This is a genomic window from Nonomuraea sp. PA05 (assembly GCF_008086045.1).
In the GTDB taxonomy this organism is placed as follows: domain Bacteria; phylum Actinomycetota; class Actinomycetes; order Streptosporangiales; family Streptosporangiaceae; genus Nonomuraea; species Nonomuraea monospora.
This window is the reverse complement of the sequence record NZ_VSEY01000005.1, coordinates 230,687-345,702: the sequence shown is the minus strand read 5'-3', so window position 1 is coordinate 345,702 and position 115,016 is coordinate 230,687. Positions and strand designations below refer to the sequence as shown.

Sequence of the window (115,016 nt, the reverse complement as noted above, 5' to 3'; positions counted from 1 at the left end):
GGTTGGCCGGCACCCGGTAGGCCAGCCTCAGGTCGTAGTACGAGACGCCGTAGCGGTGGTCGCCGTGCCCGGAGAAGTACGGCGTCATCGCCACGCCGAGATGGGGTTGCCGAACCAGCGGGTGCGGCCGGGCACGTGCTCGCCCCGCATCACGAGGGAGGCCGGGCCGATCGTGGTGTCGGCGCCCACCCGCGCGGCGGGCAGCACCACGCCGTGCGGGCCCAGCGTCGCGCCGGCCTCTAGTGTCACCGTGTCCATGCTCATGACACGGTCGTGGAAGAGATGTGTCTGCAGGACGCAGCCCCGGTTGACGCACGCGCCGTCGCCCAGGGTCACCAGGTCCGCCTCGGGCAGCCAGTACGTGTCACACGTGACCCCATGTCCAATGCGTGCCCCGAGCGAGCGCAGCCACACGTTCAGCGGCGCGGTTCCCAGCCACGGTTGCGCGAACCAGGGGGCGGCCAGCACCTCGACGAAGTTGTCGGCCAGCTCGTTGCGCCACACGAACGAGCTCCACAGCGGCCGGTTGGAGGTCCTGATCCGGCCGACGAGCAGCCACTTGGCGGCCGTCGCGACCGCCGCCGCGGCCACCCCTGCGGCCATCATGACCAGGCCGCTCAGCGCGGTCGCCGCGGCGAACCCGTGGCGGGAGGCGAGGGCCTCGAACGCGGCGGCGGCCAGGACGGCGAGCGCGACCGCGCCCATGGCGGGCAGCACGCGGAACGCCTCGACGACGGCCCTGGCCGCCTTGTACCTGGCGGGCGGGTCGTAGGTGCGGTTCCTGTCGCCCTCCTCGGCGGTGCGGCGCAGCTTCATGGGCGGCATGCCGACGTACGACGAGCCGGACTTGGCCTTCTTCGGCGTCGCCGACAGCACCCCGACCAGCCCGTCCTTGGGCACCTTGCGGCCGGGGGCGGTCATCCCGGAGTTGCCGAGGAAGGCCCGCTTGCCGATCCGCGCCTCCGCGATGCGCATCCAGCCGCCGTCCAGCTCGTACGGGGCGACCATCGTGTCGTCGGCCAGGAAGGCCCCGTCGCCGACCGACGTCATCGTGGGCAGCGCCAGCACCGTGGACAGCTCGACGCCCCGGCCCACCTTCATGCCGAGCGCCCGCAGCCACGCGGGGGTCAGGACGCTGGCGTACAGGGGGAACAGCCAGACGCGGGCCGCGGCCATCAGCCGCCCGGTCGCCCAGGCCTGCCAGGCCTGGCGGCTGTGCACCGGATGTTGCCCGGCGTGCAGGCCCAGGCCGAGCAGCCGCACGCTGATCAGCGTGAGCAGCGCGAAGGCGGCCATGCCGGTGATCGTCGCGAGCGGCACGCCGGCCAGGGCGGCGGTGAGCGCGTCGCCGAGCGTGCGTGTCCCGCGGGCGAACCAGGCCAGCACCGCGAAGGCGGCCGCGGCGGCGGCGACGGGGAGCAGGCTGAGCGCGAAGGCGGTCACCCCGTACACGGCCGTCCAATAGGGGGAGCGGGTGGCCCGCTCACCCGGCTTGCGCGACTTGCCCTGGCGGAACGCCGGCACGCCGGCCCACAGCTCGCCGGACGGCACGCCGCCGACGACCGCCGACCCGGGCGCCACCTGCGAGTTCTTGCCGATCTTGGCGCCAGGCAGCAGCGTCGAGCGGGAGCCGACGGTCGCGCCGGCGCCGATCCGGATCTCGCCGACGTGCAGGACGTCGCCGTCGTACCAGTGGCCGCTGAGGTCCACCTCCTGCTCGACCGACGCGCCCCTGCCCACCTTGAGCAGGCCCGTGACGGGCGGCGGCGAGTGCAGGTCGGCGTCCGCGCCCACCTGGGCGCCGAGCAGCCGGGCGTACCAGGTCATCCAGGGCGCGCTGGCCAGGTCGGGCACGCCGAGCCTGGCCGCGAACTGCTCCGCGAACCACAGCCTGAGATGCACGGCGCCGCCGCGCGGATGGCTGCCCGGCCGCACGCCGCGCAGCACCAGCCGGGCCAGCGCCGCCGACAGGCCGATCCTGCCCATCGGGGTGAGGAACGCCAGCGCGCCCAGCGCCACCCACCACCACGACACCGCCGGGGCCCACGGGGCCGCCAGCACGTTGCCGAGCGCGGCCAGCGGGACGACCCAGCGCATCGCGCCGGCGGTGAGCAGCGGCACCATGAGCAGCGTCTGGAGCAGCGCGGCCCGCCGGGGCATGGGCGTCACGGGCGGCCTGGCGGGCTCGGCCTCGCCCCTGGCGTCCAGGAGCGAGGCCAGCCCGGCCAGCGTCGGCTGCGCGTACACGTCGCCCACGGCCACGTCGGGGTAGTCGGGGCGCAGCACGGAGACCAGCCTGGCCGCCGCGAGGCTGGTGCCGCCGTTGGCGAAGAAGTCCTCGCCGGGCCCTTCCGGCGCCACCCCCAGGATGGCGGTCCACTGTTCGGCCAGCATGGTCTCGGCCGGGCTCAGCCCGGCGGCGGACGCGCTCAGGCCGGTCAGCGGCCAGGGCAGCGCGTCGCGGTCGATCTTGCCCGAGGTCCTGGTGGGCAGCGCGCCGACCGGGGCCAGGCGCGGCACCAGGGCGGCGGGCAGCGAGTCGGCGAGCAGGTCGCGGGCCTCTCCGGCGTCGAAGCCGGGGCCTGTGACGACGTACCCGACGAGGATCTGGTGCCCGCCGCCCGCGGTGCGCACGGCGGCGGCCGCTCCGGTGACGCCGGGCAGCGCCTGCAACGCGGCGTCCACCTCGCCCAGCTCGATCCTGCGCCCGCCCAGCTTCACCTGGTCGTCGGCCCGGCCGACGAACACCAGGCCCTCGGGGTCGGCCCGCACCAGGTCGCCGCTGCGGTAGGCGCGCGTCCAGCCGAGCGACGGCAGCGGCGCGTACTTCTCGGCGTCCTTGACCGGGTCGAGGTAGCGGGCCAGCCCGACGCCGCCGATCACCAGCTCGCCGGTCTCCCCCATGACGACCGGCTCGCCGCCGTCGCCGACCACCGCGAGGTCCCACCCGTCGAGCGGCAGCCCGATGCGGACCGGCTGCTCGCCGGTGAGCGGCGCCGCCGACGCCACCACCGTCGCCTCGGTGGGCCCGTAGGTGTTCCACACCTCCCGCTGCGGTAAGGCCAGCCGCTCGGCCAGCTCGGGCGGGCACGCCTCCCCGCCGAAGATCAGCAGCCGGATGCCGGCGAGGTGCTCGACCGGCCAGAGCGCGGCCAGCGTCGGCACCGTCGAGACGACCGTGATGCCCTTGTCCGCCAGCCACGGGCCGAGGTCCATGCCCGTCCGCACCAGGGACCGGGGCGCGGGCACCAGGCAGGCGCCGTGCCGCCAGGCCAGCCACATCTCCTCGCACGAGGCGTCGAAGGCCACCGACAGCCCGGCCAGCACCCGGTCGCCGGGGCCCAGCGGGCGCTCCCGCAGGAACAGGCCCGCCTCCGCGTCCACGAAGGCCGCCGCCGACCGGTGCGTCACGGCGACGCCCTTCGGCTTGCCGGTGGAGCCGGAGGTGAAGATGATCCACGCGTCGTCGCCGGGGGCGGGCGGGCCGCCGTCGTCCCTGGTTTCGTTCACGGTGAGCTTGTCGGTGATGACCGCGTGCACGCCCGCCTCGGTGAAGACCAGCTCGGCGCGCTCGTCGGGGTCGTCGGCGTCCACCGGCACGTACGCGGCGCCGGCGGCCAGCACGGCCAGGATGGACAGGTACAACTCGGCCGTCCCGGACACGACGCGCACGCCGGCCCTGGCGCCGCGCCCGATGCCCGCCTCCCTCAGCTCCGCGGCCATCCGGTCCACCTGCGCGCGCAGCTCGCGGTAGGTCAGGCACACGGTGCCGTCGTCCAGCGCGGGCGCGTCGGGGTGCAGGCGGGCGGTCGCGTCGAGGACGTCCACCAGGGTGCGCGGGGGCGGCGCCAGCACGCCGGCGGGGAAGACCGCCGTGGCGGCCTTGGGACGTACATCGACCGAGTCGCTACGCAAACGCTGCTCCCTGAGTCAGGCGGTCGATGCCCGTGCAGACACCTGCCACGGTAACCGCATCATCCGCCACTGTCGTGGCGTTCGCGCCACCCAAGGCCCAACGGCTGCCGCGGTCGCGCCTATTCCGCCTGACCGTAAGCTCGCGGCGGTCCGGCAACGGGGAAGACGCGTGACCTCACGCGTCGCCGTCCCGGCGTCTCGGCGTCCCGTACGGGTCGTGCGGCGTGTCGGCGTAGGCCCACTGGTGGTCGCGGGCGTGCCGGCAGGCCGTCTCGACGTCCCCGGCGCGCATGACGTCCAGCAGCTCCCGGTGCTCCCCGGCGACCCGCCCGAGCTCCGGCCCGATGACCATCAGGGCGATGGCCGTGCGCGCCTCGATCTGCAGCGCCTCCCAGGCGCGGGTGAGCAGCCCGTTGCCGCCTGCCTGCACGACGTGCCGGTGGAAGCGGGCGCTGGCCAGGCCGATGCCGGGCACGTCGCCGTCGCGCGCGCAGCGGTGCATCTCCTCGACCGCCTCCCCGAGCCGGTCGAACGGCAGGGTCCCGGCGAGCATCGCGAGCCGCGTCGCCGTCTCCTCCAGCGCCGCCCGCATGATGTACGCCTCCCGGATCGTCTGCTCGGCGAACGGCAGCACCCGGCTGCCGTGGCGGGGCTGGCTCTCGATGAGGCCGAGCCCTTCGAGCTGCCGGAGCGCCTCCCTGACCGGGGCCTGGCTGGTGCCGAACTCCTGGGCGATCTTCGTCTCGATCAGGCGGTCGCCCTCGCCCAGCTCACCGGCGACGATGCGGTGCAGCAGGCCGTCGCGGATCTGCCGGCTGAGGGTCGGCCGGGCGACGCGCGGGTTCACCGTGGGTTCGGAGGGTCCGGACAACAAGCCTCCCGCGCCTCAGAAGGGCCTTGACTCTTGGATCATGCCATCTACTCTCCAATTATCGATATCGATAATGGGAGCGCAAATGCTGATATCGGTTGAGATGCCAGACAGTGCCGAGGCCGCGCACGCGGGCCTGCGCACCGGGGCACTCCCCCTGGGCGGCGGCACCCACCTGATGACCAGGCTGAACGACGCGGCCACCGGCGACCTGCGGCTCGTCAGCCTGCGCAAGGCCGGGCTGAGCGGCATCCTCGTCGAGGGCGGCGGCGCTTCCCCGGGGGCTGCCACCACGCTCGCCGGCGCCGGAGGCGCCACCGTGACGCTGGGGGCGGCCACCACGCTCGCCGACGTCGAGGACGACGCCCGGCTGCGCTACCTGTCCCCCTGCGTGCGCTCGATCGCCTCCCCGCCGGTGCGCAGCCTCGCCACCGTGGCGGGGAACCTGTTCGTGCCGCAGCCGTACGGCGACCTGGCGGCGGCCCTGCTCGCCCTGGACGCGGAGCTCGACGTGCTCGGCGCGGACGGCACCCGCCGCGAACCCCTGGAACGGGTCGTCGCGGACGGCCTGCCCGCGGGCGACCTGGTGACCTCCATCCGGTTCACCGCCCCGGCGGAGGGCACCTTCCGCTTCTACAAGGCGAGCCGCCGGCGGCTCAACTCGGGCTCCATCGTCACGGTGGCGGCCCGGATCACGATCGAGGACGGCCTGGTCCGCGACGTCAGGCTCGCCCTCGGCGGCCTCTCGCGCCGCCTGCTGCGGGCGTCCGGCGCCGAGCGGGTGCTGCGGGGCGCGCCGCTCACGCCCGAGGTCATCGCCCAGGCGGCCGAGGCGGACGTGATCGAGCCGTTCGACGACGCCTACGCCTCCGCCTGGTACCGCGCCCGCGTCTACCCCGTCCACCTGCGCCGCGCCCTGCTGGGATCATGAAAGGGGAACGCATGCCCTCGACCATCGTCACCCTCACACTGAACGGGACCGAACGCGAGCTGATCGCCCGCCCCTCGACCACCTTGCTGGGCACCCTGCGCGAGACGTTCGGGCTGATGGGCGCCAAACGCGGGTGCGGGCAGGGCGGCTGCGGCAGTTGCACGGTGCTGCTGGACGGCCGGCCCGTGGTCGCCTGCCTCGTCCCCGTAGTGACCGTCGACGGCTGCGCCGTGGAGACGATCGAGGGCCTGGCCGACGGCGACCGGCTCACCGACGTGCAGCAGGCGTTCGTGGACGGCTTCGCCACGCAGTGCGGCTTCTGCACCCCCGGGATGATCATGTCGGCCACGGCGCTGCTCGACCGCGAGCCGGATCCGACCCGCCAGGACGTCACGGAGGCGATCTGCGGGAACGTCTGCCGCTGCACCGGATACGAGCCGATCATCACCGCCGTGCTGTCCGCCGCGCAGCGCCGCCGCGCCGCCGCGAAGGCCGACGTCTGATGGGCGGCCGGATCACGCCGATCGACACGGCCTACTTCAAGGGCGAGCGGGCGGGCGGCTTCTCCGTCATCGGCACCCCGGTCCAGCGCTCGGACGCCCGCGGCCACGTCACCGGCCGCACGGTCTTCTTCGAGGACATGACGCCGCCCGGGCTGACGCACGTCAAGATCCACCGGTCCACCCGGCACCACGCCCGCATCGACCGGGTGGACGTCTCCGGCGCCCTGGAGGTGCCGGGCGTGCTGCGGGTCATCACCCACGAGGACGTGCCGAACAACTGGTACGTCGTGCTGCGCCTGATCGGGGTCGGCCCCGACGACGAGCCGGTGCTGGCCGAGGACCGGGTCCTGTACCGGGGCGAGCCGATCGTCGCCGTGGTCGCCGAGACCGAGGAGGCCGCCCGCGAGGGCGCGGCCCGGGTCGTGGTCGACTACACCGACCTGCCCGCCGTCCTCGACGTGGAGGAGGCGCTGGCCGACGGCGCGCCGATCATCAAGCAGGCGGGCGCCAACCACTTCGTCTACGAGGGGCACCCCTGCCGCCGCATCCGCTTCGGCGACGTCGAGCAGGGCTTCGCGCAGGCGGACCGGATCATCGAGGGCCGCTACGGCTCCTCCCCCATCGAGCACGCGCCGACCGAGCCGACCGGCTGCGTCGTCGTCCCGCAGGGCGACGGCCGGCTGCGGATCCACTCCAACACCCAGGCCGCCTTCTTCACCCTGGACAACACCGCGCTCATCCTCGGCGTCCCGCCCACCGGCCTGCGCGTCGTCGGCGGCACCGTCGGGGGCGGCTTCGGCGGCAAGGTGGACGTCATCGTCGAGCCCCTGGCCTGCCTCGCCGCCATGCTCACCGGCCGGCCCGCCAAGTACGTCTACAGCCGCTCCGAGGAGATGCAGGTGTCGTCCACGCGCGCCGCCGAGCGCATCCACATCAAGGACGGCGTCATGGACGACGGCCGGATCGTCGCCCGCCAGGTCACCCTCCACGTGGACGCGGGCGCCTACTCCCGGCACAGCCCGTACGGCACCACCAAGGCGGCGGCACACATGCCGGGCCCGTACACGATCCCGAACGTGCACGTGGACTGCTACTGCGTCTACACGAACCGCACCCCGTCCAGCGCGATGCGCGGGTTCGGCGTCACGATCGGCGACTTCGCGCTGGAGTCGCACATGGACCACGTCGCCAGGGAACTGGGCATGGACCCGCTGCGGCTGCGGCTCATCAACGCCTACCGGGACGGCGACATGAAGGCGCACCGCAAGATCGCGTCGGGCACGGCGCTGGTCGAGGTGATCCAGAGCGCCGCCGCCCTGGTGGGGCACGACCTGCCGCCGGAGTACCTGGCGATGTCCTCGACCGAACGACCGGAGGTCTGAGCGATGGCGTTGCGGCAGGGGCGCGGATACGCGGCCGTCAACTACCCGACCGGCATGAACCTCGGCGGCGACCCGTCGCAGGCGCTCGTGCACGCCACCACCATGGGCGGCTTCGTGGTCACCCTCTCCTCGGTGGATCTCGGCCAGGGCCTGCGGACGGTCGTCGCGCAGTGCGCGGCGGAGACCCTCGGCGTCCCGATGGAGAACATCATCGTGGACACCGCCGACACCGACACCGGCCCGCACTGCATGGGGACGTTCGCCAGCCGCGGCACCCACCGGATCGGCAACGCCGTGGTCATGGCGGCCCGCGAGGCCAGGGACGTGCTGCTCCAGGTCGCCGCCGACGAGCTGGAGGTGGACGCGGACGACCTGGAGACCGACGGGACGGGTTTCGTCCGGCTCAAGGGCTCGGCGGAGAAGAAGATCCACGTCAGCGACGTCGCGCTGGCCGCGCACTTCCGTCAGGGCAGGACCATCTCCGGCCGCGGCATCTACCTCAAGGAGCCGAGCACCCCGGTGCCGGAGACCGGCGAGATGGACCCCGACTCCTGCCAGGCGCACGCGTGCACGGTGGCCGAGGTCGAGGTGGACGACGAGACCGGCGTCATCGAGGTGCTGCGGCTCTACAACACCTACGAGGTCGGCCGGGCGCTCAACCCGGCCATGGCGACGCAGCAGGTCGAGGGCGGCGCCTGGATGGGCGTGTCGCACGCGCTGTTCGAGTCGACCGAGCCGTACTACCCGCACTCGCGCGAGCACGGCCCCGCCGACTTCGTCGAGTACCTGATGCCGGGCCCGGCCGACCTCCCGGAACAGACGAGCGCGTTCCTCGAACGACCGGCCGGCAATGGGCCGTTCGGGGCGAAGGGGATCGGCGAGATGACGGCTAACGCGCCGATCCCGGCGATCGCCAACGCGGTGTACGACGCGGTCGGCGTCCGGCTGACCAGCATGCCGTTCACGCCGGAGAAGGTGCTGCGCGGCCTCGACGAGCTGCGGGCCGGCCGTGCGGGCTGACCGGGAGACGCTCGGCAGGAAGCTGGGCGCGGAGGGTTACCTGGCCGACGAGGGCCTGCTCACCGCCGTCCACCTGGCGGGCGTGCTCGGGCTGCCGCTGCTGCTGGAGGGCGAGCCGGGGGTCGGCAAGACGGAGGTCGCGAACGTGCTGGCCCGGGTGCTCGGCCGCGAGCTGATCCGGCTGCAGTGCTACGAGGGGCTGGACGCCTCCCAGGCCCTGTACGAGTGGGACTACCCGAAGCAACTGCTGTCGCTGCGGGCCGCCGAGGTGGAGGGGCGCGGCGTCGGCGACCTGTACCGCGAGGAGTTCCTGCTGGAGCGCCCGCTGCTGAGGGCGTTGCGGGCGGCGTCCGGCGCGGTGCTGCTGATCGACGAGATCGACCGGGCGGACAGCGAATTCGAGGCGTTCCTGCTGGAGTTCCTCGGTGACTACCAGATCACCATCCCCGAGCTGGGCACGGTCAGGGCGGCGAGCGACCCGTTCGTCGTCCTCACCTCGAACCGGACCCGCGAGCTGCACGACGCGCTCAAGCGCCGCTGCCTGTACCACTGGATCCCCTTCCCCGACGCGGAGCGGGAGCAGGCGATCATCCAGGCGCAGGCGCCCGGCCTGGACGAGCGGAGCGCGGCCCAGCTCGTGGCCGCCGTGCACCGCATCCGCGGCCTGGCCCTGCTCAAGCGGCCGGGCATCGCGGAGTCCACCACGTGGGCGCGCGGCGTACAGGCGCTGACCCGCGAGGGCGCGAGCCGTCCTGAGGCGATGCGCAGGGCCGCGGGGCTGCTCGTCAAGCACGAGGAGGACCTGGCGCTGGTCAGCCGCCATGCCGGGGAGGTGTTCCGTGACTGAGCCGCCCCTCGCCGTACGCGTCCGCGACCACGTGCGGGGCTTCCTGCGGGACCTGAACGATCAGGGGCTGCGCGTCCCGGTGGCCAAGCATCGGCTCTTCCTCCGCGCGGTCGAGGCCGTCGGCCCGCGCGACGCCCAGCACCTGTACTGGATCGGCGCGAGCACCCTCACCTCCGCCCGCGAGGACCTGGAGATCTACGGCCCCGTCTTCGAGCGCTGGTTCGGCTTCGGAGAGGTCACGGCCCGGCCCGACCAGGAGCTTTCCGACGAGGAGAGCCCGGCGCCGGGCGGCAAGGGGGACGAGGCCCCCTTCGGGGCGGCGTCCGGCGGCGAGGCGGGCCTGGCGGCCGGCACCGCGGAGCGCGAGCGCCGCCCGGTGTTCGGCCCGGCCGGCGAGGACGACCGCGCCGTGCTCGCCCTGCTGCGCCGCGACCTGCGCGGCGCGATGCCGACGGTACGGTCCCGCCGCCGCCGTCCAGGCCGCCGGGGGCCGTGGATCGACGTCGCCAGGGTCTGCCGCGAGTCCTGGCGCACCCACGGCGAGATCGTGACGCTGCGGCGGCGGGAGCGGCCGCGGCGGCAGCGCAGGGTGCTGCTGCTCATCGACGTGTCGGGGTCGATGAAGCAGCACAGCGCCGCCTACCTGCGCTTCGCCCACGCCGCCGTCGGCTGCCTCGACCGCGTCGAGGTGTTCACCTTCGGCACCCGGCTGACCCGCGTCACCGGGCCGCTGCGGGCGCGCGAGGTGGACGCGGCCGTCGCGTCGCTCAGCGAGGTCGTCCTGGACGCCGAGGGCGGGACGCGCATCGGCGCCTCCCTCCAGGAGTTCCTGGGCAACGCCCGGTACGTCACCATGGCGCGCGGCGCCCTGGTGATCGTGCTCTCCGACGGCCTCGAACGCGGCGACTGCGAGCCCATGCGGGCGGCCGTCCGGCGGTTGTCGCTGCTCGGCCACCGGCTGTCGTGGTGGACGCCGCTCGCCTGCGACCCCGCCTACCGGCCGGTCACCCGCGGCATGGCGGCCGTGCTCGGCGACGTGGACGCCATCGCGGGCGTACGCGACCTGCGGACGGCGTACCAGCAGGTCCAGACCTTGGCCAAGGAGTGATCGTCATGTACACGGGCGACATCGTGGACGCGCACCACCACATCTGGCGGACCCGGGACCTGCCCTGGTTGTCCGGCCCGATGGTGCCGCGCATCTTCGGGCCGTACGAGCCGATCAAACGCGACTACCTGATCGGCGAGTACCTGGCCGAGGCCACGGCCTCGGGCATCACCGAGTCGGTCTACGTACAGACGAACTGGCCGCTCGACCGGGTTGAGGACGAGGTGCGCTGGCTGCGCGACGTCCACCAGGAGACGGGCCGCCCGACGGCCGTCGTCTGCGCGGCCGACCTGTTCGACGACGACGCCCCGCACGTCATGCGGCGGCAGGCCGCGCTCACCCCGCTCGTCCGGGGGGTGCGGCAGCAACTGCACTGGCACGAGCGCCCGGAGTTCCGCTACGCCGACGCGCCCGACCGCATGCGCGACCCGGTCTTCCGCAAGAACCTCGGCGCGCTCGCCGACCTCGGCTGGCTGTTCGAGCTGCAAGTCTTCCCCGAGCAGATGGCGGACGCGGCCGAGCTGGCGGCGGCCTTCCCCGACGTCACGTTCGTCCTGGTGCACGCGGGCATGCTCATCGGCCCCGAGTACACCGAGCCGTGGCGGGCCGGGATGGCCGCGCTGGCCGAACGCCCGAACGTCGTCGTCAAGCTCACGGGACAGGGCACCTTCGTCCACCGGGTGGACGCCGAGCTCATCTCCTTCGTCGCCGGTGAGGTGATCGGCTGGTTCGGCGCCGGCCGGGCCATGTTCGGCACCAACTTCCCCGTCGAGAAGCTATGGACCACCATGCCGCACCTGGTGGACACGTGGAAGGGCGCGCTGGCACACCTGACGCCGGCCGATCAGCGCGCCGTCTTCGCCGGCAACGCACGACGTATCTACGGGCTGGGAGGCTGACATGGCACTGTTCGTTCTGACCTACGGCTACCACGACACTCCGTTGCGGGCGGAGCGGCGGGAGGATCATCTCGCGCATCTCAACAAGCTCTGGGAGCAGGGCAGCGTCGTCGCCGCGGGGCCCTTCACGGACCTGACGGCGGGGATGATCGTCTTGCGGGCGGAGGACGAGGTGGCGGCGCAGGCGCTCGTCGATCAGGATCCGTACACGCAGCTCCAGGTCACCAAGGATCGCGAGCTGCGGGAGTGGCGGGTCACGGTCGGCTCGCTCTGACTCCGGCCGAGGCCGACCGGAGCGCGGCCACTCCTCCGCGCACATGAGAGAAGCCGCCTCGGTCACGTCCGAGACGGCCTCAGTCGCGGGCCGGCGGCGCGGACGCCGCCGGCTCGCCGGTCACTTCGGGTCGAGCACGAACACCGGGATCAGCCTGTCGGTCTTCGTCTGGTATTCGGCATAGGACGGGTAGGCCGCGACCGCCCGCTCCCACCACCGCGCCCGCTCGTCCCCTTCGGCCTCGCGGGCCACGTACTCCTTCGTGACGGTCCCGTCCTGCAGCGGGAACTCGGGGTGTGCCTTGATGTTGTAGTACCAGGTGGGGTGCTCGGGAGCGCCCCCCTTGGACGCCACGACCGCGTAGCTGCCCTCGTGCTCCACCCGCATCACGGGGGTGTAGCGCAGCTTGCCGGTCTTCGCGCCACGCAGGGTCAGCAGCACGATCGGTGACCCGAGGACCTTGATGCCCTCGGTGGTGCCGGTCTCAAGGATCTTCCTCGTCTGGTCCTGCACCCAGTCGGTGGGGCTGAACTCCACGCTCTCGTCAGACATGTTCGCCAGCAACAAATCTTGTTCCGGCGGCATTCCTGCCCGCCTGAAGGGACGAGCGGGAGCCCATCGCGTCCAGCAGACCAGTGCCCCGCTGCCGCAGCAGGCGCACGGTGAGCGGCGGGACAGCGTACAGAACAGCGCAGGCCGGCACCATGCCGGACAGAACCGTCACCCACCCCGGCCCGCCGAGGACGAAGGGCAGGGCCGCAGCCACCAGAACCACAGGGAAGACCGTCATCTGCCCACCGGTCGGATCCCCCGCCTGCTGCCCCGGATAGACGCGATCGCGAGCGTCCGTCCCCACAGCGGGCATCACGACCGCGAGCAGAGGCGCGACCGCGCAGGCGGTGGCGGACGCCACGATGGCGCCTGCGACGGCGACCCCGCCCAGGGGCGAGCCGGTCACGGCCCACAGCACGGCCGCCAGCCCAACGGACGGCACGCCGAACAGCAGCCCCCATGCCACCATGCGCCCCCGCACGTCGGCCCTGAGCGCGCCAGGCGTGGTGAGAAGCTGCCACAGAGCCGTGCCGTCCAGGGCATACGTGTTGATCGCGACCATCGCCCCGAAAACCGCCCCCGCCGGCCCCGCCAAGGGCAGCGCCCAGCTCCAGCCGGAGGGCGCGACGATGAGCGCCATCAGCAGCGGCGTCAGCCAGGCGCTGCGCAGCTCCACCCCGCGTGCCGGGTCACGCAGCCAGGTGGCCAGTTCCCGCGCGGCGACCGCCGACACCTGCGGCCCGGCGAACGGCAACGGACGCCGTCGCACGACGGCCCGCCGGGGAGTCGCCCTGCGGGGCGGCCGGCGCAGGGCGCGGGCCGTCAGCGCGATCCAGCCCAGGTGCAGCAGCCCACCCGCGACCAGCAGCGCTACGACCTGACCGAAGACCGTGCCATCGCGGGCGCCGAGCGCAGCGGCGTACCCCCAGCCGGTGGGCAGGGCGGCGAGCAGCTCGATCACCGGTACGGGGAACCGCCCGAGCTCGGTGTCCAGCTCGCCGAGGCGCGGCAGCAGCCACGCGGCGATCGGCACCCATCCGGCGAACGACACCGCGAGCATGATGGCGGTCTGCACGGCGGCCATGGTCGTCCCGGCCCGGGTCTGCAACAGCCACGCCGCCAGCGCCGCCACCGTCTTGCCCGTCCAGATCAGCAGGTAGAGCTGCGCCACCACCGCTCCGGCGGCGATCACCGCCGCCGCGGGGCCGCCCGGTGCGGCCAGCACCACCAGCGACGACAGGCTCGCCAGCGTGATCAGCGGGCCGACGCCGGCCAGCTCCGTCCATGCCAGCGCCCGCGCCACCCGCCACGGCCGCAGCGGATAGCCGCGCAGCCACTCACGCGAGATGACCGACGGATCGTGGCGCGGCTGCGCCAGCGGCCCGAACACCCACATGCCGCCCCACACGGTGAGCGCCACCAGGACCCACCCCTGGTGGATCACGCCACGGGCGGCGAGCGCGGCGCCCGCGATCACCAGGGCGGCCAGGACCAGTCCGGTGACCAGGCTGAAGGCGCGCTCGTTGTGCGGGCCGTTGCGGAACAGCCGCAGCTTGAGCGCGAACAGGGTGCCCGTCACCGCAGCCACTCCAGCGGACGCACCGGGTCGGCCCCCACCAGCTCGATGAACCGCTCGTTGAGCGTGGAGCCCGCGGCCACGTCCGCCACCGGCCCTTCGACCAGCACCCGTCCTCCGGCCACCACCGCCACCCGGCGGCAGTTGCGTTCGACGAAGTCCATGATGTGGCTCGACAGGAGCACCGTGCCGCCGGCGTCGACGTACTGCTTGAGCACCTGCTCGATGGAGTGCGCCGAGACGGGGTCGATGGCTTCGAACGGCTCGTCCAGCACCAGGACGCGGGGCCGGTGCAGCAGCGCCAGCGCGAGGTTGATCTTCTTGCGCATGCCGGTGGAGTACTCCACGATCAGCGTGCGCGGCACCGCGTCCAGGCCGAGGATCTCCAGCAGGTCGTTCGCGCGTGCCTGCCAGCCCCTGTCCAGGCCGCGCAGCCCGGCGCTGTAGCGCAGGACCTCGGTGGCGGTCAGCCGCTCGGGCAGGGACATCCCGTCCATCATGATGCCGAGCTGGGCGAGGGCGGCCTCGCGATCGGTGCGCAGGTCGTGACCGGCGATCCTGATCGTCCCGGATGTGGGCTCCCGCAGCCCGCACACGGCCGTCAAGGTGGTGGTCTTGCCTGCTCCGTTCGGGCCGACGACGCCGTAGAACATTCCAGGCGGAACGCTCAGGCTGAGGCCGTCCACGGCGAGCACGGATCCGAAGCGCTGGGTGAGGTGCGTTACTTCGATGGCGGGGGCGGAGGGATCGGGCACGGCCTTCTCTTCATTTCACCGTAACGGCACGTGCCGTGCCGAACAATGGGACGCGGCCATTCTCGGCAGCCGGCGCTCCCCCTGTCAACACGGCACGTTCCGTACCGATAGAAGGCTCACGACGGTGTGGCCATCCAGTTCCCGTGGAAGCCCGCCGGGATGCGCACCGGTACGTGTACCTCGGCCAGCGGAGGCGCGGCCAGGTCGGCGGCGTCCAGAATGGCCAGGTAGCTCGTCCCGGCACCGCGATCGTGGGCGAACGTCATCAGATACCCCGCGTTCTCCCCTCCCCCGGCCCGGGCCACGAAGACGGCCTCGCCGCAGGTGTGACCGGCCGGCAGCCGATGCACCGCCCGTTCGCCGCCCTCTCCGGTGAGGTCGTAGGCGTAGATCTCCGACCGCTCCGGCTCGGCGTCCAGCGAGAAACTCGTCGTGTACCCGTACCGATGCGGAAGCCCGAGCACCGCGTCCGCCACCCTCGGGTACTCGCTGAACGCGTCGTCCAGCGCCTCCTCGGCGACCGCCCCCGACCGCAGATCCAGCCGCCACCGGTACACCACCGGCAGCCCGCCCTCCAGATCATCCGCGCCGCCGCGCCACAGACTGGGGACGCGGGTGCCGGTGACGGTGATCGTGTCGCCCCCGACGTCCTCGAAGGCGTTCATGGTGTGCCACACGTAGCACGGGGCGACCTCGAACCAGCGCACCTCCGCGTCCTCGCCGGCGCTGCGCGCCAGCACCCCGAACCGGGCGCGATGCGTCTCGTCCCAGCGCCACGGCGGCTCGCCCGCCGCGGCCTGCGCGGCGTCGAAGACGACCGGCAGATCCATGAAGATCACGTGATTGCGGGTGATGGCGAAGTCGTGCATCATCGTCGCCCGCGGCACGTCCACGACCCGCGTCTGCACCAGCTCGCCGGCGGCCGAGGCGCGATGGAAGGTCAGGTACGGCGGGCGCAGCTGATAGCCGAAGAACAGCAGCTCACCCGTGATCGGGCAGGTCTTCGGATGCGCGGTCATCGGGGTCCGCAGCGCTCCGTCGAAAGTGTGCGGGCCGACGGTGGCGAGGTCCGGCGTCACCTCGTACGGAAAGCCGCCCTCCTCCAGGGCGAACAGCCGGCCGGCGTGCGCGATCAGGTGCGTGTTGGCCGTGGTGACCCGGTAGTCGATGCGGCCGCTGTCCTGGTCGAAGGCGAGGGCGAAGCGGGAATGGCCGGGGTTTTCGTACAGCGGGGTGCGTACGTACCGGTTGCGGTACCAGCGCGCCCTGCCGCCGTCGAGCGCGATGGTGTGGATCATTCCGTCGCCCGCGAAGGAGTGCGGCGACCAGCCGGTACGCGGGTTGGGCCCGTTGCGGAAGAACTGGCCGCTGAGCTCGGGCGGGATCTCACCGACGATCTTGGACGGCTCCAGGGTCACCTCGTCGGCGACCGGCGCGTTGTTGCCCGCCAGGTGCAGCGGCACCGTTTCGGACATGGGGGAACTCCTGTCGGGAGGGGGTGGGGACGCCGACAACCGTGCAGGAAAAACTCCGCGAACAACAGACTTGTTCTTTCCGCCCGCCTCAGCCGACCGGCCCGCTGCGGCCCGGCCCGATGCTGACGGGGACCAAGAGGCGCATGGGCTCACCCAGCTCACCCGCAGCCGACGCGCCGCACCAGGCACCGGCCCATATGGGTCACGAGCTCCATGGGCCTGAGCATGCAGGGGGCACCCACGAAAGAGTGCTTACGAGACGGCAATTATAGGGACAAATAAGAAACAAGGAGACATAGCTGCAGATATCTAGAACGTCTGCTTACCCCAGCTCTAACCTAACAAAATGCGACTCATCACACTTTTCTGGTGAAAATCACTGACCATCCGCACTCTAGGAGAATCTCCGATTCCTCCCAGGGAAGGCCCCCTTTCCTCGTAGAGTTACGTCCCACCTTGGTCTAGTACACAGGGAAGGGTTATGTCGGATTCCTGTTTTCGGCAGTGCGGAAACCTGCCACCCGAACTTCGCGACTTCATCGGCCGAGCCAGGCTGCTCACCAACCTGGAAAAACGCCTCGACGAGTCGCGGCTGGTGACTCTGACCGGCCTCGCTGGAGTGGGCAAGTCACGCGCCGCACTGCGGCTGGCGCATGTGGTGCGCTCCCGATACCGGGACGGGGTGTGGCATGTCGACCTGGGCCGACTGCGGGACGCGGACATGATCAGGCACGCCATCGCCTCGGCATTGGGCCTGGCCGACCAGTCCATGCGGTCAGACCTGGAGGCTCTGGCGAGGTGGATGAGCAAGCGTCATGTACTGCTCGTCCTCGACACGTGTGAGCACCTGGTACGCGGCTGCGCCGAGGTGGTGCACGAGTTGCTGGAGGCGGCACCCAACCTGAAAGTGCTGGCCACCTCACGGCAGCCGCTTCACCTGCCCAACGAACACGTAGTGCTTGTGCCTCCGCTCAAGGTCCCGGGCGACGACCCGGCAGAGAGCCCATCCGCCAACGAATCCGTGCAGCTCTTCAATGCCCTGGCCAGCGTCGGCGTGCCCGATTTCGCACAGGACAACATTGCGACCGTGGTGGAGTTGTGCCGGCGACTCGACGGCATCCCGCTGGCCATCGAACTGGCGGCGATCCGGCTGCGAGAACTGCCGATCGAGCAGATGCCGGCCCTGATGGCCGACCGCTTCGACTTACTGGTCAACACAGCCAAGGTCGAGCCGGCGCGCCACCAGACGCTGCGCGCGGCGATCAGTTGGAGCCACGAACTGTGCGAGCCCGCCGAGCGGCTGCTGTGGGCGCGGCTGTCGGTGTTCGCCCGCGATTTCGAACTCGATGCGGCCGAAATCGTCTGCTCCGACCAAGGACTGCCGATGGAAACCGTCTCCAGCCTTCTGAGCGGACTGGTGGAGAAGTCGATCCTGCTCTACAGGAATGATCAGGAGAACGGGCGCTACAAGCTGGTCGACGCCCTGGCTGAGTATGGCGGGGAATGGCTCCACGAGCTCGGCCAGTCCGAGCAGCTCCGCCAACGCCACCTGGAGTACTACACGAGCCTGGCCCAGCGCAGTGAGGATGCCTGGTCAGGGCCACGCCAGATCTATTGGTTCGTCCGCATGCGTCAGGAATACCAGAACGTGCGCACGGCGCTCGAATACGCGCTGCGGTCGGCGGGAAGGAAGGCGCTGGCGCTACGGCTGCTGTCGTCGCTGTGGTTCATGTGGGTGTGCTGCGGGTTCGCCCGCGACGGACGGAAGTATCTTGAACAGGCGCTGGAGCCCGGCACGGAGCCGAGCAAGGAACGATGTAAGGCCTTGTGGGTCCTGTCCTACGTCTGTAGCGCACAGGGTGACAGCGAAGGGGCGCAGAACAGGGCCGAGACCTGCCTCGAAGAGGCGGCCAAGGTCGGCGACTCACGGGCAGCGATGCTCGCCTCCAAGATGCAGGGCACCGCGGCACTGCTTCAGGGTGATCTCAACAAGGCCGGCGCGCTGCTGGGCATGGCGCTCGAGTTCAACACCGACTGCAAGGAGCTCAACCCCGGCCTGCTACCCGCCGTCGTCGAGTCAGCGCTGGTACTGACGGCACAGGGCGAAGTTCAGGAAGCCGAGGCTTTACTACAGGACTGCCTGCAAATGTGCAGGGAGCGCGGCGAGCAGTGGGTCAGCTCCCACGCCCACTGGGCACTTGCGGGCGGCATGCTCGCGACCGGCCGCGTCGAGGACGCTCTGCTGAATGTCAGGAAGAGTCTTCGCATCAAGCGACTCTTCCACGACACGCTCGGAACCCTGCTGGCGTTGGAGACCTCAGTGCGGATCTTCGTGGAACTTGGACAGCTGCCGTTGGCCGTCCAACTCGTGGGGGCGTTGGAGCACAACTGGCATGCGGCCGGGGAGCCGCAGATGGGCGCGCCATGGGTAGCCGAGCATCACAAGACGTGTCAGCGGGACTGCCGGCGGCGACTGGGCGACTCGGCCTACAAGAACGCCTTCGAGGAGGGTGCGCGGCTCGACCTGGACCAGGCCTCCGCCCTCGCGCTCGGGGAGTGGAATATCCCGGAATCCACCGCACTGGAGATCAGGGTCACGGACGGCAGCGACGACGCCTTCGCCAAGGTAGAGGACGCTGTCGTACAAGTCGCGGGCGCCTTCGGATTCGATGTGCCGACCGCCCATCGATCTCACAACGAGCGCTACGTCATGAAGTTCCGGGCGGCGACAACAGGCAGGACGGCCGACGAGCAACTTGAGGAGATGGATCGCGCACTGCGTGACGAGACCCCGCGACGCGAAACGGCCCAGTTCCACGCGGTGGACGCCCTGATCACCGTTCTGGAGAAGGTGAACCGCGCGGTAGTAATGGTCGAGCAGACGCTCCTCGTCAAGGTGAACGGCCACATCGTGCCCAGGCGATTGTCCGTGGCCGAGCAGGCCTACCTGGACAACCACCGTCACCTCTTCAACAAACCAGCCGATCTGTTGCATGAGCTCGACCAACTGAAGGTCGACAGCACACCGGGCTCTCCCCGCCAGGTCAAGCGGAACGATCGCGAGATCATCGTGGAACATCTAGGGGAATCGGCGGCACAGGCCCTGGATGCCTGGGCCGCTACCGGGAGCTATGAGATAACAGTTAACCGTCCAGTCTGGGCGAAGAGTGGGTATACAGAGAGCCGCCTGCTGGCTCTCATCGTGAGAACCCCTCCCGACAGCGACCAGCGCACCAGCAAAGTGATCGCGAAAAGCTGTCCTCCTGGCCCTCCATCACGCGAACCCATGCAGCACCAGCGGGCGTGGAATGCCAGCCCGGGAGCATTCCGCAGGGAGCACCTGGTCGCGCTCAAGCCTCATTCCCCCGCCATCGGCGGTGCAGGAGGCTACGTGCTCCTGCAAGAGGTCGCCGGAGGCAGTTTCGCCACATTGTGGCAAATGGCAGAACTGGAGTCCCCTGGGGAAATCGTCGCCGCGTTCAACGCGGTGACGCACGGGCTGATCCGCAAGTGGAACAAGAAGCAGCCGGATCCCTATTCGCACATCGACTCAGGCGAATACCTGCGAAGTGAGTTGCGCGAGAAATTCGGGCCGCAGGGCAAGCTGCGCGCCTGGGCGCAGCAGAACGGGCTCCTGCGCCCGGACCGTCGCTGGATCATGTTCGCAGACGACAGCAACGCCCGACTGCTGCCCAATCCCCTCGCCATGGCCGCGGGAGATATCGTCGCCCAAGACCATGTCCAGCACCTGCGCGGGCTGACACATGGCGACCTGCATACAGGCAACGTCCTCCTGCAGCGCACGCGACAGGGAGAACTCCTGCCGCAACGATTCAGGTTGGTCGACCTGACCACCTTCGACAGCAGCGCTCCCTTGACCAGAGATCCGGCCATGCTCCTGCTCTCCATCGTCGCCAAACGCATACCGCCGGACGCAAGCGCTCAAGAGGAGCTGTTCGACCAGATCATACGAGGTGAGGGACGCCACGACCTCTTCGCTCCACTGATGCGGGTGATCCGCGACGCCGACGCCCAACTGATCACTGACGACTTCCGTGAGGACTGGATCAATCAGCTGCCCTTGTCGCTGCTGGCCACCGCGCTCCTTCACTGCACCTTCGGCAATCTCGACGAGCGGACATGCTGGTGGTTCTTCCGCTTGGCTGCACGGTGCGGGGCGGAATACCTCCACTCCACCGATTCGTGGCCGTCTTCCAACCCGAGGCCGTCCGTGCTCGGGCTCGGGGACATGGGAGGGTTTCGCATGCCGCCTCACCCGCAGGCGGGTTCGCCCGCCTCCATGCCGTCGGCGTAGTGCCACCTGCCATGGCGCGGCTCCGAACCCCGTAGTCGCGCCACAGCGGGCACCGTCAGGCGATCGGCTGCTGACTCAGCCCCAGATCGACGCCCTTCGGCTCCTTGACCACCGTGACGGCAGCCAGCGAGATCACGCACAGCACCATGATGTAGACGCCGACGGAGAACGCGGACCCCGTGCCCTGCACCAGCGCCGCAGCGATCGTGGGAGCGAACGCGCCGCCCAGGATGGCGCCGAGCGCGTACCCGATGGCCACTCCGGAGTAACGCACCGAGACGGGGAATATCTCGGCGTACATGGCCGACATGGGCCCGTACGACAGGCCCAGTCCAATGGTCAGCACGATGATCGCGACGGTGAAGAGCCAGATGTCGCGCGTCTCCATCAGCAGGAAGAGCGGGATCATCCAGACGAAGATGAGCCCATAGCCGATCTGGAAGGTGCGGACCCGGCCGATCCGGTCCGACAGCGCTCCGCCGTACAGGGTGAAGACCAGCCAGCCGACCGACCCGGCGACGGTGGCCAGCAGGACGGACGGCCGCGACAGGCCCAGTGCGGTGGTGCCGTAGCTGATGAAGTAGGCGATGAGCAGGTAACCGGCCGCGTTGTTGGCCACGAAGATGAGCGCGGTGAGGATCACGTTCTTGCTGTTGCCGCGGAACAGGTCGCGCAGCGGCGCGGAGGAGGTCTTGGCGCGCTGCTGCAGCTCCTGGAACACCGGGCTCTCATCCACGGCCCGCCGCACCAGGTAGCCGATGACGATCAGGGCCAGGGACAGCAGGAACGGCACCCGCCAGCCCCACGCCTGGAACTGCTCGGGGGTGGTCACCGTGCTCATGATCCACAGGACGCCGGTGGCCAGGATGAGCCCGATGGGCACGCCGATCTGCGGGAAGGCGCCCCACCAGCCGCGCCGCTCGCGGGGCGCGTGCTCGACCGACAGCAGGGCGGCGCCGCCCCATTCGCCGCCGGCGGAGAAGCCCTGGAGGATGCGCAGCAGGATGAGGGCGATGGGGGCGGCCACGCCGATCGTCTCGTAGGTGGGCAGCAGGCCGATGAGGGTGGTGGCCGCGCCCATCAGGAGCAGGGTCAGCACGAGCATGCGCTTGCGGCCCAGGCGGTCGCCGTACCGGCCGGCGATGATCGCGCCGAGCGGCCGGAACAGGAAGCTGATGCCGATCGTGGCCAGCGAGATGAGCGTGGCCAGGCCGGGGGCCTGCTCGTTCACGGGGGCCAGGAAGAGCGGGCCGAACACCAGGCCGGCGGCCTGGGCGTAGATGAAGAAGTCGTACCACTCGATGGTGGTGCCGGCCAGGGTGCCGGCCAGGACCTTGCGGTCGTCGCGCGTCATCGCGCGTGGTTCACTCGTCACGACGGGACTCCGTTCCTTACTTGGGGGGTCTGGTGGCTCGTTCGAGTGCCACCAGGGCGTGTTCGTACGGGTGGCCGCCGGCGTGCTGGAGGCCGATCTCGCAGGGGCGGTTGCCGCTCAGGTAGGCGTCGGCCGTGATCCCGGCGAGTTCGGCGGTCTCGGCGCGGGTGGCGCTCTCGGTCAGCTCGCGGTGCAGGAAGCCGCGGTCTCCGGCGAAGCCGCAGCAGGTGGCGGTGAGCGGTTCGACCACGTCCTCGGCGAGCGCGTCCGCCACGGCGCGCAGGTCGGCGGCGGTGCCGAGGTGGGTCATCGCGCAGGTCGGGTGCAGGACGGCGCGGGACAGGCGGCGGGTGACGGTGAGTTTGGGCAGCAGGTCGGTACGCGCCCAGGTGAGCGCGTCGAGCACGGTGAGCGCGGCGTGCCGGGCCCGGTCGCCGTCGTCGAGGACGGGCGGCGCCTCCCGCAGGATGCCGAGCGTGCAGGAGGCGGCGTCCACCACGACGGGCAGCCGGCCGCCGTCGGACCAGTCCCACAGGCGCCGCACGAGGTCGCCGGCGGCGTGGGCGTGCGCGGCCCGGTGGCCCTTGCTGTGCCAGACGGTGCCGCAGCAGGCGCCTGCCAGGTCGGGCGGCGTCCACAGCGCGATGCCCGCGCGGCCGGCGAGGGCGGGCAGGGCGGCCGTGACCGTGGTGGGGTCGGGCGCGCCGGGCGGCGCGCCGAAGATCCGGTTGACGCAGGACGGGACGTAGACGGCCGTCGTCCCCGCCGGCCGGTGTCCGCGCGCGGCGATCGCGGGGGCGGGGCCGGGGGTCGCGGGCAGCCATTCCGGTACGCGGTTCGCGCCGAGCACCTTCCTGGCCAGCAGGCTCACCGCCCGCACCGGCCGGTCGCCGGCCAGGTGGGCGAGCGTCCTGGCCAGCCGTAGCAGGACCCGGGCGAGGCGTTCGGCCGTGGCCCAGTTCCGCGCGACGGTCAGTGTGACGCGTCCGGCCGCGCCGCCGTGCCTGGCCTGCCGCAGCTCCTTCATCACGTGGCCGGTGTCGATGCCGACCGGGCACGCCGTCGCGCAGGACCCGTCGGCGGCGCAGGTGTCCACAGCCGCGTAACCGTAGGCGCTCTCCAGGCCGGCGTGCGAGCCGCGGCGGGCGATCTCGCGTTGCAGGACGATGCGCTGGCGCGGGGTGGTGGTCAGGTCGCGGCTCGGGCACACCGGCTCGCAGAAGCCGCATTCGATGCAGCCGTCGAGCAGGGGGTTCACGGCCGGGAGCGCCTTGAGGTGGCGCAGGTGGGCGCGGGGGTCGTCGGTGAACAGCACGCCGGCGCCGAGGATGCCGTGCGGGTCGAAGGCGCGTTTGACCCGGCGCATCAGCTCGGTCAGCCGCGGCCCCCACTCGCGTTTGAGGAAGGGCGCCATGTTGCGGCCGGTGCCGTGCTCGCCCTTCAGCGAGCCGTCGAAGCGATCCACGATCAGCGCGACGACGTCCTCCACGCATCGGGCGTACCGTTCGACGTCAGCCGGGTCGGCCGGGTCGAACACCATGGTGAAGTGCAGGTTCCCGGCTGAGGCGTGCCCGGCGACGGAGGCGTCGAACCGGTGGCAGGCGAGGATGTCGCGCAGCGCGACCGCCGCCTCGGCGACGCGTGCCGGTGGCACGCAGACGTCCTCGCCTAGCAGGATCGTGCCCGGTGGCCGGTTCGCGCCCAGGGCGGTGAGCAGTCCCTTGCGCACGGCCCAGAAGCCGCCCGCGGTCTTGGCGTCGCGGGTGAAGCCGCCGTTCAGTACGACGCCGTCGAGGATCTTCCGGGCCTCGTCCTCGAAGCGGTCCAGCTCGGCCTGGTCGCCGGCGCGGAACTCGACGAGCAGCCCCGCGTCGTCGCCGCCGAGCTCGCGCGTCCAGTCGGGGGCTCCGTCCATGGGACGGATGGCGCGCAGCGAGAGGTTGTCCAGCAGCTCCGCGGCCCGCGCGCCGAGGTCCATCAGCGCGGGGACGACCGACGCGGCGGCGGCCAGGTCGGCGAAGTGCAGGAAGGCGGTGCTCGCCCACCTCGGGCTGGGGACGGTGCGGAAGGTGATCTCCTCCAGGAAGCCCAGCGTGCCCTGGGAGCCGACGAGGAGGCCGCGCACGATCTGCGCCGGGGTGTCGCCGTCGAGGAAGGCGTCCAGCCGGTAACCGCTGGTGTTCTTGATCGCGAACTTGGTCCGGATCCGCGCGGTGAGCTCCGGGTCGGCGCGGATCTCGTCGCGGATCGCGAGCAGCCGGGCGACCAGCTCGGGCTCGGCTTCGGCGAGACGCCGGTCGGCGTCCGGGGCGGCGGTGTCGATCCGCGTTCCCGACGGCAGCACGACCCGCAGGGACTCGACCGTCCGGTAGGAGTTGGCGTGCACGCCGCAGGTCATGCCGCTGGCGTTGTTGGCCACCACGCCGCCGACGCACGCCGCCGCGGCGCTGGCCGGGTCGGGGCCGAGCATCCGCCCGTAGCGGGCCAGCCGGGCGTTCGCCCTGGCCAGCACCACCCCGGGCGCGCTGCGCAGGATCGCGCCCTCCTCCTCGACGGTCGCGTGGTCGAAGTGGCGGCGGACGTCGAGCAGGATGTCGTCGCCCTGTGCCTGGCCGTTGAGGCTGGTCCCGGCTGCGCGCAGGACGACCCGCCGCCCGTTGCGGGAGGCGTACCGGAAGACCGCGGCGACGTCGTCGCCGTCGCGGGCCAGCACCACGACCTTGGGCACCTGGTGGTAGGGGCTGGCGTCAGCGGAGTAGCGGATCAGGTCGGTGATCGAGGTCAGCACGTTCCCGGCGCCGACCGCCACGCGCAGCTCCTGCATCTGGCGATCCTTCCTTCCTGGTGGGGCGGCAAAACCGGAGTGGGACAACAGTGCGGGATGTCCGCATGTGAAACAATGTCTGATCCGACCCGGATATCCCGTTCGCGGTGTCGGATCGAACACCGACCTGGGGCATGACCATGGCCACACTGGGGACCCTGCTCGACGCGCTGCGTCCGGACGTCGTCCAGCTCGCGACCGGCGACGCGCAGCTCGCGGTGGCCGGCGTCGAACTCCTCGACGCCGGCGCACTCGAACCGGTCGCGCCGCAATGCCTGCTCCTCGCGCTCGGCCTGAACCTCTCCTCCCCCAGGGCCGTCCGCCAGGCGCTGCGGCTCGCGTCCGAGACGGGCGGGGCGCTGGCGGTCAAGTGCGCGAGCGGCCTGCCCGCCGACGTCGCCGAGCAGGCGCGGACGGCGGGCACCACGGTCGTGGCGGTCAATCCGGACATCCCGTGGAGCCGCCTCTACGGCCTGGTCTCCACGCTGCTGGCCACCCAACCGGCCACCGGCGAGCCCGCCTCCGGCCCCGCGGGCGGCGACCTGTTCTCCCTGGCCAACTCGGTCGCCGCGATCTGCGGCGGCGCGGTGGCGATCATGGACACCAACCAGACGATCGTCGCCTACTCCAACCTGCCGGGCCAGCCGATCGACGAGACGCGGCGGGTGGGCATCCTCTCCCGGCAGGTCCCCGACCACGCGCTGCCCCACCACCTGACCGACGAGCTGTGGCGCAGCGACTCCGTCAAGCTGATCCGCCGCGACGGCTACGACCCGCGGCTCGCCGTCGTGATCCGCGCCGGGGACACGGCTCTCGGCTCGCTGTGGGCGACCTTCCCCGACGAGGACGCGATCACCGACAGCGAGGCCGTGCTCGCCACCGCGGCCAAGCTCGCCGCGCTGCACCTGCTCACCATCCGCCGGCACCTGGACGCCGACCAGGAGAGCCGCAACGCCGCCCTTCAGACGGCGCTGCGACATCCGGGCCACGCCGACCGCGCGCTCCCCCTGCCGGCGAGCCTCCTCTGCCTCGCCGAGACCGCGAACCCCGACCACCGCCCCGACCACCGTACGGACCACCGCCCCGACCACCGGGCCGGCCTGCTGCGCGCCCTCGGACTGCTCGAACTCGACGCCCGTTCCCTGGGCCACGAGCCGACCGTCAGCCTGGTCAAGGACCGAATGTACGTGCTGCTCGAAGCCGCGCCCCGCGGCTCGGTCACCGTCGCCACCCTGGCCACCCACTTCCACCAGCGGGCGACCAGGCTGCTGCACACGAACCTGCTGATCGTCCGCAGCGAGCCCGTCGAGGACCCCGACGGGCTCCGCCAGGCCCGCGACGACCTCGACCGCGCCATCAGCCACCTGCGGGACACGGGCGCCCGCCCGGGCAGCTACGCGGCGCGGGACCTGCACGCCGAGATCGTCCAGCAACGGCTGTTCGACGCCGTGCGCGGCGATCCGATGTTGCGGACGGGCTTCGGCGGCGTCATCGACGCCTACGACGTCAGGCACGGCACCGCCTACCGGGCGACGCTGCTGTCCTATCTGCGTAACTTCGGGGACGTCCGGGCCGCCGGCGCGGAGCTGACGCTGCACGAGAACACCGTCCGCAAGCGGATCAGGCGCGCGCAGGAGCTGTTCGGCGTCGCGCTGGACAACCCGACGCACCGCTTGCTGCTGGAGCTGGAGCTCGGGGCCGTGACGCCGGGCGCCACCTGCGGGGACGACGCGCCCGTCTGACCCGCCAGCCGTCACAGCCGGATCAGATCGGCGACCTCCTCGGGCAGGCCGGGTGACGTCATGACGTGACCCATCCCGGGCACGACGTGCAACTCCGCGCCCGGGATCGCGGCCGCCAGCGCCTCGCCGTGACCGAGCGGGTAGACCGGATCCTGGTCGCCGTGCACGATCGAGGCCGGCGCGGTGATCGACGACAGCGGGGCGAGCAGGCCGGGGTCCTCCAGCCACACGGCCCGGTGGTGGTTGGCCGCCGCCGCCGGGTCGGCGGCCCGCGACAGCGCCAGCTCCAGCATGGCCCGGGCGGCGGGCTCGTCGAACGGCCGGACCGGGCCGTTGAAGATCCGGAACAGGGCCACGTCGGACTCCACCCCCGGCGGCAGCCCGGCGGCCAGGTGGGCGAGGAACTCCGGCGACGGCGGCGGCAGATCGTCCGGGTCGGCCGGTTCCCCGGCCCGCGCCCGTTCCCACACGGGACGCGGATCGTGGCCCATCGGCGAGCTGGACATCACGGTCAGGGACCGGACCCGGTCCGGCGCGTGCACCGCCAGCCACTGCGCGAGCATGCCGCCCAGGGACGTCCCGGCCACGTGAGCGGATTCCAGCCCATGGCCGTCCAGCACAGCAAGGCAGTCGCGGGCCATGTCCCCGATCGTGTACGGATGCGCGTCGAAGTCGACGACGCTGGACCGGCCGGTGTCCCGATGGTCGAACCGGATCACCTGCACCCCGCGCTCGACGAGCCGGCCGACCAGCGCGTCAGGGCAACTGACGCCCTGAGCGGCCGACCCCATGATCATCAGCACCGCGGGAAGCCCGGGATCCCCGGCCCGCTCGGTCCAGATCCGCAGCGGCCCCGAGGCCACGAGTCGCACGTCCGACATGGCAGCACGCTAGCGCCTGCCCGCCCCCCTTTTATCGACGACGCCATAGCGACGTCACGCCTCTGGTTGTAATGACGCCATATTGATGTCATCATGACGTCATGGACCTTGCGCCGTATGTGGACCACCTCCGCCGCGAGCTGGCGATCGCGGCAGGAGCCGGCGGCGAGGAAGCTCGTGCGCTGGCCGAGCGTCTCGCCTCGACGCTCGAATCAGCCACCAGGCTCGCGCTGCTGGAAGCCCTGTCCGCCGCCGCCGACGAGATCACCCACGACCTCAGCCCCGGCTCCGTCGAGGTGCGCCTGCGCGGCCGCGACCCCGGCTTCGTCGTGACGCCACCGCCAGCCATCCGGCCACTGGAGGGCAGCGACGCCGACAGGCCGCCCGCCCCGCCGCCTCCCCTGCCCCCGGACGCCGAGGAGGGCGGCACGTCCCGGATCTCGCTCCGGGTTCCCGAGCACCTCAAGCCCCGCATCGAGGACGCGGCCGCCCGTGACGGGCTGTCGGTCAACGCCTGGCTGGTGCGGGCCGTCTCCGCCGCGCTCGACCCCGGCGCCGCCGGCAACCGTTCCGGCCGGCGCCCCGCTCAGCGGTCCGGCAACCGCTACAGCGGCTGGGTGCGCTGATGACCACGACAACCCACCACGAGGGGATCGGTATGCCGGCCTTCGACACCGCTGAGCCCATCGCCGCCGTCATCGACACGGCGGCCGCCAACATCCGCATCTCCGCGAGCGACCGCGCCGACACCGTCGTCGAGGTCCGCCCGAGTGACGCCCGCAACGACGCCGACGTGCAGGCGTCCGAGCAGACCCACGTCGACTACGCCAACGGCAGGCTCCTGGTGCGGAGCGACAAGGAGCCCACCGGCTGGGGCTCCGACTGGGGGCTGTCGCTCGGCAAGCTCGTCGAGTCGCCCGCCGACTGGGCGCGCTCGCTGGTGCTCGGCCCCGGCTCGATCGACGTGACGATCGAGCTGCCGGCCGGCTCCCGCCTCGACGTCAGGACGGCGGGGAGCGTCGTGTGCCGGGGGCCGGTCGGCGAGGTGTCGCTGTCCACCTCCCACGGCGATCTCCAGGTCGAGCGCGCCGGCCGGTCGCGCCTGCGGAGCACGTACGGCGACATCCACGTCACCCACGCCTGCGGGCACACGGAGGTCACCAACAGCCACGGCGGCATCGACATCGGCCGGATCGACGGCACCGCCGCCGTCAAGAACTCCCACGGCGACGTCCGCCTGGGCACGGTGACGGGCGACCTGCGGCTCAACAGCGCCCACGGCGACGTCACCGTCGACCTGGCGCTGGCCGGCGTCAGGGCCGTGACCTCGTACGCCGACGTGCGGATCGGCGAGGCGGCCTCCGGCTCGATCGTCATGGAGACCACCGGCGGCGGCCTCGACCTGGGCATCCGCAGGGGCACCGCCGCCTGGCTGGACGTCAGCTCCAGGTACGGCACCGTGGACGTCTCCCTCGACCCCAGCGACGCCCCCGCGGAGTCGGATCCGGTCGTCGAGGTGCGGGCCCACACCGACTACGGCGACATCGTCATCCACCATTCCTGAGGAGAGACCCGTGACCGACGCGATCGTGGCCGAGGGCCTGGTCAAGAAGTACGGCGAGCTGACCGCCCTCGACGGGATGGAGCTGGCCGTCCCCGAGGGCACCGTGTTCGGGCTGCTCGGCCCGAACGGCGCAGGCAAGACCACCACCGTGCGGATCCTGACGACGTTACTGAGCCCGGACGCCGGGCACGCCCGGGTGGCGGGGTTCGACGTCGTCCGCGACGCCGCCAGGCTGCGCGCCCGCATCGGCGCCTCCGGCCAGTACGCCGCCGTGGACGACCACCTCACCGGCGCCGAGAACCTGGAGATGGTCGGCCGCCTCTACCATCTGGGCGTCAAGCGCAGCCGGCAGCGCGCCCGCGAGCTGCTGGAACGCTTCGACCTCGGCGAGGCCGCCGACCGTCCGGTGCAGGGCTATTCGGGCGGCATGCGGCGGCGGCTCGACCTGGCCGGCGCGCTGGTCGCCGACCCGCCGGTGCTGTTCCTCGACGAGCCCACCACCGGCCTGGACCCGCGGGCCAGGGCGAGCCTGTGGGAGGTCATCGGTGAGCTGGTGGGCGGCGGCACCACAGTGCTGCTCACCACCCAGTACATGGAGGAGGCCGACCGGCTCGCGCACCGCATCGCGGTGGTGGACCACGGGCGGGTGATCGCCCTCGGCACCGCCGACCAGCTCAAGGACCAGGTCGGCGGCGACCGCATCGAGCTGTCGGTGACGAGCGCCGCCGACCTGCGCGCCGCCGCGCGGACGCTGATGCCGCTGGCCGTCGGCGACCCGCAGATCGACGCCACCGCCCTGCGGCTGACGATCCCGGTCGCGGGCGGCGCCGCCGCGCTGACCAGCGCCCTCGGGCACCTGGCCGCCGAGCGGGTCACCGTGCGCGACGCCGGCCTGCGCCGGCCCACCCTCGATGACGTCTTCCTCAGCCTCACGGGACACCAGGCCGAGCAGAAGGTGAAGGAGAACGCCTGATGGACGCCCTGCGGATCGCCGTCGCCGACGGCATGACGATCACCAAGCGCAACGCGTTGAAGATCCGGCGCGCCCCCGACCTGCTGGGCGGCGCGGTCATGCTCCCTGTCGTGTTCGTGCTGCTGTTCACCTACGTCTTCGGCAGCATGATCGAGCTGCCCGGCATGTCGTACGGCGAGTACCTGCTCCCGGGCATCTTCGTCATGACGATCGTCAGCAGCGGTCAGATCACCGGCTACACCCTGACGCAGGACCTGCAGAAGGGCGTCTTCGACCGCTTCCGCACCCTGCCGATGTCCCCGTCGGCCGTGCTGACCGGCCAGACCGCCGCCGATCTGATCATGAACGTGACCAGCATCGTCACCATGGCGCTCGTCGGGCTGCTGGTGGGCTGGCGCATCCACAGCTCGCCGCTGGAGGGCGCGCTCGGGTTCCTGATGCTGCTGCTGTTCGCGTACGCGTTCTCCTGGGTGACGGCGACCGTCGCGCTGTCCCTGCGCACCCCCGAGGTCTTCAACAACGTGGCGACCCTGGTGTCGTTCCCCCTGATCTTCCTGTCCAACGCCTTCGTCGACAGCACCCGCCTGCCCGCCCCGCTGCAGGTGGTCGCCGAGTGGAACCCGGTCTCCACGCTCGTCCAGGCCGCGCGCGAGCTCTTCGGCAACACCAGCCCGGCCATGCCGGCGCCTGCCGCCTGGCCGCTCCAGCACGCGGTGCCGGTCTCGCTGCTGTGGTCGGTCCTGCTGCTGCTCGTCTTCGCCCCGCTGGCCACGCGGCTCTACAAGAGAGCCGTCAGCCGGTGACCCGCGTCAGCGACCTCGACCGCGACAGGGCGGTGGAGCTCGTCCAGCAGGCGTACGCCGACGGCCGCCCTCATCGGGGGGAGTGACATAGGCCACACAATCCCGGGAGCCGCGCGTGCTCGAGGTACGCAACCTGGAAGTCGTCTACGACGACGTGATGCTCGTGCTGCGCGGCGTGAGCATCCGCGTGCCGCCCGGCTCGATCGTGGCGCTGCTCGGCGCGAACGGCGCGGGCAAGACCACCCTGCTGCGCGCCCTGTCGGGGCTGCTCGACGTGCACGACGGCGAGATCACCAAGGGCGAGGTCACGCTGGAGGGCGAGCCCATTCACCACCTGCGGCCCGCCCAGATCGTCCGGCGCGGCGTCAGCCAGGTGATGGAGGGCCGGCGCATCCTGTCGGAGCTGACCGTCGAGGAGAACCTGAGGGTCGGCGGCCACACGGCCGCCCGGTCCCACCTGGACCGCGTCTACGCTCTGTTCCCCCTGCTGAGGGAGCGGCGCAGGAGCGTGTCGGGGTACCTGTCGGGCGGCGAGCAGCAGATGCTGGCCGTCGGCCGGGCCCTCATGGCGGGCCCCAAGTACCTGCTGCTGGACGAGCCCAGCCTGGGCCTGGCGCCGTCGCTGGTCGGCCAGGTGCGCGACCTGATCGTGGAGATCAACCGCCAGGGCACCACGGTCCTGCTGGTCGAGCAGAACGCCACGATGGCGCTGTCCATCGCCTCGCACGGCTACGTCATGGAGACCGGGAAGATCGTGATGGACAAGCCGTCGGGAGAGCTGCTCGCCGACGAGGACATCCGGGAGTTCTACCTGGGGGCCGTCCGGTCGTTCCGCGAGATCAAGCACTACAAGCGGAGAAAAAGATGGCTCTCCTGACGTTCGAGGACGTGCACCTGAGCTTCGCCGGGGTCAAGGCCATCGACGGGGTCTCCTTCGAGGTGCGGCAGGCGGAGCTGCTCGCCGTCATCGGCCCGAACGGGGCGGGCAAGACGTCCGTCTTCAACGTGCTGTCGGGCGTCTACCGGCCGCAGAGCGGGCGGGTCACCTTCCTCGGCGAGGACCTGCTGGCCCGCCGCCCGCACGAGATCGCGGCCATGGGGCTGGCGCGGACGTTCCAGAACGTGGAGCTCTTTCACAACCTGACCGTCCTGGACAACCTCATGCTCGGCCGCCACCACCACTTCCGCTACGGCGCGCTGTCGGCGCTCGCCTGGTACGGCCGCGCCAGGCGGGCCGAGCTGGCCGCCCGCGCCCGCATCGAGGACATCATCGACTTCCTGGAGCTGGAGGCCTGGCGCCGCCACCCCGTGCGGCTGCTGCCGTACGGGATCCAGAAGCGGGTGGAGCTGGGCCGGGCGCTGGCCATGGAGCCCCGGCTGCTGCTGCTGGACGAGCCCGTGGCCGGCATGAACCTGGAGGAGACCGAGGACATGGCCAGGTTCGTCCTGGACATCCGGGATGAGCTGGGCATCCCGGTCGTGCTCGTGGACCACGACATGGCGCTGGTCATGGACCTGGCCGACCGGGTGCTGGTGCTGGACTTCGGCCGCCCGGTCGCGCTCGGCGAGCCGGCCGAGGTGCAGCGGGATCCCGCGGTCATCGAGGCGTACCTGGGAGGGACGGCATGAGCGTGGGTGTGGTGTCGAGGACCGTCACCATCGTCACCAGGGTGCGCGAGCGCGCCAGGAACGCCCCCGACGCCGTCGCCATGCGGCACAAGGACTTCGGCATCTGGCAGGAGGTCACCTGGGGCGCGTACTGGACGCAGGTCGAGCTGGTCGCGCACGCGCTGCTCGCGCTCGGCGTCGAGCCGGGCGACCGGGTGGCCGTGCACGCGGAGAACCGCCCCGAGTGGCTCTACGCCGACCTCGGCACGGTCGCCGCGCGCGGCATCACGGTCGGCCTGTACCCGACGAACCCGCCCGCCGAGGTCGCCTACCTGCTGGCCGACTCGGGCGCGAAGATCCTCGTGGCCGAGGACCAGGAGCAGGTGGACAAGGCGCTGTCCGTCCTCGACGAGTGCCCCGAGCTGCGGCGCATCGTCTACCTGGAGCCGCGCGGCATCCGCGGCCGCTACGACGACGACGTGCTGATGTCCTGGCCCGAGCTGCTCGCGCTCGGGGCCGAGCACCGCGCGGCGCATCCCGGAGCCGTGGAGCGCCGCCTGGCCGAGGCCGAGCCGGCCGACGTGATGACGCTCATCTACACCTCCGGCACCACCGGGCCGCCCAAGGGCGTGATGCTGACCGTCGCCAACGTCGAGTTCGCGGTGCGCACGCTGGTCGAGGGCGGCGGCTTCACCTCCCCGCCGCCGTCGGAACGCGACCTGGCGCTGTCGTACCTGCCGCTGTGCCACGTGGCGGAGCGGGCGTTCACCGTCTGGTTCAACTCGGCGGCCGGGGTGCAGGTGAACTTCGCCGAGTCCATCGACACCGTGCAGGCGAACCTGCGGGAGGTGCAGCCGACGATCCTGTTCGGGGTGCCGCGCATCTGGGAGAAGGTGCTCGCGCAGGTCAACATCAAGCTGGAGTCGGCCTCGCCGGTCAAGCGCGCCTTCACCAGGCTCTGGCTGCGGGTGGCCGACCGGGTCGGCGACACGCTGGTGCGCACCGGCGGCCGGCACACGCTCAGGACGCGGGCGGCGTACGCGGCGGGCTGGGTGTTCTGTTACCGCTCGCTGCGCGAGCGGCTCGGCATGCGGCGGGTCCGCTACGCCGCCTCCGGCGCCGCGCCGATCGCCCCGGACGTGCTCAAGTTCTACATGGGGATCGGCGTGCCCATGCACGAGGTGTACGGCATGAGCGAGAACACCGCCGTCGCCACCGCCAACCGCCCCGGACGGATCCGCCTGGGCACGGTCGGTGAGCCGCAGCCCGGCATCGAGCTGCGGATCGACGAGGCCACCGGCGAGATCTTGACCAGGCATCCGGGGAACTTCGCCGGCTACTGGCGCAACCCGCGCGCCACCGCCGACGTGCTGGACGAGGACGGCTGGCTGCACACCGGCGACGTGGGCGAGTGGGTCGAGGGCACGCACGTGCGGATCACCGACCGGATGAAGGACATCATCATCACGGCCGGCGGTAAGAACATCGCGCCCAGCGAGATCGAGAACGCGCTGAAGGCGTCCCCCTACCTGAAGGAGGCCGTGGTCATCGGGGACCAGCGGCCCTACCTGGTGGCGTTGATCGGGATCGAGCTGGACACGGTGGGGGAGTGGGCGCGGCGGCGCGGCCTGCCGTACACCACCTATCGGGATCTTTCCGACAAGCCGGAGGTGCGGGAGCTGGTCCAGGAGATCGTGAACGGCGTGAACGAGCGGTTCGCGTACGTGGAGCAGGTCAAGCGCTTCGCGTTCCTGCCCAAGGAGCTCGACCACGAGGACGGCGAGCTGACCGCCACCCAGAAGGTCAAGCGCTCGGCCATCGCCAAGCTCTTCGAGGACCTGGTCGAAGGGATGTACGCCCGGTGAAGGGGCTGCTGGAGTCGGTGATCAGGGGCCTGGGGACCGGCTCGGTGTACGCGCTGCTCGCACTCGGCTTCGTGATCATCTACAAGGCGACACGGGTGATCAGCTTCGCCCAGCCCGCCCTCATGCTGGCCGGCGGGGTCGCGGTCAGCTACCTGGCCGCCCTGACCGGCTTCTACGGGGCCGTGCTGCTGGCCGCGCTGCTCATCGCGGCGGTGGCGCTGGTGGTCGAGCGGGTGTCGATCAGGCCGATGGTGGGCCGCCCCGTCTTCGTCGTGGCGATCATCACGCTCGGCATCGACGTGGTGCTGCGGGTGATCGTGAACGGCTTCATCGGCCGGGACGTGCGGCAGGTGGGCGACCCGTGGGGGTTCACCCAGGTCTCGCTCGGGCCGCTGGTCGTGCAGTCGCGCTGGCTGGCCATGATGCTGGTCACCGCCGTGCTGGTGGCGCTGCTGTTCGCGTTCTTCCGCTACACGCGCTACGGGCTGGCCATGCGGGCGGCGGCCTTCGACCAGGAGATCGCGCTGGCCCAGGGGGTCTCCGTGGGGGCGGTGTTCGCGCTGTCGTGGGGGCTGGCCGGGTTCCTGGCGGCGATCGCCGGGATGTTCGTCGGCACCGGGCAGGGGATCGAGCAGATGACCTGGGTGGTCGCGTTGAAGGCGCTGCCGGCGATCATCGTGGGCGGGCTCGACTCGCTGGGCGGGGCCGTGGTGGGCGGGCTGATCGTGGGCGTGGTGGAGTCGCTGTTCCAGTCGTACCAGGGGGAGTTCGCGCCCTGGCTGGGGCAGAACTTCGCGGTCGTGTCGCCGTACGTCGTCATGCTGATCGTGCTGATGGTGCGGCCGTACGGGCTGTTCGGGACGCGGGAGGTCGAGCGGGTATGACCGGGACGCGAACCACGGCGGGGGCGCCCCCCGACATACCGACCGGACGGTCTCGGTCGCGGCGGGTGCGCGGCAGGCCGCTGCTCTACACCTCCTACGCCCAGGACATGGCGCTGCTCGACACGCCCGCCAAGAAGGTCTCGACAGGGCTGCTGGTGCTGCTCGCGTTCGCGCTGGCGGTGCTGCTGCAGGACCGGTCGCTGGAGGTGCTGGCGGGGGCGTACGTGCTGGCCATCGGGGCGATCGGGCTGAACATCGTCACCGGGTACGCCGGGCAGGTCTCGCTCGGGCACGCGTTCTTCGTCGCGATCGGCGCGTACACGGCCGCCGCCGTCTCCGGCCCCGTGGACGGCGAGAACATCGGCTACGGCGTCGCCGAGCTGTGGATCTGGCTGCCCGCCGCCGGCCTGGTCGCCGCCGCGGCCGGGGTGCTGATCGCGCCGCTCGCCTCCCGGCTGCGCGGCCTCTACCTGGCCGTCGTCACGCTCGGGCTGGTCTTCCTGGGCGAGCACATCTTCAAGGAGTGGCAGGAGCTGACCGGCGGCCCCGGCGTCGGCAGGGAGGCCGCGATCCCGCAGCTCTTCGGCGTGCGGCTGGACCAGGACGGGCCGCTCGGCACCAAGGAGCAGCTCCTCTACACGCTCATGCTGACGCTGCTCGTCGTCTTCGCGGTCGCCGCCCGCAACCTGGCCCGCTCCCGCGTCGGCCGCGCCTTCGCCGCCATCCGCGACAGGGACATCGCCGCCGCCGTCATCGGGGTGCCGCTGACCCGCTACAAGGTGCTCGCCTTCGGCATCTCCTCCTTCTACGCGGGGTGCGCGGGCGGGCTGCTGTTCACGATCTCCGGGTACGTCGAGCCGTCGTCGTTCAACCTGCTGCTGTCGGTGCAGTTCATCGCCATGGTGCTGATCGGCGGGGTGGCGACGGTGTCGGGGGCGATCGCCGGGGCGCTGTTCATCTCGCTGCTGCAGCCGGTGACCAGGTCGCTGCCCGCGCTGGTGCCGCTCATCAGCGGGGACACCACGCAGACGCCGAACGTGTTCCAGGTGGAGACCGTTCTGTACGGGCTGCTCATCGTGCTGTTCCTCATCTTCGAGCCACGGGGCCTGTTCGGCCTGTGGATCCGGGTCCGTAACTACTGGAAGTCCTGGCCTTTCTCCTACTAGGAGGGTTACTCATGAAGAGTCGCTATGCCCTTACCTTTGTCGCCATAGCGGCCCTTCTGTCCGCGTGCGGCGTCTTCCGGGGGGACGACCAAGGCAGTACAGGCGGTGTCGCCGCCCAGGCTCCGGGTGTCACCACCGAGCCCTGCCCGTCCGCGGTGGACAGCAACAAGGGCTGCATCTACCTCGGCACCATCTCCGACCTCACCTCCGGCCCCTTCGCCGCGCTCGCTGTCCCCATCACCGACGCCCAGAAGGCCTTCTGGGCCCGCGTCAACAAGGCCGGCGGCATCGGCGGCAAGTACGAGGTGGACGTCACCAAGTACGTCAAGGACAACAAGTACAACCCCGAGGTGCACCGGCAGGTCTACAACGAGATCAAGGACCAGGTGCTCGGCCTGGCCCAGACCCTCGGCTCGCCCACCACCGCCGCCATCATCGGCGACCTCAAGGCCAACAACATCGTCTCCGCCCCCGCGTCGTGGACCTCGGCCTGGGAGTTCGAGGACGTCATCATCGAGACCGGGTCCAACTACTGCGTCGAGGCGATGAACTCCGTCGACTACGCGGTGGACACGTACAAGGTGAAGTCCGTCATGGCCGTCCACCTGGCCGGCGACTACGGTGCGGACGCCGCCGCCGGCGCCAAGGCCGCCGCCGAGCGCAGCGGCCTGACCTTCGCCAACGTCGAGACCCCGACCGGCGCCACCGAGCAGGGCCGGGCCATCACCGAGATCACCAAGAACAAGCCCGACCTGGTGATCCTCACCACCGGCCCCGCGGACGCCGCCACGATCGTCGGCCAGTCGGCCGCGGCCGGCTACAAGGGCCGCTTCATCGGCACCGGCCCGACCTGGAACCCGGCCCTCCTCCAGTCGCCGGCCGCGCCCGCGCTGAAGGCGCTGTACGAGCAGTCGGCCCCCGGCAAGCCGTGGGATGCCGACACGCCCGGCCACAAGGCGATGCGCGACGCGCTGCCCGGCGTCACCCCGAACGACGGGTACACCTCGGGGTGGGCGTGGGCGTACCCGATGAAGGCGGCGCTGGACGCGATGGTGGCCGGCGGGAACGTGAGCAGGGCCGGGCTGCTGGCGGCGGTCAAGACGCTGAAGACCGTGGACTACGAGGGCATGCTGCCCGCGGAGGCCGGGAACTACGCGGAGCCGGGAGCGGTCTTCAGGCAGACGCTGATCAACAAGGTGGACGAGAAGGCCACGACGGGCGTCGCCATCGTCAAGGACTTCTTCACCGGGCCGACGGCGCAGGCCTACACCTTCGACGGGCCCTGCTTCTCCAAGCTGTAGACCCGCCGCACTGCCACAATCGGCTCATGCCCCGAGGTCTTCCGCCGCGAGCCACCTTCGACCGTGCCGCCGACACCTACCAGAGCGCCCGTCCCGACTACCCGCCCGAGCTGTACGCCGACCTCCGCGCGACCACGGCGATCACCCCGCCCGCGCACCTGCTGGAGGTCGGCTGCGGCCCGGGCAAGGCCACCCTGCCGCTGGCCCGGATGGGGTTCGGCATCACCGCGATCGAGCTGGGCGGCGCGCTGGCGGCCAAGGCGCGCGAGCACCTCGCCGCCTTCCCCGGCGTCTCGGTGATCACGTCCTCGTTCGAGGAGTGGGAGCCCCCGGCGGGCGTCCGCTTCGACCTCGTCTACGCCGCCACGGCGTGGAAGTGGGTGGACGCGGACGTCAAGTACGCGAAGGCGGCCGGCCTGCTCGCCGACGGCGGCCACCTGGCCGTCTGGAACGCCGACCACGCCTTCCCGGCGGACGTGGACCCGTTCTTCTTCGAGATCCAGCCGGTGTACGAGGAGCTGGGGGAGGGGCACGACGGCCCGTGGCCGCCACCCCCGCCGGAGGAGCAGCCCGATCCCATGGCCGCCGAGATCGAGGCGTCCGGCCACTTCACGGTGGTCTCGACGAACCTGTACGTGTGGGCGGCGCGCTACACGGCCGACGAGTACATCGCGCTGCTCGACACGTTCTCCGGCCACATCGCCATGGACCCGGCCAAGACCGGGCACCTCTACGGCGAGATCCGCCGCCTGCTCGCCGCCCGCCCCGACGGAAGGCTCACCCGCCACTGGTCGGCCGTGCTCACCGTCGCGGCGAGGCACTAGAGTGCCTGCGTGATTCGTGGGGAGGCGACGATGGATGACTCGAAGCCGGGCGGCGGCGGGAGCGGCGCGGGGGCGCCGCGCGTGCTGGTGCGGCGCGCACTGCCGACGGAGCCCGCCGTGCGGGGCTCGGCGTCCCTGTTCCTCGCGGAGGCGCGGCGCCAGGGGCTGAACGCGGGCCGCCGGATGTTGTACGTCGGGCTGGAACCGGCCGGTGACCAGGTGGCGGCCTGCCTGCGGGTGGAGCCGGGCGCGGACGTCGTGGCGCGGCGCAAGCTGATGACCGCGGACGACGTCCCCGTGCGCATCGCGACGAGCTACTTCCGCGCCGACCTGTTCGGCGGCACCAGGCTCGCCGAGCCGGAGTTCGTGCGGCCGTCGCTGCAGTCCGCGCTCACCGCCCTCGGCCACGCGTTCGGCCGTGCGGAGGAGAGCCTGATCGCCCGGCCGCCGACGCCGTTCGAACGGGAGACCCTGGAACTCGACGCCGGTGAGTGGGTCGTCGTGGTGGTGCGGGCGAGCTACTCCGCCGAGGACGTGCCCGTCCACGTCCTGGAGACGATCTGCGCCGCGAGCCGGCACGTCTTCACCATCGCCCAGGTCTCCGGGCACGACGAGTTCTGAGCCCGCCCGTAATCCGGTTTACGGGCGCGGGCCGGGCGTGCGAGCATCGGCCGATGTCCGAGTCCCGATGCGCGTTGCTGCGCTGGCAGTTCGACCTCACCTGGTCGTTGTTCGAGTACCACCTGGAGCGGCTGGAGGAGGACGACTTCCGCTGGGAGCCCGTCCCGCACTGCTGGACCGTGCGCCGCGGCGCCGGCGGGAGGTGGGAGCCGGACTGGGCGGAGAGCGAGCCCGACCCCGTTCCCGTGCCCACGATCGCCTGGGTGAGCTGGCACGTCGGCTGGTGGTGGAGCGTGACGACCGATCACGCCCAGGGGCGGACGCCGCGCGACAGGACCGACGTCACCTGGCCGGGTGACGGCGAGCGGACCGTCGCCTGGCTGCGCGGGCTGCGCGAGGAGTGGCTGACCGTCCTGGACCGGCTCACCGACGCCGATCTGGACGCCCCCGCCCCGTTCCCGTGGCCGCGGGACGGCGGCCACACCGTGGCGCGCATGGTGGCCTGGGTGAACGCCGAGCTGATGAAGAACGTCACCGAGATCGGCCAGCTACGCCTGCTGCGCGCAGCCCAGGCTCCGCAGATCCGCCACGAGGCCGAAGTGGTCGCTGGCCCAGACGCCGTCCACCGGCTCGTCGAAGATCAACCGGCAGTCCGCCAGCCGTAGCGTCGGCCCGTTGCCGTGGCAGCGCACGAACAGGTAGTCGATGCGCCGGCCCGTCTCCAGCGGCCAGTTCCCGCCCCTCACCAGCGGGTTGACCGGCGTGAACGTGTGGCCGGGCTCCTCCGGGCGAGCCCACCGCCACACGTCGCGGTAGGCCACGCTCATCCCGTCCAGGGACTGCAGCCCGGCCCAGAACCGCAGGCTCGCGGAGTCGGGCGTCGCGTCGAAGTCCCCGGCCAGCACCACGTGCACGCCCTCCCGGCCGCCGACCGCCTCCTCGATCAGCCTGGCCGACCGGACGGCCTGCGACTCCCGCTCGTACTCGTGGCCGAGGCGGAAGGAGGGCTTGTGGTTGACGAACAGCACAGGCTCCGGGGCCCGCACCTCGACCAGGCCCACCCATCCCGCGAACTCCGACGGATCCACCCGCGCCGTCACGTCCAGCCGCTGCTGCCGCGCCTGCGCCAGGGGCCAGCGGCTGGCGATCGAGGCGCGCGTGCCGTCGGCCTCGCCGCCCTCCTGGTGGAGGACGTGGTAGTCGGGGCCGAGCAGGTCGATGACCTGGTCGTAGTCGTCCGTGACGACGGACTCCTGGAGGGCGACCAGGTCGGGGGCGAGGCGGCGGAAGCCGTCGATCAGCAGTTGCCTGCGCCTGCTCCAGGAGCCGTGCCTGGCCCAGAGGTTGAGTGTGGCGACGCGCATGCGGGAGCGCTACCCGCTGGGACGCGGGTCAGCGGTCGAACCAGCGGCCCGCCCCGGGCATGACCAGCAGGGCGATGATCGCAAGGTACGGCACGATGGAGCCGAGCAGAGCGAGCCAGCCGATGCCGTCGTCGAGCACGCCCATGGCGGCCCTCGCGCCGCACATGGCCGCCGCGAGGGCGACGGATCCCCAGCGCACCGACTTCTTGCGCGACGGCCAGCGGGACAGCAGCCATCCGGTGAGCGCCGTGCTGGTGGCGGAAAGGACCAAGAGCAGCAGCATCCCGGCGGAGAAGCCGGCGACACGCGACGGCCGAGGCTCTACTCCAGGATGTCCTCGGGCGTGAGCGTCACCTCCGGCGTAGCCTCGTCATCCTCCGGCGTCTTCTCCGGCCGGCAACTGTCCGAGCACCCCTCGAACCGGGCCGTGTCGATCGCGGTGAACGGCGTGGCAGGCACGTCACGCAATGCCGCCGACATGGTGTCGCGCCAGATGGGGCCGGGGATGCTGGCCCCCTGCACCGCCCCGTAGTACCGCCCCCCGATGGTGACGCCCGTCAGCTTGTGCCGCTGGGAGCCGCGTGGGTCGCCGAGGCTGACGGCGGCGGCCAGGTCGGGGGTGAAGCCGGCGAACCAGGCCGAGGCGTAGTCGTCGGTGGTGCCCGTCTTGCCGGCCGCGTCGCGGCCGAGGCCGCCGACGCCGCTCATCGTGCCCTCGGTGAAGACGCCCGACAGGACCTCGGCGGTCGCGTCCGCGATGGCCGGGTCGAGGGCCTGGCGGCACTTGGGGCGGTAGCGGGTGGTGCGGCCGTCGCGGTCGGTGATCTGGGTGATCGCGAGCGGGGCGCAGTACTCGCCGCGGGCCGCGATCGCCGCGTACGCGGTGGCGACCGTTACCGGGTCGGACTCGTTGATGCCGAGCGTGAACGTCTCGTACTCCTGCAGCTTCTTGCCGTCCGCCCGCCGGATGCCGAGCGACTTGGCCGTCTTGACGGTCTCGCAGAGGCCGACCCGCTCCTCCAGCTCCATGAAGAACGTGTTCACCGAGTCCCAGGTGCCGGTCCTGAGGGTCTTCCAGCCGGGTGAGCCCTCGTCGTTGGTGACGGTGTGGGACGGGTCGCCGACGTTCTGGCCCTTGCAGGTCTTGAACGTGGAGTACGCCGGTGCCCGGTAGCCCGCGCCCGCGGCGACGCCGTCGTCCAGCTTCATGCCCTGCTGCAGAGCCGTGATCAGGGTGAACGTCTTGAACGTGGAGCCGGGCTGGAAGCCGATGCCGCCGCCGTGCGCGGTGTTCGCCACGACGTTGTAGGAGATCTCGTTCCTGGCGGCGTTCGTGCCGTAACGTCTGCTGGCCGCCATGGCCTTGATGGCGCCCGTGCCGGGTTTGATCAGGGCCTGGGCGGCGACGGGGGCGTCCGACGGGTGCACGTACTTCTTGATCGCCTTGTCGGCCGCCGCCTGCATGGCGGGGTCGAGGGTGGTGGTGATGGTCAGGCCGCCTCGGTTGAGCATCGTCAGCCTGGCCTTGGCGGTGCGGCCGAAGTCCGGGTTGCTGAGGATTTCCTGGCGGACGTAGAGGCAAAAGTACGGATATTTGCTGCTTTCGCAGCCGCCGGGGATGCGGGTGCCCTTGTAGCCGAGTTTGGCGGCCTTCGCCTTGGCCGCCTCGGCGGCGGTGATCTTCCCCAGCTCGGCCATCCGGTCCAGGACCACGTCGCGGCGGTTGAGCAGCCGCTCGCGGTGCTCCTTGCCCAGGTTGGGGTCGGTGGCGTTCGGGTCCTGGACGGCGCCGGCCAGCGTGGCGGCCTGTGGAAGCGTCAGGTCGGCCGCGGAGACGCCGAAGAAGCGCCTGGCCGCCGCCTCGACGCCGTACGCGCTCGCGCCGAAATACGCGATGTTCAGATATTTGGCGAGAATCTCGTCCTTGGTGTACTTCTTCTCGATGCCCATCGCGTACCGGAGCTCGTTCAGCTTGCGCGAGTAGCTCGCCTCGACGGCCGCGTTCCGCTCCGCCTCCGTGTCGGCCGAGTTGAGCAGCACCTGCTTGACGTACTGCTGGGTGATGCTGGAGCCGCCCTGGCTCACCTTGCCCGACTGCAGGTTGGTGGCCAGCGCGCGCAGCGTGCCCTCGACGTCGATCGCCCCGTGCTCGTAGAAGCGGAAGTCCTCGATCGCCACGATGGCCGTCTTCATCGTCTCGGCGATCTCGCCGAACCCGACGACCTCGCGGAACTCCTCGTAGAAGCGGGCGATCTCGCCGCCCCCGGCGTCCCGCACGATCGTCACCTCCGCCGGTGGCGGCTCGGCCAGGTCGAGCGGCTTGAGGTCGACCTCACCCGCCGCCGTCACGAAGCCGAGCCCGGCGCCCCCCACCGCCGGGACCGCGATCGCGGCCACCACCAGCCCGGCCGCCGCGCCCGCGGCGGCCAGGCGCAACATGTTCGTCCCCCGACGCGACATCAGAGCCTGCCGAGCCCGCGGGCCAGGATCGTGGCGGTCTTCGCGACGACGGCGTCGTCGGTGGAGGCGACCGGGCGGTTGGTGTAGACGGCCAGGATGATCGGGGCGCCGGACGACCCGGACGGCCAGACGACGGCGATGTCGTTGGCGCCGCCGATCTCGCCGTTCGTGCCCGTCTTGTCGCCGACCTTCCAGCTCTTCGGCAGGCCGGCGCGGATGCGGGCGTCGCCGGTCTTGTTCGCGATCAGCCAGGCGTTGAGCTGCTCGCGGTCCTTGGCCTTCAGCGCGCCGCCCGTCGTGAGCAGGCGCAGGTCACGGGCGATGGCCGCGGGCGTGGTGGTGTCGCGCCGCTCCTTGGGGGTCCAGTCGTTCAGCTCGGTCTCGTAGCGGTCGAGCCGCGAGATCGGGTCCTTGAGCGAACGGAAGTACCTCGTCAGCCCCGCCGGGCCGCCGATCTGCTTGAGCACCATGTTGGCCGCGGTGTTGTCGCTCTCGGTGATGGCGGCCTGGCACAGTTTGGCGACGCTCAGGCCGTCCTCGACGTGCTTCTCCGTGGTGGGGGAGTTGGGCTTGAGCTCGTCGGCCGTCCACTTGACGACCTTGTCCATCAGGCCCGGCTCGGAGGTGCGGGCCTTGTGCAGCGCCGCCGCGCAGAGCGGCGCCTTGAACGTGGACAGCAGCGGGAAACGCTCGCCCGACCGGTACCCGACCGTCTTGCCGGTCGCCGTGTCGATGGCGTACGCGCCGATGCGGCCCTTGAAGGACGCCTCCAGCGCGCGCAGCTCCTTCTTCACGTCCGGCCGCGCCGCCGCCTGCTGGGCGACGGGGACGGCGGCGGAGGCGGTGCCCGTGGTGAGCGCGCCGCCCGCCAGGAGGGAGGCGGTCAGGGCCGCGGCTGCCTGGAGTGCGGGCCGGGTGCGGGGGTGTCGCATGCGTGCATGTCCTCGCTGTCGTCGGGTGCCGGAGGTCAGGAGCAAAGCAGATGCGATCACGTGATGTCTAATAGCGATATCGCGAAATGCGCGATATCTGAAGGTGTATGAGTGCAGGTCAGTGACATCAGCGGGGGCAAGCCTTGCCGAAACGGCAACAGAATTCCCCGGGTACGCCCTCCACGGCGGATAGTGCACGAAGACGAAACGGAGGTCGTACATGTCGCAGACCCATCGCCTGGTCGAGGTGCCGGGTGGCCGGATCCACCTGGTCGAGCAGGGAGCCGGGCCGCTGGTCCTGCTGGTCCACGGTTTCCCCGAGTCCTGGTACTCCTGGCGCCACCAGCTCCCCGCCCTGGCCGCGGCCGGTTTCCGCGCGGTGGCCGTGGACGTGCGCGGCTACGGCCGCTCCTCGGCGCCCGCCAGGGTCGCGGACTACCGGATGCTGGCCCACGTGGCCGACAACGTGGCCGTGGTGCGGGCGCTCGGCGAGCGTTCGGCGGTGATCGTCGGCCACGACTGGGGCTCCTCGATCGCCGCCAACAGCGCCCTGCTGCGGCCCGACCTGTTCCGGGCCGTCGGCATGCTGAGCGTCCCGTACGCGCCGCGCGGCCCGCACCGCCCCAGCGACTCGTTCGCGGCGATGGGCGGCGACGAGGAGTTCTACGTCAGCTACTTCCAGGCGGAGGGCCGCGCCGAGGCGGAGATCGAGCCGGACGTGCGCGGCTGGCTGGCGGGCTTCTACGGCGCCCTGTCGGCGCAGGGGCAGGGCGCCTACTTCGTGCCCAGGGGCGGCCGGTTGCGCGACCGTTTCCCCGCGGGCGCGCTGCCGGGCTGGCTGACGGAGTCGGATCTGGACGTGTACGCGGGCGAGTTCGAGCGCACCGGCCTGACCGGCGCGCTGAACCGCTACCGCAACGTGGACCGCGACTGGGAGGACCTGGCGGCCTGGGACGGCGCGCCGATCGCGCAGCCCGCGCTGTTCGTCGGCGGGGCGCTGGACGCCACCACGACCTGGATGGCCGGCGCCGTCGAGGCGTTCCCCCGGACGCTTCCCGGCCTGGCCGGCGCCCACATCCTGGACGGCTGCGGTCACTGGGTGCAGCAGGAGCGGCCGGCGGAAGTGAACGAATTGGTGATCGACTGGCTGCGAAGAGTGACCGCAGGTGGCGCGACGCTTGGGTAGGGTCGGGGCATGCGACATCTCAAGAGCCGGTTCCTGCCGCTGGCCCTGTTCGCCGCAGGCGTCCTCGCCGCCGGGTGCAGCGAGGTCAACAGCACGATCGACAAGGCCCAGGCGTGCCTCGAAGCCCCCAAGATCATCACAGAGCTGGGTGCGGAGATCAGCAAGCTCACCAACGACCCCCAGGCCATGGACAAGGCGATCGACGACGCCGCCAACAAGCTGAACGAGGTGGCCGGCGAGGCCTCCAACACCACGCTCAAGGAAGCCACGGACGGCATGGCCAGCACGCTGACCAGCATCTCCGTCCAGGACGCCAACGATGCCGTGGACGCGGTGCAGAAGGTCACCACGGAGAGCGCCGCCTACGTGGAGAAGGTGGCCCAGGCCTGTAGCTGAGTCGCTGGGATAATCCCGGCTTCTCTAGGGGAAATGGGGACGAACTACCGTTTTTCTCATGGAGCCCGACCCGCGTTTCACCTTGGCCAATGAACGCACCTTCCTCACCTGGCTGAGCACGGCGCTGGCGCTCAGCGCGGGTGGGGTGGCCATGGCGGCGGTGCCGTCCGACGTGTTCGTGCCCTGGATCCGCACCGGACTGGCCATCGTGCTGGTCTCACTCTCCGCGCTGGCGGCGGGCATGGCCTACCCGCGCTGGCGCAACATCCAGCGCGCGCTGCGCCAGGAGGCGCCGCTCCCGCCGCCCGCACTGGCGGCCGTCTTCGGGTACGGCGTCGCCGCCGTGGCCGTCGTGGCCCTCGTCCTGATCATCCTGTCCGCGTGACCTCATGACGTCCGAAGAGGAGATCTGGGACAGGGGGCTGCAGAGCGAGCGCACCCGGATGGCCTGGGTGCGCACGGCGGTGGCGCTGTCCACCGGCGGGCTCGGCGCGGCCGGGCTCGCGGCCCGGCACGGCCTGCCCGTGCTCGCCGTCGCCGCCTTCGCCCTGGCCGCGCTGTGCGGCGGCGTGCTCCTGATCAGGACGGGGCTGCGCTACCGCCGTGTGCAGGCCGCCCTGCACGGCGGCAAACCCCTGGACGCGGGGCTCGACGCGCTGTTCGCCTGGCTCGGCACGCTGGGCGTGGTCGCGGGCGCGTTCACCTTTGTCCTCACCATCAGATGAGCCTGGTTGCGGGATGGCGAGCAGGGGGTGGACACTCGAAATCAGGGGGTGACCTCGATGGAAGAGGAACTCAGGAACGTGCCTTTCGAGTGCCGTGGCTGCTGGCATGTCTGGCAGGAGGACTACGTCGTCAGGCACAGCGAGGACGACCACGGGAACCAGGGCGAGGTCTGGCTGAGCGCCGGGCTCCGCGTGCCGCCGCCGTCGTCGGGCGCCATCTGCCCGCAGTGCGGCTGCCAGCAGGCGACCACCTTCCCGAACGGCTACCTGATCCGCCATCCGGAGCTGATCCCGCCGGTGGGGCCGATCGTGCCCGACGCGACCCCGCTGCTCAGCCCGGTGCCGAAGCCGCTGTACTGACTGCGCAATCTGACAGCCGGTAAGGCTTTTCTGGCCCACAGTGTCAGAAAGTCGTCTTGTAGGGCGATCGTAGTCGGACGGACGCTCGGAGTGACACGGCGGTCTACGAGCCGGAGGCGGTCCCTGTGCCCGACGAGTTCGACACCTGCGAGACGTGGCCCTTCGAATGCCTGCGCTGCCTGCACGTCTGGGAAGAGGAGTTCGTGGTCAGGCACCTCTGCGACGCCTACGGCAACGGGGGCGACATCTGGCTCAGCTCCGGGGTTCCGGTGCAGCCGCCCTGGTCGGACGCCTGCTGCCCGGCCTGCGGCGCGTACCGGGTGACCTGCTTCCCGCCCGGGTGCCCGGCGGCCCGCCGGCCCGAACCCGAGCCCGAGCCTGAAGCGGTCCTCATGCCCTGGCCGGACAGGGCGTCCGCTCCGGTTCCGGAGCGGACGCACCTGCCCGGCAAGCTTCTCGTCGCGCTGGGCGTGCCGATGGCCCTGTTCGTCGGGTACGAGCTGTACGCCGGCGCCATGGCCGCCGTGCACCCGCACCCCTAGGAGCTGAGGCTCTCCAGCCAGGCCTGGTGCAGACCGGCGAACCGGCCCGCGGCGGCGATGAGCTGGGCGGGCGGCCCGTCCTCGACGATCCGGCCGCCCTCCATCACCAGCACCCGGTCGGCGATCTCCACGGTCGACAGCCGGTGCGCGATGATCAGCGCCGTGCGCTCGGCCAGGATCGTGCGCAGCGCCCGCTGCACCAGCCGCTCGCTCGGCACGTCCAGGCTGGAGGTGGCCTCGTCGAGGATCAGCACGGCGGGGTCGGCGAGGAAGGCGCGGGCGAACGCGACGAGTTGCCGCTGCCCGGCCGACATCCGGCCGCCGTGCTTGCCCACCTCGGTGTCGTAGCCCTGGGGGAGCCCCGAGATGAACTCGTGCGCACCGATGGCCTTGGCCGCCTCGCGCACCTGACGATCGGTCGCGTCAGGCCTGCCGAACCTGATGTTGTCCGCGACCGTGCCGTTGAACAGGAAGTTCTCCTGCGTCACCATGACCACGGCCTGGCGCAGCGCCGGCTCGTCGAGCCTGCGCAGGTCCACGCCGTCGAGCAGCACCCGCCCGTCCGTCGGGTCGTAGAAGCGGGAGATGAGCTTGGCCAGCGTCGTCTTGCCCGCGCCCGTCGCGCCGACCAGCGCCACGGACTGCCCCGCCGGGATCGTCAGGTCGAGATGCGGCAGGATCGGCATCTCCTTGACATAGGCGAACTCGACGCCGTCGAAGCGCACCTTGCCGCGTGCCCTGCCCTGCGGCAGCGCCTGCGGCTCGCGCGGCTCCGGCACGCCGGGCTCCTCCTCCAGCACGCCCGACAGCTTCTCCAGCGCCGCGCTCGCCGACTGCAGCGTGTTGTAGAACTGGCTGATCTCCTGCATCGGCTCGTAGAACGAACGCAGGTACAGCATGAAGCCGGCCAGCACGCCGGGGGAGACCTCGCCGCGCAGGGCCAGGTAGCCGCCGTAGAGGAGCACCGCGCCGATCGTCATGTTGCCGATCAGCTTGACGCCGGTCATGAACGTCGCGCCGAGGATCATGCTGCGCGCGTTCGCGTCGCGGTAGTCGTCGTTGAGCCGCTCGAAGATCTCCTGGTTGCGCGGCTCCCTGCGGAACGCCTGCACCGCCCGGATGCCGATCATCGACTCCACGAAGTGAACGATCACCAAGGCGACCGTCTCGCGCGTCCGCCGGTACACCATGACCGACTGCCGCTGGAACCACTTGGTGAACAGCAGCAGCAGCGGGATCGGGATCAGCGCCACCAGGCCGAGGTGCACGTCCAGCACCAGCAGCAGCACCGCCGTGCCCACCAGCGTCAGCACGGCCTTGACCAGCGCGTCGAAACCCGACTGCACCAGCTCGGCGATGGCCTCGATGTCCGAGGTCAGCCGGGAGATGACCCGGCCCGAGGTGTACTGCTCGTGGAAGTTCAGCGACAGCCGCTGGAAGTGGTCGAACACCCTCCTGCGCAGCGTCAGCAGGATGCTCTGGCCGACGGCGCCCATCAGCCGCAGGAACGCCTGCCGGGTGAGCGCCTGCGTGACCGCCGCGACCAGGATCACCCCGACCACGGTCACCAGGACCTCGGACCCGGCGCCCCGCGTGATCGGCGGGATGCCCTGGTCGATGCCCACCGAGACCAGGAACGGGATCGACAGCCCGGCCGCGTTGGAGACCACGATGATCAGCACGAGCAGCGCGATCCGCTTCTTGTACGGCCGCAGCAGGTCGCCGAGCAGCCGCCGGGAGCGCTCCCGCAGCAGCCCGGACACCTTGTCCGACAGCTCGTCCTGGTCCTCGGAGGCGACTCCGCGCCAGGAGTCGCTCTTCTCCTGAACCGTCGTGGTCATCGAAGCGCCCCTTCCGCCGCGTCGTCGAAGTCGGCGTCCTGGGCCAGCAGCTCCCGGTACTCGGGAACCTGGGCCAGCAGCTCGCGGTGCTGCCCGACGTGCGTGATCGTGCCGTCGCGCAGTAACGCCACCTTGTCGGCCAGCAGCACGGTGGAGGCGCGGTGGGCGACCACGATGCCGGTCGCGTCACGCAGCACGTGCCGCAGCGCCTCCTCCACCAGCGCCTCGGTCTCGGCGTCGAGCGCCGACAGCGTGTCGTCGAGCACGAGGATGCGCGGCTTGCTCAGCACCGCCCTGGCCAGGGCGAGCCGCTGCCGCTGCCCCCCGGACAGGGACAGCCCCTGCTCGCCGATGCGGGTGTCGAGGCCCCACGGCAGGTCGTGGACGAACATCGCCTGCGCCGTCCGGATGGCCTGCGCCAGCTCCTCCTCGGTGGCGTCGGGCCGGCCGAGCATCAGGTTCTCGCGCACGCTCATCGAGAACAGGGTGGGCTCCTCGAACGCGGTCGCGACCACCGAGCGCAGGGTCTTCAGGTCGAGGTCGCGCACGTCGTGCCCGTCGATCGTGACCCGCCCGGAGGTGGGGTCGATCAGGCGGGGCACCAGCGCGGTCAGGGTGGTCTTGCCCGCTCCTGTCGGGCCGACCACGGCGACCGTCTCGCCCGGCCGGACCTCCAGCCAGACGTCGCGCAGCACCGGCTCCTCGGAGTCGGCGAAGCGGAAGCCGACCCCCTCGAAGCGCAGGTGGCCGCGCGGCTCCTCGATCGTGCCGGTGCCGCCCTCGATGGCCGGGACGGTGTCCATGACCTCCATGAGCCGGTCGGCGGAGGTCATCGCCTCCTGCGCCATGACCAGGAGGTAGCCGAGGCTCGCCACCGGCCAGACGAGCTGCAGCATCAGCGTGGTGAAGGCGATCAGCGCGCCCAGGGTCAGCGAGCCCGAGCCGACCGCCAGCGCCCCGATCAGCAGCACCAGGGCCAGCGTGATGTTGGGGACGATCTCCAGGAAGGAGAAGAACTTGGCCGACAGGCGCACCTTGTCCATCGAGGAGCCGTAGACCTTGAGCGCCGCGTCGTCGTACTGGTCGTAGACGTGGTGGCGGCGGCCGAACGCCTTGATGGTGCGGATGCCGATCGCCGACTCCTCGACGAGCGTGGCCAGGTCGCCCTGCTCGTCCTGGACCTGCCGGGAGATCTTGATGTAGCGCTTCTCGAAGCGCTGCGACGTCCACACGATCGGCACCACCGAGGCCAGCACCAGCAGGCCCAGCGGCCAGTACATGTTCAGCAGCAGGATGGTGACCGTGATGACCTGCAGCACGTTCATGACCAGGAACAGGGCGCCGAAGCCGAGGAAACGACGGATCGTCGACAGGTCCGTCGTGGCCCGTGATAAAAGCTGCCCGGACTGCCAGTCTCCGTGGAAGCCCATGGGCAGGCGTTGCAGGTGCTCGTACAGGTCGTCGCGGACGGCGGTCTCCAGGCCGAGCACCGGTTTGACCTGGATGTAGCGGCGGAACAGGATCAGCAGCGCCTCGAGTGCGCCGACGCCGATCGCGAGCAGCCCGAGGGGCAGCAGCGCTCCGGAGTCACCGTGTTCGACGGGCCCGTCGATGACCGTCTTGATGATCAGCGGGAAGACGATGACGAGGGCGACACCGGCGAGTGCGGTCAGCCAGATGATGATCAGTCTGGTGACGTACGGGCGGAGATACGGCTTCATCCGCCACAGGGAGTTGGAAGACAGCAGGGGACGGCGAGGTTTGTGCGTATCGGGAGGCATCCCTTCTAGGCTAATACGTGGGATCAACCGATTTTCTGTGGCCCCAGGGGCGGACTTTCGTACATGACGTGCGAAAACATGAATGTTCATGCTCTTTCGGCGGGCCGTTACCTACCTTGGAGTTGTTGTGATCGCACCAACCGAGCTGCCGTACCTGCGGCGCTGCGTCGAGCTGGCCACCCGGGCACTGGAGGTCGGCGACGAGCCGTTCGGCTCGGTGCTGGTCTCCGGAGACGGCGCGGTGCTGGCCGAGGACCACAACCGGGTAGCCTCCGGCGACCGCACCAGGCACCCGGAGTTCGCCCTGGCCCGCTGGTCCGCCGAGCACCTGACGCCCGAGCAGCGGGCCGCCGCCACCGTCTACACCTCCGGCGAGCACTGCCCCATGTGCGCCGCCGCGCACGCCTGGGTGGGGCTCGGGCGCATCGTGTACGCCGCCTCCTCGGCCCAGCTCGCCGGCTGGCTGAGCGAGCTGGGCGTCCCCGCGCCGCCGGTGCGCACCCTGCCGATCGGTGAGATCGCGCCGGACGTGATCGTCGAAGGGCCGGTGCCTGAGCTGGCCGAGGAGGTCCGCGAGCTGCACCGCCGCTTTCACACACCCATTTGACCTGCGGTTTGTACTCTTCGTGGCACAGTCGGACGTATGGTGCACGGTCGCTCCATCAGGGCCAGGGTGACGATCGCGACGGTGGTGGCGTTCGGGATCCTCATCATGGGCGGGCTGAGCGTGATCTCGATGATGTACCCGGTGCGGGCCCGCGCCGAGCTCGTCGAACAGGCCGACAAGGCCAGCCGCCGCATCACCACGATGATCGACCGCACCCGCTTCACCGGCTCGATCCCGCCGGTGGACAGCGTCGCTCTCCTCCAGGTCGTGGACGCCGACGGCCAGGTCGTGGCCGCCAGCGCCTCCCTCACCGGCCGCCCGCCGCTCACCTCGGCCCGGCCCTCCGGCGGCGACTCCCGCGTCAGCGACCGGGTGTGCCGGCCCTGGGGCTGCATGGTCGTGGTCGGCACCAGCAACCGCGCCACCGTCTACGGGCCCGCCGTGGCCTACGCCGCCGTACGGGAGCCGTTCCTGCTGCGCTCGTCCTTCCTGCCCGCCATCCTGTACGGCTCCGGCGCCGTCCTCGTGGCGATGCTGGGCTGGGCCGCCTGGTTCGGGGTCGGCCGGGTGCTGGCGCCCGTGGAACGGATCCGGCGCGGCCTCGAACGCATCAACGCGGAAGACCTCAGCATGCGGGTCGAGGTGCCGTCCAACAGGGACGAGGTGGCCGCGCTCGCCGGCACCGTCAACGACACGCTGGGGAGGCTGGAGGACGCCGTCGAGCGGCACCGGCGCTTCGTCTCCGACGCCTCCCACGAACTGCGCTCACCGATCGCCGGCCTGCTCGTACGGCTGGAGGCCGGCCTCGGCGAGCGGACCGAGGCCGACTGGCGGGCGGCCATGTCCGACGCCCAGCGGCTGTCCGACATCGTCGGCGACCTGCTGCTCATGGCCCGGCTGGACGCCGGCACGGAGATCGGCCGCGAGCGGGTGGACCTGGGCCGGCTGGTGGAGGAGGAGGTGGCGCGGCGGCCCGCGCGGCTGCCCGTGACGCTGTCCGTGGAACCGGGGCTGTACGTGGAGGGGAGCCGGTTGCGGCTGGCCAGGATCCTGACGAACCTGCTGTCCAACGCCGACCGGTACGGGGACACGGCGGTGTGGGTCTCGGTGCGCGGGGACGGGGGTGAGGTGGTGATGGAGGTGGCCGATGACGGGCCGGGGATTCCTGAGGAGATGCGGGAGCGGGTGTTCGAGCGGTTCACGCGGCTGGATCGGACGCGGTCACGGGACACCGGGGGGAGCGGGCTCGGGCTGCCCATCGCCAGAGACATCGCCAGGGCCCATGGCGGGGACCTGACGGTAGGCGGGGGGCCGCGGACCCGGCTGATTCTGACCTTGCCGCGCGAGTAGCGCCGCCACCTTGTCACGGTCGACGTCCGGGCGGTCCGCCAGGGCGCGAAGTATGCGGGTGCGGCGATCGCTGTCGGCAGCCGTCTCCAGCAGTGTCAGCACGTCGTCACCCGGCATGAGGGGGGCGTCCTGTTCGAGCTGTTTCAGCACGCGGTCCAGGTACTCCAGGGTCGGCACCCTCCGCAGGGCGCGGCCGAAGTCCGCGACTTTCGGAGAGTCGCTCAGCAGGAGCGCCAGCAGATTCGCGACGGGGCTCTCCGGATGGGCGGACAAGTTCGCGTCGATCTCTGTCAGATAGGGATAGAGGTTCGCGAAGAGATGCCCGAGCGTGGTGTCGTCACGAAAGGAGATCTCCCGCATCCAGCTCATGCCGGGCGCCCGGAATCTGGCCGGGTTCGTGGCAGGCGCGGGCCAGGTGAAGAAGACCAGGTCGTGGGACTTGAAGACCGGCTTGCGGTCGAAGGCGACCTGGAACACCCTGGTCTCGTCGTCGCGCAGGAAGTGCCGGACGTGCAGCGTGTGGATGAGCGCGTCCCACTCGGCCCTGCTGAGCTGGGAGTGCCAGAGGCGGGCGATCCTGCGCCACCGCTCGTTGGCGTGCTCCGGCTGCTCGGTGCGGAACAGCTCCGTGCCCGCCAGCGGTTCGTCCGCCGACAGCACGGCGAGCAGCAGCAGGTTGGCGCTGTGGACGGCGCACTGGGCGGTCAGCTCCGCCCGTACCGGCTGATAGGCGTCATAAGCGGAACCGGGCCTGGACAGGAGCGAGTCGGAGAACAGCTCGCACAGGTACCTCGTCAGCAGCGGGCGCTCGCCGGGCGGGACGGTGCGATGCAGGCCGTGCCTGAGGAAGTCCACGGTGGGGGCGCGGACGGTGAGCGCCGCGAACGACAGGAGCGCGCGCAGGTACGCGTCGTCCGGCCGGGTGGGGCGGCGGCGGGACTCGGCGGACGCCAGCTCCTCCGCCATGTCCGCCAGCTCCCTGACGACCAGGCGGGCGACCAGGTACTCGCCGAACGTGGCGTGCAGGAACTCGTAGGTCTTGAGCCGCTCGTCGTCGCGCAGCGCCCGCGAGGTGTGGACGAAGAAGAAGCCCCCGATCACGCCTTCCGCGCGGCTCACCGGGCGGCGCAGCCCCTGGTGCCGGCGGGTCTCCTGGCCCAGCAGCGTCCGCAGGTCGGCGTCGAGGTCGGGCTCGGCGATCCACTGCAGGCCCCGGTTGAACATCGCGAACGCGGTGATCGACAGGTGCAGCAACTCGTCCTCCACGGCCCGCTCCAGGTCGGCGTCCGCGAGGCCGGGGCGGGTCTTGCCTACCTCGCGGACGGCGAAGTCGTGCAGCAGCCGCTCGTACAGCTCCGCCTCGTGGGCGTTGTCGGGCAGTTTGCCCAGGGCGTTCGCGTCGGCGTCGTACAGGGCCAGCATGAGCAGGAGCAGGGGTTGCCCGGCGAGTTTCCGGACGGCCAGCACCTTGTCCATGGGCAGTGGCCGCAGGCCGCGTTCCCGGAAATATCCGTCGTTGTCGTGGTTCCAGGTGGTCACCCACTGGCGGATCTGGTCGTCGTCGAACGGCTCCAGCCGGATGACGAACGTGCCCGCGGGCAGCCGCGCCCGGTCCGCGACCGCCGTCCTGGAGGTGACGACGACGGCCAGCGCCCGCCCCTTGTCCGCCTGGTCGCGCTGGAACCGGGCGACCCGCTCCAGGTAGTCGGTCTGGTTGACGCCGGTCGCCTGGAGCAGCTCGTCGAAGCCGTCCAGCATGACGACAGGGAGCGCGCCGCCGCCCGCGTGCACGAACTCGGGCCAGGACATCGGCTCGTCCAGCGCCGCCCTGATGCCGTGCTCGATCTGCGCGAGCACGTCGCTGTCGGCGGGCACGTCGCGCAACTCCACCCTGAGCGGCAGGAACTCGGCGGCGGGCAGCCGGGCCGCCAGCACGCGCGTCAGCACCGACTTGCCCGCGCCCGGCTGCCCGAGCACCAGCAGCGGGGCGGCCGTGGCCTGCGGGAGCGTGAGATGGCCGGCCAGGAAGGCGTCCAGGTCGTCGCGGCGGGGAAGCTCGGCCCAGGCCTCCTCCGCCGGGTGCACGCGATACGCGGGGTTCACGTAGCCCTGCTCCAGCGTCGGGATGGTCATCCCCTTCGGCGTGTGCGCGGCGCTGACGATCGGGCGTCCGAGCGCGGCCCTGTTCGACCGGATCAGCGCCGCCAGCCGGTCGGACGGGCTCCGCGTCGGCGGGATCCTGGCGAGTTGCTCCTGGATCCCGGCCAGGCCGTGCCTGAGCTGCCTGATCTCGGTGCGGGTCGCCTGGTGGTCGATGCGGTCGGACCAGCACGCCACCTCGGGGAAGTCGGCGACCAGGCGGCGGAACAACTCCTCGTAGCGGCGGACCGCACGCGCGGGGAGGTCCGTGCGCAGGCGGTCGCGCGTGGTCTCGTCCCAGGTGTCCCAGCGATGCAGCCCCTTGAGGAAGGAGACCAGCTCGTACGTCTGCGCCCTGTAGACGACTTCGAGCTCTTTCAGCACCCGCTCGAACGGGAAGGCGGGGCTCGGCAGTGGGACCAGGTCTTTCGCCAAGTCGCTTGAGCCGGTGATCCTGCGCTGGTCGTCGGGGGTGAGGTCGCGCAGCACGTCCACCTCGCGCAGAACGTCCAGAAAGGCGGCCACCACGATGACGGAGTGAGCCGCCGCCAGCCGCTGCGTCGAGTCGTACCGGCTCAGGCCCTTGACCTTGTCGCGCAGCCCGCGCAGGAACGCGTCACCCAGCCGCACCGCCTCGGCCCGCGCGTCGAACAGGTCGATCGCGCTCGTCCCGAACAACGCCAGGCATGTCGCCTTGTCCAGGACGCCCGTGATCGCGGTGGGCCCGCCGAGCAGCGCCACGGCGTCCCGGTAGCTGATGATCTGCCGCACGCCCCAAGTCTGCCGAAAACCAGTGGAAGCGCGCCGCTCAAACCTGGGAGTCGGTGCCGAGCGCGATCGTCTCCGTCACCTCGGCGTGCCGCGACGCCTCCTCGGCCGCGAAGCGCTCCGCGTCGATCCGGTCGGCGATCTCCTCGTCCTGCCGCATCAGCGCGTCCAGCGACTGCCCCGCCATCTCCAGCACCCCCATGTCCGCGTACGCCTGCCGCAGCCGCGGGCTCCACAGCCCGATGTCCTTCACGCACGGCACGATCCGGCTGAACAGCAGCGAACGGAACACCCGCAGGTAGTCGGAGCGGTCGGTGGCTTCCATGGCCTCCTCCACCTCGGCCTTCGACAGCCCCAGGTACTCCCACGTCTCCCTGCCGCGCAGCCGGTCGCGCATCAGATAGCAGCCTTCGATGACGAAGTCCTCGCGCTCGCGCAGCTCGGTCTCCGACAGGCCGCGGTAGTGGTCGCGCAGCGCCATCCGGCCGAAGGCGACGTGCCTGGCCTCGTCCTGCATCACGTACGAGAGGATCTGCTTGGGCAGCGGCTTGGTGGTGATGTCGCGCATCACCCCGAACGCCGCCAGCGCCAGCCCCTCGATGAGCACCTGCATCCCGAGGTAGGGCATGTCCCAGCGGGAGTCGCTCAGCGTGCTGTCCAGCAGCGACTTGAGATGCTCGTTGATCGGGTAGGCCAGGCCCACCTTCTCCTGGAGGAACCGGGCGTAGGTCTCGGCGTGGCGGGCCTCGTCCATGGTCTGGGTGGCGGCGTAGAACTTGGAGTCCAGGTCGGGCACCGACTCCACGATCTTGGCCGAGCAGATCATCGCGCCCTGCTCGCCGTGCAGGAACTGGGAGAACTGCCAGGCCGCGCCGTGCAGCCGCACGTCCTTGCGCATCGCGGGGCTCATCCGCTCCCACAGCGGGGTGCCGTAGATGGCGATGGTCTGGTCGGGGACGCCGAGCACGTCGTACGGGTCCACCTCCAGGTCCCAGTCGATGCGCTTGACCGAGTCCCACTGCTTGTCCTTGCCCTTCTGGTAGAGGGCGAGCATGCGATCCCGGCCGTCGTCGTACTCCCAGGTGAAGCGGCTCGCGCCGGACATCTCGACGTTCCACGTGGAGAGCCCGGCGGGGATGGTGTAGAGCTCGTGGGTCGACATGGGACCTCCGATGGGGGGTCTGCGGGGGGTCCACGTACACCGTACGTGCGTGCTCCGAGCCTGCGCCCGCGCCGTGCGCCCGTCAATAGAATGAGCTATGAGCTCCGAGCCCCTCTCCCGGGCACGCATCGTCGCCGCGGCCATCGACCTCATCGAGCGGGAGGGCGCCGACGCGATCTCCATGCGCCGCATCGCGGCCGAGCTGGGGGTGGGCGTCATGTCGCTCTACAACCACGTGCCCGGCAAGGACGCCCTGCTCGACGGGGTGGCCGAGTCGGTGCTGAGCCAGATCGAGTTCACCGACGATCCCGACGCCCACTGGACCGACCGGGTGCGCATGCAGGCCAGGGCGTTCCGGCAGATCGCCCACCACTATCCGCGCTCCACCATGCTCGTGGTCAGCCGTCAGCTCCACTCCGCCGCCGGGCTGCTGCCCGTCGAGCGGGCGCTGGCCACGCTGCGCAGCGCCGGGTTCGACGGGGCCGACGCGGTGCGGATGTTGCGGATGTTCATCGCCTACATCGTCGGCTCGCTGCTGCGCGAGGTCGGGGTGACGCCGACGTTCGCGCCCGTGCAGACCAGGACGATCAGGGCCGACGGGGTGGATCCAGCGCTGTTCCCCGAGGTCAGCTCGCTGTCTGCGCTGCTCGACGAGTGCGATCACGAGGAGGAGTTCGAGTTCGGGCTCGAACTGCTCATCAAGGCGATCGAGGCGTACGCGGGGCGTAGGGAGGGCACCCGGTGAGCCGCCGGGGGTGCCCTCCCGAGCCGGCTAGTACCAGTTGTGCGATTTCCAGTGCCCCCAGGCGCCGCAAGGCCTGCCGTACCTCCCCTTGATGTAGGCCAGACCCCAGCGGATCTGGGTCTCCGGGTTGACCTTCCAGTCACGGCCCGCGCCGCTCATCTTGCCCGCGGGCAGGGCCTGCGGGATGCCGTAGGCGCCGGACGAGTGGTTGAGCGCCCGGTGGTTCCAGTTGCTCTCCCTGGTCCACAGGTTGTCCAGGCAGCGGAACTCGCGGAAGTTCCAGGCCCGCTGCACGACGTGGTCCAGGGCGATCTTCTTGTTCCTGCTGGCGGGCCTGACGGCCGCCATCTTCGGTTGCGCCGACGTGGTCCAGATCCCGGTCCTGATCGGCTGTCTCGAGTCGGGCGTGGCCGCCCATGCGCTGTCGGTGGTGCTGAGTGCGGCGGTCAGTGCGGTGAACGCGGTGACGGAAACGAGCGTGCCGCTGAAAACGCGTTTGCTGTCCAAGGCGATCCTTGCTGTCGGGTCGCGTGCGGACAGGCGCCCTCAACGGGCGCCCCGCCGTCCGCGTCCGTGGCTCGGACGCAGAGGGTCCGCGCGGCCCTCCGGGACGCATCTTGCTCCGCCCGGTCGTGCTGGGCGGCCCGGAGGGCACCGCGACGTGTCCTCTAGCACGATTCCTATTACGCGTAGTCACGCCGGGTCATACACCAAGACACGCGAAGGACAGGTGTTTGTGCGACCGTTGCGGATAAAGGGGCTGCTCGCTGGGCCGGTTTTGCCCGGTCCGCCGCCCGATTGGGCGGGCCTTGCCGGAAATAGCGAGCAAGCCTGGGGTTTGACTCAGTACCAACCGTGGGATTGGAAGTGCCCCCAGGCGCGACACGGCGAGCCGTACCGTTGCTTGATGTAGCCGAGGCCCCACTTGATCTGGGTGCGCGGGTTGGTCCGCCAGTCACGTCCTGAGGAGGCCATCTTGTGGCCGGGGAGCGCCTGCGGGATGCCGTAGGCGCCGGAGCCGTTGCCGGCGCGGTGGTTCCATCCGCTCTCTCGGTGCCAGAGTTTCACCAGGCACCTGAACTGGGAGCTGTCCCAGCCACGCGAGGCCACCATGACCTTGGCGATGGCCTTGTTCCTGCCGCTGGTCTGGGAGCTCTGCGCCTGTGCGGCCGAGGCGCCGCCCGCCGCCACCAAGGTGGCGGTCAGGACCAGGACGCCGGTACGGCGGAGCATGGGCATGCGGGTTCCCTTTCGAGGGGGTTCGTGGACCGCGCCACCCTGCCCGATCGGTCACCTTTACAGCCACTTGACCAAGGAAACGAAGATCGTCAGTAAAGATCTCGATATATACCTTTTCTTGCATGTTTGTCTGAAAAATGAGGACTGCGTCACATTTTCGCCCTGACTCGTTCTGTAGGGTCAGAATCATGAGCCTCAGCGACATCCCGCTTCGCACCCTGACGAACGACTCGACCACGCTCGCCGGCCTGACGGCGGGCAGGCCCGCCCTCATCGTGAACGTGGCCTCCAGATGCGGGCTCACCCCGCAGTACACCGGCCTGGTCAAGCTCCAGGAGGAGTACGGCCCGCGCGGCTTCACCGTCGTCGGCATGCCGTGCAACCAGTTCGCCGGCCAGGAGCCCGGCACCGCCGCGGAGATCCAGCACTTCTGCTCCACCACCTACGGCGTGGACTTCCCGCTGCTGGAGAAGGCCGAGGTCAACGGGCCCGGACGGCATCCGCTGTACGCCGAGCTGGTCCAGACGGCCGATGAGCAGGGAGAGGCGGGGGACGTGCAGTGGAACTTCGAGAAGTTCCTGGTCGACGGGGAGGGCCGGGTCGTCGCCCGCTTCCGGCCCCGCATCGCGCCTGAGGACCCGGCGATCACTTCGGCGATCGAGCAGCTCCTCTAGCGGCCCGGCATCAGCGGCCGTTCGCCGGTGACGTGTGGACGAGGACGGCTTCCGCCAGCTCCTCAAGCACCTCCGGCGGCAGCGTGTGCCCCATGCCCTCGATCATCAGCAGCCGCGCACCCGGAATCATCTCCGCGATGATCGCGCCGTGCCCGGGCTTGGCCGGCTCGTGCGTGCCCTCGACCACCAGCGTCGGCGCCTTGACCAGGTGCAGCACCCCCACCGGCTCGAAGTCGGGGCGCGCCGCCGCGGCCAGCCGGTGGTTGGCCACGGCGTCCAGGTCGCGGGCCCGGTCGTAGACGCGCTCCTGAAGGCGGCGGGCGGCGTCCTCGTCGAACGGCAGCGCCGTCCCGTGCAGCACCCGCTGCTCGGCGATCATCACCTCGATCCGCTCACGCCTCGTCGCCGCCGGCGGGGCCGCGATCAGCTCGCGGAAGAACGCCACGAACTCCGGCGCAGGCTCCGGCAGGCTGCCCTCCGGCTGCGGCTGCCCCATCAGCGCCCGCATGACCACCGCGCCCTCACCTCCGCCGAGCGGCGAGGAGCCGATCACGGTGAGCGTCCGCACCCGCTCCGGCTGCTCCACCGCGATGAGCTGGCCCAGCAGGCCGCCCGCCGAATGGCAGACCAGGTGAGCGCTCTCCAGCCCGTGCGCGTCCATCACCCGCAGCACGTCGTCCTTGATGTCCTCCCAGGTGTACGGCTCCTTCTCGAAGTCCACGGTGCGGGAGCGGCCCGTGTCGCGGTGGTCGTACCGGATCACCCGGCGGCCCCCGGCGGTCAGCCTGCCCACGAACTCGTCCGGCCACAGGACGCCCTGCGACATCGAACCCATGATCAGCAGAATCGGCTCGTCGGTGGTGGCGCCGAACTCTTCGCTCCAGATGTCGTCATGCATGAGTCACAGCATGTCCTGTCCGGGTACGGGTGCCTTCCGTAGAACTACTAGGCGCGCGAGTTCAGTACGGGTGCCGATGCCGAGCTTCGGGTAGATCTTGTAGAGGTGGTACTCGACGGTGCGGGGGCTGAGGAAGAGCTGGGCGGCGATCTCCTTGCTGGACAGGCCGTCGGCGACCAGGCCGGCGATGCGCAGCTCCTGCGGCGTCAGCACATCCAGCGCCGGCCCCTCCACGAACTCGACACCCGCCCCCGCGTCCGGGTCTGGGCCTGTGGTGGGCCCGGTGCTCGTGCCCGCCGCTCGCAGCTCGCCCTGCGCACGCCGCGCCCACGGCCGCGCTCCCGACCGCTGGAACGTCTCCAACGCCGGCCGCAGATGCGCACGCGCGTCACCCGGCCGGTGCGCCCTGCGCAGCCGCTCACCCAGCAACAGCGCGGTCCTGGCCGCCTCGTACGGGTTCGTGTGCAGCCCCAGCGCCTCCTCCAAGCCCGCGAGCTCACCCGTGACCTGAGCCCGGCACCGCGCCAGCAACGCGTGCGCCTCAGGCGTGGCCGCGTTCGCCGACCACCGCTCGTACGCCTCCAGCGCCGCCCCGGCCGCGTCCAGATCGCCCGCCCCGACGGCGGCCTCGATCCGGTCCGGCGTCGAACGCCACACGATCGTCGGATGCCCGGCGCCGGGCCCGGCCGCCGCGATCGCCCTGAACCGGTCGTGTGCCGCGGCGAACCGGCCCATCCCCAGGTCCAGCATGGCCAGCGCGTACGCGGCCACGCCCGCGCGCAGGCCCACCCGGTGGGGGAGCGCGATGGCCAGCGCCTCCTGGGCCAGGCGGCGGCACTCGTCCTCGTCGCCGCGCAGCGCCGCCAGGACCGCGAGGTTGGCCAGGTGGGCGGCCACCGTGTTGGTGTAGCCGGCCTCGCGGGCCAGCTCCAGGCCCTCCTCCGAGACGGCCTGGCTCTCCGCCAGGCGGCCGGCGATCCGGTCGGCGGTGGCCACGAACTCCAGCACCACGGGGAGCTGGCCCACCATGCCCGACATTCTCGCCACCCGGCCCGCCCGCGCCGCCAGCTCGGCCGACAGGTCAGCCTCACCCAGGTAAGTGGCCGCCGCCGTCGCCCACAGGAACCCGGCCGCGTCGGTCAGCTCCCCGGCTCTGGACAGGGCACGCCTGAGGAGGGTGTGGGCGGTTTCGTGGGGGTGTGCGGGCGGCTGAGGGCCGTGTGGACGGCCGGGGAGGTGTGCGGGCGGCTGAGGGGCGTGCGCGGTCCCGGGGGAATGTGCCGACGTGTGAGGGGAGTGCGCGATGCCGGGCGCGGTGAGCGTCAGGCCGATGCCGGTCAGCACGTCCCGCAGGAAGCCCTCCGGGTACCGAGCCGCCCGACGGCCGATCTCGACGATGGCGGCGGTGTCCCCCACGTACGACGCAGCCTCGGCGGCGTCCGCCAGCATGTCCAGGCTGTCACCCGCGCCCAGGATCCGCACGGCCTCCGCGGCGCTGCCGGAGTTCAGCTCGAACCGGCCGCGCAACTGGGCCAGATCCATCCCCAGCACCGCATCCCCGCCCGCGTGCTCCCGCGCCTCGGCCAGCAGGGACTCCGCCTGCCCGGGACGGCCGCCCAGCCACGCGGCCACGGCGGCGTCCTTGAGCCGGACGGCCCTGGCCGCCGGGCCGGGGGTCAGCTCGGCGGCCCTGACCAGGGCCGTGGCGGCGTCGCCGTAACCGCCTCGGTCGCGGGCGCGTGCGGCGGTGTCGGCGAGGGTGGCGGCGGCCGTCTCGTCCTGGCCCAGCGTCGCCGCCGCCAGGTGCCAGGCGCGGCGGTCCCCCTCCGCCTCCGCGGCCAGGATGCGGTGTGCCTCGCGGCGGTCCGCCGGGGTGGCGGCCTCGTGCACGGCTGAGCGGATGAGCGGGTGGCGGAAACGTACGGACGTGCCCTCGATGCGGGCCAGGCCGATCGTCTCCAGCTCGTGCAGCGCGTCCCGGCCCGCGCCCATGCGTTCGGCGGCGCGCAGCAGCACGTCGAGGTCGCTCTCCACGGACGCCAGCAGGGCCACCTGCCGGGTGCTGCCGGGCAGGGCCGCCACCTGCTCCCCGAACAGGCGGGTCCCGCCCGGCAGGGGGTCGGGCAGGGGCTCGCGGCCGGTGAGCTGACCGGGGCTCAGCCTGCGTACGGTCTCGCGCAGGGCCAGGGGGTTGCCGCCGGTCAGCGACACCAGCGCGCGCTTGACGGCAGGCGCGATCCCACCGTCCTGTACGGGGGAGGCGTCGGGCGCGAGTCGCGGGGCGGCGTCCAGGAGTTCGGCCGCCGCGGCCTCGGCCAGCCCTCCGACGGCGAGCGACGGCACCCCCTTGACCGCCGGCGCGTCCCCCCGCACCGCCAGCAGCATCGCGATCCGCTCCGTCCGCACTCTCCTGGCCGCGAACAGCAGCGCGTCCGCCGACGCCCGGTCCACCCACTGGAAGTCGTCCACCACGCACACGAGCCCGTCCACCGCCGCAGCCTCCGCCAGCAGGGACAACACCCCCGCCGCCAGCAGGAACCGATCCCCGCCGCCACCCGCGCCCAGCCCGAGCGCCCCGCTCACGGCCGCCCGCTGCGGCGAGGGCAGCGCGTCCAGCAGCGAAGTGGCGGGCCGCAGGAGCTGGTGCAGCGCGGCGAAGGCGAGGTCGGACTCGGGCTCGACGCCGGTGGTGCGCAGCACCCGCATGCGGCCACCCCGGGAGGCGGCCACGTCCAGGAGGGCCGTCTTGCCCACGCCGGCCTCGCCGCGCAGCACGAGCGCCGCGCCCGCGCCGTCGCGGGCGCGGCCGATCACGTCATCGATGGCGGCGAGCTCCGCCGATCTACCGAACAGCACAAACGCCCACTGTAGAGCCGGGACGAATGCCGCACGAACGGTACACGACCGAACACTCTGGGTATCGAAAGGCTCGTAGGAAGGAGCTCGGGAATGACGATCAATCCGTACGCGGCATCGCCCTTCAGCTATGTCGCAGAGCCGGCCGTGTCCCCGTACTCGATCGTCGAGCTGATGCCCGGCGTGCACAACCTGTGCGAGTACGTCCGGCTGGCGGCGGGCGACCGGGTGCTGCTGATGATGGAGCACACCGTGGACCCGGTGGTGGTGCAGGCGATCGCCGCGGCGGCGGCGCTGCGTGACGCCGACGTGCGGATCCTGTCGGTGCCGTCGTTCAGCGCGGGCGGGTGGGACAGGGAGGCGCCGCTGCCGATCGAGACGGCCGCCTTCCACGAGGCGGACGTGGTGATCAGCGGGACGTGGTGGGGCGAGGTGCACACGGCCCCGCTGTTCTTCGACCAGATCAGGGCCCGTTCGGCCCGCTTCCTGTCGCTGCACATGGCGGCCACGGCGGGCGCGCTGCTGACGGGCGCGCGGCTGCCCGCCGAGGTCTTCCACGCGCTGGTGGCCAGGGCGTTGCGGCAGCTCAACGCGGCCTCCTCGATCAGGGTGACGTCGGCGCGCGGCACGGATCTGACGTTCGCGGGGCTGACCTTCGAGGATCCCGGTCCTGGCGGGCTGCGGCCGGGCGACTGGCGGCCGTTCCCGTACGGGGGCGTGAACTTCTGGCCGACGGAGACGGAGGGCGTGCTGGTCGTGGAGGACAGCACGGTCACGGGCGTGCCGGAGGAGCCGCTGCGCGTCACGCTGGAGGGCAACCTGGTCCGCAAGATCGAGGGCGGGGCCGCCGCCGGGCAGTTGCGCCGTTACGCGCCCGGCGGCTTCTACATGCGGCACGCCCTGTTCGGCTTGAACCCGAAGGTGCGCGTCGCGGGCGGCACGCAGTTCGAGCGGGAGAAGCACGCGGGGGCGTTCTACTGCGGCCTGGACGGGCTGACCGACGGCGCGCCGGTCACCTCGGGGCCGGGCTTCGCGCACTGCGACTGCCAGGTGGACCGGCCGACCGTGGTCGTGGACGGGGAGACGTTCGTGGAGCGGGGGCGGCTGCTGCTGCTCGACGAGCCGGAGATCAGGGAGGTGGCGGCGCGGTTCGGGCCGCCGGAGGTGATCCTCGACGACAACCCGGTGATGATCCTGCCGCGCCGCTACACGGGGCTCAGCGGTGGGGGCCGCAGCTTCCCCTGATGATCAGCTCGGTGGGCAGGACGACGGAGCGGGCCCTGCGCCCGCCGGAGCGCAGCACCAGCTCGGCGGCGCGGTAACCCATGTCGCGGCCCGGCTGGGCGATCACCGTGAGGGGCGGGGAGCACAGCTCGGCCCAGGGCACGTCGTCGTACATCACCAGCGACACGTCGCGCGGCACCCGCAGGTCCAGCTCCCTGGCGGCCAGCACCGCGGCCTCGCCGAGCACGTTCCCGCCGGCGACCACGGCCGACAGGTCGGGGCGGCTCTGGAACAGGCCGGAGGCGGCGGCGTAGGCGGAGTCGCGGCTGCCGGTGCCGAACACGACCAGCTCCTCGTCCACCGGCGAGCCCACCGCCTCCCTGAACGCCGACGCCCGCCGGTCGTGGCCGGGGCCGCCGAGGAAGGCGATGCGCCGGTGGCCGAGGCCGCGCAGGTAGCGGACCGCGGTGCGGATGCCCGCCCGGTCGTCGGCCAGCACGGCGGGCGCCTCCGGCGGGCGGCTGAAGGCAGGCTGGGGGGTGGCGAGGCCGTCCAGGGCCATGAGGTCGCCGACGGCCGCGGCGGCCGGGTCCTCCATCTCGGGGGACGGCGGGGCGGGCAGGCGGTCGGCGAAGACCACCGTCATGCCCGCGCGGACGGCCGGGGCCCAGGTGTCCTCCTCGCCGGAGGGGACGGCGATGAGCCGGTCGACGCTCTGCTCCAGCAGCATGCCGATCAGCTCGGCCTCCTGCTCGGGGTCGCCGGCGGTGGAGCCGAGCACGACGGGCTCGCCGGCCGAGCGGGCGCAGGCGAGCACGCCCTCGGCGAGCTGCGCGTAGAAGGTGTCGGTCAGGTCGGGGACGAGCAGGCCCATGCCGCCGGTGCGGCGCTGGCGCAGGTTGCGGCCCAGCGCGCTGGGGCGGTAGTCGAGCTGCGCGGCGACGGCCAGGACGCGCTCCCTGGTCTGCGGGCTGGCCGAGCCGCCCGACAGCACCCGGGAGACGGTGGCGACGCCCACACCGGCCGCCTCGGCCACATCCTTGATCGTCGCCCGCTTCTCCATGGAAACGATTCCATCATGCTTCCGGGAAAACTGGAAGGCACCTGTGAGTACAAGGGCTGGTCACGCGGTAACCCTTGACACCGATGTCCGTTTCGGGTGAGATGCTTGAAAACGTATCCACGATGAGTGGGGAGATTCACTCCGTGCGAGTGGATCTGACGGGACCATCCGGGCAATCCGCCCTGGAGCGCGAAGGAATGTCATGGCATCCATCGTTCTGACGAACGTCGACAAGATCTACGCCGGTGGCGTGAAGGCCGTGAACGGGCTCAACCTTGAGATCAAGGATGGCGAGTTCATGGTGCTGGTCGGCCCGTCCGGTTGCGGTAAGTCGACCGCGCTCCGGATGATCGCGGGTCTGGAGGACATCAGCGGTGGCGAGATCGCCATCGGCGACAAGGTGGTCAACCACCTGCCGCCGAAGGACCGCGACATCGCGATGGTCTTCCAGAACTACGCGCTGTACCCGCACATGACGGTCGAGGAGAACCTCGCCTTCGGCCTCAAGCTCCGCAAGATGCCCAAGGCGGAGATCTCGAAGCGCGTCAACGAGGCCGCCAAGATGCTCGGCCTCGAGACCTACCTCAAGCGCAAGCCGGCCGCCCTGTCCGGTGGTCAGCGCCAGCGTGTCGCCATGGGCCGCGCCATCGTCCGTGAGCCGCAGGCCTTCCTCATGGACGAGCCGCTGTCCAACCTGGACGCCAAGCTCCGCGTCTCCATGCGCGCCTCGCTCAACCAGATGCACGAGCGCCTCGGCGTCACCACCGTCTACGTCACGCACGACCAGGTCGAGGCCATGACCCTCGGCGACCGCGTCTGCGTCCTGCGCGACGGCCTGCTCCAGCAGGTCGACACCCCGCAGAACCTGTTCGACAAGCCGGTCAACCTGTTCGTCGCCGGCTTCATGGGCTCGCCCTCGATGAACTTCGTCACCGCCGAGCTGGTCCGCGGCGACGGCGGCGCCGCCGTGACCTTCGCCGACATCAGGCTGTCGATCCCCGAGGCGACCTTCTCCGACAAGCCGGGCCTCGACCAGTACCTCGGCAAGAAGATCATCCTCGGCATCCGCCCGTCCGACTTCGAGGACTCCGCCTCCGCCGGCAGCCACGCCAACGGCTGGGCCACGCTGCCCGTCAAGGCGGAGGTCACCGAGGAGCTGGGCTCCGAGATCAACGTGCTGTTCCTGATCGACGCCCCGCCCGTCGAGCACAAGGACACCGTCGCCGCCGCCGACGCCGGTGACGACGAGGACGCCACGCTGCCGCTGTCGGGCGACAAGTCCCTGTGGACCGCCCGCGTCAACGCCCGCAGCCACGTGCGTCCCGGCCAGAACATCGAGCTGGTCGTCGACACGCACAACCTGCACTTCTTCGACCCGACCTCCGGCCTGTCGATCGGCCACGAGGCCAACCGCTGAGCCAACCGCTGAGCCAACCGCTGACATCCGGTTCCCGGCCGCGGGCGTGAAGCCCGCGACCGCCTGGGCCCCCACCGCGACCCCCTCCCGCGGCGGGGGCCCGCTCTTTTCCCGGTACGACCTCAGCGCCCGATACGCCGCGACACCATGGCCTGCACGCCGCGCGGCACCAGCCGCCCCGCCGCCACGATGAGCTTGTAACGCAGGTCGGGGACCGACACCCGCTTGCCCACCGCCAGATCGCGCATCCCCGCGCGCACCACGTCCTCGGCCTTCAGCCACAGGAACCACGGGATGCCGGAGCTGTCCATCGAGGCCCGCTGATGGAACTCGGTGCGCACAAAACCGGGGCACAGCGCCATGATCCGGATGCCCGAGTCGCTCACCGTGGCGGCGGCCGACTCGCTGAAGTTCACCACCCACGCCTTGGACGCGCTGTAGGTGCTGCGGCTGCCGAAGAACGCCGCCACGGACGCCACGTTCACGATCGCGCCCCGGTCGCGTTCCCGCATCCCGGGCAGCGCCGCCAGCGTCAGCCGCAGCACGGCCTCGCAGTGCACCTTGAGCATGCGCAGCTCGTTCTCGACCGGCACGTACGGGAAGTGCCCCGCGTTGCCGAATCCGGCGTTGTTGACCAGAAGGTCCACGCCGTCGCGCAGCCTCGACTCGACCTTGGCCAGGCCCTCCTCGGTGGCCAGGTCGGCGGGCAGCACCTCGACGCGCACGCCGTACCTGAGCTTGAGCTGGTCGGCGGCCTTGGCGAGGCGGAGCTCGTCGCGCGCCACGAGGACGAGCGAGTAGGCGTCGGCGGCCAGGTGGCGCGCGAAGGCGGCGCCGATGCCGGCGGTCGCGCCAGTGATCAGTGCGGTTGGCATGCCTGCACCATAACGGGCGCGGATCGGCGCGGTCGGCCCGCCTGGGTCGTGACTGCCATGGATCGGTGCGGTCAGCCCGCCTCGACCGTGACGGGCGTGGCAGGATGGGTGACGTGCGCATCGTCGTGGCCGGGCTCTTCCTGCTGGCCCTCACCGCCTGCACGCCCGAGCAGCCCGCCGGGTCGGCGACCCGCGCCCCGGGCACCGAAGCCCCCGGCACCGCGTCCTCGCCCCGCAGCAGCCCGCCAGAGCCTCAGACAGGCACATCCACGCCCGCGCCCGCGGAGCGCGGCGAGCTGCGCTTCACGCGGATCGCCGAGCTGGAGCAGCCGGTGGCGTTCGCGGTGCGCAAGGGCGACGACCGGCTCTACGTGGCCGAGCAGACGGGCCGGCTGCGCACCACCGGCGGCAAGGTCGTGATCGACCTGTCCGGCGAGGTGAGCACGGGCAACGAGCAGGGGCTGCTCGGCGTCGCGTTCCACCCCACCGGCCGCTGGGTCTACCTCGACTGGACCGACGCGCGGGGCCACACCCACATCACCGAGTGGGCCTACGACGGCGAGCGCGCGACCGGCAGGCGCGACGTGCTCAGGCAGGACCAGCCGTACGCCAACCACAACGGCGGCCAGCTCGCCTTCGGCCCCGACGGCTACCTCTACATCGCCTTCGGCGACGGCGGCAGCGCGGGCGACCCCCAGGGCAACGGCCAGAACCTGAACACGCTGCTCGGCAAGCTGGTGCGCATCGACCCGCGCGGCGACCCGTACAAGATCCCGGACGACAACCCGTTCGCCGCAAGGAGGGGCGCGCGGGGCGAGATCTGGGCCTACGGCCTGCGCAACCCCTGGCGGTTCAGCTTCGACCGCGGCACCGGCGACCTGTGGATCGGCGACGTCGGGCAGAACGCGTGGGAGGAGGTCGACCACCAGCCCGCGAGCAGCGAGGGCGGCGAGAACTACGGCTGGAACCTGCGCGAGGGCAGGGCGCGCTTCCGCGACGGCCAGGCCCGCGGCCTCGTCGAGCCGGTGATCGTCTACCCGCTGGGCGAGGGCGGCAACTGCTCGGTGATCGCCGGGTACGTCTACCGCGGCGAGAAGATCCCCTGGCTGAAGGGGCAGTTCCTGTACGGCGACTTCTGCGCTGGCTGGGTCAGGGCCGCGCCCGCCGACGACGCCGCGGACTCGGCCGAGGTCGGCAGGGTGGAGCAGCTCTCGTCGTTCGGGGAGGGCCCCGACGGCGAGCTGTACGCGCTCAGCCTTCAAGGTCCGATCTATCGGATCGAGGCCGCCTGACCCGCTCGATCAGCGACTCCACCTGATCGTTCAGCTTGGCGCCCCTGGCCCAGCCCGCGTAGTGCGTCAGGAAGACCGCGACCTCCCGCAGCTCGGCCTCGCTCAGCTCGCCGGCGCGCAGCGCGACGTCGAGCTGGGCGTCGGTCATCTCGTGCAGCCCCTGGCCGACGAGCAGCCCGAGCAGGAGCAGCCTGCGCTCCCTGACCGTCAGGACCGACCGGGACCAGAGGTCGGCGAACTGGCGCTCGGCTGTCATGCCGAAGGAGTCGACCGTCTCCATCGCGGGTTCTGTCATTGTCCGCTCCAGGGGTTGTCGATAGGGATCCTCATATCTTTCGCTACTTCCCGGGATGAACCAATGGGGGTTGCATGAACGTTGTAGCGGAGCGCCGCAACCCCTGCACGGAGGGCTTTTTGGTCTGTAACAAGTAAAGCCAAGGCTTGGCCAAGATTTGGTCAAGATTTCTCACCGTGCGGCGAGCTGATTTCCCTCCAAAGCGGGCACAACAACTCCGTTGGTCCGTCATGCGGAGGTAAGCCCTGGTGAAAAAAACACGGGCTTTGATCGCGCTCATGGTCGCGGTCCTGATGCTGTCCGCGTGCGGGCAGCCGGAGTTCACCTACGTCAGCGACAAGAGCGGCACCACGTACTTCAAGGTGCCGGCCTCGTTCACGCAGCTCGACGCCTATCCCATCGAGTTGTACCTGTCCGGCGACCATCCCAACTCGCAGGCCGCGCTGCTGCGGGCGCAGCGGGTCTGGTCGACGGCCTTCGACCAGTCAGCGGATCCGTCGGTCAACCATCTGCTCGGCTCGACGGAGCCGTTCGTCTACGCCACCGTGCACCAGCTCACCGAAGAGCAACGCGACTCGATCTCCCTCAACAGGCTGCGCGACTTCGTCCTCCCGGTGACCGAGGAGGTACGCACGGCCTACCTGCAGCAGGCCATGGCCATGAGCCAGCCGCCGATGTTCAGCCGCTTCGAGCCCATCAGTGACGAGGTGCTGAGCCTCGACAGCGGAGCCAGAGGAGTGCGCGTCCGCTTCAACTACCAGATCGGCAACGACGTCCAGACGTTCGACCACACCGCCATTCTCGACGAGAAGGGCGCCACGGTCTCCGTCATGCTCATCGGCTGCCAGTCCCTCTGCTACGCGAAGCGCGCCGCCGAGTTCGACAAGATCGCGAGTTCTTTCAAGCTGCTCCGGCTGCCCGGATGAGGGAGCTTCATTGACCACGACGATTCACCATGAAGGGCTGCGCGCCCCCGGCAGCGGGCCCAACGATCCCGAATCCGTGACCAGGAAGAAAATGCAGTTCTGGGACCGGAGCAAGTTCCTGATCGCACTCGTGCTCGCCTACCTCGTCCTGACGTGGAAGGTGATGGCGGACTTCGAGGGCATCATCTCCTTCCCGGAAGCCGCGCGGCGCATCGCGATGGAGTACCAGTGGATCTTCTGGTTGCTCGGCGCGGAGATCGTCAGGCAACTGCATTTCTTCATCAGCGAGCACTGGTCGGGTTACCACCGCTTCTGGAGCCAGAAGGTCTTCGGCGGGTTCGAACGCTGGACGCACCGCCGCTTCGACGACTGGACGCGTTTCCGCCTCGCCAGGGCGCTGAAGATCCTCTTCTTCATCACCCTGATCGCCCTGGTGCTGGGGGCGGTGCTGGACGTCAGCCCGTTCGCCGCGCTGCTCCAGGCGCCGGCGCTGATCTGGCAGGCGCTGCCCTTCTTCCTGCAGATCGTCTTCCTGTTCTTCTTCGTCATCATCCAGTTCGTCGGCCTGTTCTGGTTCCTGTCCAGGGGCGGCGTCGAGACGTACTTCCCCGACGACATCAAGACCCGCTTCGACGACGTGTGGGGGCAGGACCACGTGGTCGAGCGCGTCCAGGAGAACATCGTCTTCCTGGAGCGGCCCGACGAGATCGAGAAGCGCGGCGGTTACGTCCCCAGCGGCCTGCTGCTGTGGGGCCCGCCGGGCACCGGCAAGACCCTGATGGCCGAGGCCGTGGCCGGTGAGACCGGCAAGCCTTACGTGTTCGTGGATCCGGGCGCGTTCACGAACATGTTCATGGGCATCGGCATCCTCAAGGTCAAGTCGCTGTTCAGGAAGCTGCGCAAGCTGGCGCTGCGGTACGGCGGCGTGATCGTCTTCTTCGACGAGGCGGACTCGCTCGGCAAGCGCGGCCGGCTGGCCCAGCAGGGCCCGCCAGGACAGGGCGGCGGCTTCGCCGGGCACTCGTCCGGCTTCGACGGCTGCCACGGCATGAACTACATGTCCGAGGCCACCCGCCAGATGCTCACCTTCCGCCCCGGCAAGCAGGAGGAGCCCGGCGGGCGCAACCGCTTCATGATGGGCGGCGGCATGATGAACAGCGGCGACCCCGGAACCCTCCAGGCGCTGCTCACCGAGCTGTCCGGGCTCAAGAAGCCGCGCGGCTTCTTCAACCGGCTGGTACGCAGGCTGCTCGGCATGCGGCCCAAGCCACCGCCCAAGTACCGCATCCTCGTCATGATGGCCACCAACCGGCCCGACGCGCTGGACGAGGCGCTGCTGCGGCCGGGCCGCATCGACCGCATCTACAAGGTCGGCTACCCGTCCAAGGCCGGGCGGGTGCGCACCTACCAGGGATACTTCGACAAGGTCGAGCACGAGCTCACCCCCGAGCAGGTCGACAAGCTCGCCACCATCACCCCGTACGCCACCGGCGCCACCATCAAGGACCTGGTCAACGAGTCGCTCATCACCGCCATCAGGGACGGGCGCGAGGTCATCACCTGGTCGGACGTGCTGCGCGCCAAGCGGCTCAAGCAGCTCGGCCCGCCCGAGGACGTCGAGTACATCGAGCGCGAGCGGCACGCCGTGGCCGTGCACGAGGCCTGCCACGCCGTCGTCGCCTACGTCACCCGCTTCCACCTGGAAATCGACATCGCCACCATCGAGAAGGGCGCCGACTACCTGGGCATGGTCGCCTCGATCAAGCCCGAGGACCAGTTCACCCGGTGGAAGTCCGAGCACGAGGCCGACATCATGGTCTCCCTGGCCTCGCTGGCCGGAGAGCGCATGTTCTTCGGCGAGGACAACTCCTCCGGCGTCTCCGGGGACCTGTACTCCGCGACCTACCTCACCGCGATGATGGAGTCGTACTGGGGGATGGGCTCGGGCGTCACCTCGCTGCCCGCGCTCCAGGAGCTGGAGATCATGGGCGGCAAGGCCGTGCGCAAGCCGGGCGGGCCCGGCGGCTCCATCGGCATCACCGACAGGGAGCCGGCCAGGCGCCAGCAGGACCTGACGCCCGACGTGCTGGGCGAGCGCATCGAGTTCAACCTGGTGCGGCTGCTGGAGAAGACCGAGGAGCTGCTGGTGCAGCACCGCAGGGAGGTGCTCTGCCTGGCGCACGCGCTGGAGACGCACAAGACGCTCAACGGTGACGACGTGGTCGCCATCATCCGCGGGGAGCCGGGGCCGCTGCTGGACGGCAGCATCTACACCTCCGACGAGCTGTACCAGGAGCTGGAGGAGTACCACCGGGACGCGGTCAGGGCGCACAAGGAGCACAGCAGGATCGAGCGGGAGCTGCCGGGGCATCAGGAGCCGGTGGAGGCCGTGCCGGGTGCCTTCGGCGGGGTCGCCGGGATCGTGGGGGTGCATCCGGCGCCGCCCGGGACCGCCGCGATGATCCAGGCGCCCGGCTCGCCGCCCGTGATCCAAGCGCCTGGCTCACCGCCTGTGATCCAGGCGCCGCCCGTGATCCAGGTGGCGCCGCCGCCACCGCCGGGCACGCCGCTTCCCGCGGGCTCGTCCACGGCCCCGTCCCTGGCACCGCCGGTGGGGCCGCCGGTGGGGCCGCCTGTCCCTGGGGCGGCTGTCACCGGCCCGGCCGCCGAGCCGGCCGACAGGCCGGAGTTCGTGCCCTGGGCCGGCACCGCCCAGCCGCCCGCACCGGCGGGGACGCCGGTGCCCGTCGTGGTGAGCACCCCCGCCGCCCCGCCGAAGCGGTCGGTGAGCCGGGTCTGGCTGGTCATCGCCAGCCTGCTCGGCCTCGTGGTGCTGTCCATCATCGCGGCGCTCGCGGTGACGGGCACGCTGGGCGGCGGCGCGGGCACCAACTCCACGGTGGCCGGGGTGGCCTCGCCCGGGCTGCTGCTCCTGCTGTTCGTCGTGGTCGTGGCCGGGATCGTGGGCGCGGGGCTGGCGTTCGTCGCGATCAAGGGCATCCGTACGGCGCAGGCCAAGGCGGAGCAGGAGCGCGACCAGGCCCACGCCAGGGCCCAGCTCCTGGCCGCGGCGATGGATCCGGACACGGCCATGCGGCTGCTCGGTTACGACGGCAACGGCACCGACCGCCGTACCTGAGCGCGAGACCGCGTGCGGGCCGGGGCGTTCCAGCGAGCGCCTCGGCCCGCTCGTGACCCCGTCATGAGCGGTCGTGCTCCTCGTGGACGCGGCGCAGCAGCTCCATCAGCTCGTCCTCCTGCCGCACCAGCTTCCTGTGCTTGTCCGGCAGCTTACTGAGCTGCTTCTCCCCGGCCACCAGCTTGCCGTAGAGCTCGGCCCGCAGCCCGGGATCGTGCTCCACGTCCAGGTACTCCTGCGCGTGCCGGCGCATCATCGACACCGTGTTCTGCACCCGTCCCCTCGCGCTGAACAGCGACGCCAGCACCGTGATCGCCAGCACTCCGATGATCACCGCCAGGGACAGCCCGGTGCTGATCTCCACCACCGGCACCGGCTCGCCGTCGTTGATGAACGGCACGTTGTTCTCGTGCAGCGCGTGCAGGATCAGCTTCACCCCGATGAAGGCGAGGATCACGGCCAGCCCGTACGCGAGATAGATCAGCCGGTCCAGCAGCCCGTCGATGAGGAAGTAGAGCTGCCGCAGCCCCAGCAGGGAGAACGCGGTGGCGGTGAAGACCAGGTAGACGTTCTGGGTGAGGCCGAAGATGGCCGGGATCGAGTCCAGCGCGAACAGGATGTCGGTGCCGCCGATGGCGATCATGACGAGCAGCATCGGCGTCATGACGCGCCTGCCGTCCTGGACGGTGAAGAGCTTGTCGCCGTCGTAGGTGTCGCTGGTGTGCAGCAGCCGCCGCGCGACCCGCACCATGAGGTTGTCGGGGGAGTGGCTCTCCTCGCCCTCCGGCTTGAGCAGGTTGCCCGCAGTGAGCAGCAGGATGAGCCCGAACAGGTAGAACACCCAGGCGAACATGTTGATCAGGGCGGCCCCGACCAGGATGAACCCGGACCTGGCGAGCAGCGAGAAGACGATGCCGAACAGCAGCGCCTTCTGCTGGTCGGCGCGCGGCACCTTGAAGCTCGACATGATCACGAGGAAGACGAAGAGGTTGTCGACCGACAGCGCCTTCTCCGTAACGTAACCGGCGAAGTACTCCGCCCCCGGCTCCGAGCCGCCGAACAGCCACACGCCGACGCCGAACAGCAGGGCGATGCCGACGTACAGGGCCGACCAGACCGACGCCTCACGCAGCGTGGGCACGTGCGACTTGCGGACGTGGAAGAAGAAGTCGAACAGCAGCAGCCCGACGATCCCCAGGATCGTCAGCCACCACACCGCGGCGGATACGTGCACTCCAAGGCTCCATGTGTGCCGGCCGTCGTGGGGGAGGCGACTTGCGGAAGCGTGTCGTCGCAGGTGGTACCCGGTAGGCGCGAGCCCAAGCCCGTACGGTAGGAAGGGGATCATGCATGTGATCGTCATCGGCGGCGGGATCGCCGGCGCGAGCGCCGCGTTCGCGCTGGCCCGCAGGGGCGCGCGCGTCACCGTCGTGGACTCCGGGGAGGCGGGGCAGGCCACGGCGGCCAGCGCGGGCATCATCGCGCCGTGGGCCTCCGCCGTGGAGGGCCCCTTCTACGACCTGTACGCGGCCGGCGCCGCCTACTACCCCGAGGTCATCGGGCTGCTGGCCGAGGCGGGCGTGGAGCGTACCGACTATCGCCGCAACGGCGAGCTGCTCGTGCACGAGGACCCGGCGCGGCTGGCGGAGGCGCAGGCCCGCGTCGAGGCGCGCGCCCGCGACGCGGGCGCGGTCGTCGGCGAGGTGCGGCGCATCGGCAACGACGAGGTACGCGCCCTGTTCCCGGTGCTGTCGGAGACCCTGGAGGGCGTGTTCGTCTCCGGTGGCGGCCGGGTGGACGGGCGCACCATGCGCGACGCGCTGCTCCAGGGCGCCACCCACCACGGCGCCCGGCAGGTGCACGGCCGGGCCAGGCTGCGCCCGCAGGGCCCGCCCCGCGTCGAGGTGGGCTCCGAGCTGCTGGAGGGCGACGCCGTGCTGGTGGCCTCCGGAGCGTGGGCCAACGAGCTGCTGGAGCCGCGCGGCCTGCGGCTGGCGGTCGAGCCGCAGCGCGGCCAGATCTCCCACCTGCGCCTCGACGGGGTGGACACCAGCCGCTGGCCGGCGGTGTACCCGCTGTCGCACCACTACCTGGTGGCCTTCGACGACTCGCGGGTGGTGGTGGGGGCGACCAGGGAGACGGGCAGCGGGTTCGACGCGCGGGTGACGGCGCGCGGGCAGTGGCAGGTGCTGTCGGACGCGCTGCGCATCGCCCCCGGGCTGGCCGGCGCGACGCTCATCGAGACGCGGGTCGGGCTGCGGCCGCTGCCGTCCGATCAGGTGCCGATCGCCGGGCCGCTGCCTGGTGAGGACGGGCTGCACGTGGTGACGGGGTTCGGCGCGGCGGGGCTGACGATGGCGCCGTTCACGGGTGACGCGCTGGCCCGCTCGATCCTGGGCGGGGCGACGGTGCCGGAGCTGGCCCCGTTCGCACCGTGAGCCTGAGCCGGGCACGCGGCGTTCCGGGAGTGTGTTGAGAGGGAAGTAAAGCCTCCCGATTAACACGGCGTTCACATTCGGGCAAAAACCGGGAAACGGCCGTCCGTAAGACTCGGCGTGGCTGAGAGAAACCCCGAAAGGACCGCCGTGAGCTACAAGGCTGAGTACATCTGGATCGACGGCACCGAGCCCACGGCTCTGCTGCGCTCGAAGACGAAGATCCTTGCCGACGGAGCCGAGCCTCCGGTCTGGGGCTTCGACGGTTCCAGCACCAACCAGGCCGAGGGTCACTCGTCGGACCGCGTGCTCCGCCCCGTGTTCGTCTGCCCCGACCCGATCCGCGGCGGCGACAACAAGCTCGTCCTGTGCGAGGTCGAGGAGATCAACGGCGACGCGCACGTCAGCAACACCCGCGCGCTGCTCCGCCCGATCGCCGAGCAGTACGCCGCGCAGGAGTCCTGGTTCGGCATCGAGCAGGAGTACACCTTCTTCAAGGGCAGCCGCCCGCTCGGCTTCCCCGAGGGTGGTTTCCCCGCTCCGCAGGGCCACTACTACTGCGGTGTCGGCGCCGAGGCCGTGTTCGGCCGCGAGATCGTCGAGCTGCACCTCGACCGCTGCCTCGCCGCCGGTCTGGCGATCTCCGGCATCAACGCCGAGGTCATGCCCGGCCAGTGGGAGTTCCAGGTCGGCCCGGCGGGTCCCCTTGAGGTCGCCGACCACCTGTGGGTCGCTCGCTACCTGCTCTACCGGACCGCCGAGGAGTACGGCGTGGAGGCCACCCTCGACGCCAAGCCCGCCCGCGGCGACTGGAACGGCGCCGGCGCGCACACCAACTTCTCCACCAAGGCCATGCGCGAGGGCTACGAGGCCATCATCACCGCCTGCGAGGCGCTCGGTGAGGGCGACAAGCCGATGGAGCACGTCTCCCAGTACGGCGCCGACATCGAGAGCCGCCTGACCGGCGCCCACGAGACCGCCCCGTGGAACAAGTACAGCTACGGCGTGTCCGACCGCGGCGCGTCCGTGCGCATCCCGTGGCAGGTCGAGGTGGACAAGAAGGGCTACATCGAGGACCGTCGCCCGAACGCCAACGTCGACCCGTACGTGGTCGCCCGCCTGCTGGTGAACACCTGCTGCTCGGCCCTGGAGAAGGCCGGCCAGGTCTGATCTTCCTGAGAGAGCGGGGCCCCTTCACGCGAAGGGGCCCCGCTCTTGTCATGCCAGGCGGAAGTCCAGGTCGGGGACGATTTCCGCGACGTCCATCTGCGCCTTCTGCAGGCGGCCCGAGTGGTCCCAGTTCATCGCCTGCCAGCGGGTGAACTGGTCGAGCACCCACATGCCGGACTGGCGGCTGCCGTTGCCCGACTTGCCGTTGCCGCCGAACGGCAGGTGCGCCTCCGCGCCCGAGGTGGAGTTGTTGACGCTGACCATGCCGGCCGAGACGCCCTCCCGGAAGCGGAAGGCGTGCTGCGGGTCGGTGGTGTAGATGGAGCTCGACAGGCCGTAACCGGGCAGGTTGGCCAGGTCGAGCGCCTCCTGCATGGTGGCGAACGACGTCACGCCCACGATCGGGCCGAACGTCTCCTCCATGAACAGCCGGTCGCCCGGCCGCACGCCGTCCACCACGACCGGGTGGTAGTAGAGGCCGTCGCCGCCGTCGAAGCCGCCGCGCGGGTTGTCCGCGGTGATCCGGCCGGTCGCGCCGGTGACCACCTGGTGGTGCGGCTCGATCCAGGTCAGGTACTCCTCGTACCGGTCGGCGAACTTCGTGTCCAGCAGCGGGCCCGCCAGCACGTCGCCCGCCGGGTCGCCGATGGAGGCCGCGCCGACCGCCCGCGCGAACCGCTCCACGAACGCGTCGTGCACGCTCTCGTGCACGATCACCGTGCCCAGGCTGGTGCAGCGCTGCCCGGCGGTGCCGAAGCCGGAGAACAGCGCGCCCTCGACGGCGAGGTCGAGGTCCGCGTCCGGCATGATCACCATCGGGTTCTTGCCGCCCAGCTCCAGGCAGGCCGACTGCAGGTGGCGGCCGGTCAGCTCACCGATCTTGCTGCCGACCTCGCTGGAGCCGGTGAAGCCCACCTTCTGCACGGTGCCCTCGCCGAGAGCCAGCTCCAGGCCCGCGAAGGTGTCGGCGCCGCCGGCGAAGACGATGTTCAGCACGCCGTCGGGCAGGCCCGCCGCCGCGAACAGCTGGAACAGGGCGTGCGCGGAGGCGGCGGCGTACTCGGCGGGCTTCCACACCACGGCGTTGCCGCACAGCAGGGCCGGCACCAGGTACCACGACGGGACCGCCACCGGGAAGTTGCCCGCCGTCACGACCGCCGCCACGCCGACCGGGTTGCGGAAGGTGAACAGGTTCTTGTCCGGCATCTCCGACGGGACCGTCTGCCCGTACAGCCTGCGGCCCTCGCCCAGGAAGAAGTCGCAGGTGTCCACGATCTCCCTGACCTCGCCCAGCGCCTCGCCGTACGGCTTGCCGATCTCCTCCGTCACCAGCGCGGCCAGCCGCTCGGTGTTGGCCTCCACCAGCCGCCCGATCGAGGCGATCACCCGGCCGCGCACCGGCGCGGGCACCTTCGCCCACTCGCGCTGCGCCTCCTTGGCCGTGCGGCAGGCCGCCGCGAACGCCTCCGCGCCGGCCAGGCCGACCCGCGCGACCACCTCGCCCGTGCGGGCGGGATTGATCGACTCGTACGTGCTCGCCGCCTCCCCGTCCTTGCCGCCCACGATGGAAACGATTTGTCGGCTCACCGGTGCCCTCCTCGTAAGTTCTTGCGTAGACGCTAGCTCTCCCGGGCCAGTTTGCGCAGCTCCGGGCCGTGCACCGGATCGGCCAGCGCGGCGGCGAACTGCGCCCGCAGGTAGTTGAGCGGCGAGCCGGTGTCGTACCAGGTGCCGTCGATGACCTGGCCGAACACCGGGTTGGCCGTGGCGTGGCGGTGCAGGGCGTCGGTGAGGTAGATCTCGCCCTCGGGGTTCTCCTGCCAGCGGCGCGTGGCGGCCTCCAGCTCGGTGACCACGCCGGGGGTGACGACGTAACCGCCGATCGCTGCGTACTGGGAGGGCGCCTCCTCCGGGCGTGGCTTCTCCACCAGGCCCGAGATCCGCAGCCGGCCGCCGCCGAGGTCCTCCTCGACGATCGGCACGCCGTAGCGGGAGGCGTCCTCGACCGCCATCGGCATGAGGGCCAGCACCGGGGCGCCCGTCGCCTCGTACGCCGACTTGAGCTGCCTGGCGCGCGGCACCTCGGCCACGAACACGTCGTCGGCCCACAGCACCATGAACGGCTCGTCGCCGATGACCCGCGCGGCGTTCAGCACCGGCGTGCCGTTGCCGTACGGGCCGCGCTGGTAGAGGTAGGTGATGTGGGCCAGCGACGACAGCTCGGCCACCGCGTCGGCGAGGTCGTCCTTGCCGGCCACGCGCAGCTCGCGCTCCAGGTCCGCGTCAGGGGCGAAGTGCCGCTGGACGAGGTCCTTGCGGGCCGAGGTGACGATGGTGATGTCGTCGATGCCGGACTCGACCAGCTCGCGGATGGTGTGCTCGATGACCGGCTTGTCGCCGATCGGCAGCATCTCCTTCGGCAGCGCCTTCGTCAGGGGCAGCAGCCGGGTGCCCAGCCCGGCCACCGGGATCACGGCCTTGCGGATCATGGGGTCTCTCCTCGTGGGGATGGCGCGACGGACAGGACGCTACCCCAGGGATTGATCTTTTCTCCTGCCGAGGGTGTGCTCACCAGGAGCGCGTCGGTGCAGGCGATTCCGCGTCAGACTCCGAAATATCGTGATTCGTAATGACCGCCAGGCGCTGCGCCAGATCCGCCAGCGCCCGGGAGGCGGCCAGCTCGTCCCCGATCCGCGGCTGCGACGGGTCGGCAGGGTTGCGCCGGGCCCGGCCGGTGCCGGTGACGCTCTCGCCGTCCCCCGTGGTCAGCGTCGCCTGCGCCGAGGTGTCGTCGCCGTCCTCGGCGAGTGAGATGCGCACGGTCCATTCCTTGGTCTCCATGCCCCGCCCCTTCACCGCCCGGCTGCCCGTAAACCACCCTTCGCCGGGTCAGCTCCGGCTGTGCACGCCTTCCAGGATGAGCGTCAGCAGGCGCCGGGCGCGGCCGTCCCACTCGCCGTCCTCCAGGCGGGTCAGGTAGCCGAGCAGGAGGATGACGTCGCGGGCGTCCACGTCAGGACGGACCGTCCCGTCGGCCTTGCCCGCGTCGAGGAGCGCCGCCAGCGCGTCGCCGATGGGCCCCTGGCTGTGGGCGGACAGATCCCGCCAGACGCCCGCCTCCACGGCCGCCAGCACACCCCGCTTGACCTGCGCGTAGTCGGCCACCCTGTCGAGCCAGCGGGTCAAGGCGGTGAGCGGGTCGTGCTCGGCGAGCAGCTTCGGCGCAGCGGCCACGAGCTCGTCCACGTCCTGCCGGTAGACCTCGGCGAGCAGGTGCTCCCTGGTCGGGAAGTGGCGGTAGAGCGTGCCCTGGCCGACGCCCGCCCGCTTGGCGATCTCATTCAGGCGCAACTCGCTCGCGGTCGCCACGACCGCGCGGGCGGCGTCGAGGATGCGCTCGCGGTTGTCGGCGGCGTCGGCGCGGCGGGGTCGGTTCATCGGTCCTCACGACGGGCTGGCTATCCGGACACGTGTCCGCTACGGTGGTGAGCACTTAAGCGGACATGTGTCCGCTTTGGTGGAGGTACTCAAGCGGACATGTGTCCACTCTAGTGGGGAGCCATGAACATGCCTGTCATCAGTGACCAGATCGTCGCGATCACCGGCGCGAGCAGCGGGATCGGCGAGGCCACCGCGCGTCTGCTCGCCGAGCGGGGTGCCGCCGTCGTCCTCGGCGCACGCCGCGTCGACCGCCTCGACGAGGTCGCCGCCGACATCCGCGCGTCCGGCGGGCGCGCCGTCACGTGCGCCACCGACGTCACCCGGCGGGAGGATCTCGAACGGCTCGTCGGCCTGGCCGTGTCAGAGTTCGGGCGGCTCGACGTGCTGGTGGGCAACGCCGGCATCGCCAGGACCGGCCCCGTGGCCGACCTCGACGTGGCCGGCTGGTCGGCGATGATCAACGTCAACCTCGTCGGCGTGCTGAACGGCATCGCCGCCGCGCTGCCGGTCTTCCGCCGCCAGGGGCGCGGCCATCTCGTGACGACGGTGTCGACGTCCGGGCTGAAGATCGTGCCCACCCAGGCGGTCTACGCGGCCACCAAGAACGCCGTGCGCACGCTGCTGGAAGGGCTGCGGCAGGAGTCGACCGACGGCGTGCTCCGGACCACGGCCGTGTCGCCCGGCGTCGTGCGTACGGAGCTCGCGGACTGGATCGAGAACCCCGAGGTCCGCGAGCAGGTTCAGCGGAACATGGAGCGGATGGCGATCGCGCCGGAGGCGGTCGCGCGGGCCATCGCGTTCGCCGTCGAGCAGCCGGAGGACGTGGAGATCGGCGAGATCGTCATCCGCCCGAGCGTCCAGAACTGACCCTGCCGTGAAGGCGCGAAGCGCCGCGTCTGTCCGGCCCCGTGCGCGCCCGCGATGCCGGTGAGCGGGTTGTCGGCCACCATCCAGCCGCCCGCCCCGAGGTCTGCACCGCACCTGCGGGCCGCGATGGCGGGTTTGCGTACGTTCTCGGCCCCCGAGATCGCGTAACCGTCCACCAGCCGGTCCAGCGCATCGCTGGATGCCGGTCGCAGAACCCGGCCGCCCACTGCGCGAACGCCGTGTCCAGGTCGAGCAGGGTGCGGTCGAGGTCGAACAGCGCCGGCCGCGTCGTGGCAACGGGGTCTAGGCGCTGAAGTCGGCGAAGTCGAAGCCCGGCGAGACCAGGCAGCTCACCAGCACCTCCGCGTCCCCCGCCGGACGCGCCGATTGCCACACCCCACCCGGCACGACCGCCTGCGGCACCTGGCCGCGCTCGACGTCCGGACCGAGGACGACCGTCTCGTCCCCGATCGTCAGGTCGAGCGGCCCGCCCCGATGCCACAGCCAGATCTCCGCGGACCTGACCACGTGCGGCACGGACTCCTCACCCGGACGCAGCAGGAAGTAGATGGCGGTCACGCTGGCCCGGGGGCCCGGGTAGCCGTCCGGCTCGAAGGTGACGGGCGAGCGGTAGGTCTCCTTGAACCAGCCGCCCTCGGGGTGGGGGAGCAGGTCCAGGGCCTCGGCGATGGGCGGGCGTTCGACGAAGGCGACGGGGGCGCCGGTGACGTCCCTGCGCAGGAAACGGTGGCCGTCGAGGACGAGCTGCCCGTCGAGGGCGCTCTTCAGCGCCTCCTCCTCGTCGGGCACCTCGATGGACGGGCCGTCGGGGTAGATCCGCAACTCCACATGCCGATTTTATGACGACATTCCAGACAACCCCCGCCCCCGCCCCCGCTCACTGCCGTCACATTGCACCAGGCACCACCGTCCGCGACCGGCCCCACCTCCGCGCGATCCGCGACCACCCCCCCACCCGCGCCGCCTGCGACCGACCCCCACCTCCGCGCTGCTCGCCCGGAGGCAGGCAGCCACGTTCTCCGCGACTGTCCGGGATCGTCCGGACCCCGCGCGGAATGTCGGTCCTCCTGAGTAATCTGCGGCAGGTGACTGAACGGTGGAGCCGCGATCAGGTGCTCGCCCTCGCCCCCGACACGTCGTCCCAGAAGGCGGCGCAGGGGGTCGCGGCGGCCGGCAAGTGGTCGCTGCGCGGCACGACGGGCACCGTGCTGTACGGCGAGTGCAAGGGCAGCGGCGCCAAGCCGTACCTTGCCGCCGTCGACCTGAGCGAGCCTGCTTATCGGTGCAGTTGCCCGAGCAGGAAGTTCCCGTGCAAGCACGCCCTCGGGCTGCTGCTCCTGTGGTCCGCCGACGGGGTCCCGGTAGCGGGGGACGTCTTGCCGCAGTGGGTCGCGGAGTGGCTGGACGGCCGCGCCGAACGCGCCGCCAAGTCGGCAGCCCGCCTGGAGGCCGCCCGCGCCAAGGCCGCCGGAGGCGGTTCGCGCCCGGAGCCGGGGACCGAGGCCGGTGGCAGTGAGGCGGTCGGTGGCGCGGGCGTCGGCACGGAAGCGGGCGTCGGCGGCGGTGCGGGGACGGACGTTGCCGCAGCGGGCACGGACGACCCGCAGCGCGGCCCTGAGGCTGCCACGCTCGCGGGCGGTGGCGGGGCCGAAGCGCAGGTGTCGCCCGGCGGCGTTCCCCCGGGGGCCGTTCAACCGGTTGCCGCTGGTGGCGGGCCGGGCCGGGCCGAGTCCGTACGTCATCAGCGGGTCGCCGCCGGGCTGGCCGAGCTGGAGCGGTGGCTGGCCGACCAGGTGCGGCAGGGTCTCGCCGGAGCCCAGGAACACGACTGGGACGGCCTGGCCAAACGCCTCATAGACGCCCAGGCGCCCGGCGTGGCAGGCGTAGTGTCCCGCTTGGCCCGGGTTCGCGCCGAGGAGGGCTGGCCGGGGCGGCTCCTGGAGGAGTACGCCCTCATCAACCTGCTCGCCATCGCCTACCGCCGCCGCGCCGACCTGCCGGAGCCCTTGGCGCAGACCGTCCTGATCCGCACCGGCTTTCCCGTCACGAGGGAAGAGGTTCTGGCGGGGCCGCCGGTGCGCGATCACTGGGACGTGCTGGGGCGGCGTGACGAGGTCCAGGACCGGTTGACCGCCCGCCGCGTCTGGCTGCGGGGCCGCCACACCGGCCGGCCCGCCCTCATCCTGTCGTTCGCCCCGCAGGGCCAGCCCTTGGACGCCTCCCTGGTCACGGGCACGACCATCGACGCCGACCTCACGTACTACCCGGGTGCCGCCCCCCTCCGTGCCCTCGTAGCCACCCGCTACGGCACCGTCTCGCCGGCCGCGCGACCGGGTTCGCCGACAACGCCACCGAACTCGCCTGACCCGCCACCAGGCTCGCCGACAACGGCCGCTCCACCGCTGTCCGCGGGCGCGCTGCCGGAGGCCGTTCCCGTCGCACCGCCGCCGCCCATCGCCGAACGAACCGGCGCGCAGCCGCAGGCACCGCACGACGCGCCGCCGCACGCCACACCCCCGGCCGCCACCGCGCGGGCGGAAAGGGTTCCGCCCGGAATGTCGCCCGACGAGGCGCTGGACGAGGTGGCCCGCGCCTTGGCCGAGGACCCGTGGACCGAATCCTGGCCCCTGATCCTCGCCGGCGTGACCCCCGACCGCACCACCATCTCCGGCCTCCCCCTCCACTTCCGCGCCCACGACCCCTGGCGCCTGATCGCCGTCTCAGGCGGTCACCCACTGACGGTGGCGGCCGAGTGGACCCCGCAGGGTCTGCGCCCCCTGACGGCCTGGGACGACGACGGAACGGCGGTGATCCTGTGAGCGGCCGGCACAACGACACGGACAGAACGGCGGCGATCCGATGACCGGCTGGGACGACCTGGCCTCGACGGCGCTGGTGGGCACCGACCGCAGGCCGTACCCCGGCGACCTCCTGGAGGCGGCGGCCATCGAGGTGGCGCGCCGGCGTGCGGGGAGAAGCGTGGCGGGGGCGGCCACGCGGGAGCCGGCGCCGACGGAGGAGCGGGAGGCGGTAGGCAGGAGGGCGGCCGAGCGGCTGGGCAGGCTGCTCGGCGGTGAGAACGAGCGCCTGATCCCCGAATGGCTGGCCGCCGCCGCGGCGACCGGCCGCAGGGTGCCCGCGTACGTGCTGCCGGAGCTGCTGGAACGGGGCAGGCGCGACCGTTCGATCAGAGTGCATCTGGGTGTGCTGGCCGGGCAGCGCGGACGCTGGCTGGCCGGGCTCAACCCCGCCTGGGCGTACCTGCTGGAGGAGCCCACGGGCGAGACGTGGGAGCTGGGCGGCGCCGCCGACCGGCGCGCCCACCTGTGCGCGCTCAGGGCGGCCGACCCCGCGCAGGCCAGGCGGCTGCTGGAGAGCACGTGGGAGCGGGAGACGCCGGACGACCGGACCGGGTTCGTGGAGGTGCTGGCCGAGGGGCTGAGCATGGCCGACGAGCCGTTCCTGGAGCAGGCGCTGGACGACCGCCGCAGGGAGGTGCGCCAGGCCGCCGCGAACCTGCTGACCCGCCTGCCCGGCTCGCGGATGGCGCGGCGGATGGCCGAGCGGGTGCGCGCCTGCGTGACGATCACCGGTGACGTGATCGCCGTCGAGGCGCCCGCGGCCTGTGACAGGGCGATGGAACGCGACGGCGTGCGGCCGAAGCCGCCGCGCGGCATCGGCGAGCGCGCCTGGTGGCTGCAGCAGATCATCGCGCGCGCACCCCTGTCCTGCTGGGGCAGGCCGAACGAGCTGCTGGCCATGCGCATCCCCGACTGGGACGCCGAGGTCAAGGCGGCCTGGGTACGCGCGGCGGTGCTGCAGCGCGACCCCGAGTGGGCGCGGGCGATGTTCGCCTGGGACCCGATCGCCGACCTGCTCGAATCCCTGCCGCCGGAGGAGCAGCAGGAGCTTGCCGCCAGGTTCGTGCGCGCCCACGACCTGGACAGCCAGTTGATCATGGTGCTGGGCGGCGTGTCGTCCCACTGGCGCGAGGGCCTGGCCACGGCCGTCCTCAACAAGATCGTGAAGGTGAACACCACGCAGCCGTGGAACCTCGGCGAGCTGGTCAAGCTGGCGGGCGAGCACATCGACCCGGCCCTGTTCGAGCTGGCCGAGGACCACTCGCCCGCCGAACCCGTCCAGCAGGTCGCCGCCCTGCTGCGTTTCCGCGCTGACATGTACAAGGAGCTTTCCCGATGACCGTTCTGCGCCCGCACGCGGAAGACCAGTACGCCGACGAGCTGGCCGTCCTCGCCAAGGACGACGACCGGCGCAGGCCGCCGGGCTGGAAGCTGTCGCCGTGGGCCGTGACCACGTACATCCTGGGCGACGGCGAACGCATCACCCCCAAGTACGTCGGCGCGCGCCGCATCGTCGAGGTGGCCGTGGCGACGCTCGCCACCGACCGCGCGCTGCTGCTGCTCGGCGTGCCGGGCACCGCCAAGACGTGGCTGTCGGAGCACCTGGCCGCCGCCATCAGCGGCGACTCGACGCTGCTCGTGCAGGGCACCGCCGGCACCGCCGAAGAGGCCATCCGGTACGGCTGGAACTACGCCAGGCTCCTCGCCGAGGGCCCCTCGTTCGAGGCGCTGACCCCGTCGCCCGTCATGCGCGCCATGGCCGAGGGACGGGTGGCCAGGGTCGAGGAGCTGACCCGCATGCCGTCCGACGTGCAGGACGCCCTGATCACCGTCCTGTCGGAGAAGACACTGCCGATCCCCGAGCTGAACCGCGAGGTGCAGGCGCAGCGCGGCTTCAACGTGATCGCCACGGCCAACGACCGCGACCGGGGCGTCAACGAGCTGTCCAGCGCGCTGCGCCGCCGCTTCAACACCGTCGTGCTGCCCGTCCCCGCCACCGCCGAGGAGGAGGTGGACATCGTCGCGCGCCGCGTCGCCCAGCTCGGCCGCAGCCTGGAGCTGCCGGAGACGACGACGGGGCTGGCGGAGATCCGGCGGGTGGTGACGGTGTTCAGGGAGCTGCGCACCGGTGTCACCGAGGACGGCCGCACCAAGGTCAAGTCGCCCAGCGGCACCCTGTCCACGGCCGAGGCCATCTCCGTCCTGACCAGCGGGATCGCCCTGGCGGCGCACTTCGGCGACGGGGTGCTGCGGCCGTCCGACGTGGCCGCCGGGATCGTGGGGGCGGTGGTGCAGGAGCCGGTTTCGGATCGGGTGGTGTGGCGGGAGTACCTGGAGACCGTGGTTCGGGAGCGGTCGGAGTGGCGCGACTTCTACCGTGCCTGCCGCGAGGTTTCATGAGCGGCGTCCTGACGGCGGCTGGTGACGGCCGTGTGAGCAGCGTTCCGACGGCTCATGGTGGTCGTGCGAGCCGGGTTGTGACGTCATGGGGCGGTCGTGTGAGCCCGGTCGTGAGGACGTGCGGTGGTCGTGCGAGTGGCGTCGCGACCCGGGTGGAGGTGCGATGAGCGGGGTGTCGGTGCTGGGGGTGCGGCACCACGGTCCTGGTTCGGCGCGGGCCGTGCGGCGGGAGCTCGAACGGCTGCGCCCCGACGCGATCCTCATCGAGGGTCCGCCCGAGGCGGACGCGCTGGTGACGCTCGCGCCCGGCATGGAGCCGCCGGTGGCGCTGCTCGCCCACGTGCCGGGCGCGCCCGCGCGTGCCGCGTTCTGGCCGTTCGCGGTGTTCTCGCCGGAGTGGCAGGCGATCCTGTACGGCACGGCGGCGGGCATCCCGGTGCGCTTCTGCGACCTGCCCGCCGCCCACTCCCTCGCCGACGACCCGCCCGACGACCCGCCCGACGACCCTCCCGATGAGCCGGGGGTCCTCACCGACCCCATCGGCGCGCTGGCCGCCGCGGCCGGTTACGACGACCCGGAACGCTGGTGGGAGGACGTGGTCGAACACCGGTCGGGCGACACCCCGTTCGAGGTGATCGCCGAAGCCATGGCCGCCGTCCGCGAAGGCCACCAGCCGGACGAACGGGAGGCCAGGCGCGAGGCGTACATGCGCAAAACCCTCCGCGCGGCCATCAAGCAAGGCTACGGCCGGATCGCGGTGATCTGCGGCGCCTGGCACGTGCCCGCGCTGACCGCCCCCCTGCCGCCCGCCGCGGCGGACAACGCGCTCCTGCGCGGCCTGCCGAAGGTGAAGGCGGAGCTGACGTGGGTGCCGTGGACGTACGGGCGGCTGGCGTCGTGGAGCGGCTACGGCGCGGGCATCACCTCGCCGGGCTGGTACCACCACCTGTTCGAAGCGCCCGACCAGCCCGTGGAGCGGTGGCTGGCGCGGGCGGCGGGGGTGCTGCGCGAGGAGGGGCTGGCGGTCTCGTCGGCGCACGTCATCGAGTCCGTACGTCTCGCGCACGGCCTGGCCACCCTGCGCGGCAGGCCGCTGGCCGGGCTGGGCGAGGTCACCGAGGCGGCCAGGGCGGTGCTGTGCGAGGGCGACGACCTGGCCGTGGAGCTGATCCAGCGGCGCATGGTCGTCGGCGACCGGCTCGGCCACGTCAGCGACGGCACCCCGATGGTGCCGTTGCAGCGGGACCTGCGCGAGCAGCAGCGGCGGCTCAAGCTCAAGCCGGAGGCGCTCGACCGGGAGATCGACCTCGACCTGCGCAAACCCCTCGACCTGGACCGCAGCCACCTGCTGCACCGGCTGGGGCTGCTCGGGGTGGAGTGGGGCACGCCGGGGCAGGCGCGCGGCAAGGGCACGTTCAGGGAGACCTGGACGCTGCGGTGGCGGCCCGAGCACGACCTGGCGCTCATCGAGCACGCCGCCCTCGGCACCACCGTGGCCGCGGCGGCGGCGCAGCGGGCCAGGGACCTGGCGGGGGAGTCGTCGGCGGCGCTGGCCGACCTGACGTCGCTGGTGGAGCGGTGCCTGCTGGCGGACCTGCCGCAGGCGCTGCCCGACGTGCTCGCGGTGCTGTCGGCCAAGGCGGCCCTCGACACGGACGTCACCAGCCTCATGGCGGCGCTGCCCGCGATGGTGCGCGCCCACCGGTACGGCGACGTGCGCGGCACCTCGGCGGAGGGGCTGGCGGTGATCGTGCGCTCGATGCTGGAGCGGATCCGCGCCGGGCTGCCGGTGGCGGTGACGGGCCTGGACGACGACGCGGCGGCCGACCTGCTCAAGCACGTGGACGCGGTTCACTCGGCCGTCGCCCTGCTGTCCGATGAGGGCGCGGCGGGCGACGGGGCGGGGCCGAGGGAGCGGTGGCTGGGCACGTTGCGGAGCATCAGCGACCGGCAGGATCTGCACGGTCTCATCGAGGGGCGGCTGACCCGGATCCTGCTGGACTCCGGTGAGCTGGACGACGCCGGTGACCGGATGTCCAGGGCCATGTCCCGGGGGCAGGCTCCGGCGCGGGCGGCGGCCTGGGTGGAGGGGTTCCTGGCGGGGGGCGGGCTGCTGCTGGTGCATGATCCGCGCCTGCTGGGGCTGGTGGACGGGTGGCTGAGCGGGCTGTCCGGGGAGCAGTTCACGGACGTCCTGCCGTTGCTGCGCCGCACGTTCGGCGGGTTCGCGGCGCCGGAGCGCAGGGCCATCGGGGAGCGGCTCCGGTCGTCCGGGCGTGAGGAGGGGGCGGGGGAGCAGGACGTGGACGAACGCCGGGCCGCGGCGGCGGTCGCGACCGTGCTGACGATCATCGGGAGGGGCGACGGGTGAGCGCTGAGCTGGAGGGCCAGACGGCCGGTGTGCCGGATGAGAGGTTGCGGCGGTGGCGGCTGGTGCTCGGTGGCGGGCCCGCCGACGGCACCGGGTGCGGCCTCGACGGCATGGACGCCCGGATGGACGCCGCCCTGGCCGCCGTCTACGACCAGGGCGGCGGCGACGACGCGGACCGGGACCGCAGGCAGGGCGGCCTGGGCGCGTCGGCGCCGCGGGTGGCCAGATGGCTGGGCGACATCCGCACGTACTTCCCTTCCACGGTCGTCCAGGTCATGCAGCGGGACGCGATCGAGAAGCTGAACCTGACCAGGCTCCTCCTGGAGCCCGAGATGCTCGAGGCGGTGGAGCCGGACGTGCACCTGGTCGGCACCCTGCTCGCGCTCAACAAGGTGATGCCCGACCAGGCCCGCGAGTCGGCCAGGGCGCTGGTGCGGCGGGTGGTGGAGGAGCTGGAGCGCAGGCTGGCGCAGAAGACCAGGGCGGCCGTGTCAGGGGCGCTGGACCGCTCGGCCAGGACGCACCGGCCCAAGCGGGTGGCCGACATCGACTGGGACCGCACGATCAGGGCGAACCTGAAGAACTACCTGCCCGACAGGAACACGGTGGTCCCGTCCCGCCTGATCGGCTACGCGCGGCGGCAGCGGTCGGTGCAGCGGGAGGTGGTGCTGTGCATCGACCAGAGCGGGTCGATGGCGGCGTCCGTGGTGTATTCGAGCGTGTTCGGGGCGGTGCTGGCGTCGATGCGGTCGCTCAGGACGTCGCTCGTGGTGTTCGACACGGCGGTGGTGGATCTCACCGAGCAGCTGCACGATCCGGTGGAGGTGCTGTTCGGGACGCAGCTCGGCGGCGGCACGGACATCAACCGGGCGATCGCCTACTGCCAGGGGCTCGTCACCCGGCCCACCGATTCGATCTTCATCCTGATCAGTGACCTGTACGAGGGCGGGGTCAGGCAGGAGATGCTGCGCAGGGTGGCGGCGATGACGCAGGCCGGGGTGCAGGTGATCGTGCTGCTCGCGCTGTCCGACGAGGGGGCGCCGTTCTACGACCACGAGAACGCCGCCGCGCTCGCCGCGATGGGCGTGCCCGCGTTCGCGTGCACGCCCGACGCCTTCCCCGACCTGATGGCGGCCGCGATCGAACGCCGCGACATCGCCCAGTGGGCCGAACGCCACCTCCCGGGCTGAGGGGGGCGCTCACGCGCCGTGCGGCTGCTGTTCCGGGCGGGCGCGGCGCGGCAGCAGGTACGACAGCGCGAACGTCAGCACCAGCAGCCCGACCTCCACCCAGACCGTCACCTCCATGGAGGCCCCGAACTCCCACCCGCCGGCGAGCAGGTCGAAGAAGAGCGTGCCGAGCACGGCCGTCCCGAAGGCGCCGCCGAGCTGCTGCACCCCGGTCAGCGTGCCGGACGCCGAGCCGGTCTCGTGCGGCTCGACCCCGGCCAGCACGATGTCGAAGAACGGCGCCATGGTGAGCCCCATCCCGACGCCCACGAGGGCCAGGCCGGGGGAGAGCTGCCAGGCGCTGACGTCCACCCCCGACACGTGGATGGTGAGGGCGAGCACGGCGGCGCCCGCCGCCATCACGAGGGCGCCGATCTGCATGAGGCCGCGCCCGAGCCTCTCCTGGAGCCCGGCCATGGCCAGGCCGAAGCCGGCGACGCCGCCGAGGGCCTGCGGCAGGGCGGTCAGGCCGGCCTGGAGCGGGGTGAAGCCGAGCCCGGCCTGCGTGTAGAAGCTGAAGACGACGCCGAAGCCGGTCAGCCCGGAGAAGAAGGCGAGGCCGGCGACGAGGCCGCCGACGAAGGCCCGCTTGCGGAACAGGCTGGGGGTGACCAGGGGGTCACGGCCGGACCTGGCGCGGCGCGACTCGTACCGGCCGAAGAGGGCGAACGCCACGGCGGAGGCGGCCATCGAGACGAACGTCCAGGCGGGCCAGCCCTGCTCGCGGCCCTGGATGAGCGGGAAGATCAGCAGGAACGCGGCGACCGAGACGAGCGCGACGCCGGGCAGGTCGAGGCGGGTGGCGTTGGACAGGCGGTACTCGGGCAGGAAGCGCAGCGCGGCCAGGACGGCGGCCAGCCCGATCGGCAGGTTGATGAGGAAGATCATGCGCCAGCCGGTGCCGAAGAAGTCGGCGTCCACCAGCCAGCCGGCCAGGACGGGCCCGCCGACGGAGGAGATGGTCATGACCGGCCCGAACATGCCGAACGCCTTGCCCATCTCGCGCGGCGGGAACATCTCCCTGATCAGCCCCAGCCCCTGCGGCAGCATCACGGCTCCGAACAGGCCCTGTACGGCCCGGGCGGCGACCAGCATCTCCGGGCCGGTGGCGATGCCGCACAGCAGTGAGGCGACGGTGAAGCCGGCGGCGCCGATCACGAACATGCGCTTCTTGCCGAACAGGTCGCCGAGCCGCCCGCCGGTGATCAGGCCGACGGCCATGGCCAGGGTGTAGCTCGCGCCGAGCCACTGCACGAGGCTTTCCGAGCCGCCCAGCTCCTGCTGGATGGTGGGGGCGGCGATGGCGGTGACGAGCGCGTCGAGCAGGTCCATCACCTCGGCGGCCAGGATCACGAACAAGGCGACCCAGCGCCAGCGGTAGGGCGCTGTGCCGGTCGCCGCCGATGAAGCGGTAACTGTCATGACAACTCCTGAGTAAACGGTGTTCCAAGCGACGAACACCGTTTTAGTTACGAACAGCGTTCGTGTCAAGTACAGTGTTCGTATGGTCGAACGCAAGGACGTGCCGGCGCCCCCGTGGCGCAAGCCGCGCCGCCCCGCGCAGGCGAAGCGGGTGCTCAGCCAGGAGCTGATCGTGGAGACGGGGCTGCGCATCCTCGACGCCGAGGGGTTCGACGCGCTGAGCATGAGACGGGTGGCCCAGGAGCTCGACACCGGCCCCGCCTCCCTGTACGCGCACGTCTCCGGCAAGGAGGAGCTGCTCGAACTGATCTACGACCGGGTGCTCAGCGAGGTCCGGCTGCCGGAGCCCGACCCGTCCCGCTGGAAGGAGCAGCTGCGCGACTACGCCCAGGAGCTGCACCGCGTCTTCCGCGACCACGCCGACGTGGCCAGGGCGGCGCTGGCCAACATCCCGACGGGCGAGAACTCGCTGCGCATGGGCGAGTTCACGTACGGGCTGCTGATCGAGGCGGGCATGCCGCCGGGCGAGGCGTCCCTGGCGATGGACCGGCTCACGCTCTACCTGGTGGGCGACGCCTACGAGGGCTCGCTGCACTGGGCGCGGATGCGGGCGTCCGGGATGCGCAGCCCGCAGGAGTACTTCGAGGCGTTCGTCGGGCAGATCATCGGCTACTACCGGGCGCTGCCGAGGCAGCGCTTCCCGCATCTGCACGACCACGTGAACGAGCTGACCGCCGGCGACGGCGAGGACCGCTTCCACTACGGGCTGGAGCTGCTGCTCGACGGCATCGAGGCGCGCATGCCCAAGACCTAGCACGTACGCGCCTTAGGCCGAATTGCCTAGGACCGCCGCCCGATGTGGTGACCAGGGTCTTCGCCATAGTTTGCCGGTATGACAACGACTCTTGAAGGACCTGTGCAGACCCCGGCGAGCGTGGTCTCGCCGCAGTACCGCGCGCTCAGCGTCGGCTTGATCGCGCTGGTGACGTTGCAGGCGTTCGAGGCGATGGCGGTGGCCACCGCGATGCCCGTGGTGGCCCGCGAGCTCGACGGCATGCACCTGTACAACCTGGCCTTCAGCGCCACCCTGGCGGCCAGCGTGATCGCGACGGTGCTGGGCGGCAGGTGGAGCGACGTGCGGGGGCCGCTCCAGCCGATCATGGCCGGTGTGGTGACGTTCCTGGCGGGGCTGCTGCTGGCCGGGCTGGCGCCGACCATGGAGGTGTTCGTGGCGGGCCGGTTCGTGCAGGGGCTGGGCACCGGGGCCACCCAGGTGGCGTTGTACGTGCTGGTCGCCAGGGCGTACCCACCGGCGATGCATCCGCGCGTGTTCGCCGCCTTCTCGGCCGCCTGGGTGGTGCCGTCGATGATCGGCCCGGCCATCGCCGGCTTCATCGCGGAGAACTCCGACTGGCGATGGATCTTCCTGGGCGTCACGGTGATCGTCATCCCGTCGGCGCTGCTGCTCTGGCGCGGAACCGTCGGCAGGTCCGTCCACGAGGGCGCCGCCGAGCCCGCCCCCGGCCTCGGCCGCAAGCTCCTCTACGCCACGCTGACCGCCGTCGCCGCCGCCCTCATCCAGTACGGCAGCGCGCTGAAGCTGGCCGGACTGCCCCTGCTCGCCGCCGGCATCGTCCTGCTGGCCGTGTCGCTGCCCAAGCTGCTGCTGCCCGGCTCCATGAGGGCCGCCCGCGGCCTGCCGACCGGTCCGCTGCTGCGCGGCCTGGCCTTCGGCTCGTACACGGCGGCCGAGGTGCTCATCCCGCTCATGCTCAAGTACGAGCTCGGCTTGAGCGTCACCGCCGCCGGCATCGTCCTCACCGTCGGCGCCCTCGGCTGGTCCACCGGCTCCTGGATCAAGGGCCGCGGCATGATCGGCAACATGGCGGCCCTGCGCGGCGGCGCGGTGCTGATCGCGGCCGGCATCTCGCTGGTGACGCTCGTCCTGATCGACCCGGTGCCGCTCGTGCTCGCGCACCTCGGCATGGCGGCCGTGGGGCTCGGCATCGGCGTCCTGCACCCCACCGTGTCGGTGCTGGTGCTGGAGATGTCGAAGGAGGGCGAGGAGGGCAACAACACCGCGGCCGTGGGCGTGGGCGAGTCGGTGTTCACCGTGGTGGCCGTCGCGGTCAGCGGCGCCCTGTTCACCGCCGCCGCGCAGAACTACGCGGTCGGTCTGGCCTTCACCGTCGCGCTGGCGATTCTGGGCGCCGTGCTGGCCCCGCGTTTCGTGCACTCCCGGGCAGCGGGCACTATGGAAGGGACCGCGTCCTAAAGGGGGGTACATGCCGCGAGTGCGGGAGCTCGAGGTCTTCCGGCTGGTCCTGCCGTACGGCAGGAGGTCGGAGACCCTGCTCGTGAAGCTCACCGATCACGGGGGCATGACCGGGTGGGGCGAGGCGACCGCTCCGGAGGCCAAGACCTGGTCGAGGCTGGAGGAGTCGCTGGCGGCGCAGCTCGTCGGCGTCGACTGGGAGCACCCCGACACGGTGGCCCGCGGCGACTCCGCGGTGGACATGGCCTGCTGGGACCTGTGGACCAGGATGCGCGGGGTGCCGCTCGCCGAGGCGATCGGCGGCACCCGCACCTCGCTCATGGCCACCGTGCGGCTGGCGCCCGACCCGTCCGTGGAGAGCCTCGTGGCCCGGGTCAACCAGCAGGTCTGCGCCGGGTACGGGCACGTCACGCTGGACGTGCGGCCCGGCTGGGACGTCGAGCCCGTGCGCGCGGTGCGCCAGGCGTACCCCGCGCTGACCCTGGCCGTCGACTGCGGCAACGCCTACACCGACCTCGGCCAGCTCGTCGCCCTCGACTCCTACGGCCTGGAGGTCATCGAGCGGCCCTTCGCCACCTCCGACGTCTACGCCCACGCCTCGCTCCAGGACCAGGTGACCGCCTCGGTCGCGGTCGAGGCCGGCTCGTCCGCCGAGCTCGACGACTACCTGACGGTACGGGCGGCGCGGGTGCTGCTGCTGCGGCCGGCCGCGTTCCCGTCGCTGTCGGAGGTCAGGCGCGCGCACGACAAGGCCGCCGCGGCGGGCTGGGACATCCAGTGCACGGGCGGCCAGGGGGCGGGCCTGGCCAGGGCGGCCACGGTGGCGGTGGCCAGCCTGCCGGGCTGCACGCTGCCGTGCGACGTCACGCAGCCGCCCCGCCAGAACCAGATCGTCACCCCGATCGTGGACGCGAACGCCGGGGTCATCGCCGTTCCGCTGACCCAGTCGGGGCTCGGGCACGACATCGACGAGACGCGGGTGCGGCGCCTGTCCAAGGAGTCGTTCCGGGTCTGAGGTCAGAGTGTGAGCTGGTGGTGCCAGTTGATGCCGCCGAGGATGTCGGACAGGCGGTAGAAGTGCTGGCCCGCCCCCATGAGCGCGTGACGGACGCTCTGCGTGCCCCGGATCAGCCCGGGAGGCGTGGGGCGCTCGGTGACGATCACCGGGGCGAGAGCGGTGGCCAGGGCGGCGGTGGCCAGCAGTAGGTGGGCGCGGTGGCGCATGTCGGACCTTCCTGAGTGACGGGACTCCGCCCAGGAGACCACGAGCCGTCAGGGGCCCGCCGGGTACGCCACAGTGGCGAGGAGCGTTCTTTACGCTCCGGTGGGCCGGGGGCCGGGGCTCAGTGGGACTCCACGTCCAGGCGCGCCTCCAGCAGGCGGACGATCTCGGCGTGGCCGGTGCCCAGCGCGGTCTCCGAGCGCGGCCGTCCCGCGCCGTCACGCACCTCGGCCACGACCCGCACACCGCCTCCCTCCGCCTCCTCCCTCCGCACGCTGATCCGGGCGTCCTGGGGCGCGTGCCGTCCGGCCCGCGCGCGCACCTCGGCCTCGATGTCGAGCCCGGCGTGGCGCCGCGCGTGGTCGAGAGCCCGCGCGTCCGGGACGGCCCCGTGGTCGAGCAGCACTCTGACCATGGCCGCGGCGCCGCGCTCGGCGGCCCGGGAGAGCGCGGTGTTGCCGGCGCCGTCGCTCAGATCGGGGCCGGCGCCCCTGTCGAGCAGGGCGCGCGCGACGGCCAGGTGGTCGCCCGCCGCCGCCCAGTGCAAGGCCGTCATGGCGCTCCGGCCGGCGTCCTCCCGGGCGTCGGGGTCGGCGCCCGCGTCGAGCAGCGCGTTGACGGCGTCGAGGTGCCCCCAGCACGCGGCGGCGCACAGCGGCAGCCCCTCGTCGTCGCCGTCGCTCTCCAGGCAGGGGTCGGCGCCGGCGGCCAGCAGCATCCGGACGATGCCGGCGTTCCCCTGCACGGCGGCCTGGTAGAGCGCTCGCGGCGAGCCCGCCGCAGCGCCGGACGCCAGCAGCCGAGCGACCTCCGCGTTCTCGCCGAGCATCGCGGCCGTCACCAGGTCGTCATCACTCATGCGCCCAGTCTGCACCGGCTCTCCGCCCCAGCTCATATCGAGGTCCCACGAAATGTCGGGCTCTACTCGGCGCCGATGGCTCAGGACGACACTTCCGCGCAACCCCGTGCGACTCCAGGTCCTCCGGTGGCTGCGCGATCCGGAGGCGCACTTCCCGGTGGAGACCGGCATCGCCGACCTGCACGAGGTCGGCCGCGCTGGCGGCGGCTCGCCGGGGCGCTGTTGTGATCTACAACGTAAAGGACGGGGTCAGCCCTTGGCGGAGGACCCGCCACACCCTTCGGTGAGCCCCTTCGTGGGGTCGTCGCCCGTCTCCTTCGCGGGCTTCTTGCTCTTCTTCGGCGAAGGGGAGAGCGAGGACGACGGGATGGAGGAAGGGGAGGCGGAGGCGGCGACGGCCGCGCCCGTGCGGGAGGAGTCGCGCACGGCCTTGGCCGCGATCTCGCGGATCTTCTCCCAGTCGGGGTAGCCGGTGTTGATCAGCGGCGGCACGAACTGCACGCTCGTGACCTCGGCGTTCTTCACCTTCAGCGCCAGCGGCACCAGGTGCTGCAGCCACGTCTGGGGGATGTCGGTCCTGATCAGTTCCTTGGTGGCCAGCGCGATCCGGTTGAACCTGGTGAGCACCGTCGCCGGGTCGGCCTGGTTCAGGATGGCGCCGAGCACGCACCGCTGGCGGCGCATGCGGGTGTAGTCGTCGCTGTAGGTGCGCGAGCGGGCGTACCACATGGCGTCGGCGCCCTTGAGCTTGCGCGTGCCGGCCTTGACCAGGCCCTCGTTGTACTTGCCGAAGACGACGTCCTGCTCGACGGTGATGGTGACGCCGCCGATGGCGTCGATGAGGCGGGCGAAGCCCCACATGTTGACCAGGGCGTACCAGTCGACGTCGAGGCCGAGGGTGTAGCCGATCGTGTCCATGAGGACCTTGGGGCCCTGGTGCTGCTTGCCGCCGAAGATCTCGGGGTGGGCGTCGGCGTACTCCCAGACGCTGTTGAGGAGGTCGCTGGCGCCGCCGTTGGCGTCCTTGGGCAGGTCGAAGCCGTTGGGGAAGCGGCGGGCCATCGCGGTGCCCGGGCGGAAGCGCACGTCCTCGAGGTTGCGGGGGAGGCTGAACAGGACGGTGTTGCCGGTCTTCACGTCGATGCTGGCCAGGTTCATGCTGTCGGTGCGCACGCCGACGCGGTTGTCGTCGGCGTCGCCGCCGAGCAGCAGGATGTTGACGCGGTCGCGGCCGGACCAGGGGTCTTCCGGCTTGGGGTCGGGGGCGGGGCTCTCGCCTTCGTTCTCGGGGGCCTGGAAGATGGCGCCGAGCGCTTCGCGCGAGGTGTTGGCGAACTGGGCGGCGTAGCCGAACGGCACGATCACCACGACGGCGAGGAGTCCGGCGACGGTGCCGGTGAGTATCTGCCCTGACTGGGCGAGCCTGCCGGGCCGCAGCACCACGAACGAGTGCACGATGAGGGCGAACCAGGCCAGCCCGAGCACGATCGCGCCGACCATGATGGCGATGAGCGAGGAGTTCTGGGTGGCGGAGCCCGCCAGGGAGCCGATGTCGTTGGTGAGGGCCACCGCGAGCACGGCCAGCAGGAGCGCGGCGTAGACGGAGATGAGGGTGAGGCCGGTCCTGCGCCAACCGGCACGCAGATGGGCGGCCCCGGGTGCGAGTGCCGCGAGCACCAGCCACCCGAGGACCGCTCCGGCGCTCAGTGGTTCCTTAGCCTGCCGCACGCCTTCCCCGTTTCCCCGCGAACTCCACCATAGGCGCAAACTCGGAAACCTGCGGTGAACCGCCTGGGTGCGGTCGCCTCAGGCTTCCATAGAGGCGGCAGCCTATGCATCAGATACGAAATATGTCTTTATCGCTAGGTGAACATCAGTAACCGAATAAGATTCGGGGCATGGCCTTCACGGAGATCGAGTACGGGGTGATCGATCGCATCGCCACCGTCACATTGAAGCGTCCCGAGCGGCTCAACGCGTTCACCTTTACGATGCGCGGGGAGTTGATCGAGGCTTTCGATCTCGCCGACGCCGACGACGAGGTGCGCGCGGTGGTCGTCACAGGGGCGGGCCGGGCGTTCTGCGCCGGCGCCGACCTCGGTGGTGGGGGCGGCACGTTCGGGCATCGTGCCGGGGACGAGTGGGAGACGGTGGACGGCGCGCCGCGCGACGGCGGCGGCACGGTCGCGCTGCGCATCGCCCGATCGCTCAAGCCCGTCATCGGCGCGATCAACGGGCCGGCCGTCGGCGTCGGGGTCACCATGACGCTGCCCATGGACGTGCGGCTGGCGTCGGAGACGGCTCGCTTCGGGTTCGTGTTCGCCCGGCGGGGCATCGTCACCGAGGCGGCGTCGAGCTGGTTCCTGCCCAGGATCGTGGGCATCGCCCAGGCCATGGAGTGGGCGGCGACCGGCCGGGTCTTCCCCGCCTCCGAGGCGCTCGAAGGGCGGCTGGTCTCGCGGGTCCACCCGCCGGACGAGCTGCTGCCGGCGGCGTACGCGCTGGCCCGCGAGATCGCCGACAACACCTCGGGCGTCTCCGTGGCCGCCATCCGCAGGCTGATGTGGTCGGGCCTGTCGGCGTCCTCGCCCTGGGAGGCGCACGCGGCCGACTCGCGGCTCATGGCCGAGCTGGGCGGCGCGGCCGACTCGGTGGAGGGCGTGACGGCGTTCCTGGAGAAGCGGCAGGCCGGGTTCCCGATGAAAGTCAGCCAGGATCTGCCGCCCGGTGTGCCGTCGTGGCCCGACGATCCCTATCGTGTCTAGCATGTACGAGATCACCGTGCTGCCCATGCCCGACGACTTCGAGGGCCAGGTCGTGGCGACGCTGGTGAGCAGGAGGGCCGAGGCCGGGTCGCGCCGCGCCGTGCTCTACCTGCACGGGTTCACCGACTACTTCTTCCAGGACCACCTGGCCGACCACTACGTGCAGCGCGGCATCGACTTCTACGCGCTCGACCTGCGCAAGTACGGCCGCTCGCTGCTGCCGCACCAGACCAGGGGCCTGGTCAGGAGCGTCACCGACTACTTTCCCGAGATCGACGAGGCGGTGCGGCTCATCCGCCGCGACCACGACGAGGTGACGATCAACGCCCACTCCACGGGCGGCCTCATCGCGCCGCTGTGGGCCGACCGGGTCCGGGGCCGGGGCCTGGTGCAGGGGCTCGTGCTCAACAGCCCGTTCTTCGACCTCAACGTGCCCGCCCCGCTGCGGCTGGCGGCCGATCTGCTGAGGACGCCGCTGTCGTACACGCGGCGGGCGCTGCCGCTCGGCTCCAGCACCGTCTACGGGCAGACGCTGCACCGCAGCGAGGGCGGTGAGTGGGACTACGACCTGGAGCTCAAGCCGCTGGGCGGCTTCTCGGTGCACGCCATGTGGCTCGCCGCGATCCGGCGGGCGCAGCGGCGGCTGCACCAGGGCCTGGCGGTGGACGTGCCGGTGCTCGTGCTGGCCTCCTCCACCGGGCTGCGGGTACGCGACTTCGTGCCGGAGGCGCGTTCGGCCGACATCGTGCTCGACCCCGCGCACATCGCCCGCTGGTCCACCTCGCTCGGGCCGCACGTGACGTGCGTGCGGATCCCCGACGGCCTGCACGACCTGGTGCTGTCGGCCGAGCCCGCGCGCAAGCAGGTCTTCGCCGAGCTGGACCGCTGGATGAACGCCTTCGTCTACCAGGGGAACGAGAACAAGCCGTAGTAGGCCGCCGCCACCAGCAGCAGGCCGGTGCCGCCCAGGACGCCGCCGACCGTCACGTGCTGCCACCGGCTCGGCTGCAGGCCCTCGCGCAGCGCCGACACGTACGCCGCCACCGCTGTGACCTCCTGGATCAGCATCAGCACGGCCAGCAGCCGCACCACCAGCCAGCCCGCCAGCACGGCGGGCCAGGCGCCTGCCTGGTTGACCGAGAACATCACCAGCAGCGTGATGAACGCCACCACCGAGACGAGCAGGCCGAGCGCCGCCCACGCCATCCGGCTCAGCCGGCGCCTGATCGGCGGCCACAGCCTGGCGTTCGTCTCGGCGGGGGTGTGGTTGCGGTGACGCAGGCGGACCAGGACGGCGGCGACCGGGCCCGCCACGTAGCCGACGGCGGCCAGGCAGATCGTCAGGCCGAGCATCGTGCCGCCCGCGTACCAGGGGGCGGCGGGCACGTCGCTGGCCTCGAACCGCTGGACGGGGGTGGCGCCCGCCATGTGCACGGCGGGCCGGGCCGTGCCGGGCAGGCCCTTGATCCAGTTGGCGAGGGTCTCCAGGTATCCCTTGGTGAAGGGGCCGCCCTTGACACGCATGGCGTGGTCGCCGTTGCCCATGAAGCGGATCGTGTAGTCGTCGTTGCCCGCCTTGTGCATGGCGGTAATGAGGGCCTTGGTGGACTCCACGAAGGGGATCGACGGGTCCGTGGTGCCGTAGAACGCCAGAACCGGCTGCTTGACCTGGCTTAACGCGGGCATCGCGTCGTAGCGCAGGAAGTCGAAGCCGACCCCGCCCATCGCCCTGGTCAGCAGGTCGCGGGCGCCGATGGGGGCGCGCAGCCGCAGGAGCTGCTCGTTCAGCGCCCAGGCGACCTGGCGCAGCGGGGAGACGTTCGGCGAGGACACCAGCACCATGAACCCGACCGCCGAGCTCTTGGCCGCCGCGATCGGCGCCACCCAGCCGCCCTCCGAGACGGCCCAGATGCCGACGCGCGCCGGGTCCACCTCCGGACGCGTGCGCAGGTACTCCACCATGCGCAGCGCGTCGTCGGCGAGCAGCCCGAAGTCGCGGTCGCGGAAGTTGTAGCCGACCGTGCGCTTGTCGAACGCGATCGTCGCCACGCCCGCCTTCGCCAGGAACTCCGCCTGCGGCGTGAACTCGGTGCGCGAGCCGTTGCCCGAGCCCGACACGAACACCATCGCCGGATGCCGACCAGGGGTGACCGGCAGCCGGAGCGTGCCCTCCAGCCGCTGCGCCTCCGCCGGGATCGAGATCTCCTCGCTCCGGACGGGATCAGCCGCCACCACAGGCCTCAGCTCGCCGCCAGGCTGCGCCGGGATCGACTGGAAGGCTGGATCGGCCTTGAGCGGCGGTGGATCGAACGCGGGTGGCAGTACGTATCCGACCGAAGCGAGAGCCACCAGCACCAGACCGGCGGCGACGCTCAAGGTGCCACGGCCAGTGCGCATTGGCCTCCCCATGTGCGTTGGTTTGCCCGCTGATCTTCCAGCCTACTCCCGGCGTGTGGGACTGGAGGTACCTCATTTGTCGGTGAGACCTGTTAGCTTCCTGCGACATGCGGATCCTGCACACCTCCGACTGGCACCTCGGCCGCTCCTTCCATCGGGAGAGCCTGCTCGCGGCGCAGGCGGCGTTCGTCGACCACCTGGTGGAGACGGTGCGGGCCGAGCGGGTCGACGTGGTGGCGGTGGCCGGCGACGTCTACGACCGCGCCCTGCCGCCGGTCGACGCGGTCGCCCTGCTCGACGAGGCGCTCGGGCGGCTGCGCGGGGCCGGGGCGCGGGTGGTGCTGATCAGCGGCAACCACGACTCGGCGCTGCGGCTGCGGTTCGGCTCGGAGCTGTTCGAGGCGGCGGGGGTGCACGTGCGCACCTGGCCCGACCGGTCGTGGGAGCCGGTGCTGATCGACGGCGTCGCCTTCTACGGCATCCCCTACCTGGAGCCTGAGCTGGTGCGGGCCGCGTGGGAGCTGCCCGACCGCAGCCACACGGCCGCCATCTCGTGCGCCATGACCCGCATCAGGGCCGACGCCGTACGGCACCGGGCGTCGGTGGTGCTGTCCCACTGCTTCGTGACGGGCGGGCAGGCCAGCGACAGCGAACGCGACATCAGCGTCGGCGGGGTCGCGCACGTGCCGCTGCGAGCCTTCGACGGGGTCGACTACGTGGCGCTCGGCCACCTGCACGGGCGGCAGCGCATGTCGGAGACCGTGCGCTACTCGGGCTCGCCGCTGGCCTACTCCTTCTCCGAGGTGGGCCACCTCAAGGGGTCGTGGCTGGTCACGCTGGGGGAGGGGGCGGAGTTCGTCCCCGCCCCCGTGCCCCGCCCGGTCGGCCGGCTGCGCGGCGAGCTGGAAGACCTGCTGACCCTGCCCGCCTACACGGCCTACGAGGATCACTGGCTGCAGGTCGTCCTCACCGACGCCGTCCGCCCGAAATCCGCCATGGACCGGCTGCGCGCCCGCTTCCCCCACACCCTCGCCCTCTCCTTCGACCCGGCCGGCGGCGCCCCCGCCGCCCAGCCCGTACGCCTGAGCGGGCGGCCCGAGGCGGAGGTCGCGCTCGACTTCGTTCGGGAGGTACGCGGCGAGCCTGCCGCACCCGAGGAGGAAGACCTGCTAAGACAGGCCATCGAGGCGTCCAGGGTGAAGGAGACGATGGCGTAGATGCGGCCGCACAGGCTCACGCTCACGGCGTTCGGGTCCTTCCCCGGCACCGAGACGGTCGACTTCGACGCCCTCTCGGCGGCCGGGCTCTTCCTCGTCCACGGGCCCACGGGGGCGGGCAAGACCACCATCCTCGACGCCCTGTGCTTCGCCCTCTACGGGCAGGTGCCGGGGCAGCGCAACAGTGCCCGCAGCCTGCGCTGCGACCACGCCCCGCCGACCGTGGGGCCGTCGGTCACGCTGGAGGTGACCGTCCGGGGGCGTTTACTGCGCGTCCAGCGCTCCCCGGCCTGGCTGCGCCCCAAGCTGCGCGGGTCAGGGGTCACCGAGGAGAAGTCCAAGGTCGTGCTGTCGGAGTGGCAGGGGGGCGACTGGCAAGGGCTGACCACGCGGCTCGACGAGGCCGGTGATCTGGTGGGCGGGCTGCTCGGGATGAACGCCGACCAGTTCTGCCAGGTGGCCATGCTGCCCCAAGGGGATTTCGCGCGGTTTCTGCGGGCCGACGGGGATGAGCGGTCGAAGCTGCTTGAGCGGTTGTTCAGCGTGAAGGTGTTCACGGCTGCTGAGTCTTGGCTGGCGGAGAATCGGAAGCTTGCCTGGCGGGAGGCGCAGGAGCTGCGGCAGGAGGTGGATTTCGCGGTCAAGCGGGTTGAGGAAGTGGCCGGCGACGACCTCCCTGCCCTCCTGACCACCACCCCACCAACCGCACTGCCTGCCACCTCGGCCGCCGTGCCCCCCACCGCGCCATCCGCCTCGCCCGCCGGGTCCGCCGCCGCGCTACCCACCGGCTCGGCCGCTGCGCCGCCCGCTGCGCCGCCCGCCGTGCCGCCCGCCGCGTCGCCGGTTGCCGCGTCCCCTGCCGGCTCGCCTGGCGTCGTGGCCGCTGCTGGGGAACCGGAGGCCCTCTTCGACGTGCCTGCTGCGGCCCAGCCGAGCCCGTCCGGTGACTCCCAAGACGGGGGCGGCGTGGACGATGAGGTGCCGACGCCGGACACCGACCCCCTGCGTTGGGCGGGCGCCCTGCTCGACGCCGCACGTGCCGTCGTACAGCGAGCCGACGAAGAGCACGCGATGGCAGGCGAGAAGCTGCGGGCGGCGCGGACGCGCTTCGAGCGGGCCGCCGCGCTGGCCGACCGCCAGCGCCGCCACGCCGAGGCGCTCACCCTGCGCCGCACCCTTGACGAGCGCGCGGACGAACGGGCCGACCTGCAAGCGATCCTCGACGACGCCGCCAGAGCGGACCGCGTGGTACCGCTCGTCACGGCCGCCCGCCAGCGCTCCGAGGCGGCCACCAAGGCCCGCACCCTGGCCGCCGACGCCCTCGCCCGCGCCCGCCCCCTCCTCCCCGCCACCCGCCCCTCGCCCGACCAAGACCCCGCCGGGCCGTCCACGACCGGGCCGTCCACGACCGGGCCGTCCACGACCGGGCCGTCCGCGACCGGGCCGTCCGGGATCGGGCCGTCCGGGATCGGGCCGTCCGGGATCGGGCCGTCCGGGATCGGGCCGTCCGGGATCGGGCCGTCCGGGATCGGGCCGTCCGCGACCGGAAAGTCGCCGACCGGAAAGTCCGGGGCCGGGGCGTTCGCGGGGGAGCCGTCCGTGGCCGAGCTGGCCGCCCTGGAACGGCGCAGGCAGGACGAGATCGCCCGCCTGTCCGAACTCCTCACGGAGGAGGCCAGGCTGTCGGTCGTACGGCGCGACCTGCTGCGGGTGGAGCAGGAACTGGCCGATCTGGTACGCGCCGACGAGACCATGGCCGCCAGGTTGGCCGCGCTCCCCGGGCTCATCGAACAGGCAGAGGCGAGGCTCGCCGAGGCGCGGGTGGACGCCGCCAGGATCCCGGCCGCGCGAGCCGTCCGCGACGCCGCCACCCACCTGATCGAGATCGACGGCGAGCTGACCAGGCTGGCTGTGGAGCTGGACGCGCTGGCGCAGCGCGAGGCCGAGGTGGCCGCCGCCGACGCCGAGCTGCCCGCACGGCTCGCGGACGCCGGCGCGGCTCTGGCCGAGGTGCGCGCGCAGGCGGCGGCCATCCCCGCCGCGACCGCGAGCCTCGACGCCGCCAGGGCCGCCCTGGACGCCGCCCACCGGCGGGAGGCGCTGGCCGCCGAGCTGGAGGCGGCCGTCGCCGCGCACCAGGTGCTGGTGGACCAGGCGCAGGCGTTGCGCGAACGCTGGCTCGACCTGCGGCAGGCCCGCATCGACGGCATGGCGGCCGAGCTGGCGCGCGACCTGTCCGACGGGCGGCCGTGCGCGGTCTGCGGCTCCGAGCACCACCCGCATCCGGCCGCTCCCGCCGAGAGCGCTCCGTCCGCCGATGACGAGAGCGAGGCCGAGGGCGCGCATGAGGCGGCGCTGGCCGAGCGTGAGGCCGCCGAGCGGGCGCTGGCGTCGCTGGAGTCGCGGCACGCCGACGCGGTGGAGGCCACCGGCGGGCTTGACGTGGTGGCGGCGGGGGAGCGGGTGGAGGCGGCCGAGCAGGAGGTGTTCCGGCTGGAGGGGGTGGCGGATCGGGAGCCTGGGCTGGTGGCCGCGGTCGAGCGGGTTGAGGGCGAGCGTGAACGGGTTCGCGACCAGGTCAGGGAGATCGCCGAGGCTCTGGCCGCCCATCGTGCGCACCAGCGGCAGCTTGAGTCCGAACGTACGCGCGTCCGGCGGCAGCTCGCGGAGTCGGGCACGCTGGGAGCGGCGACCGGCTCCGAGCGGGACGGGACGCTGGGAGCGGCGACCGGCGCTGAGCGGGACGGTGCGCCTGGGGCGGCGACCGGCGCTGAGCGGGATGGCGCGCTGGGAGTAGCGACCGGCGCCGATCGGGACGGTGCGCTGGGAGTGGCGGCCGGTGCAGGGCAGGCGGGCACGCCCGAAGCGGTGACCGGTGGCGAAGGGGATGCCGATCGCCGGTCCTGCGAGGTGGACGGGCAGCGGGTGCTGGCCGTCGCCGAGCGCGAGCTGCGACGCCTGGAGTCGTCCGCGGGCAGGGAACGAGCACTGTCCGGCGAGGCGGCGGCCCTGCAACGGGAACGCCAGGAGCTGGAGGAACGAAGCCGGAGAGTGACCGCGCGGCTGGCCGCGGGACGTACCAGGCATGAGGAGCTGAGCGGCGACGCGGGCCGCCTGACGGCGCGGCTGGACGCGGCGCGCGGCGGCGACGCCACCCTGACCGCCCGCCTGTCGAGGCTGAACGACGAGGCGGAGCTGCTGCGGGAGGCGCTGGAGGCCACGCAGGCGGCGGTCGCGGCCCGCGAGGAGCTGGAGCGGGCGAAGCGGGCGGCCGAGGAGGCGGCGGACGAGGCCGGGTTCGGCGACGTGCGGGAGGCGGAGGCGGCGTTCAGGAGCGTGGCCGAGCGGGAGAGCAAGGCCGAGCTGCTGCGCAGACTGGACGACGAGCACGCCGCCGTGACGGGCGTGCTGGCCGACCCCGAGCTGATCGCGGCGGCGGCCGAGCCTGCGCCGGACCTGGCGGGGATCGGGGCCGAGCGGGATGGGCTGGAGCAGGCGTACACGAGGCTGGCCAGCGCGCGCGACCGGGCGCGGGCGCGGGCGCGGCGGCTGGAGGAGCTGTACGGCGAGCTGTCGGCGCGGATCGAGGGCTGGCTGCCCGCCGCGGAGCGGCACCGGCTGGCCGAGCGCATCGCGGCGCTGGCCAGCGGCACCTCGGGCGACAACCAGTGGAGCATGAGCCTGTCGTCGTTCGTGCTGGGGGAGCGGCTGCGGCAGGTGGTGGCGGCGGCCAACGAACGGCTCGACCACATGTCGGGCGGCCGGTACCTGCTGCGGCACGACCTGCGCAAGACGGCGGGTTCGCGGGCCAGGGCGGGCGGCGGGCTCGGGCTGCGGGTGGCCGACGGGTGGACGGGCGTGGACCGCGATCCGGCCACGCTGTCCGGCGGGGAGAGCTTCATCACCTCGCTGGCGCTGGCGCTGGGGCTGGCCGACGTCGTCACGGCGGAGGCGGGCGGCGCGGAGCTGGGCACGCTGTTCGTGGACGAGGGGTTCGGCACGCTCGACGAGGACACGCTCGACGGCGTGCTCGACATCCTCGACGGGCTGCGCGACGGCGGCCGGGCCGTGGGCATCGTGAGCCACGTGGCGGAGCTGCGGTCGAGGATCACGGCGCAGCTCAAGGTGACCAAGACCCGTACAGGCTCCACACTCAGAGCCGTGGGAGTCTGACAACAACAACCCCCGAGGAGCCATCGATGCGCGTCGTCGTCACCGGAGCCCACGGCAAGGTCGGCAGGGCGGCCGTCAGCGCCCTGGTCGCGGCGGGTCACGAGGTGACCGCCACCGACCTGACGCGACCGGTCTGGGAGCGGCACGAGCCGGACGAGCCGCGTTACGTGCAGGCCGACCTGACGGACGCGGGGCAGGCGTTCGCCGTCGTCCGTGAGGCGGAGGCCGTGGTGCACGCGGCGGCCATCCCCGATCCGACGGCGAACGCGCCACAGGTGGTGTTCCAGAACAACCTGATGGCGACGTTCAACATGATCGAGGCGGCGGTGCGGTTCGGCGTCGGGCGGTTCGTGAACATCTCCAGCGAGACGGTGCCCGGGTTCTTCTTCGCCGAGCGGCCGTTCCTGCCCGACTACGCGCCCGTGGACGAGGAGCACCCGATCCGGCCGCAGGACCCGTACGCGCTGGCCAAGCACTTCGGCGAGCAGCTCATGGACGCGGCGGTGCGCCGCTCGGACATCCGGTGCATCTCGCTGCGGCCGAGCTGGGTGCAGCACGAAGGCAACTACGAGCGCAATCTCGGCCCGCAGGTGCGCGACAGCTCCGTGATGGGCGCGGGGTTGTGGAGCTACATCGACGTGTACGACCTGGCGGACGCGATCGTGCTGGCCGTCGAGTCGGATCTGCCGGGGCACGAGGTGTTCTACATCGCCTCGCCGGACAACGCGGGCGGGCACGACTTCGCCGCCGAGCTGCGCCGGCACTTCGGCGACCGGATCGAGCTGCGGCCGCTGGCCCGTCCGGACGCCTCGGGGATCTCCTGTGCCAAGGCGCATCGGCTGCTGGGCTGGGCGCCTAAGCGGTCGTGGCGCGACTATCTGGACGAGGACGGCCGGAGCCGCGCCGCTCAGGGGTGACGGCGCGACGCGGCCGGTCAGGGGCGGTGGCGCGATGCGGCCGGTCAGGGGCGGTGGCGCGATGCGGCCGGTCAGGGGCGGTGGCGCAGCGCGGCCGGTCAGGGGTGGTAGCGCAGCCAGACGAGGCCGTCGGGCAGGCTCTGCGCGGTGATGAGGGTGAGGGGCGCGGCGGCGGGGCGGTCGCCGTACCAGAAGCGGGTGGCGTGCTCGCCGGCCAGGAACGGGTGGACGAGCAGGCTGACCTCGTCCACCAGCCCGGCGGCCAGCAGCGCGCCGATGAGCCTGCCGCCGCTGTCGACCCGGACGACGCCGACCCCGTCGTCACGGACGAGGAGATGCAGCGCGTCGGCGAGGTCCACCTGGTCGGCGCCCGTGACCAGCTCGCGCACCGGCCGGTCGGACGGGCGCGCGGGGGTGCCGCGGCAGTGCAGGGCGACGACGTCGCACCAGTGGCCGGACGCGCGCAGCGCCTCCCACTGGCTGACCCGGCCGCGTCCGTCCACGACGGCCAGCAGCGGGCCGTCCGGGGCCGGGCCCGGGTGGTCGGCGGCGGCCAGCGACTGCTCCTGGGCGAGGATGGTGTCGGCCCCGGCGAGGGTGAGGTCTTCCTTCCAGGTCTGGGCGAGCTGGTAGAACCTGGTGACGTCAGGCTGGAATCCCGTGGTAGCCCCGTCAACGGACACAGCGACGTGGGCCACCACGTAGGGACGTTGCGTACCTGAAGGCATGGCCTCACGGTACGTGGCGCGGCGGCCCGTGCCGAGCGGCTCGTGTCAGTGGGGGCGGCGCGTCCGCTCGGGGCGGGGCGGGGCGGGCAGCGCGAGCACGACGGGCAGCGCGAGCACGACGGGCAGCGCGGCGGGGCGGGCAGCGCGAGCACGACGGGCAGTGCGGCGGGGCGGGTGGCCGGGCGGCGCGGGGTGCGTCAGTCGAGGGAGGCGATCAGGCCGGGCAGCTTGGCGGGGTCGTGGAAGAGCGTCGCGCCCAGGCCGGACAGGCGGGAGGCCGGGGTGAGGCCGCCGGCGAAGGCAAGGCAGCGCATGCCCGCGCGCATCGCGGCCGTCACGCCGAACGGGCTGTCCTCCACGACCACGCAACGCCCGGGCTCGGCCCCCATGGTGGCGGCGGCGTGCAGGAACAGGTCGGGCTCCGGCTTGCCCTTGGCGACGTCCTCGGCGCTGAACACGCGCCCGTCGAACAGGTGCGACAGCCCGGTCAGCTCCAGGCTGCGGCGGATGGTGCGGTGGCGGCCGTTGGAGGCGACGCAGAAGGGGATGGACAACTGCTCCAGCGCCGTCTCGATGCCCTGCACGGTGCACAGCTCGGCGGCGACGGCGGCGGCGTAGTCGGCGTTGACCTGCTCGCGCCAGCCGGGCGGGGTCTGGCCGATCTGCTCGGCCCAGTACTCGTTCGTGCAGCCCACGAAGCGTTCGGCGTACTCGGTCTCGTCGATGTCCCAGCCGAGCCGCCGCAGCGCGGCGGTGCCGACGCGTACGGAGATGGGCTCGCTGTCGACCAGCACCCCGTCACAGTCGAAGATCACCAGATCGACGGCCACTTTTGCGCTCCTCCTGCAAGGTGATACGTGACATTGCGCAGGTGATAGCGTCTGTGTATCGCTTCACAAGACGCTCGTCCGCATAGTGAGACAAACATCATGACGACTTCCCCCCAGGCCGCGGCGCCCAGCCGGTCGCGGGTCGCGGCGGCCAGCCTCATCGGCACCGCGATCGAATTCTATGATTTCTACATTTACGGCACCGCCGCGGCCCTGGTCCTGAACACCGCGTTCTTCCCCAAGATGGACTCCGTGGCGGGCACGCTCGCGTCCTTCTCGACGTTCGCCGTGGCGTTCCTGTCGCGGCCGCTCGGCTCGGCCGTGTTCGGGCACTGGGGAGACCGGGTCGGCCGCAAGTCCATGCTGGTCGTCTCGCTGCTGGTGATGGGGCTGTCGACCGTCCTGATCGGCCTGCTGCCCGGCTATGCCTCGATCGGCGTGCTCGCGCCCGTCCTGCTGGTGCTGCTGCGCTTCACGCAGGGCATCGGCCTCGGCGGCGAGTGGGGCGGCGCGGCGCTGCTGGCCACCGAGCACGCCCCGCCGGGCAAGCGCGGCCTGTACGCGATGTTCCCGCAGCTCGGCCCGTCGGCGGGGTTCATCGTGGCCAACGGGCTGTTCCTGATCCTCGGCGCGACGCTGAGCGACGGGCAGTTCGAGAGCTGGGGCTGGCGGCTGCCGTTCGTGGCGAGCCTGCTGCTGGTGGTCGTCGGCCTGTACGTGCGGCTGAAGATCTCCGAGACCCCCGTCTTCCAGCAGGCCATGGACCAGCGCCGGATCGCCAAGGTGCCGTTCGCCGGCCTCATGCGGCACCAGTGGCGGCGCGTCCTGCTCGGCGCCGGCGCCATGACCATCGCCTACACGCTCTTCTACACCGCCACCACCTACTGCCTGGCCTACGGCACCGACACCCTGGAGATCCCGCGCACCACGATGCTCGCGCTGACCATGGTCGGCGTCGTGTTCATGGCGGCCGGGACCGTCGCCTCGGCCCTGGTGTCCGACCGGCTGGGCCGCCGCCGCACGCTCATCTGGGGCACGGTCGCGGCGATCGTGTGGGGGCTGGTGATGTTCCCGCTGATGGAGACGCGCTCGATCGTGCTGGTCGGGCTGGCGCTGGCCGGGGCGCTCGCGCTCATGGGCCTGATCTTCGGGCCGATGGGGGCGTACCTGCCGGAGCTGTTCAGGACCGAGTACCGCTACAGCGGCGCGTCCGTCGCCTACAGTCTCGGCGGCGTGCTCGGCGGCGCCGTGCCGCCGCTCGTGGCCACCGGCATGCAGGCCGGCGGGCTGGGTGTGATGGCGATCGGCGTGTACGTCTCCGCGATGGCGGTGCTGAGCCTGCTGTGCATCCTCGCCCTGCCGGAGACCGGCGACCGCGAGCTCTGAAATATTCGCCGGAAAGTGTCACGAACGGCGGCGCTGTCCCGTCCATGGGGTGAAGAACCCGAAAGGAGACGGGGCAATGAGGAAGCAGATCCTGATCGTCGGTGGCGGATATGTCGGCATGTACGTGGCCATGGGGCTACGTAAGCTCGTCCGTTCAGGCGAGGTGGCCGTCACCGTGGTGGACCCGCGCGGCTACATGACCTACATGCCGTTCCTCGCCGAGGCGGTCGGCGGCTCGATCGAGCCGCGCCACGTGGCCGCCCCGCTCGGGCAGGTGCTCAAGGGCATGCGAGTGCTGACCGGGCGCGTCACCCGGGTCGACCACGAGGCACGCAGCGCCGAGTTCCAGCCGGTCCAGGGCCCTGCCAGGACCATCGCCTACGACATCCTCGTCATGGCGGCCGGCTCGATCACCCGCGCGCTGCCCATCCCCGGCCTGGCCGAGCACGCGGTCGGCTTCAAGAGCATCGGCGAGGCCGTGCACCTGCGCAACCGGGTGCTCGCCCAGCTCGCCGCCGCCGCCTCGACCGACGACGAGCAGATCCGGCGCAGGGCGCTGACGTTCGTGGTCGTCGGTGGCGGGTTCTCGGGCGTGGAGGCGCTGGCCGAGATGCAGGGACTGGCCGACGAGGCCGTCCGCTACCACGACGGCATCGAGCCCGCCGACCTGAGCTGGACCCTCGTCGAGGCCAACGACCACATCCTGCCCGAACTGCACGCCGACCTCGGCCTCTGGACCGTGGACGCGCTGCGCAAGCGCGCCGTGGACGTGCGGCTCGGCACCCGCCTCACCTCGCTGGCCGGCGGGGTGGCGGTGCTCTCGGACGGGACCGAGATCGACGCCGGCACCCTCGTGTGGGCGGCGGGCGGCCGGCCCAGCCCCCTCGCCGCCGCCAGCGGCCTGCCCGTGGACCGCACCGGACGCGTCCTCGCCACCGAGTACCTGACGATCCAGGGCGTCGAGGACGCGTTCACCGCTGGCGACGGCGCCGCCGTGCCCGACCTGACCCGGCCAGGCGAGTACACCGCGCCCAACGCCCAGCACGCGGTGCGGCAGGGCAAACTGCTCGGGCGGAACCTGGTCGCGTACGTGCGGGGGCGGCGGCTCAAGCCGTACCGGCACGCCTACCTCGGCTCGGTCGCCGGGCTCGGCCACCACCAGGGGGTCGCGCAGGTGTACCGGATCAAGCTCACCGGGGTGCTGGGGTGGCTCGCGCACCGGGCCTACCACCTGGGGTGGGTGCCGACCGCCCGGCACAAGGCCGCGGTGCTGGCCGACTGGCTGCTGGCGGGGGTGTTCCGGCGGGAGACGGTGCGGCTGGAGGCCATCGAGCACGCGGACGAGGACTTCCGGCAGGCGGTGGCCGAAGGACAGGCGGCCGCGACCATCCACCGGGCCGACGCGACCATCCGTCCGGCTGAGGTCGACGCGACCGTCCGTCCGGCTGAGGCCGTTGAGCGGCCCGGAGCGGACGCTCGTCAGGCCCCGGCCGCGTGAGGATCACGCGCGACCGGCGACCATCGCTCACTCATAACCAGGGAACATCAGCGACAACTCCCGCGGGTAGGCCGCGATCAGACGCAACTCGTCGTCCGTGAGCGGCCTGCCCGTCATCGCGTTGCAGAGCTGCACCAGCCGGAACGAAGCCTCCTCATCGGCCACCTCCGCCCCCAGCCCCTCCATCACGTGCCGGAACCCGGCCTTGCCGCCGTACTCGCCGGTCAGCACCACCCGCCCCGGCCGCGCGTGCCAGTCCTCAGGGAACGGGCCCAGCGTCGCCTCGTCGTACAACTCGTAGTTGCCGTGGTCCTTCAACGCGCCGTCGGCGTGGATCCCCGACTCGTGCGCGAACGCGTTGCGCCCCACCCCGACCTGGTTGTACGGCAGCGGCTGCCCCAGCGCGTAACTCGCCCACAGCCCGAACCGGCGGGCCCACTCCAGGTTCAGCGCGTCCCCGATCTGCGCGGACTCCAGCCCGAACCCGTGCCGGAAGGCCAGGATCGTGGACAGCAGATCGGCGTTGCCCGAACGCTCGCCGACGCCGTTCACGCAGGTGTTGATCCACGCGTCCTGCCCGGCGTCGAGGTCGCCGAGCGCGCCCGACACCGAGTTGGCCACGGCCATGCCGAGGTCGTTGTGGCAGTGGGTCTCGACCGGCATGGCGGTGGCGGCGGCCAGCTTGGCGAAGCGCTCGCGGATCCGGTCGGGGGTGTCGCCGCCGATGGTGTCGCAGTACCGTACGCGGTCGGCGCCCGCCTGCTTGGCCGCCAGCGCGAACTCCAGCAGGAACCCGTCATCCGTACGTGAGCCGTCCTCGGCGTTCACCCCGACGGTCTGCGCCCCCGCGCCCTTGGCCACCCGGACCGCCGCCGTCATCTCCCTGATGATCGCGTCCCTGTCCAGCCGGCCGCGGAACTTGTTCTGGATCATGTAGTCGGACGTGGAGATGGACAGGTTGTAGTGCTTCAACCCCAGTGGCGCCGCCTTCTCCACGTCCTGCGGCACCCCACGGCACCACCCGGACAGCCTCAGCTCCCCGAACGCCCCGGCCTCCGCCAGCGCCACCTGCGCCCGGACGTACGGGACCTCGTGGAAGAGGAACGGGAAGCCGATCTCGGACTGCGCCACCCCGAGTCTGGCCAGATAGAAGTTGACCATGGTCTTGCCGAACTTCGACAGGCCCGTGCGCGCGGTCTGCACGCCGTCCCGGTTGGTGACGTCGAGGAAGTGAACTTTTGGCATGTCCTCACGTTGACACGCTCGTTCAACGTGGATCAATATTGATTTTCGTCAACTATGGAAGGGCTGTGCGGCGGTGGAGTGGATCGACGCGGCCACGGCTGCGGAACGGCTGGGCGTCAAGCCCGCCACGCTGTACGCGTACGTGAGCCGGGGGGTGTTGCGGCGGCGGCACGGTGAGGACGGGCGGCGCAGCCTCTTCTCGGCCGAGGAGATCGAACGCCTCGCCCGCCGAGGCCGGCCCCGTAGCCAGCCTCCGGAACTGGTCATCGAGTCGGCCGTCACGGCGCTCGGGGTGGATCGGCCCTATTACCGGGGGGTCGATGTGCTGGCGCTGGCGGAAACTGCCTCGTTCGAGACGGTCGCGGAGTGGCTGTGGACCGGGGATCCGGCCGTCTGGCACGCGAGCGGCGACCGGGGCGCGGCGACGTCCGCAGGGCGCGGTGGCGACCCGGACGCGCACTCGCGCGCGGATCGGGCCACGACGACACCCGCAGGCCACACCACTGAGCCGAGCACGGCCACACGCCGGGAACGGGGCGGCGAGCCGTGGCGCTGCGACCCCGACGAGGGCCTGCGCGCCGCCATCACCGCCCAGCGCGGCCTACCGGACGACCTCCTCCCCCTGGACCGCCTCCAGGTCATCACCACAGTCCTGGGCGCCTCCGACACCCTCCGCTTCCAACTCGACCCGGCCTCGGTCACCGCCACCGCCCGCCGCCTGATCGCCGGCCTGGTGGACGCGCTGCCCCCGCTGACCGACCCCCAGGGCGACTCGATCGCCGAACGCCTGTGGTCCCGCCTGTGCCCGCACCCGCCCACCCCGGCCCTGCTCAGCGCCCTGGAAGCCGCCCTGGTGCTGCTCGCCGACCACGAGTTGGCCGCCTCGACTCTGGCCGCCAGGGTGGCCGCCTCGGCCAAGGCCGATCCGTACGCGGTGGTCCTCACCGGCCTCGGCGTCCTGGGCGGCCCCCTGCACGGCGGAGCGTCGTACGGCGCGGAACGCCTGCTCGCCGAGATCGCCGAGCCTCGCCACGCCGCCCGCGCCGTCGCCGAACGGGTGCGGCGCGGCGAACGCATCCCCGGCTTCGGCCACAGCGTCTACAAGAACGGCGACGGGCGCGGCGCCGTCCTGCACGACCTGGTCAAGCGGGCCGCACCGGGGCACGGGGGGATCGCCGCCGGTGAGGCCGTGCTGGCGGAGATGCGGCGCCGCCGGCTGCCCGACCGCAACATCGACTTCGCCCTGGCCACCCTCTCCGCCGTCAGCGGCATGGTGCCGGGCGCCGGGGAGGCGATCTTCGCGGTGGCGCGGGTGGCGGGGTGGCTGGCGCACGCCATGGAGGAGTACGAACGCGGCGCCCTCCTCCGCCTCCGTGCCTCCTACACCGGCCCGCCGATCAAGTAAGACCGCCTCCGCCTCTCCTCGCAATGACACGCTCACGTCTCGGCGCGCTCGTAGGGATGCGGACGTGCCGAGACGCAGGCGCGCCCGCATCTCAGGCGCGTAGGCGCGAGCGTGCCCGAGACGCCAGCTCGCCCGAGACGCGAGCGTGCCCGAGATGCGAGCCCGCCCGAGACGCGAGCGTGCCCAGCATGCAGGCGTGCTCAGGATGCGGATGTGCTTGAGATGCGGGCGTGCCCAGGATGCGGGCGTGCCCGAGATGCGGGTGGGCCCGAGATGTGGGCGTGCCCGAGACGCGTCCTGCTCGCCCGCTCACACGACCGCAGGCGCCCCCCGATCCACGTACGCCGCCAACGCCCGCACCCTCTCAGCATGCTGATCATGCCCCACGATCACCGGCGGATCGTTGTACGGCATCGCGTCCGACGACCGCCGCAGCTTGATGTACTGCCCGCAGGCGTCGATCGCGTACGGCTCCATGTCGTCCTGCAACGCCCCGATCACCGTGATCCCGTACGTCTCCCCGATCCTCCTGAACAGCGCCACCGCCTCCCGCCGATGCTCCTTGCCCAGGTTGCGCCCCAGCTCGTCGAGCACGAGGCACAGGTGCCCGCCGCCGGACGACGCGATGGCCGCCGCGCACACCAGCTTGACGGCCTTCTCGTCCATGAGCGCCGTGTTCGCTCGCCGGTTGTACGGCACGAACCCCTGCCCCTCGCCGCGCCGCCACTTCGGCGTCACCCGCCACTGCCACCGCTGCTCCGGGTCGGCGGGA

Annotated in this window: 97 protein-coding genes and 1 pseudogene (2 of these 98 running past the window's edge); 58 read left to right on the top strand and 40 right to left on the bottom strand. The window is 71.7% G+C overall.

All coding sequences use genetic code 11. The annotated features are described in order from the left end of the window. From FXF51_RS10665 to FXF51_RS10655, 3 genes are all read right to left on the bottom strand, one after another. Positions 1 to 88: the 5' portion of a M1 family metallopeptidase gene (locus FXF51_RS10665; RefSeq protein WP_148434168.1), read on the bottom strand. 1,187 nt of this gene lie to the left of the window's left edge; the window shows 88 of its 1,275 coding nt (coding positions 1-88); its start codon is at positions 86 to 88; the stop codon falls past the left edge of the window. Continuing rightward, positions 85 to 3,915 (bottom strand): Pls/PosA family non-ribosomal peptide synthetase, encoded by a 3,831-nt coding sequence (locus FXF51_RS10660; RefSeq protein ID WP_148434098.1) that lies wholly within the window; start codon positions 3,913 to 3,915, stop codon positions 85 to 87. Before FXF51_RS10660 ends, FXF51_RS10665 begins: the two co-directional genes overlap by 4 nt. Positions 3,916 to 4,090: 175 nt before the next feature. Beyond that, on the bottom strand, positions 4,091 to 4,786 hold the full coding sequence (locus tag FXF51_RS10655; RefSeq protein ID WP_187414293.1) for a GntR family transcriptional regulator: 696 nt from the start codon (positions 4,784 to 4,786) through the stop codon (positions 4,091 to 4,093). Between the two features lie 103 nt (positions 4,787 to 4,889). On the opposite strand from FXF51_RS10655, the gene FXF51_RS10650 reads away from it, so the two are divergent. Genes FXF51_RS10650 through FXF51_RS10615 form a run of 8 tightly spaced genes read left to right on the top strand, consistent with a single transcriptional unit; the run spans position 4,890 to position 11,750 of the window. Beyond that, positions 4,890 to 5,717: an FAD binding domain-containing protein gene (locus FXF51_RS10650; RefSeq protein WP_187414292.1), complete on the top strand. Its 828-nt coding sequence runs from the start codon at positions 4,890 to 4,892 to the stop codon at positions 5,715 to 5,717. A gap of 11 nt (positions 5,718 to 5,728) precedes the next feature. Beyond that, positions 5,729 to 6,220, top strand: a complete 492-nt coding sequence (locus tag FXF51_RS10645) for a (2Fe-2S)-binding protein (protein WP_148434095.1) — start codon at positions 5,729 to 5,731, stop codon at positions 6,218 to 6,220. Further along, on the top strand, positions 6,220 to 7,602 hold the full coding sequence (locus FXF51_RS63435; protein WP_148434094.1) for a xanthine dehydrogenase family protein molybdopterin-binding subunit: 1,383 nt from the start codon (positions 6,220 to 6,222) through the stop codon (positions 7,600 to 7,602). The genes FXF51_RS10645 and FXF51_RS63435 overlap by 1 nt, the downstream gene beginning before the upstream one ends. A 3-nt stretch (positions 7,603 to 7,605) precedes the next feature. Further along, complete coding sequence (locus tag FXF51_RS63430) at positions 7,606 to 8,622, top strand: xanthine dehydrogenase family protein molybdopterin-binding subunit (RefSeq protein ID WP_148434093.1); 1,017 nt, start codon at positions 7,606 to 7,608, stop codon at positions 8,620 to 8,622. Continuing rightward, positions 8,612 to 9,469, top strand: a complete 858-nt coding sequence (locus FXF51_RS10630; RefSeq protein ID WP_148434092.1) for an AAA family ATPase — start codon at positions 8,612 to 8,614, stop codon at positions 9,467 to 9,469. The genes FXF51_RS63430 and FXF51_RS10630 overlap by 11 nt, the downstream gene beginning before the upstream one ends. After that, entirely contained in the window at positions 9,462 to 10,577 is a 1,116-nt protein-coding gene (locus FXF51_RS10625) for a vWA domain-containing protein (protein ID WP_148434091.1), read from the top strand. Before FXF51_RS10630 ends, FXF51_RS10625 begins: the two co-directional genes overlap by 8 nt. A 5-nt stretch (positions 10,578 to 10,582) precedes the next feature. Then, complete coding sequence (locus FXF51_RS10620) at positions 10,583 to 11,476, top strand: amidohydrolase family protein (protein ID WP_148434090.1); 894 nt, start codon at positions 10,583 to 10,585, stop codon at positions 11,474 to 11,476. Between the two features lies 1 nt (position 11,477). Beyond that, entirely contained in the window at positions 11,478 to 11,750 is a 273-nt protein-coding gene (locus FXF51_RS10615; protein WP_148434089.1) for a YciI family protein, read from the top strand. Between the two features lie 120 nt (positions 11,751 to 11,870). Here FXF51_RS10615 and FXF51_RS10610 read toward each other — a convergent pair whose 3' ends face one another. The 4 genes from FXF51_RS10610 to FXF51_RS10595 all read right to left on the bottom strand — a co-directional run bounded on the left by FXF51_RS10610 (position 11,871) and on the right by FXF51_RS10595 (position 16,108). Continuing rightward, complete coding sequence (locus FXF51_RS10610; protein WP_148434088.1) at positions 11,871 to 12,302, bottom strand: nitroreductase family deazaflavin-dependent oxidoreductase; 432 nt, start codon at positions 12,300 to 12,302, stop codon at positions 11,871 to 11,873. After that, positions 12,295 to 13,881, bottom strand: coding sequence for a hypothetical protein (locus tag FXF51_RS10605; protein WP_148434087.1), 1,587 nt, complete (start codon positions 13,879 to 13,881; stop codon positions 12,295 to 12,297). The genes FXF51_RS10610 and FXF51_RS10605 overlap by 8 nt, the downstream gene beginning before the upstream one ends. Then, a complete protein-coding gene (locus FXF51_RS10600) occupies positions 13,878 to 14,633 on the bottom strand; it encodes an ABC transporter ATP-binding protein (RefSeq protein WP_148434086.1) in 756 nt (251 codons plus the stop codon). The genes FXF51_RS10605 and FXF51_RS10600 overlap by 4 nt, the downstream gene beginning before the upstream one ends. 116 nt (positions 14,634 to 14,749) lie before the next feature. Then, positions 14,750 to 16,108, bottom strand: coding sequence for a carotenoid oxygenase family protein (locus FXF51_RS10595; RefSeq protein WP_148434085.1), 1,359 nt, complete (start codon positions 16,106 to 16,108; stop codon positions 14,750 to 14,752). Positions 16,109 to 16,589: 481 nt separating this feature from the next. On the opposite strand from FXF51_RS10595, the gene FXF51_RS10590 reads away from it, so the two are divergent. Then, positions 16,590 to 20,423: an ATP-binding protein gene (locus FXF51_RS10590; RefSeq protein WP_148434084.1), complete on the top strand. Its 3,834-nt coding sequence runs from the start codon at positions 16,590 to 16,592 to the stop codon at positions 20,421 to 20,423. 55 nt (positions 20,424 to 20,478) lie between these two features. Here FXF51_RS10590 and FXF51_RS10585 read toward each other — a convergent pair whose 3' ends face one another. Next, entirely contained in the window at positions 20,479 to 21,777 is a 1,299-nt protein-coding gene (locus FXF51_RS10585; protein WP_148434167.1) for an MFS transporter, read from the bottom strand. A gap of 37 nt (positions 21,778 to 21,814) precedes the next feature. After that, positions 21,815 to 24,622 carry an FAD-binding and (Fe-S)-binding domain-containing protein gene (locus FXF51_RS10580; RefSeq protein WP_222871230.1) on the bottom strand — a complete coding sequence of 936 codons (2,808 nt, stop codon included), beginning with the start codon at positions 24,620 to 24,622 and terminating at the stop codon, positions 21,815 to 21,817. A 140-nt stretch (positions 24,623 to 24,762) separates the two neighbouring features. Between FXF51_RS10580 and FXF51_RS10575 the strand changes: the two genes are divergently transcribed. Then, positions 24,763 to 26,364, top strand: a complete 1,602-nt coding sequence (locus FXF51_RS10575) for a helix-turn-helix domain-containing protein (protein WP_222871229.1) — start codon at positions 24,763 to 24,765, stop codon at positions 26,362 to 26,364. A gap of 11 nt (positions 26,365 to 26,375) precedes the next feature. On the opposite strand, the gene FXF51_RS10570 is transcribed toward FXF51_RS10575, so the two are convergent. Beyond that, a complete protein-coding gene (locus FXF51_RS10570) occupies positions 26,376 to 27,245 on the bottom strand; it encodes an alpha/beta fold hydrolase (protein ID WP_148434081.1) in 870 nt (289 codons plus the stop codon). 101 nt (positions 27,246 to 27,346) lie between these two features. Between FXF51_RS10570 and FXF51_RS10565 the strand changes: the two genes are divergently transcribed. The 14 genes from FXF51_RS10565 to FXF51_RS10500 all read left to right on the top strand — a co-directional run bounded on the left by FXF51_RS10565 (position 27,347) and on the right by FXF51_RS10500 (position 39,519). Beyond that, positions 27,347 to 27,871 carry a hypothetical protein gene (locus FXF51_RS10565; RefSeq protein WP_148434080.1) on the top strand — a complete coding sequence of 175 codons (525 nt, stop codon included), beginning with the start codon at positions 27,347 to 27,349 and terminating at the stop codon, positions 27,869 to 27,871. Then, positions 27,871 to 28,809 carry a DUF4097 family beta strand repeat-containing protein gene (locus FXF51_RS10560; RefSeq protein ID WP_222871228.1) on the top strand — a complete coding sequence of 313 codons (939 nt, stop codon included), beginning with the start codon at positions 27,871 to 27,873 and terminating at the stop codon, positions 28,807 to 28,809. Before FXF51_RS10565 ends, FXF51_RS10560 begins: the two co-directional genes overlap by 1 nt. Positions 28,810 to 28,819: 10 nt before the next feature. Beyond that, positions 28,820 to 29,782 carry an ATP-binding cassette domain-containing protein gene (locus FXF51_RS10555; RefSeq protein WP_148434079.1) on the top strand — a complete coding sequence of 321 codons (963 nt, stop codon included), beginning with the start codon at positions 28,820 to 28,822 and terminating at the stop codon, positions 29,780 to 29,782. Continuing rightward, positions 29,782 to 30,585, top strand: coding sequence for an ABC transporter permease (locus tag FXF51_RS10550; RefSeq protein WP_148434078.1), 804 nt, complete (start codon positions 29,782 to 29,784; stop codon positions 30,583 to 30,585). The genes FXF51_RS10555 and FXF51_RS10550 overlap by 1 nt, the downstream gene beginning before the upstream one ends. Beyond that, positions 30,582 to 30,671: a DUF1707 domain-containing protein gene (locus FXF51_RS10545; protein WP_148434077.1), complete on the top strand. Its 90-nt coding sequence runs from the start codon at positions 30,582 to 30,584 to the stop codon at positions 30,669 to 30,671. The genes FXF51_RS10550 and FXF51_RS10545 overlap by 4 nt, the downstream gene beginning before the upstream one ends. Before the next feature lie 29 nt (positions 30,672 to 30,700). Continuing rightward, positions 30,701 to 31,462, top strand: a complete 762-nt coding sequence (locus FXF51_RS10540) for an ABC transporter ATP-binding protein (protein ID WP_148434076.1) — start codon at positions 30,701 to 30,703, stop codon at positions 31,460 to 31,462. Continuing rightward, positions 31,450 to 32,214 carry an ABC transporter ATP-binding protein gene (locus FXF51_RS10535; protein WP_148434075.1) on the top strand — a complete coding sequence of 255 codons (765 nt, stop codon included), beginning with the start codon at positions 31,450 to 31,452 and terminating at the stop codon, positions 32,212 to 32,214. Before FXF51_RS10540 ends, FXF51_RS10535 begins: the two co-directional genes overlap by 13 nt. Beyond that, complete coding sequence (locus FXF51_RS10530; RefSeq protein WP_148434074.1) at positions 32,211 to 34,058, top strand: AMP-dependent synthetase/ligase; 1,848 nt, start codon at positions 32,211 to 32,213, stop codon at positions 34,056 to 34,058. Before FXF51_RS10535 ends, FXF51_RS10530 begins: the two co-directional genes overlap by 4 nt. Further along, entirely contained in the window at positions 34,055 to 34,942 is an 888-nt protein-coding gene (locus FXF51_RS10525; RefSeq protein ID WP_148434073.1) for a branched-chain amino acid ABC transporter permease, read from the top strand. The genes FXF51_RS10530 and FXF51_RS10525 overlap by 4 nt, the downstream gene beginning before the upstream one ends. Next, on the top strand, positions 34,939 to 36,108 hold the full coding sequence (locus FXF51_RS10520) for a branched-chain amino acid ABC transporter permease (protein ID WP_222871227.1): 1,170 nt from the start codon (positions 34,939 to 34,941) through the stop codon (positions 36,106 to 36,108). Before FXF51_RS10525 ends, FXF51_RS10520 begins: the two co-directional genes overlap by 4 nt. Before the next feature lie 155 nt (positions 36,109 to 36,263). Beyond that, positions 36,264 to 37,409: an ABC transporter substrate-binding protein gene (locus FXF51_RS10515; RefSeq protein WP_262379410.1), complete on the top strand. Its 1,146-nt coding sequence runs from the start codon at positions 36,264 to 36,266 to the stop codon at positions 37,407 to 37,409. Between the two features lie 26 nt (positions 37,410 to 37,435). Continuing rightward, positions 37,436 to 38,233, top strand: coding sequence for a class I SAM-dependent methyltransferase (locus FXF51_RS10510; protein ID WP_148434071.1), 798 nt, complete (start codon positions 37,436 to 37,438; stop codon positions 38,231 to 38,233). 30 nt (positions 38,234 to 38,263) lie between these two features. Further along, positions 38,264 to 38,854: a GntR family transcriptional regulator gene (locus FXF51_RS10505; RefSeq protein WP_262379409.1), complete on the top strand. Its 591-nt coding sequence runs from the start codon at positions 38,264 to 38,266 to the stop codon at positions 38,852 to 38,854. 53 nt (positions 38,855 to 38,907) lie between these two features. After that, positions 38,908 to 39,519: a DinB family protein gene (locus FXF51_RS10500; RefSeq protein WP_148434070.1), complete on the top strand. Its 612-nt coding sequence runs from the start codon at positions 38,908 to 38,910 to the stop codon at positions 39,517 to 39,519. Here FXF51_RS10500 and FXF51_RS10495 read toward each other — a convergent pair. The 4 genes from FXF51_RS10495 to bla are packed head-to-tail and all read right to left on the bottom strand — an operon-like array spanning position 39,403 to position 43,610. Beyond that, complete coding sequence (locus FXF51_RS10495) at positions 39,403 to 40,218, bottom strand: endonuclease/exonuclease/phosphatase family protein (protein WP_148434069.1); 816 nt, start codon at positions 40,216 to 40,218, stop codon at positions 39,403 to 39,405. The genes FXF51_RS10500 and FXF51_RS10495 overlap by 117 nt on opposite strands. A gap of 28 nt (positions 40,219 to 40,246) precedes the next feature. Beyond that, the gene (locus FXF51_RS10490; protein WP_148434068.1) at positions 40,247 to 40,489 is read right to left on the bottom strand and encodes a hypothetical protein; all 243 of its coding nucleotides are present in this window, start codon (positions 40,487 to 40,489) and stop codon (positions 40,247 to 40,249) included. 50 nt (positions 40,490 to 40,539) lie between these two features. Further along, a complete protein-coding gene (locus tag FXF51_RS10485) occupies positions 40,540 to 42,657 on the bottom strand; it encodes a transglycosylase domain-containing protein (RefSeq protein WP_262379408.1) in 2,118 nt (705 codons plus the stop codon). A gap of 20 nt (positions 42,658 to 42,677) precedes the next feature. Then, a complete protein-coding gene (bla, locus tag FXF51_RS10480) occupies positions 42,678 to 43,610 on the bottom strand; it encodes a class A beta-lactamase (RefSeq protein ID WP_148434066.1) in 933 nt (310 codons plus the stop codon). 220 nt (positions 43,611 to 43,830) lie between these two features. Here bla and FXF51_RS10475 point away from each other — a divergent pair, with 220 nt between their 5' ends. From FXF51_RS10475 to FXF51_RS10450, 6 genes are all read left to right on the top strand, one after another. Further along, positions 43,831 to 44,796: an alpha/beta fold hydrolase gene (locus FXF51_RS10475; RefSeq protein WP_148434065.1), complete on the top strand. Its 966-nt coding sequence runs from the start codon at positions 43,831 to 43,833 to the stop codon at positions 44,794 to 44,796. A gap of 9 nt (positions 44,797 to 44,805) precedes the next feature. Further along, positions 44,806 to 45,192, top strand: a complete 387-nt coding sequence (locus FXF51_RS10470; protein WP_148434064.1) for a hypothetical protein — start codon at positions 44,806 to 44,808, stop codon at positions 45,190 to 45,192. Positions 45,193 to 45,250: 58 nt separating this feature from the next. After that, a complete protein-coding gene (locus FXF51_RS10465) occupies positions 45,251 to 45,577 on the top strand; it encodes a YidH family protein (RefSeq protein WP_148434063.1) in 327 nt (108 codons plus the stop codon). Positions 45,578 to 45,581: 4 nt separating this feature from the next. Next, positions 45,582 to 45,917, top strand: coding sequence for a DUF202 domain-containing protein (locus FXF51_RS10460; RefSeq protein ID WP_148434062.1), 336 nt, complete (start codon positions 45,582 to 45,584; stop codon positions 45,915 to 45,917). Positions 45,918 to 45,974: 57 nt separating this feature from the next. Then, positions 45,975 to 46,277, top strand: coding sequence for a hypothetical protein (locus tag FXF51_RS10455; protein ID WP_148434061.1), 303 nt, complete (start codon positions 45,975 to 45,977; stop codon positions 46,275 to 46,277). A 125-nt stretch (positions 46,278 to 46,402) separates the two neighbouring features. Beyond that, positions 46,403 to 46,819: a hypothetical protein gene (locus FXF51_RS10450; protein WP_148434060.1), complete on the top strand. Its 417-nt coding sequence runs from the start codon at positions 46,403 to 46,405 to the stop codon at positions 46,817 to 46,819. Here the strand turns inward: FXF51_RS10450 and FXF51_RS10445 are convergent. Further along, positions 46,816 to 48,660 (bottom strand): ABC transporter ATP-binding protein, encoded by a 1,845-nt coding sequence (locus tag FXF51_RS10445; RefSeq protein ID WP_148434059.1) that lies wholly within the window; start codon positions 48,658 to 48,660, stop codon positions 46,816 to 46,818. The genes FXF51_RS10450 and FXF51_RS10445 overlap by 4 nt on opposite strands. Then, positions 48,657 to 50,381 (bottom strand): ABC transporter ATP-binding protein, encoded by a 1,725-nt coding sequence (locus tag FXF51_RS10440; protein WP_148434058.1) that lies wholly within the window; start codon positions 50,379 to 50,381, stop codon positions 48,657 to 48,659. The genes FXF51_RS10445 and FXF51_RS10440 overlap by 4 nt, the downstream gene beginning before the upstream one ends. A 187-nt stretch (positions 50,382 to 50,568) precedes the next feature. Between FXF51_RS10440 and FXF51_RS10435 the strand changes: the two genes are divergently transcribed. Both FXF51_RS10435 and FXF51_RS10430 read left to right on the top strand, forming a co-directional pair. Further along, on the top strand, positions 50,569 to 51,048 hold the full coding sequence (locus FXF51_RS10435) for a nucleoside deaminase (RefSeq protein ID WP_222871226.1): 480 nt from the start codon (positions 50,569 to 50,571) through the stop codon (positions 51,046 to 51,048). Between the two features lie 36 nt (positions 51,049 to 51,084). Then, a complete protein-coding gene (locus FXF51_RS10430) occupies positions 51,085 to 52,398 on the top strand; it encodes a sensor histidine kinase (protein WP_148434056.1) in 1,314 nt (437 codons plus the stop codon). A 2,325-nt stretch (positions 52,399 to 54,723) separates the two neighbouring features. Here FXF51_RS10430 and FXF51_RS63700 read toward each other — a convergent pair. After that, positions 54,724 to 55,308, bottom strand: a pseudogene (locus tag FXF51_RS63700) (hypothetical protein); the annotation flags it as partial. A 37-nt stretch (positions 55,309 to 55,345) separates the two neighbouring features. After that, the gene (locus tag FXF51_RS10425) at positions 55,346 to 56,467 is read right to left on the bottom strand and encodes a ferritin-like domain-containing protein (RefSeq protein ID WP_148434055.1); all 1,122 of its coding nucleotides are present in this window, start codon (positions 56,465 to 56,467) and stop codon (positions 55,346 to 55,348) included. Between the two features lie 97 nt (positions 56,468 to 56,564). Between FXF51_RS10425 and FXF51_RS10420 the strand changes: the two genes are divergently transcribed. Beyond that, positions 56,565 to 57,212: a TetR/AcrR family transcriptional regulator gene (locus tag FXF51_RS10420; protein ID WP_148434054.1), complete on the top strand. Its 648-nt coding sequence runs from the start codon at positions 56,565 to 56,567 to the stop codon at positions 57,210 to 57,212. A 27-nt stretch (positions 57,213 to 57,239) separates the two neighbouring features. Here the strand turns inward: FXF51_RS10420 and FXF51_RS62495 are convergent, their stop codons facing one another. After that, positions 57,240 to 57,719, bottom strand: a complete 480-nt coding sequence (locus tag FXF51_RS62495) for a lytic transglycosylase domain-containing protein (RefSeq protein WP_262379406.1) — start codon at positions 57,717 to 57,719, stop codon at positions 57,240 to 57,242. A gap of 336 nt (positions 57,720 to 58,055) precedes the next feature. Beyond that, positions 58,056 to 58,451, bottom strand: coding sequence for a transglycosylase SLT domain-containing protein (locus FXF51_RS10410; protein WP_316247614.1), 396 nt, complete (start codon positions 58,449 to 58,451; stop codon positions 58,056 to 58,058). 188 nt (positions 58,452 to 58,639) lie between these two features. Between FXF51_RS10410 and FXF51_RS10405 the strand changes: the two genes are divergently transcribed. Beyond that, positions 58,640 to 59,125: a glutathione peroxidase gene (locus FXF51_RS10405; protein WP_148434053.1), complete on the top strand. Its 486-nt coding sequence runs from the start codon at positions 58,640 to 58,642 to the stop codon at positions 59,123 to 59,125. A 10-nt stretch (positions 59,126 to 59,135) separates the two neighbouring features. Here the strand turns inward: FXF51_RS10405 and FXF51_RS10400 are convergent, their stop codons facing one another. Both FXF51_RS10400 and FXF51_RS10395 read right to left on the bottom strand, forming a co-directional pair. Continuing rightward, the gene (locus tag FXF51_RS10400) at positions 59,136 to 60,023 is read right to left on the bottom strand and encodes an alpha/beta fold hydrolase (protein WP_148434052.1); all 888 of its coding nucleotides are present in this window, start codon (positions 60,021 to 60,023) and stop codon (positions 59,136 to 59,138) included. Positions 60,024 to 60,026: 3 nt separating this feature from the next. Then, entirely contained in the window at positions 60,027 to 62,879 is a 2,853-nt protein-coding gene (locus FXF51_RS10395; protein ID WP_148434051.1) for a helix-turn-helix transcriptional regulator, read from the bottom strand. Between the two features lie 93 nt (positions 62,880 to 62,972). Here FXF51_RS10395 and FXF51_RS10390 point away from each other — a divergent pair, with 93 nt between their 5' ends. After that, on the top strand, positions 62,973 to 64,124 hold the full coding sequence (locus tag FXF51_RS10390) for a hypothetical protein (protein ID WP_148434050.1): 1,152 nt from the start codon (positions 62,973 to 62,975) through the stop codon (positions 64,122 to 64,124). On the opposite strand, the gene FXF51_RS10385 is transcribed toward FXF51_RS10390, so the two are convergent. Further along, positions 64,096 to 65,166, bottom strand: a complete 1,071-nt coding sequence (locus FXF51_RS10385; protein ID WP_148434049.1) for a LacI family DNA-binding transcriptional regulator — start codon at positions 65,164 to 65,166, stop codon at positions 64,096 to 64,098. The two genes, FXF51_RS10390 and FXF51_RS10385, sit on opposite strands and share 29 nt — an antisense overlap. 202 nt (positions 65,167 to 65,368) lie before the next feature. Here FXF51_RS10385 and FXF51_RS10380 point away from each other — a divergent pair, with 202 nt between their 5' ends. After that, the gene (locus FXF51_RS10380) at positions 65,369 to 66,583 is read left to right on the top strand and encodes an ABC transporter ATP-binding protein (RefSeq protein ID WP_148434048.1); all 1,215 of its coding nucleotides are present in this window, start codon (positions 65,369 to 65,371) and stop codon (positions 66,581 to 66,583) included. Between the two features lie 122 nt (positions 66,584 to 66,705). Here FXF51_RS10380 and FXF51_RS10375 read toward each other — a convergent pair whose 3' ends face one another. Next, positions 66,706 to 67,458: an SDR family NAD(P)-dependent oxidoreductase gene (locus FXF51_RS10375; protein ID WP_148434047.1), complete on the bottom strand. Its 753-nt coding sequence runs from the start codon at positions 67,456 to 67,458 to the stop codon at positions 66,706 to 66,708. Positions 67,459 to 67,571: 113 nt separating this feature from the next. On the opposite strand from FXF51_RS10375, the gene FXF51_RS10370 reads away from it, so the two are divergent. Next, positions 67,572 to 68,750: a PQQ-dependent sugar dehydrogenase gene (locus FXF51_RS10370; RefSeq protein ID WP_262379405.1), complete on the top strand. Its 1,179-nt coding sequence runs from the start codon at positions 67,572 to 67,574 to the stop codon at positions 68,748 to 68,750. Here the strand turns inward: FXF51_RS10370 and FXF51_RS10365 are convergent. Further along, on the bottom strand, positions 68,710 to 69,045 hold the full coding sequence (locus tag FXF51_RS10365) for a carboxymuconolactone decarboxylase family protein (protein WP_148434046.1): 336 nt from the start codon (positions 69,043 to 69,045) through the stop codon (positions 68,710 to 68,712). The two genes, FXF51_RS10370 and FXF51_RS10365, sit on opposite strands and share 41 nt — an antisense overlap. A 278-nt stretch (positions 69,046 to 69,323) precedes the next feature. On the opposite strand from FXF51_RS10365, the gene FXF51_RS10360 reads away from it, so the two are divergent. Together FXF51_RS10360 and FXF51_RS10355 are read left to right on the top strand one after the other, a co-directional pair. Beyond that, positions 69,324 to 69,971: a hypothetical protein gene (locus tag FXF51_RS10360; RefSeq protein WP_148434045.1), complete on the top strand. Its 648-nt coding sequence runs from the start codon at positions 69,324 to 69,326 to the stop codon at positions 69,969 to 69,971. Positions 69,972 to 69,981: 10 nt separating this feature from the next. Beyond that, positions 69,982 to 73,110, top strand: a complete 3,129-nt coding sequence (locus FXF51_RS10355; protein ID WP_148434044.1) for an AAA family ATPase — start codon at positions 69,982 to 69,984, stop codon at positions 73,108 to 73,110. Positions 73,111 to 73,171: 61 nt separating this feature from the next. On the opposite strand, the gene FXF51_RS10350 is transcribed toward FXF51_RS10355, so the two are convergent. Then, entirely contained in the window at positions 73,172 to 74,344 is a 1,173-nt protein-coding gene (locus FXF51_RS10350) for a TerC/Alx family metal homeostasis membrane protein (RefSeq protein ID WP_148434043.1), read from the bottom strand. Positions 74,345 to 74,456: 112 nt separating this feature from the next. Between FXF51_RS10350 and FXF51_RS10345 the strand changes: the two genes are divergently transcribed. After that, entirely contained in the window at positions 74,457 to 75,548 is a 1,092-nt protein-coding gene (locus FXF51_RS10345) for an NAD(P)/FAD-dependent oxidoreductase (RefSeq protein ID WP_148434042.1), read from the top strand. 147 nt (positions 75,549 to 75,695) lie between these two features. Beyond that, complete coding sequence (gene glnII, locus FXF51_RS10340; RefSeq protein ID WP_148434041.1) at positions 75,696 to 76,715, top strand: glutamine synthetase; 1,020 nt, start codon at positions 75,696 to 75,698, stop codon at positions 76,713 to 76,715. A 48-nt stretch (positions 76,716 to 76,763) separates the two neighbouring features. On the opposite strand, the gene FXF51_RS10335 is transcribed toward glnII, so the two are convergent. The 4 genes from FXF51_RS10335 to FXF51_RS10320 all read right to left on the bottom strand — a co-directional run bounded on the left by FXF51_RS10335 (position 76,764) and on the right by FXF51_RS10320 (position 80,153). Then, positions 76,764 to 78,302 carry an aldehyde dehydrogenase family protein gene (locus FXF51_RS10335; protein ID WP_148434040.1) on the bottom strand — a complete coding sequence of 513 codons (1,539 nt, stop codon included), beginning with the start codon at positions 78,300 to 78,302 and terminating at the stop codon, positions 76,764 to 76,766. Between the two features lie 32 nt (positions 78,303 to 78,334). Beyond that, a complete protein-coding gene (locus FXF51_RS10330; RefSeq protein WP_148434039.1) occupies positions 78,335 to 79,204 on the bottom strand; it encodes a UTP--glucose-1-phosphate uridylyltransferase in 870 nt (289 codons plus the stop codon). A 79-nt stretch (positions 79,205 to 79,283) separates the two neighbouring features. Continuing rightward, positions 79,284 to 79,556: a DUF1876 domain-containing protein gene (locus tag FXF51_RS10325; protein WP_148434038.1), complete on the bottom strand. Its 273-nt coding sequence runs from the start codon at positions 79,554 to 79,556 to the stop codon at positions 79,284 to 79,286. 48 nt (positions 79,557 to 79,604) lie between these two features. Continuing rightward, the gene (locus FXF51_RS10320; protein WP_148434037.1) at positions 79,605 to 80,153 is read right to left on the bottom strand and encodes a TetR/AcrR family transcriptional regulator; all 549 of its coding nucleotides are present in this window, start codon (positions 80,151 to 80,153) and stop codon (positions 79,605 to 79,607) included. Between the two features lie 129 nt (positions 80,154 to 80,282). Here FXF51_RS10320 and FXF51_RS10315 point away from each other — a divergent pair, with 129 nt between their 5' ends. Further along, positions 80,283 to 81,023: an SDR family oxidoreductase gene (locus FXF51_RS10315; RefSeq protein ID WP_148434036.1), complete on the top strand. Its 741-nt coding sequence runs from the start codon at positions 80,283 to 80,285 to the stop codon at positions 81,021 to 81,023. Between the two features lie 303 nt (positions 81,024 to 81,326). Here the strand turns inward: FXF51_RS10315 and FXF51_RS10310 are convergent, their stop codons facing one another. Then, a complete protein-coding gene (locus tag FXF51_RS10310; protein WP_222871224.1) occupies positions 81,327 to 81,872 on the bottom strand; it encodes a cupin domain-containing protein in 546 nt (181 codons plus the stop codon). 257 nt (positions 81,873 to 82,129) lie between these two features. Between FXF51_RS10310 and FXF51_RS62490 the strand changes: the two genes are divergently transcribed. The 5 genes from FXF51_RS62490 (at position 82,130) to FXF51_RS10275 (ending at position 89,866) form a co-directional block, all read left to right on the top strand. Then, positions 82,130 to 83,863, top strand: coding sequence for an SWIM zinc finger domain-containing protein (locus FXF51_RS62490; protein ID WP_262379402.1), 1,734 nt, complete (start codon positions 82,130 to 82,132; stop codon positions 83,861 to 83,863). Positions 83,864 to 83,903: 40 nt separating this feature from the next. After that, positions 83,904 to 85,244, top strand: coding sequence for a DUF5691 domain-containing protein (locus FXF51_RS10290; protein WP_262379401.1), 1,341 nt, complete (start codon positions 83,904 to 83,906; stop codon positions 85,242 to 85,244). Beyond that, positions 85,241 to 86,305 carry an ATP-binding protein gene (locus FXF51_RS10285; RefSeq protein WP_148434035.1) on the top strand — a complete coding sequence of 355 codons (1,065 nt, stop codon included), beginning with the start codon at positions 85,241 to 85,243 and terminating at the stop codon, positions 86,303 to 86,305. The genes FXF51_RS10290 and FXF51_RS10285 overlap by 4 nt, the downstream gene beginning before the upstream one ends. 163 nt (positions 86,306 to 86,468) lie before the next feature. After that, positions 86,469 to 88,676, top strand: coding sequence for a DUF5682 family protein (locus FXF51_RS10280; RefSeq protein ID WP_148434034.1), 2,208 nt, complete (start codon positions 86,469 to 86,471; stop codon positions 88,674 to 88,676). Further along, positions 88,673 to 89,866, top strand: coding sequence for a VWA domain-containing protein (locus FXF51_RS10275; RefSeq protein ID WP_262379400.1), 1,194 nt, complete (start codon positions 88,673 to 88,675; stop codon positions 89,864 to 89,866). Before FXF51_RS10280 ends, FXF51_RS10275 begins: the two co-directional genes overlap by 4 nt. 9 nt (positions 89,867 to 89,875) lie before the next feature. Here the strand turns inward: FXF51_RS10275 and FXF51_RS10270 are convergent, their stop codons facing one another. Beyond that, positions 89,876 to 91,519: a DHA2 family efflux MFS transporter permease subunit gene (locus FXF51_RS10270; protein WP_262379399.1), complete on the bottom strand. Its 1,644-nt coding sequence runs from the start codon at positions 91,517 to 91,519 to the stop codon at positions 89,876 to 89,878. Here FXF51_RS10270 and FXF51_RS10265 point away from each other — a divergent pair. From FXF51_RS10265 to FXF51_RS10255, 3 genes are all read left to right on the top strand, one after another. Continuing rightward, entirely contained in the window at positions 91,410 to 92,141 is a 732-nt protein-coding gene (locus FXF51_RS10265; protein ID WP_148434032.1) for a TetR/AcrR family transcriptional regulator, read from the top strand. The two genes, FXF51_RS10270 and FXF51_RS10265, sit on opposite strands and share 110 nt — an antisense overlap. Positions 92,142 to 92,219: 78 nt before the next feature. Beyond that, entirely contained in the window at positions 92,220 to 93,602 is a 1,383-nt protein-coding gene (locus tag FXF51_RS10260) for an MFS transporter (protein WP_262379397.1), read from the top strand. Positions 93,603 to 93,612: 10 nt separating this feature from the next. Further along, on the top strand, positions 93,613 to 94,617 hold the full coding sequence (locus tag FXF51_RS10255; RefSeq protein ID WP_187414291.1) for an enolase C-terminal domain-like protein: 1,005 nt from the start codon (positions 93,613 to 93,615) through the stop codon (positions 94,615 to 94,617). A gap of 2 nt (positions 94,618 to 94,619) precedes the next feature. Here FXF51_RS10255 and FXF51_RS10250 read toward each other — a convergent pair whose 3' ends face one another. The 3 genes from FXF51_RS10250 to FXF51_RS10240 all read right to left on the bottom strand — a co-directional run bounded on the left by FXF51_RS10250 (position 94,620) and on the right by FXF51_RS10240 (position 97,411). Continuing rightward, entirely contained in the window at positions 94,620 to 94,826 is a 207-nt protein-coding gene (locus tag FXF51_RS10250; protein ID WP_148434031.1) for a hypothetical protein, read from the bottom strand. Positions 94,827 to 94,945: 119 nt separating this feature from the next. Next, positions 94,946 to 95,683, bottom strand: a complete 738-nt coding sequence (locus FXF51_RS10245) for an ankyrin repeat domain-containing protein (RefSeq protein ID WP_187414290.1) — start codon at positions 95,681 to 95,683, stop codon at positions 94,946 to 94,948. 249 nt (positions 95,684 to 95,932) lie between these two features. Next, complete coding sequence (locus tag FXF51_RS10240) at positions 95,933 to 97,411, bottom strand: LCP family protein (RefSeq protein WP_262379396.1); 1,479 nt, start codon at positions 97,409 to 97,411, stop codon at positions 95,933 to 95,935. Between the two features lie 170 nt (positions 97,412 to 97,581). Between FXF51_RS10240 and FXF51_RS10235 the strand changes: the two genes are divergently transcribed. Further along, on the top strand, positions 97,582 to 98,448 hold the full coding sequence (locus FXF51_RS10235) for a crotonase/enoyl-CoA hydratase family protein (RefSeq protein WP_148434029.1): 867 nt from the start codon (positions 97,582 to 97,584) through the stop codon (positions 98,446 to 98,448). Position 98,449: 1 nt separating this feature from the next. Beyond that, a complete protein-coding gene (locus FXF51_RS10230; protein ID WP_148434028.1) occupies positions 98,450 to 99,379 on the top strand; it encodes an alpha/beta hydrolase in 930 nt (309 codons plus the stop codon). Here the strand turns inward: FXF51_RS10230 and FXF51_RS10225 are convergent. After that, on the bottom strand, positions 99,352 to 100,845 hold the full coding sequence (locus FXF51_RS10225; protein WP_148434027.1) for an alpha/beta hydrolase family protein: 1,494 nt from the start codon (positions 100,843 to 100,845) through the stop codon (positions 99,352 to 99,354). The genes FXF51_RS10230 and FXF51_RS10225 overlap by 28 nt on opposite strands. Before the next feature lie 107 nt (positions 100,846 to 100,952). Here FXF51_RS10225 and FXF51_RS10220 point away from each other — a divergent pair, with 107 nt between their 5' ends. Genes FXF51_RS10220 through FXF51_RS10210 form a run of 3 tightly spaced genes read left to right on the top strand, consistent with a single transcriptional unit; the run spans position 100,953 to position 107,152 of the window. Beyond that, positions 100,953 to 102,062, top strand: a complete 1,110-nt coding sequence (locus FXF51_RS10220) for an exonuclease SbcCD subunit D (protein WP_148434026.1) — start codon at positions 100,953 to 100,955, stop codon at positions 102,060 to 102,062. Continuing rightward, the gene (locus FXF51_RS10215) at positions 102,063 to 106,235 is read left to right on the top strand and encodes an AAA family ATPase (protein WP_148434025.1); all 4,173 of its coding nucleotides are present in this window, start codon (positions 102,063 to 102,065) and stop codon (positions 106,233 to 106,235) included. A gap of 26 nt (positions 106,236 to 106,261) precedes the next feature. Beyond that, entirely contained in the window at positions 106,262 to 107,152 is an 891-nt protein-coding gene (locus FXF51_RS10210; RefSeq protein ID WP_148434024.1) for an NAD-dependent epimerase/dehydratase family protein, read from the top strand. A gap of 98 nt (positions 107,153 to 107,250) precedes the next feature. On the opposite strand, the gene FXF51_RS10205 is transcribed toward FXF51_RS10210, so the two are convergent. Then, positions 107,251 to 107,880: a dihydrofolate reductase family protein gene (locus tag FXF51_RS10205; protein ID WP_148434023.1), complete on the bottom strand. Its 630-nt coding sequence runs from the start codon at positions 107,878 to 107,880 to the stop codon at positions 107,251 to 107,253. 197 nt (positions 107,881 to 108,077) lie between these two features. After that, a complete protein-coding gene (locus FXF51_RS10200; protein ID WP_187414289.1) occupies positions 108,078 to 108,710 on the bottom strand; it encodes an HAD family hydrolase in 633 nt (210 codons plus the stop codon). A gap of 99 nt (positions 108,711 to 108,809) precedes the next feature. Between FXF51_RS10200 and FXF51_RS10195 the strand changes: the two genes are divergently transcribed. Together FXF51_RS10195 and FXF51_RS10190 are read left to right on the top strand one after the other, a co-directional pair. Then, entirely contained in the window at positions 108,810 to 110,096 is a 1,287-nt protein-coding gene (locus FXF51_RS10195) for an MFS transporter (RefSeq protein ID WP_148434022.1), read from the top strand. A 76-nt stretch (positions 110,097 to 110,172) separates the two neighbouring features. Next, on the top strand, positions 110,173 to 111,594 hold the full coding sequence (locus FXF51_RS10190) for an NAD(P)/FAD-dependent oxidoreductase (protein WP_148434021.1): 1,422 nt from the start codon (positions 110,173 to 110,175) through the stop codon (positions 111,592 to 111,594). 27 nt (positions 111,595 to 111,621) lie between these two features. Here the strand turns inward: FXF51_RS10190 and FXF51_RS10185 are convergent, their stop codons facing one another. Next, entirely contained in the window at positions 111,622 to 112,839 is a 1,218-nt protein-coding gene (locus FXF51_RS10185; RefSeq protein WP_148434020.1) for a LeuA family protein, read from the bottom strand. Between the two features lie 73 nt (positions 112,840 to 112,912). Here FXF51_RS10185 and FXF51_RS10180 point away from each other — a divergent pair, with 73 nt between their 5' ends. Continuing rightward, entirely contained in the window at positions 112,913 to 114,244 is a 1,332-nt protein-coding gene (locus tag FXF51_RS10180) for a citrate synthase (RefSeq protein ID WP_148434019.1), read from the top strand. 309 nt (positions 114,245 to 114,553) lie between these two features. Here the strand turns inward: FXF51_RS10180 and FXF51_RS10175 are convergent, their stop codons facing one another. Then, positions 114,554 to 115,016, bottom strand: the 3' end of a protein-coding gene (locus FXF51_RS10175) for a chromosome partitioning protein ParA (RefSeq protein WP_411268352.1). The gene runs 2,924 nt beyond the window's last position; 463 of the gene's 3,387 nt are visible here — the last part of the coding sequence; its start codon lies beyond the right edge, outside the window; its stop codon occupies positions 114,554 to 114,556.

Bases quoted from the DNA above. Each gene is read 5' to 3' on its own strand.
- FXF51_RS10650 (WP_187414292.1), top strand. From the start codon at position 4,890: ATGCCAGACAGTGCCGAGGCCGCGCACGCGGGCCTGCGCACCGGGGCA.
- FXF51_RS10645 (WP_148434095.1), top strand. From the start codon at position 5,729: ATGCCCTCGACCATCGTCACCCTCACACTGAACGGGACCGAACGCGAG.
- FXF51_RS63435 (WP_148434094.1), top strand. From the start codon at position 6,220: ATGGGCGGCCGGATCACGCCGATCGACACGGCCTACTTCAAGGGCGAG.
- FXF51_RS63430 (WP_148434093.1), top strand. From the start codon at position 7,606: ATGGCGTTGCGGCAGGGGCGCGGATACGCGGCCGTCAACTACCCGACC.
- FXF51_RS10620 (WP_148434090.1), top strand. From the start codon at position 10,583: ATGTACACGGGCGACATCGTGGACGCGCACCACCACATCTGGCGGACC.
- FXF51_RS10615 (WP_148434089.1), top strand. From the start codon at position 11,478: ATGGCACTGTTCGTTCTGACCTACGGCTACCACGACACTCCGTTGCGG.
- FXF51_RS10610 (WP_148434088.1), bottom strand. From the start codon at position 12,302: ATGTCTGACGAGAGCGTGGAGTTCAGCCCCACCGACTGGGTGCAGGAC.
- FXF51_RS10595 (WP_148434085.1), bottom strand. From the start codon at position 16,108: ATGTCCGAAACGGTGCCGCTGCACCTGGCGGGCAACAACGCGCCGGTC.
- FXF51_RS10590 (WP_148434084.1), top strand. From the start codon at position 16,590: ATGTCGGATTCCTGTTTTCGGCAGTGCGGAAACCTGCCACCCGAACTT.
- FXF51_RS10585 (WP_148434167.1), bottom strand. From the start codon at position 21,777: ATGACGCGCGACGACCGCAAGGTCCTGGCCGGCACCCTGGCCGGCACC.
- FXF51_RS10580 (WP_222871230.1), bottom strand. From the start codon at position 24,622: ATGCAGGAGCTGCGCGTGGCGGTCGGCGCCGGGAACGTGCTGACCTCG.
- FXF51_RS10575 (WP_222871229.1), top strand. From the start codon at position 24,763: ATGGCCACACTGGGGACCCTGCTCGACGCGCTGCGTCCGGACGTCGTC.
- FXF51_RS10570 (WP_148434081.1), bottom strand. From the start codon at position 27,245: ATGTCGGACGTGCGACTCGTGGCCTCGGGGCCGCTGCGGATCTGGACC.
- FXF51_RS10565 (WP_148434080.1), top strand. From the start codon at position 27,347: ATGGACCTTGCGCCGTATGTGGACCACCTCCGCCGCGAGCTGGCGATC.
- FXF51_RS10560 (WP_222871228.1), top strand. From the start codon at position 27,871: ATGACCACGACAACCCACCACGAGGGGATCGGTATGCCGGCCTTCGAC.
- FXF51_RS10550 (WP_148434078.1), top strand. From the start codon at position 29,782: ATGGACGCCCTGCGGATCGCCGTCGCCGACGGCATGACGATCACCAAG.
- FXF51_RS10535 (WP_148434075.1), top strand. From the start codon at position 31,450: ATGGCTCTCCTGACGTTCGAGGACGTGCACCTGAGCTTCGCCGGGGTC.
- FXF51_RS10530 (WP_148434074.1), top strand. From the start codon at position 32,211: ATGAGCGTGGGTGTGGTGTCGAGGACCGTCACCATCGTCACCAGGGTG.
- FXF51_RS10520 (WP_222871227.1), top strand. From the start codon at position 34,939: ATGACCGGGACGCGAACCACGGCGGGGGCGCCCCCCGACATACCGACC.
- FXF51_RS10510 (WP_148434071.1), top strand. From the start codon at position 37,436: ATGCCCCGAGGTCTTCCGCCGCGAGCCACCTTCGACCGTGCCGCCGAC.
- FXF51_RS10505 (WP_262379409.1), top strand. From the start codon at position 38,264: ATGGATGACTCGAAGCCGGGCGGCGGCGGGAGCGGCGCGGGGGCGCCG.
- FXF51_RS10500 (WP_148434070.1), top strand. From the start codon at position 38,908: ATGTCCGAGTCCCGATGCGCGTTGCTGCGCTGGCAGTTCGACCTCACC.
- FXF51_RS10495 (WP_148434069.1), bottom strand. From the start codon at position 40,218: ATGCGCGTCGCCACACTCAACCTCTGGGCCAGGCACGGCTCCTGGAGC.
- FXF51_RS10485 (WP_262379408.1), bottom strand. From the start codon at position 42,657: ATGTTGCGCCTGGCCGCCGCGGGCGCGGCGGCCGGGCTGGTGGTGGCC.
- bla (WP_148434066.1), bottom strand. From the start codon at position 43,610: ATGCGACACCCCCGCACCCGGCCCGCACTCCAGGCAGCCGCGGCCCTG.
- FXF51_RS10475 (WP_148434065.1), top strand. From the start codon at position 43,831: ATGTCGCAGACCCATCGCCTGGTCGAGGTGCCGGGTGGCCGGATCCAC.
- FXF51_RS10470 (WP_148434064.1), top strand. From the start codon at position 44,806: ATGCGACATCTCAAGAGCCGGTTCCTGCCGCTGGCCCTGTTCGCCGCA.
- FXF51_RS10465 (WP_148434063.1), top strand. From the start codon at position 45,251: ATGGAGCCCGACCCGCGTTTCACCTTGGCCAATGAACGCACCTTCCTC.
- FXF51_RS10460 (WP_148434062.1), top strand. From the start codon at position 45,582: ATGACGTCCGAAGAGGAGATCTGGGACAGGGGGCTGCAGAGCGAGCGC.
- FXF51_RS10455 (WP_148434061.1), top strand. From the start codon at position 45,975: ATGGAAGAGGAACTCAGGAACGTGCCTTTCGAGTGCCGTGGCTGCTGG.
- FXF51_RS10445 (WP_148434059.1), bottom strand. From the start codon at position 48,660: ATGACCACGACGGTTCAGGAGAAGAGCGACTCCTGGCGCGGAGTCGCC.
- FXF51_RS10440 (WP_148434058.1), bottom strand. From the start codon at position 50,381: ATGAAGCCGTATCTCCGCCCGTACGTCACCAGACTGATCATCATCTGG.
- FXF51_RS10430 (WP_148434056.1), top strand. From the start codon at position 51,085: ATGGTGCACGGTCGCTCCATCAGGGCCAGGGTGACGATCGCGACGGTG.
- FXF51_RS10425 (WP_148434055.1), bottom strand. From the start codon at position 56,467: ATGTCGACCCACGAGCTCTACACCATCCCCGCCGGGCTCTCCACGTGG.
- FXF51_RS10420 (WP_148434054.1), top strand. From the start codon at position 56,565: ATGAGCTCCGAGCCCCTCTCCCGGGCACGCATCGTCGCCGCGGCCATC.
- FXF51_RS10410 (WP_316247614.1), bottom strand. From the start codon at position 58,451: ATGCCCATGCTCCGCCGTACCGGCGTCCTGGTCCTGACCGCCACCTTG.
- FXF51_RS10405 (WP_148434053.1), top strand. From the start codon at position 58,640: ATGAGCCTCAGCGACATCCCGCTTCGCACCCTGACGAACGACTCGACC.
- FXF51_RS10400 (WP_148434052.1), bottom strand. From the start codon at position 60,023: ATGCATGACGACATCTGGAGCGAAGAGTTCGGCGCCACCACCGACGAG.
- FXF51_RS10390 (WP_148434050.1), top strand. From the start codon at position 62,973: ATGACGATCAATCCGTACGCGGCATCGCCCTTCAGCTATGTCGCAGAG.
- FXF51_RS10385 (WP_148434049.1), bottom strand. From the start codon at position 65,166: ATGGAGAAGCGGGCGACGATCAAGGATGTGGCCGAGGCGGCCGGTGTG.
- FXF51_RS10380 (WP_148434048.1), top strand. From the start codon at position 65,369: ATGGCATCCATCGTTCTGACGAACGTCGACAAGATCTACGCCGGTGGC.
- FXF51_RS10375 (WP_148434047.1), bottom strand. From the start codon at position 67,458: ATGCCAACCGCACTGATCACTGGCGCGACCGCCGGCATCGGCGCCGCC.
- FXF51_RS10365 (WP_148434046.1), bottom strand. From the start codon at position 69,045: ATGACAGAACCCGCGATGGAGACGGTCGACTCCTTCGGCATGACAGCC.
- FXF51_RS10360 (WP_148434045.1), top strand. From the start codon at position 69,324: ATGGTCGCGGTCCTGATGCTGTCCGCGTGCGGGCAGCCGGAGTTCACC.
- FXF51_RS10345 (WP_148434042.1), top strand. From the start codon at position 74,457: ATGCATGTGATCGTCATCGGCGGCGGGATCGCCGGCGCGAGCGCCGCG.
- FXF51_RS10330 (WP_148434039.1), bottom strand. From the start codon at position 79,204: ATGATCCGCAAGGCCGTGATCCCGGTGGCCGGGCTGGGCACCCGGCTG.
- FXF51_RS10325 (WP_148434038.1), bottom strand. From the start codon at position 79,556: ATGGAGACCAAGGAATGGACCGTGCGCATCTCACTCGCCGAGGACGGC.
- FXF51_RS10320 (WP_148434037.1), bottom strand. From the start codon at position 80,153: ATGAACCGACCCCGCCGCGCCGACGCCGCCGACAACCGCGAGCGCATC.
- FXF51_RS10315 (WP_148434036.1), top strand. From the start codon at position 80,283: ATGCCTGTCATCAGTGACCAGATCGTCGCGATCACCGGCGCGAGCAGC.
- FXF51_RS10290 (WP_262379401.1), top strand. From the start codon at position 83,904: ATGACCGGCTGGGACGACCTGGCCTCGACGGCGCTGGTGGGCACCGAC.
- FXF51_RS10285 (WP_148434035.1), top strand. From the start codon at position 85,241: ATGACCGTTCTGCGCCCGCACGCGGAAGACCAGTACGCCGACGAGCTG.
- FXF51_RS10280 (WP_148434034.1), top strand. From the start codon at position 86,469: ATGAGCGGGGTGTCGGTGCTGGGGGTGCGGCACCACGGTCCTGGTTCG.
- FXF51_RS10265 (WP_148434032.1), top strand. From the start codon at position 91,410: ATGGTCGAACGCAAGGACGTGCCGGCGCCCCCGTGGCGCAAGCCGCGC.
- FXF51_RS10270 (WP_262379399.1), bottom strand. From the start codon at position 91,519: ATGCGCAGCCCCGTCTCCACGATCAGCTCCTGGCTGAGCACCCGCTTC.
- FXF51_RS10260 (WP_262379397.1), top strand. From the start codon at position 92,220: ATGACAACGACTCTTGAAGGACCTGTGCAGACCCCGGCGAGCGTGGTC.
- FXF51_RS10255 (WP_187414291.1), top strand. From the start codon at position 93,613: ATGCCGCGAGTGCGGGAGCTCGAGGTCTTCCGGCTGGTCCTGCCGTAC.
- FXF51_RS10250 (WP_148434031.1), bottom strand. From the start codon at position 94,826: ATGCGCCACCGCGCCCACCTACTGCTGGCCACCGCCGCCCTGGCCACC.
- FXF51_RS10245 (WP_187414290.1), bottom strand. From the start codon at position 95,683: ATGAGTGATGACGACCTGGTGACGGCCGCGATGCTCGGCGAGAACGCG.
- FXF51_RS10235 (WP_148434029.1), top strand. From the start codon at position 97,582: ATGGCCTTCACGGAGATCGAGTACGGGGTGATCGATCGCATCGCCACC.
- FXF51_RS10230 (WP_148434028.1), top strand. From the start codon at position 98,450: ATGTACGAGATCACCGTGCTGCCCATGCCCGACGACTTCGAGGGCCAG.
- FXF51_RS10225 (WP_148434027.1), bottom strand. From the start codon at position 100,845: ATGCGCACTGGCCGTGGCACCTTGAGCGTCGCCGCCGGTCTGGTGCTG.
- FXF51_RS10220 (WP_148434026.1), top strand. From the start codon at position 100,953: ATGCGGATCCTGCACACCTCCGACTGGCACCTCGGCCGCTCCTTCCAT.
- FXF51_RS10215 (WP_148434025.1), top strand. From the start codon at position 102,063: ATGCGGCCGCACAGGCTCACGCTCACGGCGTTCGGGTCCTTCCCCGGC.
- FXF51_RS10210 (WP_148434024.1), top strand. From the start codon at position 106,262: ATGCGCGTCGTCGTCACCGGAGCCCACGGCAAGGTCGGCAGGGCGGCC.
- FXF51_RS10205 (WP_148434023.1), bottom strand. From the start codon at position 107,880: ATGCCTTCAGGTACGCAACGTCCCTACGTGGTGGCCCACGTCGCTGTG.
- FXF51_RS10195 (WP_148434022.1), top strand. From the start codon at position 108,810: ATGACGACTTCCCCCCAGGCCGCGGCGCCCAGCCGGTCGCGGGTCGCG.
- FXF51_RS10190 (WP_148434021.1), top strand. From the start codon at position 110,173: ATGAGGAAGCAGATCCTGATCGTCGGTGGCGGATATGTCGGCATGTAC.
- FXF51_RS10185 (WP_148434020.1), bottom strand. From the start codon at position 112,839: ATGCCAAAAGTTCACTTCCTCGACGTCACCAACCGGGACGGCGTGCAG.